Raw genomic sequence first — 105,713 nt, 5'->3', positions numbered from 1 at the left:
GGATTATCATCAACGAGTGCCCACACAGATTGATAGGTTTACATTGTTAAAGAGCTTTCTTCTTTGTGACTCACATCACTTCGGAAGAGGCGGCCATTCTATCGAGATAATCTTCTGTGTCAAACACTTTTTGAAAATTATTTCATTTTTGTTTCTGGCCTGTCTGACTGGCTTCAAACTCTTGTGAGCCCTTGCCCTGTCGACGAGGAGGCATTATAGAGATCGCGGTCACATTGGCAAGCGTTATTTTGAAAAAATTGCAAAAATAAGGTTTAGATGGTGATTTATCATTCAAAGCCTTATTTATTCAACTTTACCCCAAAACAACAAACAAAATACCCACAAAGTTATCCACAATGACATGTTTAAAACAATAAAAAGGGCTGTTAAAAACAGCCCTTTAGTGAGTTATCCGAGTTTAAATCCCTGAACCGTGCTCTTCTCCGTCATCTTCATGGAGACCGCATTCACGTTTTAAACCAAAAAAGCGGGTTTCTTCTTCTGACATGCCCGGCTCCCACTTTTTAGTCGTGTGGGTATCACCGACAGACAGGTATCCCTCTTCTCTTAATGGGTGATAAGGCAAACCATGTTGCTCTAAATAATAGTGCACATCTTTATTGGTCCAATCGATAACTGGCAGAAACTTAAACACACCATTTTGAATCGACAGAATAGGCAGATTCGCTCGCGACTTTGATTGCTCTCTTCTTAGACCCGAAAACCACGTACCCACTTCAAGCTCATCCAAAGCACGGCGCATAGGCTCAACTTTATTAAGCTTGTTGTATTTCTCTATTCCCTCTATACCTTGTTCCCACAATTTCCCATATACAGCTTCTTGCCATACTGGGCTTTGTTTCGCTCGGTACACTTTTAGGTTTAGCTTTAACTTGTCACTCAGTTGTTCAATGAACTGATATGTTTCCGGAAATAGGTATCCCGTATCAGTGAGAATGACAGGGATATCTGCTTTTGCCTGAGTAACGAGATGCAGCATGACGGCCGCCTGTACTCCGAAGCTTGACGACACAGCAGGCTGACCATCGAGATTTTCTAGTGCCCAAGCAACTCTTTCTTGCGCCGTCATCTCTTCTAACTGCAGGTTTATTTCGGTTAGATGCAGGATTTGCTCTGTTTTGGTTAAAGAGAGTAACGCCTTTAAATCTGGTTTAGTTGTTGAATCAAGCATGCAAATCCCTCTTCGATACGAATACTTCTTCTATGATGCCTGCACGAATTGCAAAATCACCAAAGCACTCCCCTTTATTACGCTCTTTTGACCAACGTCCGACTAACTGATCGATTTCTTCTAGGATCTGCTTATCGGTAATGTTCTCTTTATACATCTTCGGAATACGCGTACCTGCTCTGTTTCCACCTAGATGTAAGTTATAACGACCCGGAGCTTTACCCACTAAGCCGATTTCTGCCAGCATTGCTCGGCCACAACCATTCGGACAGCCCGTAACACGTAAGATGATGTTCTCTTCTTCCGGTAAACCATGTTTTGCCAAGATACCTTCTACATCAGTGACAAAACTAGGAAGAAAACGTTCCGCTTCAGCCATGGCTAATGGACACGTCGGAAATGCCACACACGCCATCGAGTTCTTGCGTTGTTCGCTGACTTCATCTGACATTAACCCATGTTGACGAGCAAGCTTTTCAATCAGCGCTTTCTGGTCCGTCGGTACGCCTGCCACAATCAGGTTTTGGTTTGCGGTCATACGGAAGTCACCTTTATGGACTTTCGCAATTTCTGCCATCCCCGTTTTTAGCGGTTTATTCGGGAAGTCGAGAATACGACCATTTTCAATAAATAGCGCTAAGTGGTGTTTGCCATCAATACCTTCCACCCAACCAATTCGGTCGCCACGCTCGGTAAATTCATAAGGTCGACTCTCTTCGAACTGAATACCTGCACGCTTTTCAACTTCCGCTTTGAAGACATCAATACCAACACGATCTAATGTGTATTTGGTTTTAGCATTCTTACGATTAGAACGGTTACCCCAATCACGCTGAGTGGTAACCACTGCTGCGGCCACATCCAGCGTTTTTTCAAGAGGTACAAATCCGAAGTCATCTGCTCGGCGGGCATAAGTAGATGTATCGCCATGAGTCATCGCCAAGCCACCACCAACTAATACGTTAAAGCCAACTAGCTTTCCGTCTTTTGCTATAGCAACAAAGTTGAGGTCATTCGCGTGAACGTCAACATCATTCTGTGGAGGAATCACCACCGTAGTTTTGAACTTACGTGGTAAATAGTTACTTCCTAGGATTGGCTCTTCATCGGTTGTTTCTACTTTTTCTCCGTCTAACCAGATCTCGGCATAAGCACGGGTTTTAGGAAGAAGATGCTCACTGATCTTCGCCGCCCACTCATAAGCTTCTTGGTGTAGCTCTGATTCAACAGGGTTGGTAGTACAAAGTACATTTCGGTTAACATCGCCCGCTGTAGCAATAGAATCAATACCGATGCTATTCAACGTTTGATGCATTAACTTAATATTTGGCTTTAATACGCCGTGAAACTGGAACGTTTGACGAGTCGTCAAGCGAATACTGCCATACATAGAGTGCTCTTCAGCAAACTTATCAATCGCAAGCCATTGTTCTGGCTTAATCACACCACCCGGCATACGGGCGCGCAACATTACGTTATGCAGTGGTTCTAATTTTTGCTTGGTTCGCTCATTACGAATATCACGGTCATCCTGCTGATACATACCGTGGAAGCGAATAAGCTGAAAGTTGTCTGCGGTAAAACCACCAGTGATTCGGTCTTGCAGATCTTGTTCAATCGTACCGCGCAAGAAATTACTCTCTCGCTTTAATCGCTCATTATCAGCCAAAGGGCCTAGTACTTCGCCGAGTACTTCTTGTTGTTCTTTGCTCATTAGTACACATCCCTTTGGTAACGTTTTTCCTTGCGCAGATTATTTACAAATTCTTCTGCTTTCTCTTTCTCTAAGCCACCGTGTTGCTCAGCCACGGTCACAAGTGCATCGTTGACATCTTTCGCCATACGAGTCGCATCACCACATACATATATATAGGCGCCCTCTTGAATCCATTGCCATACTTGTTCGCCATGCTCAAGAATGCGGTGCTGCACATACACCTTCTCTTGTTGATCGCGGCTAAACGCAACATCTAACTGAGTCAACAAACCCGATTTCAGATATTTCTGCCACTCAACTTGGTAAAGGAAATCTTGTGTGAAAGTACGATCGCCAAAGAACAACCAGTTCTTACCTTCCGCATCTCTATTATCACGTTCTTGAATAAAGCTACGGAAAGGCGCAATACCTGTACCTGGACCAATCATGATCACGGGTAGATTGTCATCTTGTGGCAGTTTGAAGTTGTTATTGTTTTCAATAAACACTTTCACATCACCGCCTTCTTCTAAGCGATGAGAAAGGAAACTTGATGCACCACCAAAGCGAGTCTCTTCGCCTTTTTGATATTCAACGACACCTACCGTCAAATGAACTTCTTCATCGACTTCAGATTGAGCAGAAGCAATGGAATAAAGACGAGGGGTCAAGCGGCGCAATAAGCCGACAAGTCCTTCTGCGGATAGCTTGGTTTTCTTCTCAGCTAATACATCAATAACTTGAGTATTACCTGCGTATTCGCGCAGCTTGTCTTTATCTTCCACCAGCTTCTGTAGCTTCTTACTCGCAGACAGCTCTGCGAACTTAGTGACAAGCTGTGGGTTCGATGTGGTGATTTCAAACTTAGAAACCAATGCACTATGAATAGAAAGGCTTTCACCATCGACTTCAACACTTTCAACACCAGAAAGCCCAACCTTTGCCAAGATGGCATTGGCGAGCTCCGAACTGTTCTCATACCAAACACCAAGCGCATCACCCGGCTGATAGGTAATACCTGACTCATCGAGATCAATTTCGATATGACGAACATCTTTGCCAGAATCACGGCCCGTGATCTTTTGGCTAGTCAGTAAAGTCGCTGTGTATGGGTTTTGCTTGTTGTATTGAGAATGTCCCGGAGCAGCTTGACCAACAGGTAGTTGAACAACGTCCGCTTCAGTACCGGAAGCAAGCGCTTCTTTAGCGATCTCTAGTGCTTTAGCTCGCCACTCTGCCGCTGGCGCTTCGTAGTCAACATCAAGGTCAACACGATCAATAAACGGAGTCGCTCCTAATTTAGATAAGAAGGCATCAAAGTCTTTACCTGTCTGGCAGAAGAACTCATAACTCGAATCACCTAAACCAATCACACCATACTGAAGGTTTGGTAGCTTAGGTGCTTTCTTAGATTGTAAGAACTCATGCAGCTCGATGGCGTTATCTGGCGCTTCACCCTCACCATTAGTTGAAGCCACGATAATAACGTGAGTCTCTTTGGCGAAGCTTTTGCCTTTATAATCGCTCGCATCAAATAGCTGGGCATCAATGCCTAGCGCTTTCGCTTCTTGCTCTAACGCTTCAGCCACGCCTTTTGCGTTTCCGGTTTGCGAAGCAAAAATAATTGATAACTTACCAGCCGGTTTCGCAGCTACGACCGCTGCGGCTTGATTAATTGGCGCTGCTGCTGCCGCTGGTTGATTTTGAGCCAATCCCCAGAAATAACCACTTACCCAAGCGAGTTGCTGAGAAGACAAACTTGAAACCGTTTGCTGCAACTGGCCTAGCTGTTGGTCATTCAAAGGACTAGCGATTGAAGGTAATTCTGGGGTATTTCCCTGAGAGAGCTCTGCATTTGAGGACTCTTTCTTATTTAAAGACATGGTCACGACATCCCTGTTCATTGCGTGATGATAGATTAACCACTCTCTTTAATAACAAGAAAGAATAGAAGTGAATGTTTTATAACTTTTTGAATTAAAGAACCTCACTCATCGCGTTCACAAGTTAGCGTTCATTTTCTACTCGAACCTGATTAAACCCCACCGCCATGGCACATTTTGACGCCATATCCAGATCGCCATAATGGCACTCTTCTCCATGGGCATCCGTTAGAATAACAAAGCCACCTTGCGAATGACGAAACTCAACAACCCAAAGTCCTTCTTCCGCAGACGGTTCAATAATGGCCTCAACCAACTGGTTTTCTCGATACAAGTTTCTCAGTTCATTAATAGTCATTGCTTCCATGCTCATTTTTATAATTAAAGCTATTAATACCAAGCATGGCTCATGAGCACTAAATTGCGAATAAAGCGAGAATGATATAAAAAAAAGGTATAAAAAAACGCCGCTTTAAAAAGCGGCGTTCTAAAAATTCCGATTGTCCCTAAGCTTAGAAGTTGTACTCTGCTCCAAGGAAGAAACCGTTCACAAACACAAATGACTGGTTAGTGTTTGGGGATTGCTCAGCAAGATCTGTGAACTCTAAATCAATCACTCGGTAACCACCGCGTAGGGCAAGATCACCATTACCTAAACCAATTTTGTATTGTACACCCGTCATAACATCAGCACTTTTAATGCCGCTGCTATTACTAAAATCGAACTGACCAATGATGTCGAAGTTAGTATCTGGCACATGAATTTCAGCATACGCGTACCAGTTAAACGTCGTTTCGTCGAAGTTATAAACTGGTGTTGCAGACTCTTTAGTGCGGTAATGACTATTGGTGTATTGAGTTAGCATTACACCCGCATCAAATGTCATTAACTCACGCTCTAAGATTTTGTAGTAAAACGTGTAGTCGTACTTATCAAAACCTGCGTAATCAGCATCAACACTGGTGTAACGGAAACTAAAATCAGGAACGTATGCTAGCTCGTGCTCCAATGAGAAGTAGAATGTTGGCGCCGATGCATCGCCACGGCGCTGCTCATCGATCTTAGTATCAGCAAACCACATATCTGCACCCACATCACCTGAGATGGAGGATTCTGCCATCGCGACTGTCGAACCCATCGACAATGCTGCTGTGGTCATTAGCGCTAATGCTGGCTTGTTCATCTGTTGTTAGCTCCTGAACTGAATAACTCGGTTTATCTGCACAAGATAGTACCACATTCTGTTCGCTTCGCTATCTATCGTGAACAATAGACGAAGTTTTTGAAAAACCAGTATCCCAATGCGATCACAATAATCCAAGGAAGGATATTCAATACAGCGCTCACCATGCCTAGCAATACCATCACAACCAAAGCCACAGCGGCAGCTCCGAACACGGTCGCCAATGTAATACCCGTTACCAATAACGTCGCGACGAAGACCAAAATAAAGATTAACTCAAACATAGCTTTTCTCCTTTGTTTCCCTCTCTATCGCAGAAAGCATGCCAAGTTAGAACAAATTTGTTAAGCCACTGATATTTCGATATAAATAAAAAACGCCCCCTAACTAGGGAGCGCTTTAAAATACTACATTGGTAAATTTCACCAGTAGAGTTGGTAAAATTTACACATCCAACTCTTGTGGAATTTTAGCTAAAGCCGCAGCAACCACTTCAATACCAGACCCTGGTTTATGAGCATTTTCACTAATATGACGACGCCATTGACGTGCGCCCGGCATACCTTGGAAGATACCTAGCATATGGCGAGTAATATGGCCTAGGTAAGCGCCGTTAGATAATTGCTGTTCAATGTATGGATACATCTCTTCAACGACTTGCTTGCGCTTCTTCACTGGTTTATCTAGACCAAAGATCTGCTGGTCTACTTCCGCAAGGATATATGGGTTTTGGTAAGCTTCGCGACCAACCATTACGCCATCAAGGTGCTGCAAATGTTGTTTGGTTTCTTCCAGCGTCTTCACACCGCCGTTCACAGCAATCACTAAATGAGAAAAATCTTTCTTCAATTGATAAGCGCGAGGGTAATCCAATGGCGGGATTTCACGGTTTTCCTTCGGGCTCAAACCAGATAGCCATGCTTTACGCGCGTGAATCGTAAACTGCTCACAACCGCCTTTCTCTGACACTGTAGATACGAAGTCGGTTAAAAACTCATAAGAGTCTTGATCGTCTATACCGATGCGAGTTTTAACGGTAACAGGAATATCGACCACCTCTTTCATCGCCGATACACAATCAGCCACCAGCTGAGGCTCTGCCATTAAGCAAGCGCCAAAGCGACCGTTTTGCACTCGATCTGACGGGCAACCTACGTTTAGGTTAATTTCATCATAACCACGCTCAGCGGCTAACTTTGCACAAGTCGCAAGGTCTTGAGGATTAGAACCACCCAATTGTAGCGCTAATGGATGCTCTTCTTGATTGTATGCAAGGAAGTCACCTTTACCATGAATGATAGCGCCAGTGGTCACCATTTCGGTATAAAGCAATGTTTCGCTTGATAATAAACGGTGAAAGTAACGACAGTGACGGTCAGTCCAATCGAGCATTGGAGCGACAGAGAACTTGCACAAGTGAGTCATGAGTCTGAATTCCAGTCTAATGAGGTGGCTTTAGCCAAACAAATATAAGCCGAACATTGTAATATCTTCCAAAGATGTGTGCCAATTAATCTTCTAGGTATCGTTTTTTGAGCAAATAAGGTAAGTTATACGATCTGACCGCACAGCGACCCGATTCACCCTCACCGAACTCGAAAGTATTGATGGTCTACTCATAAATCAACTAATGATGAACGCGATTCATTGTTAAATGGTATATTATTAACAAAGTCCAATAGTTATGGTGGTGAGTTTGGACCAAGAGCTAATTAAGCAAATAGAAGATATATGTGCAGCACGAGGTGTTCGATTAACGCCTCAAAGAAAACGAGTATTTGAGCTCATTTGCGCTAGCCCAAAGGCATCCAGCGCGTATGAGTTACTAGAAGATTTAAAAGCCAGTGAGCCACAAGCAAAGCCACCAACAGTGTACCGCGCGTTGGATTTTTTGCTCGAGCAAGGCTTTATTCATCGAGTAGAGTCAACCAATAGCTTCATTCAATGCTGCTCTTGTAATGCTCATAAACATTACTCACATCTGCTAATTTGTGACAAGTGCGGCAACGTTATTGAACTACAAGATGATAGTTTGGTAGCCTTGTTGGCTAGTAATGCAGAAAAACATGGCTTTACAATATCTAACCATGTCATTGAATCACATGGTGTTTGTCAATCATGTTCGTCTGAAATTAAAGAATAAAAGATATAGAAGAAAATTATGCGCGCTGAATTTGTTAACCCGTTTTTAGCTTCATTAATGAACGTTTTAAAAACGATGGCTTCTCTGGAACTGAAGCCACAGAAACCTCGTGTTAAAAAAGATGAAATTGCACGTGGTGATGTATCTGGCCTTATCGGGATGGTAGGCCCGCAAACTCGCGGTTCTATGTCGATCACTTTCGATGAAAACTTAGCACTAGAAATCATGCAGAATATGCTTGGTGAGCGTCCAAATGGCCTCAACGATGAAGTGACTGACATGGTAGGTGAAATCACCAACATGGTTACTGGTGGTGCAAAACGTATTTTGGCAGAAAGCGGCTTTGATTTTGATATGGCAACGCCGGTTGTGGTATCAGGTAAAGGCCACACAATTCGCCATAAGTGTGAAGGCGCAATCATCATCATGCCGTTTAGCTCTCAATGGGGTAATGCCTTCATCGAGATTTGCTTCGAGTAATCTGAATTGCATGAAAAAAGGCTTCCTAACTAGGAAGCCTTTTTCGTTTGTGCAGCTTAGGTAGCTTTTGGATCATGGGTAACCTTCCCCTCACTACCCTGCCATAATTACTTTTAGAGCATAATAAGCTTTTAGATCATGGTAACCCAAAAGCTCTCTAAGCACTGCAGATACCATCTATCTCTATTGTATAACGCCTTTTTGCTTGAGTACCGTTAAGCATTGTTCCACTAGCGCTTCGATCGGCAGTTCACCGGCAGGCAAATCAATCTCTGGAGAGAGTGGAGCTTCATAGTCAGAGTCAATCCCCGTGAAATTAGGGATTTCACCAGCACGAGCTTTTTTGTACAAGCCTTTAGGGTCACGCTGTTCACACACATCCAAAGAGGCGTTGACGTACACTTCTAGAAACTCTCCTTCGGGTAACATTTCGCGTACTAATTGACGCTCTGCTCGATGAGGAGAAATAAACGCAGACAAGACAATCAAACCCGCATCGGCCATTAACTTAGACAGCTCACCAATTCGACGAATATTCTCCCGACGATCTTGCTCAGAGAAACCTAAATCACTACACAGCCCATGACGAACATTGTCGCCATCCAGTAAATAGGTATGGTAACCCTGCTCTGCAAGTTTATTCTCTAGAGCGCCAGCTACCGTCGACTTACCCGCGCCAGACAGTCCCGTAAACCATAATACTACTGGCTTTTGCTGTTTGATTTTGGCACGAAACGTCTTATCTACGCTGTGTTGATGCCAAACGATGTTTTCATCTTTTGTCACAGTATCCGTTGTCATTACTACTGTCCTTTTAATACGGGAAGAAAAGTGGAATCAACGCCAAAACCAGCACTGAGTACACGATCGAAATAGGAATACCGACTCTTACATAGTCAGTGAGTTTGTAGTTACCTACGCTATAAACCAACAAGTTGGTTTGGTAACCATAAGGAGAAATAAAACTGGCGCTCGCACCAAACAGCACAGCCATGATAAATGGCATTGGGTCAACTCCGTAGCCAATCGCCATACTGTAGCCAATAGGAAACGCCAAAGCGGCAGCGGCGTTGTTGGTCACCAACTCTGTCAAAATTAAAGTGAGCAAGTAGGTGGCCACCAGCGCACCAAATACGCCCCAACCATTAAATGTTTCCATGAACATTTGGCCTAACTTGACCGATAATCCTGAAGACAGCATCAATTGAGCAATAGATAACGCCGACCCCACTATCACCACAATATCGATTGGAAAACGGCGGCGTAATTCGCCCAACTGAACAATTCCAAGAAACAAAGAAGCTAACAGAAAAACAGCCAAGCCTTTAATGAGTGGCACTAACTCCAATAATGCCAGCGCAATGACACCAGTAAAGCCAAGTAAGACCATGCTGGATTTATTCAGATCGAGTTTGGCACTAGAATCAAGATCATTCACCAATACGAATTCTTTTCGATGAGCACGTCGCTCAGCTTCAAAGCGCTTTCCGGGCACTAGCACCAAGGTATCACCGGCATTTAGGGTGATGTTACCCAATCCACCTTCTAAACGTTCATGACCACGACGAATCGCCACCACTACCGCATCAAACCGATCACGAAAATGGCTGGTTTTAAGGGTTTTATTACAGAAACTTGCTGAAGAACTCACTACTACTTCAATGAAGTTCTGACCATTAAGGTGATGCTGACCAAATAAGGTTAAGCCTTGGATTTCTTGCAAGGTCGCGACACTTTCAATATCGCCACAAAACAGTAAGCGGTCATTGGCTTTCAGAACAAACTCAGGATCAACCGATGGCATGGTTTTTCCATCTCGGATCACTTCGGCTAAAAACAACTTACGCAAGGCACGCAGATTATTCTCACTGATGCTACGCCCCACCAAAGGTGATCCCGGCTCTACCCGCGCTTCGAGAAAGTAAGGCAAGTCATCTTGCGACTGATCTTCATAACTTGGTAATAGATAACTCAGCGGAATTAGGATCAACATGCCACCAAACAGCACTGACAAGCCGATCATTGTCGGAGTAAAAAAGCCAAGACTTGGCAGTCCGGCATCTTCTACAAAACTGTTGATGATCAAGTTGGTTGACGTACCGATCAAAGTCAGTGTGCCACCTAAGATCGCCGCATAAGACAGAGGAATAAGCAGTTTTGAAGGCGCATGTTGTTGGTTACGTTTAATCGCACCAATCAACGAAACCACAACAGCCGTATTATTGGTAAAGGAAGAGAGCAGCGCTGTCGAGATCCCCATCTTGGCGACGACGCTGCCTAACTTACCTGTCGATAAGCTGCGACTGACCCAGCTGATCAACAAAGTTTTCTCTAGTGCGCAAGATGCAAGAATCAAGAGCACTAGAGTAAGAAGTGACGAGTTGGTGAAGTTAGTCGCGATATCTGTCAGCTCTATCATACCTGCCATGAACGCAATGAATGCCGCTCCAGCAAAGATATAGCTCGGTTTTATACGTGTCACAACAAGGCATGTCACTATGCCAAGCAAGATTGCTAACACGACTCCTTGTTGCCACATAACGCTTCCCTACTTCCCAACTACCTACTTCAGAGGTTTAACTCGCTAACTATTTCAATAGCTGACTGATGTCTTTGGCTTCCCAATGTGGGAAGTGCTTACGAACCAGAGCATTAAGCTCAACTTCAAATGCAGAAACATCACCAGTTTGACGTTCAATTTGGCTTAAGCTTTCACGCACAAGACCAGCACCAACCGTTACGTTAGTTAGACGATCAATCACCACAAAACCACCTGTATCTTGGCAATGGGTATAGTTATCGATGGCCACGGATTCGGTTAGGCTCCACTCACACAAGCCAATGCCGTTCAGAGGTAGCTCAACAGCTGTGCTAGTAGATAAATTGTTGATGTCGTATTGGTGACGAACTGCCTCTAAACGACCAACGGTTTTCTTACCAGCAATCTTGATGTCGTATTCACGACCCGGCTGAAGCGGTTGCTCGGTCATCCATACTACGTCAGCAAGTAAATGGTTACTGGATTCCACTTTAGCGCCTTCAAGCACGAGTAAGTCACCACGGCTAACATCAATCTCATCTTCTAGGGTGAGTGTTACCGCTTGGCCTGCGTACGCAGTATCAATATCACCATCAAAAGTCACGATACGAGCCACTTTTGAACTTTTACCTGAAGGAAGCGCAGTCACTGAATCACCGACATTCACGACACCAGAAGCAATCGTACCGGCGAAGCCACGGAAATCGAGATTAGGGCGGTTAACGTATTGCACAGGGAAACGGAACTCACCCACTTCTTTCTCTTGGTTTACATCCACCGCTTCTAAGATTTCGAGTAATGGCTTGCCTTCAAACCAAGTCATATTCTGACCCGGCTCAACCACGTTATCGCCTTCTAATGCCGAAATAGGCAGGATCTGAATATCAATTTCACCACGGAGGTTTTTCGAGAACTCGATGTATTCATCACGGATCTGCTCAAAGCGCTGTTGTGAATAATCAACAAGATCCATTTTGTTTACTGCCACCACGAAATGCTTAAGACCAAGTAGATTCGAGATAAATGAATGGCGGCGGGTTTGATCCAATACGCCTTTACGAGCATCAATCAAGATCACCGCGAGATCACAAGTCGACGCACCTGTCGCCATGTTGCGTGTGTACTGCTCATGTCCTGGGGTATCGGCAATGATGAACTTACGTTTCTGAGTCGAGAAATAACGGTAAGCTACATCAATGGTGATCCCCTGTTCACGCTCAGCTTGTAAACCATCGACCAGCAGGGCTAAGTCTGGTCGCTCACCCGTTGTACCAACGCGTTGGCTATCAGAGTGAACCGCGGCTAGTTGATCTTCATAAATTTGCTTTGAGTCATGGAGCAAACGACCGATCAAAGTACTTTTGCCATCATCGACTGAGCCACAGGTTAGGAATCTAAGTAGTGACTTATATTGGTGTTGTTTTAGGTAACCTTCGATACCTAACTCAGCTAACTGAGCTTCTACTGCACTGTTCATTGTATTTGTCCTTAATCCTTAGAAGTAACCTTGGCGCTTTTTAAGCTCCATCGATCCTGACTGATCGTGGTCGATCGCTCGGCCTTGTCGCTCGCTTGATGTCGCCACCAACATCTCTTCGATGATTTCAGTCAGCGTGCTTGCTTCAGATTCAATCGCACCTGTCAGTGGGTAACAGCCAAGAGTACGGAAGCGAACACTCTTCTCCTCAATCACTTCACCCGGCTCTAGCTTCATTCGGTCATCATCAACCATGATCAACATGCCATCACGCTCAACAACCGGACGCGTCTTCGCAAGGTATAGAGGGACAATCTCAATGTTTTCTAGATAGATGTATTGCCAAATATCTAACTCAGTCCAGTTTGATAGCGGGAATACTCGAATGCTCTCGCCTTTATTGATTTGGCCGTTGTAGGTTTTCCAAAGCTCAGGACGCTGATTTTTTGGGTCCCATGTGTGGTTCTTATCGCGGAATGAATACACGCGCTCTTTCGCACGAGACTTCTCTTCATCACGACGAGCACCGCCAAATGCAGCATCAAAACCGTATTTGTTGAGTGCTTGCTTTAGGCCTTGAGTCTTCATGATATCGGTATGCTTAGATGAGCCATGGACAAATGGGCTACATCCCATTGCTAGACCTTCTGGGTTCTTATGAACCAAAAGCTCGAAGCCATACTTCTCCGCGGTTTTATCGCGGAACTCAATCATCTGCTTAAATTTCCAGTCGGTATCGACATGCAGCAGAGGGAATGGGATTTTCCCCGGGTAAAAAGCTTTCCTTGCGAGGTGCAACATCACCGATGAGTCTTTACCGATTGAATACATCATTACCGGATTATCAAACTCAGCAGCCACTTCACGAATAATGTGAATACTTTCGGCCTCTAACTGTTTGAGGTGGGTTAAACGTTCTTGGTCCATGTTGGTGCTTCCTTTGCCGCTCCTTGGAGCATTCTGACTAATTACTTATGCGTAATGACGTTGTTCTGTTGTGCTGTCTGCTTGGTTGAACCATTGCAGCTTGTTCGATAATGCGACCACTTCTCCTATCACGATTAAAGAAGGTGATTGCGCATCTTTAGCCAACTCAGCTAACTGTGAGAGTTGGCCTGTAAATACTTTCTGAGAGCTTTGTGTGCCACGCTCAATGATGGCAATTGGGGTGAAGGGCTGACGACCAAACTCAAGCAGTTGAGATTGAATGTATTCAGATTTCATCAAACCCATGTAGATCACCAACGTTTGATTGCCACGCGCCAGAGTAGACCAATCCATCTCGTCACTTTCCGCTTTTAAATGGCCAGTGATAAACATGGCCGACTGAGCATAGTCACGATGAGTAAGTGGAATACCTGCATACGCGGTTGCACCCGCTGCTGCGGTAATTCCCGGGATAACTTGAAAACTCACCCCAGCTTCGGCTAACACTTCTAACTCTTCGCCGCCACGACCAAAGACAAAAGGGTCGCCACCTTTCACTCGCACAACGCGATGGCCTTGCTTAGCGAAATCGACTAACAGTTGGTTGGTTTTTTCTTGAGGAACGCTGTGATGGCCAGCACGCTTGCCAACACAAACTAAAATCGTGTCATCTGGGATCAGTGCTAAAATGTCATCTGAGACCAAATAATCGTAGAGAACAACATCTGCCTGCTGCAAAAAGCTCAGCGCTTTAATCGTAAGTAGCTCGGCATCACCAGGCCCTGCTCCAACTAGCGCAACTTCTCCATTATGCAGCTGACTTTTACCTGTGAAAATTGGGCGATGATTGTCTTTATTTTGATTTGCTCGTAGGTGACTAACTGGAAACGACGCCACCTTATCCTTGCTCGCCATATTGCATTCCTTCCATGTGAATGTATGCATTATGACCTTCTCGATATATTACCTGAAATTCTAAAATTTCATTTTTTATACCATTTATTGATAAGGCGAGTTTATTGAGATGGTTAAAGCTTGAACAACATTGAGATACCTACGACAGAATAGCGTTAAGTAATTGCTCTACTTCACACTTTAATATGTAGTAAAATCAGTGTTTCACAATGTTTTGCTACATTAACCCGCGATTAACTTACTCTACCGGAGCTAAACAATGAAAGTTGCAGTGAAACCTCTATCTATTGCCGTACTTGGCGGCATGTTAACCATGGCTGTCCCAGCTATGGCTGATACGATCAAACTACGTATCGTAGAAACAACAGATATTCACACCAACGTAATGGATTACGACTACTACAAAGACAAACCGTCACTGAAAATTGGTCTAACCCGAACAGCGACTCTGGTAAAGCAAGCACGCGCCGAAGTAGAAAACAGCGTATTGGTGGATAATGGTGACCTTATCCAAGGCAGCCCTATGGGTGACTACATGGCGGATAAAGGTATTGAAGTCGGCGAAGTTCACCCTGTTTATAAAGCGATGAACCAACTTAACTACGATGTAGGCAACATTGGTAACCATGAATTCAACTATGGTTTGGAGTTCTTAGCTGAGACCATCAACGACGCAGATTTCCCTTACATCAGTGCCAACGTATTTGATAAAGCAACGGGCAAACATTACTTCAAGCCTTACATCATTAAATCGCATACCTTTAAGGATGTGGATGGTGCAGAGCATGAAATCAAAGTGGGTTACATTGGTTTTGTTCCACCACAAATCATGGTTTGGGATAAGAAAAACCTAGAAGGCAAAGTCTTCGCTAAAGACATCAAAGAGACAGCCGAAGAACTTGTCCCACAAATGAAGAAAGAAGGCGCTGACGTTATCGTTGCGATCCCTCACTCTGGCGTTTCTTCTGACCCTTACAAAATGGGCGCAGAAAACTCCACTTATTACCTAGCGGAAGTAGAGGGTATTGATGCGATCGCATTTGGTCACTCTCATGCAGTATTCCCGGGTAAAGGTTTTGATGGCATTCAAGGTGTCGATAACCAAAACGGTACCATCAATGGCGTCGCATCTGTCATGCCGGGTCGTTGGGGTAGCCATGTTGGGGTTATCGATCTAGAGCTGAAAGAGAAAGATGGCAAATGGGTTGTGGTGAAAGGCCAATCTGAAGCACGCCCGATTTACGACAAAGTAAACAAAAAATCTCTCGCTGAAGCTGATAAAGACATGGTGAAAGCTCTAGAAGCGGACCATAAAGGCACTCGTGATTTCGTCAACCAACCCATTGGTAAAGCGAACGATGTGATGTACAGCTTCTTAGCGCTTGTGCAAGATGACCCTACGGTACAGATTGTTAACCTAGCGCAAAAAGATTACGTAGAACGCTTTATTCAAGGTGATCCAGACCTAGCAGATATCCCTGTTCTATCTGCGGCAGCGCCGTTTAAAGCGGGCGGTCGTAAAGATGACCCATCTGGTTTTACTGAAGTTGAATCCGGTCAGCTCACTTTCCGTAACGCAGCAGACCTTTACCTATACCCGAACACGCTAGTCGCAATGAAGGTGAGCGGTAAAGAAGTCAAAGAATGGCTCGAGTGTACTGCAGGCCAGTTTAAGCAAATTGATGTAAACAGCACTGCACCACAAAGCCTTATCAACTGGGATGGTTTCCGCACTTACAACTTTGACGTTATCGATGGCCTAAACTACCAAATCGATGTGACACAGCCAGCTAAATACGATGGTGACTGTAAAGTGCTTAATGATGGCGCTGAGCGTATCGTTAACCTAACTTACCAAGGTAAACCTATCGATATGAAGCAAGACTTCATCATCGCAACCAACAACTACCGCGCATACAGCAACAAGTTCCCAGGTACTGGCTCAGAGTTTGTGGCATTTGATTCACCAGATGAAAACCGCTCGGTTATTGCTTCATACATCACTCGCGTGAGCAATGAAAAAGGTGAGTTCCAACCAAGTGCAGACAATAACTGGTCATTCGCACCGATTAAGTCGGATACTAAGCTAGACATTCGCTTTGAAACGTCACCAAGTGAGAAAGCCGCTAAGTTCATCAAGGACAAAGGCCAATACCCAATGAAACGTGTAGCAACTGATGATGTTGGTTTCGCGGTATACCAAATCGATTTACAGAAATAATCGACTTTCCTAACCACGACAAAGCCGCTATTAATATAGCGGCTTTTTATTTTTCTGAATGATAGAGATTCCGTTATGGACGCAACGTTTATCCAGCACCTTGAAGAACATGGCTTTAATACCGAAGAGATTGAGCAAATCAACCAATATGCCACTGAGTTGCAACTGCCAACCCGACAAATACTGGTTGAACAAGGCGGCTCCGCACAATCCATTTACTTTATTGTTCATGGCTTATGCCAAGCCAGTTACTTAACGGAAGAAGGTAAGTCATTCAGCAAAGAGTTTTACTGGGAACAAGATTGGATTCTCAGTTTAGAAGCGGTGATTAAGCAACAAGGCTCGCCATATCTAATCGAAACACTGACAGACTGTCATATCATCTGCTTACCTATCGACGTGTTAAAGCGGTGGAGAGCTGAGAGCCATCCTATATATTTAAAGCTGGTCGAGACTCAGCTGATTTACAAAGAGCAGAAAGAACGCTTCATGCTGCTCTACACACCAGAACAACGTTATGAATTGTTCTGTCAGCAATTCCCCGATTTAGAACAGCGATTGAACGACTATCATATTGCCGCCTACCTTGGGATCTCGTCGATCAGCCTCAGCCGAATAAAGAGTCGAATTAACAAAGGTTAATGCATAGCGATTAGATAACTGCTACCTTGATTCTAAACGACTAATAAACAAGCAGTTAGCAATATGATCGAATGGAAGACTCTACCTTTTTCGCAGCTCACCACTACACAGCTATATCAACTTCTTCAACTACGAGTTGATGTGTTCGTCGTTGAGCAAACCTGTCCTTACCCTGATTTGGATGGCAAAGATACCCTTGCGGACGTGCACCACCTGCTCGGCTACCAAAAGGGGCGGCTTGTCGCGTATGCCCGCTTATTAGGTAAAGGAATCAGTTACCCATCGGTAAGTATTGGCCGCGTTGCGTCTTCGATGGAGTATCGTGGCGACGGTATCGGCCATCAGTTACTCAAACAAGCCATTAATCAATGTGAAGCCATTTGGCCTAAGTGCGATATTGAAATTGGTGCCCAGCAGCATCTACGTGAGTTCTATATCAAACATGGCTTTGTGCAAACTTCGGACATGTACTTAGAAGACGACATTCCCCACATCGATATGAAACGGGTGCATAATTAGTGAATGTGAGTGCCGTTACTGTTGGTGTTATCTTATTAGTGCTAGGGAATCTCTCTGCGTCATTATCTGACGTGGCGGTCAAACTATTACATGGCGGAATTTCGCCTTATCAATATATTTTTGTCCGCCAGTTACTGTCCGTCGCACTAATCACCCCAATCTGGTTACATCAATCTAAACAGCAACGAACATTAACTGCCCCTTACCTTACCGCGACCAGATCCCTTCTGATCATAATTGGCAGTGGCTGCCTGATGGTAGCAATCACTCACTTACCTTTGGCGACAGCCAACGCGATCATCTATGCCGCGCCACTTATTATGCTGCCATTATCAGTCTGGTTACTGAAAGAAGTACCACCTATTGGCAAAGTCATAGGGACTGTCATCGGCTTTTGCGGGGTATTGATTGTCCTGCGCCCTTCACATTTCCATTGGGCGGCTTTATTTGCTTTAGGGACGGCAACCACATTAGCACTGTTTAATATTCTCGCGCGTAAAATACCGCAGCAGCAACCTGTAGTGACCACTCTATTTTGGACATCCTTACTGTCCATCCCAGTGTCGGGCGTTCTTGCCTATTGGCATTGGCAACCGATTAATCTTGAGCAAATCGCTCTTGTTGCAGCCAGTGCATTGTTGATTCTTCTCTATAACGGATGCGCAGTTAAAGCATACAAAAAAGCCCCGGCTGGCCAAATCGCTTTGGCGGAATACTCGGGGCTAATCTTTGTTGGTTTGTTTGGCGTGTGGTGGTTTGATGAGATACCAGACTGGCTGACTGCAATAGGTATTGCGCTGATTATAATGCCATTGCTACCGATCAAATCGTTGTTTCATCGTGGAATTAAATCCAAGTAAGCATTTACTTACTTCTGCCAAAACCACCGTCTGACAACCTAAAGAACATCACTGATGATGACGACTTCTCAAGTTGTAATATATCCAACTTGCCATCATTAGCGAGTTTGAAACGCACAAGCTGGCCTGCGCGAATATTACTTAATGGTTTATCTGACCCTTCCACTTTAACTAATGCATTCAAGTCTTTCATCGGTAACTCGTTGGCGCGGAATACTTGCGCTAGTGTGTCGCCTTTTTTCACTTGATACTCTTGCCACTGCTCTGACTGTAACTCGTGTTGAGCCTTCTCGCCCTGTTCGCTTAAACTTTGAGTGTTGATGGCAATTTCCACTCGTTGAGCAGGGGCTTGTTGCTGTTGCTCTGGTTGACTCTGCGGAAAAGGAATCAGCGCCAATAATAAAACAACCGGCACCAATACCATTAATGCTCTTTGATGGGGCTTAGGTAACCCTGACCACTTTTCTTGAGCTTGGCTTTTAAGTTGTTTCCAATCTATCGAAGACCACTTTTGCTTGATTAACTCAAGGTAATCGACTTGTTGTGGCTTTTTTTTCCGGCGGTTCATTGCAGCATGTCTCCAAACTTCTCTGACAACAAGTATAAAAATCTAACCTTTCCGAGTATAGAAAATTTCGTCTTGGAAAGTAATGGTTCGGTCAAAACTGCGGTTTGAGACTTAAAAATAAGATCGCAGTCCCACATTGCTATGACATTGATTCATCAAACGGTGCACCGTTTCATCCTATCTGTATTACTGGTATCCTGTACCACTTTATACACCGATGAAAGAGAGACACCATGTCTGAAGTTAAATTTGAAACTGTAGAGCAAAAAGCAAGCTACGGTATTGGTCTACAGATGGGTCAGCAACTAGCAGGTTCTGGTCTTGAAGGTCTAAACGTTGACGCTATCGCGGCAGGTATCGCAACTGCACTTGTTGGTGATATGCCAGCTATCGAAGTTGATGAAATCAACAAAGCACTACAAGAGCTTCACACACGCGCTCAAGCAGCTCAAGCTGAAGCTGCAAAAGCGGCTGCGGCTGACGGTGAAGCGTTCCTAAAAGACAACGCTCTACGTTCAGAAGTAACCGTTCTAGAATCTGGTCTTCAGTACGAAGTGATCACAGAAGGTACTGGTGAAATCCCAACTTCTGACAAGCAAGTTCGCGTTCACTACCACGGTGAGCTAACTGACGGTACTGTTTTCGACAGCTCTGTATCTCGCGGTCAACCTGCTGAGTTCCCAGTAACTGGCGTTATCAAAGGTTGGGTTGAAGCACTTCAACTAATGCCTGTAGGTTCTAAGTGGAAACTATACATCCCTCAAGACCTAGCTTACGGTGAGCGTGGCGCTGGTGCTGCTATCCCTCCATACGCAGCGCTTGTCTTCGAAGTAGAACTTCTAGACATCCTATAATTGAGTTTTCCCTCAAATAGTTTTAAAGCGACGCTCTAGCGTCGCTTTTTTTGTCTAAGCTAAACAGACAAATACCAATTCCATTCATTTGATGCTCAGAAAGTTAAAAGAATCGGTATAACTATAAAAGGAGAAAACAATGAAGAAGACTCTTCTCGCCGTAAGCCTCGTCATATTTAGTAGCCATAGCTTTGCCTTTGGTGACCTACTAAAAGATTCAGACTCAACAAAGGGCCTTACTGATATGGTAAGCGACTCTTTAACTGGCACTAGCCAATCACCACTAACAAACCTTCTTACTGACCAGCTGTCTATTTCTGGCGATCAAGCAACCGCAGGTTCGGGGGCGCTGCTCGCATTGGCCGGCAATCAACTTTCGCCAGAATACAGTAATGAACTCCAGTCATTAATTCCGGGTATGTCAGAGCTTTCTAGCGCACAAAATCTATTAGGCGGTATCGAAAATTTAGGCGCCGTGCAGAGTGCGTTTAGCAAAGTCGGTTTAGACCCATCAATGATCAGTCAATTTGCGCCGTTAATTTTACAATATCTAGGAGATGGGGGAGCGAGTGAAGGACTACTAGGCTCACTTAGCCAATTATGGCAGCCAGCAAGCTAGATTCAATTGATGAAACAATATGACAGATACAAAAAAGCCGAGCTAACGCTCGGCTTTTCCGTTCTTTACGAACTTCTGAGATTACTCAGCAGCTTCTTCAGCAGCTGGGCGATCTACAAGCTCAATGTAAGCCATTGGAGCTTTATCACCAGCACGGAAGCCAGCTTTTAGGATACGTGTGTAACCGCCCTGACGAGCAGCAAAACGTGGACCTAGTTCGTTAAATAGTTTTGCAACTACTTCGTTGTCACGAGTACGTGCAAATGCTAGACGACGGTTAGCAACGCTGTCTGTCTTAGCTAGTGTAATCAAAGGCTCAACTACGCGACGTAGCTCTTTTGCTTTTGGCAATGTAGTCTTGATAACTTCATGACGTACTAGAGAGCTAGCCATGTTGCTGAACATCGCTTTGCGATGTGAGCTGTTGCGGTTGAGTTGACGACCACTCTTACGATGGCGCATGACCTAATCCTTCTAACTAGTATCGATTAATCTTCAGCGATAGACGCTGGTGGCCAGTTTTCTAGGCGCATGCCCAGAGAAAGACCACGTGATGCAAGTACGTCTTTAATCTCTGTAAGAGATTTTTTACCAAGGTTAGGCGTTTTAAGTAGCTCAACCTCAGTGCGCTGTACAAGATCACCGATGTAGTGAATCGCTTCTGCTTTCAAACAGTTAGCAGAGCGAACTGTTAGTTCAAGATCGTCTACAGGACGCAGTAGGATCGGATCGAATTCTGGCTTCTCTTCCTTCTCCTCAGGTACACGTACATCACGAAGATCTACGAACGCATCCAATTGTTCAGCTAGGATAGTAGCTGCACGACGGATAGCTTCCTCAGGGTCTAGAGTACCGTTCGTTTCCATGTCGATGATCAGCTTGTCTAAGTCTGTACGTTGCTCTACACGAGCCGCGTCAACAGAGTAAGCAATCTTGTCTACTGGGCTGTACGTAGCGTCAACCAGTAGGCGACCAATAGGACGCTCATCTTCTTCAGTATGGATACGAGCAGAAGCTGGAACGTAACCACGACCACGTTCAACTTTGATGCGCATAGCGATCTCAGCGTTGTCATCCGTTAGGTGACAAATTACGTGTTCTGGGTTAGCGATCTCTACATCACCGTCATGGGTGATGTCACCTGCAACCACAGGGCCTGAGCCTGATTTGTTCAGTGTAATGAATACTTCATCTTTGCCTTCAGCAACGCGCACAGCCAAACCTTTAAGGTTTAGAAGAATTTCAAGAATATCTTCCTGAACGCCTTCTTTCGTGCTGTATTCGTGTAGAACGCCTTCAATCTCTACTTCTGTTACGGCACAACCCGGCATAGAAGATAGTAGAATGCGGCGAAGTGCATTACCCAGAGTATGGCCAAAACCACGCTCTAACGGCTCAAGAGTTACTTTTGCGTGAGTCGTGCTGATTTGTTCGATGTCAACAAGACGTGGCTTAAGAAATTCTGTTACAGAACCCTGCATTGTGTCCTCTCTTTAGTTTAAACCTTACTTAGAGTAAAGCTCGACGATCAATTGTTCGTTGATGTCAGCAGATAGATCTGAACGCTCAGGCAAACGCTTGAACGTACCTTCCATCTTACCGCCATCTACTTCAATCCAAGTTGGTTTTTCGCGTTGTTCTGCAACTTCTAGAGCTGCTTTAATGCGAGATTGCTGTTTAGCTTTCTCACGGATAGAAACAACGTCGTTAGCCGCTACTTTGAAAGAAGGAACGTTTACAACTTTACCGTTTACTAGGATAGCTTTGTGGCTAACTAGCTGACGTGCTTCTGCGCGAGTTGCGCCAAAGCCCATGCGGTAAACTACGTTATCAAGACGACCTTCAAGAAGCTGAAGTAGGTTTTCACCTGTGTTGCCTTTAAGACGCGCAGCTTCTTTGTAGTAGTTACGGAATTGTTTTTCTAGAACGCCGTACATACGACGAACTTTTTGCTTCTCACGAAGCTGAACGCCATACTCAGATAGACGACCGCGACGAGCGCCGTGTACACCTGGTGCGTTATCAATTTTACACTTGGTATCGATCGCGCGAACACCAGACTTAAGGAATAAGTCAGTGCCTTCACGACGGCTAAGCTTCAGCTTAGGACCCAAATATCTTGCCATGATTCTTCTCCAATAGTCCTAGAAACGTTATACGCGACGTTTCTTAGGTGGACGACAACCGTTATGAGGGATTGGTGTAGCATCAACGATGTTTGTGATGCGGAAACCAGCTGCGTTCAGTGCACGAACAGTAGATTCGCGACCTGGACCAGGACCCTTAACCATAACTTCCAAGTTCTTAAGACCGTACTCTTTAGCCATTTCAGCACAACGCTCAGCAGCAACCTGTGCAGCGAACGGAGTAGACTTACGAGAACCACGGAAACCTGAACCACCTGCAGTAGCCCAAGCTAGTGCGTTACCTTGACGGTCAGTAATGGTTACGATTGTGTTGTTAAAAGAAGCATGGATGTGCGCAACACCGTCTGCAACTTGTTTGCGAACGCGTTTACGCGCGCGAGTTGGTTGTTTAGCCATTGTACTCTACCTTCCCGATTATTTCTTGATCGGCTTACGCGGACCCTTACGGGTGCGAGCGTTGGTTTTAGTACGCTGTCCACGTAGTGGTAGACTGCGACGATGACGAAGACCACGGTAACAGCCAAGGTCCATAAGACGCTTGATGTTCATAGATACTTCACGACGTAGATCACCTTCTACAGTGTACTTAGCTACACCATCACGCAGTTGATCGATCTGTTCATCAGATAGTTCACTGATCTTAACATCTTCAGCAATACCCACTTCAGCTAGGATAGCTTGAGAGCGAGTCTTACCGATGCCGTAGATCGCAGTTAGTGCGATTACAGCGTGTTTTTGATCAGGAATGTTAATGCCTGCTATACGGGCCATTATTCACTCCATTAGTGTTTCTTAAAAGAATTAGCCGCAACAAAGCCCGTTATGGATACGTTGCGGGATACTACTTCTTTTGCACGCAAAAGGTAGGCCGAGGAATATACTCGACACTACCTTACATTTCAAGTAAAAATTTCTGCTGATTAGCCTTGGCGCTGCTTGTGCTTTGGCTCACTGCAAATCACGCGAACAACACCGTTACGCTTGATAACTTTACAGTTACGACAGATTTTTTTAACGGAAGCACGAACTTTCATTGCTAAACTCCGTAAATGAAATCTGAGTCTACCGCCGTATTAACGGCCATAGCCTTTCAGATTCGCTTTTTTCAACACAGAATCATACTGTTGAGACATCAGATGAGTCTGTACCTGTGCCATGAAATCCATGATAACTACCACTACGATTAGTAGTGATGTGCCGCCAAAGTAGAAACGAACGTTCCACGCGACCATCATGAACTCTGGGATCAGACAGATAAAGGTAATGTACAACGCACCCGCAAGAGTTAATCGTGTCATCACTTTATCAATGTATTTCGCTGTCTGCTCGCCTGGGCGGATGCCGGGTACGAAAGCACCAGACTTCTTCAGGTTATCTGCTGTTTCACGCGGGTTGAAAACCAACGCCGTGTAGAAGAAACAGAAGAAAATAATCGCTGCTGCATAAAGCATTACATACAGTGGTTGACCTGGGCTAAGAGCCAAAGACACGTCAGTTAACCAACCGAACGCGCTGCTCTCACCGTTCTGACCAAACCACTGAGCCAGTGTTCCTGGGAACAGGATAATGCTTGATGCGAAGATTGCTGGAATAACACCTGCCATATTAATTTTAAGTGGCAAGTGAGTGCTTTGTGCAGCAAATACCTTACGACCTTGTTGACGCTTCGCGTAGTTTACAACGATTCGACGCTGACCACGCTCCATGAAAACAACGAAGTAGATAACTGCAAAAGCTAGTACACCAATCAACAGCAGAAGAAGTACATGCAATTCACCTTGACGCGCTTGCTCGATTGTTTGACCGATTGCCGAAGGCAATCCAGCAACAATACCTGCAAAGATAAGTAACGAGATACCGTTACCAATTCCGCGCTCTGTAATTTGTTCACCTAACCACATTAGGAACATGGTGCCGGTTACTAAACTTACGGTAGCAATTAGCGTAAACATGGTTTGGGGTATAACCACCAAATTATCGACCATGTTTGGTAAGCCTGTTGCAATACCAATAGCTTGGAATGTTGCAAGTACAAGCGTGCCGTAGCGTGTATATTGGCTGATCTTACGACGGCCTGCTTCACCCTCTTTTTTGAGTTCAGCTAACGCTGGGTGAACTACTGTTAGCAGTTGGACAACAATCGAAGCCGAAATATACGGCATGATGCCCAACGCTAAAATAGATGCACGCTCAAGAGCACCACCGGAGAACATGTTAAACATTTCAACGATGGTACCTTTTTGCTGTTCGAACAAATCGGCAAGTACAGCAGCGTCAATACCAGGGAGTGGTACGAAAGAACCTGCACGGAATACTAAAAGTGCACCTAATACAAACAATAGGCGCGATTTTAACTCCGCCAATCCATTTTTCGCACTACTAAAATCTTGTCCTGGTTTTTTAGCCATCTGTACCTTTCCTACGAAGATTATTCTTCGATTTTACCGCCTGCAGCTTCGATTGCAGCTTTAGCGCCTTTAGTCACACGTAGACCTTTAACAGTCACAGCTTTGCTGATTTCACCAGAAAGAACAACTTTAACAAATTCGATGTTCTTAGTGATGATGTTAGCAGCTTTTAGGCTGTTTAGATCTACTACGTCACCTTCTACTTTCGCTAGCTCAGCTAGACGAACTTCAGCAGACACTAGGCTCTTACGAGAAGTGAAACCGAATTTAGGTAGACGTTGTTTTAGAGGCATCTGACCGCCTTCAAAACCTGGACGAACTGAACCGCCAGAACGTGACTTTTGGCCTTTGTGACCGCGGCCACCTGTTTTACCAAGGCCAGAACCGATACCACGACCTACGCGCTTCGCAGAAGGCTTAGAGCCCGCAGCCGGTGATAGAGTATTCAAACGCATTCTGATTACTCCTCAACTTTAACCATGTAGTAAACCTTGTTGATCATACCGCGTACGCACGGAGTATCTTCAAGTTCTACTGTGTGGTTGATTTTACGAAGGCCTAGACCTTTAAGACACGCTTTGTGCTTAGGTAGACGACCAATTGAGCTCTTAGTTTGAGTTACTTTAATAGTTGCCATGGTGTTCTTACTCCGAAATAGCTTCAACAGTTAGACCACGTTTAGCAGCAACCATTTCTGGCGACTTCATGCTACCTAGTGCATCGATCGTAGCACGAACGATGTTGATAGGGTTCGTAGAACCGTATGCTTTAGATAGTACGTTGTGTACACCAGCAACTTCTAGTACTGCACGCATCGCACCACCTGCGATAACACCAGTACCTTCAGCAGCAGGCTGCATGTAAACTTTAGAGCCCGAATGACGACCTTTCACCGGGTGGTGAAGAGTGCCTTCGTTAAGAGCGATCGTAGTCATGTTACGACGCGCTTTTTCCATTGCTTTTTGAATCGCTGCAGGTACTTCACGAGCTTTGCCGTAACCGAAACCTACACGACCGTTACCGTCACCAACTACAGTTAGTGCAGTGAAGCTCATGATTCGACCACCTTTAACCGTTTTAGAAACGCGGTTAACTGCGATCAGCTTTTCTTGCAAATCATTAGCTTGTTGTTGTTCTTTAGCCATCTTCCAACCCTACCTTAGAATTTCAGACCAGCTTCGCGAGCAGATTCTGCTAGCGCCGCTACTCGACCGTGGTATTGGAAACCAGAACGATCAAATGCAACAGAAGCTACGCCTTTTTCAAGAGCGCGCTCAGCAACAGCTTTACCAACTGCTTTAGCTGCATCAACGTTACCAGTGTTCTTAACTTGCTCACGGATCGCTTTTTCTACAGTAGAAGCAGCTGCGATAACCTCAGAGCCGTTTGCCGCGATAACTTGTGCGTAAACATGGCGAGGAGTACGGTGTACTACCAGGCGAGTTGCACCAAGTTCTGCAATCTTACGACGTGCACGTGTAGCACGACGGATGCGAGATGCTTTCTTATCCATAGTGATACCTTACTTCTTCTTAGCTTCTTTAGTACGCACATTTTCATCTGCGTAACGAACACCTTTACCTTTGTAAGGCTCAGGAGCACGGTAAGAACGAATGTCAGCCGCAACTTGACCAACTAGTTGCTTGTCACAACCAGTGATAACGATTTCAGTTTGGCTTGGACATTCAGCTTTAATACCCGCTGGCAACTCGTGCTCAACTGGGTGAGAGAAGCCTAGTGTTAGGCCTACAGCGTTGCCTTTCATAGCAGCACGGTAACCAACACCTTTAAGAGTTAGCTTCTTAGTAAAGCCTTCAGTAACACCAACAACCATGTTGTTAACTAGAGCGCGAGCTGTACCAGCTTGTGCCCATGCGTTTACAACACCTTCTTTAGGACCGAAAGTTAGGTTGTTATCTTCCTGAGCGATAACTACTGCGTCGTTAAGAACGCGAGAAAGTTCGCCTTTAGCACCTTTTACAGTGATTTCTTGGCCGTTTAGTTTCACCTCTACGCCAGCTGGAATAGCGACAGGTGCTTTAGCAACACGAGACATGTTCTACTCCTTATTATGCTACGTAGCAGATGATTTCACCGCCAAGACCTGCTTTACGTGCAGCACGGTCTGACATCAGACCCTTGGAAGTAGAAACGATAGCAATACCCAAACCGCCCATCACTGTTGGTAGCGAGTCTTTGTTTTTGTAGACGCGCAGACCAGGACGTGAAACACGTTTTAGTTGCTCAATTACTGGTTTAGCTTGGAAGTACTTAAGAGTAACTTCTAGCTCAGGTTTTACTTCGCCTTCAACAGCGAAATCTGTGATGTAACCTTCAGCTTTTAGTAGTGCAGCGATTGCAACTTTAAGCTTTGAAGAAGGCATTTTAACAGCAACTTTGTTTGCTGCCTGACCGTTACGAACGCGGGTCAGCATATCCGAAATCGGATCTTGCATGCTCATAAACTTTACTCCAAATGATTAAGTGGCAATTACCAGCTAGCCTTACGAAGTCCAGGAATCTCGCCTTTCATGCAAGCTTCACGAACTTTGATACGGCTTAGACCGAACTTACGTAGGTAACCGTGTGGGCGACCAGTTTGGTTGCAACGGTTGCGCTGACGAGATGCACTTGAATCACGTGGAAGAGATTGCAGTTTAAGAACTGCGTTCCAACGATCTTCTTCAGATGCGTTTACATCGCTGATGATAACTTTTAGCGCAGCACGCTTTTCAGCGAACTTAGCTACAAGTTTTGCACGCTTAGCTTCGCGTGCCTTCATAGAATTTTTAGCCATAACAGTAACCCTTCACCTTACTTACGGAATGGGAAGTTAAAGGCAGCCAGCAGAGCACGGCCTTCCTCATCAGTGCCAGCAGACGTCGTGATAGTGATATCAAGACCGCGCACTCGATCAACTTTATCAAAGTCGATTTCCGGGAAGATGATTTGCTCGCGAACGCCCATGCTGTAGTTACCGCGTCCGTCAAAAGACTTAGCGCTAACACCACGGAAGTCACGTACACGTGGTAGAGCGATGTTAATCAAACGCTCAAGAAAATCCCACATACGTTCGCCACGTAGGGTTACTTTACAACCGATAGGGTAGCCTTCACGGATTTTGAAACCAGCAACAGATTTGCGAGCTTTAGTGATAAGTGGCTTTTGACCAGAGATCGTTGCCATATCAGCAGCTGCATTTTCTAGCAGTTTCTTATCGTTGATTGCTTCACCAACACCCATGTTTAGGGTGATTTTCTCGATTCTAGGGACTTGCATGACGCTTGTGTAGCTGAACTGTTTGGTCAGATCAGCGACTACAGACGACTTGTAGTAATCATGCAGTTTCGCCATAGTAGAACTCCAAATTACTTCTAATTAGTTAGAAACGGTTTCGCCGTTAGACTTGAAGAAACGAACTTTCTTGCCGTCTTCAATGCGGAAACCGATACGGTCAGCTTTACCAGTAGCTGTGTTGAAGATCGCTACGTTAGAAACATCAATTGCTGCTTCTTGCTCAACGATACCACCTTGTTGACCTAGAGCCGGAACCGGCTTTTGGTGTTTCTTAACAAGGTTGATGCCTTCAACGATAACTTTACCAGTTGCTAGGACCTTAGTTACTTTACCTTTCTTGCCTTTATCTTTACCAGCAAGAACGATTACTTCGTCGTTACGACGGATTTTAGCTGCCATCTTACGTGCTCCTTACAGAACTTCTGGAGCCAGTGAAACGATCTTCATGAACTTATCGCCACGAAGTTCGCGAGTCACAGGACCAAAGATACGTGTACCGATTGGTTGCTCAGTATTGTCATTTAACAGTACGCAAGCATTACGGTCGAAGCGAATGACAGAACCGTCTGGACGACGTACGCCTTTACGGGTGCGAACTACCACCGCCTTCAGTACATCACCTTTTTTAACTTTACCGCGAGGAATTGCTTCCTTAACAGTAACTTTGATGATGTCACCGATATGTGCATAACGGCGGTGAGAGCCACCCAGAACCTTAATACACATTACGCTGCGAGCGCCTGAGTTATCAGCTGCGTCCAGCATACTTTGCATTTGGATCATGTTAGTGCTCCGCTAAATATAAAAAAAACTAGACCCTCACGGGTCGGGCTGCCTCTTTAAAAGGGACGCGAATTGTACCACCCTTTTTTTTAATTGGGTAGTCAAAAAATAAACGGCCCCAAAATAATTTTTGGAGCCGCTTTATTATAGAAGAGTGAAGATTAAATCTTCGCCTTTTCTACAACTTTTACCAAAGTCCAAGACTTAGTCTTAGACAGTGGACGACACTCTGCGATTTCAACTTTGTCGCCTAGGCCACATTCGTTGTTTTCGTCATGTGCGTGTACTTTTGTCGTGCGCTTTACGTATTTACCGTAAATTGGGTGTTTAACCATGCGCTCGATAGCAACAACGATAGACTTGTCCATCTTGTCGCTAACAACACGACCTTGTTGAGTACGTTTTTGTTCGCTCATTATGCGCCTGCCTTCTCAGTCAAAACAGTTTTCACACGTGCGATATCACGGCGTACAGCTTTCAGAGTGTGAGTTTGCTGTAGTTGACCAGTTGCAGCTTGCATGCGCAAGTTGAACTGTTCACGTAGCAAATTCAAAAGCTCTGCATTAAGCTCTTCAACGCTTTTTTCGCGTAGATCTTGTGCTTTCATCACATCACCTGCTTAGTTACAAATGTAGTCTTGAATGGCAGTTTACGAGCCGCTAGGCGGAACGCTTCACGTGCCAATTCTTCAGGTACACCACCCATTTCGTACATAACCTTACCAGGTTGGATTTGGGCTACCCAGTACTCAACGTTACCTTTACCCTTACCTTGACGAACTTCAAGTGGTTTTTCTGTGATTGGTTTGTCTGGGAACACACGGATCCAGATTTTACCTTGACGCTTAACGTGACGTGTCATTGCACGACGTGCCGCTTCAATTTGACGAGCAGTTAGACGACCACGGCCAACAGCTTTAAGACCGAATTCGCCGAAGCTTACATCAGTACCTTTAGCTAGACCACGGTTACGACCAGTCTGAACCTTACGGAACTTAGTACGTTTAGGTTGTAGCATCTGTCGACTCCTTACTTACGGCCTTTGCGCTGCTTCTTAGGCTTATCGCCTTTAGGCTCTACAGCGTTAGCTGCTGGCATGCCGCCTAGGATCTCACCTTTGAAGATCCAAGTCTTGATGCCGATCACACCGTATTGAGTGTGAGCCGAAGAAGTTGCGTAATCAATGTCAGCACGTAGAGTGTGTAGAGGCACACGGCCTTCACGGTACCACTCTGAACGTGCGATTTCAGCGCCGCCTAGACGGCCGCTTACTTCCACTTTGATACCTTTAGCACCTAGACGCATTGCGTTTTGTACCGCGCGCTTCATAGCACGACGGAACATCACACGACGCTCTAGCTGAGACGCGATGCTGTCACCAACAAGTTGCGCATCTAGTTCAGGCTTACGTACTTCAGCGATGTTAATTTGCGCTGGTACACCTGCAATTTTAGCTACAGCTGTGCGTAGCTTCTCAACGTCTTCACCTTTCTTACCGATTACAACGCCTGGACGAGCAGTGTGAATAGTCACACGGATGCTCTTAGCAGGACGTTCGATAACGATGCGTGATAGTGACGCTTTTTTCAGTTCGCTTGTAAGGAACTGACGTACCTTGAAGTCGCCGTCTAGGTTGTCAGCGAAATCTTTGGTGTTAGCAAACCATGTAGCATTCCAAGGCTTAACGATGCCAAGACGAATACCATTTGGATGTACTTTCTGACCCATTGCTTACTCTCCTAGTCTTAAGCGTCTGCTACAACAACAGTGATGTGGCTTGAACGCTTCAAGATACGGTCCGCACGGCCTTTAGCACGAGGCATAATACGCTTCATGATAGGGCCTTCATCTACGAAGATTTTAGCGACATTAAGATCGTCGATATCTGCACCTTCGTTGTGCTCCGCGTTCGCGATAGCTGACTCAAGAACTTTCTTGATTAGCTCAGCAGCTTTTTTGTTGCTGAAAGTCAAGATTTCTAGAGCTTGGTCAACTGATTTACCACGAATTTGATCTGCAACTAAGCGAGCTTTCTGAGGCGAAATGCGAGCAAAGTTATGTTTAGCTAATGCTTCCATCATCTACTCCTTAACGCTTCTTAGCTTTCTTATCCGCAGCGTGACCGCGGTAAGTACGAGTTGGTGCGAATTCACCCAGTTTGTGACCGATCATTTCTTCGGTTACGAAAACTGGTACGTGCTGACGACCATTATGGACAGCGATGGTCAAACCGATCATCGTAGGGATGATCATTGAGCGACGGGACCAAGTCTTAATAGGCTTTTTGTCTCCGCTTTCCACCGCTTTCTCTACCTTCTTCAGCAAGTGTAGGTCAATAAATGGACCTTTCTTGAGAGAACGTGGCATGGCGATTCCTCTTTATATAGATTACTTGTTACGACGACGTACGATGTACTTGTCAGTGCGTTTGTTCTTACGAGTCTTGAAGCCTTTAGTAGGCATACCCCAAGGTGATACTGGGTGACGACCGCCTGATGTACGACCTTCACCACCACCGTGTGGGTGATCAACTGGGTTCATTACCACACCGCGAACGGTTGGACGAACACCGCGCCAGCGGTTAGCACCAGCTTTACCAAGTTCACGTAGCATGTGCTCAGAGTTACCAACTTCACCGATCGTTGCACGACCTTCAGAAAGAACTTTGCGCATTTCGCCAGAACGTAGACGGATAGTTACATATGAACCGTCGCGAGCAACGATTTGAGCATATGCACCAGCCGAACGAGCTAGCTGACCACCTTTACCAGGCTTAAGTTCAACGTTGTGTACAGTTGAACCTACTGGGATGTTACGCATTGGAAGTGCGTTACCAGCTTTGATCGGTGCGTCTGCACCAGACTGGATAGCATCACCAGCTACAACACCTTTAGGTGCAAGGATGTAACGACGCTCACCGTCTGCGTACAGCACAAGTGCAATGTTCGCGCTACGGTTTGGATCGTATTCTAGACGCTCAACTTTCGCTGGGATACCGTCTTTAGTACGTTTGAAGTCAATTACACGGTAGTGGTGCTTGTGACCACCGCCGATGTGACGTACTGTGATGCGACCGTTGTTGTTACGACCACCGTTCTTAGAGTTTTTCTCTAGAAGTGGTGCGTAAGGCTTACCTTTGTGTAGGTCAGCGTTTACAACTTTAACAACGTGACGACGACCAGCCGAAGTCGGCTTACATTTAACAATAGCCATTTCTCAACTACTCCTGTTATTCCGCGCCGCCAACAAAGTCAAGATCTTGACCTTCAGCCAAAGTAACGTACGCTTTCTTAACGTCGCTGCGGCGACCCTGGCGTAGACCTTGACGTTTGGTCTTACCCTTAGTGATAAGAGTATTTACAGACTTAACTTCAACTTCAAAAAGCTTTTCTACAGCTGCTTTGATCTCTTTTTTAGTTGCATCTTTAGCTACTTTGAAAACGATAGTGTTCGCTTTCTCAGCTGCCATAGTTGCTTTTTCAGAGATGTGCGGAGCACGTAGAACTTTTAGGATACGCTCTTCAGTGATCATGCTAGCATCTCCTCAACTTGCTTAACTGCTTCAGCAGTAATTACAACTTTGTCGAACGCGATTAGTGAAACTGGGTCGATACCAGCAACGTCACGTGCGTCAACTTTGTATAGGTTACGAGCTGCTAGGAATAGATTCTCATCTACTTCGCTAGTCACGATTAGCGCGTCAGTTAGCTCAAGCTCTTTAAGCTTAGCTACAAGCTCTTTAGTCTTTGGTGCTTCTACAGAGAAGTTATCAACAACGATTAGACGCTCTTGACGAACTAGCTCAGAAAGAATGCTCTTCATAGCACCGCGGTACATTTTTTTGTTTACTTTTTGGCTGTGATCTTGTGGTTTCGCAGCAAAAGTAACACCACCTGTACGCCAGATTGGGCTACGAATTGTACCAGCACGTGCACGGCCAGTACCTTTTTGACGCCATGGCTTAGCGCCACCGCCAGAAACTTCTGAACGTGTTTTTTGAGCGCGTGTACCTTGACGAGCACCTGCTGCAAACGCAACAACTACTTGGTGTACAAGAGCTTCGTTAAACTCACGTCCGAAAGTAGTTTCGGAAACAGTTAGTGCATCAGCACCTTTAACCATTAGTTCCATTACTTACTCCTGAGACGTTATGCTTTAACAGCTGGTTTAACGATCACGTTGCCGCCTGTTGAGCCTGGTACTGCACCTTTAATAAGAAGCAGATTGCGCTCAGCGTCAACACGTACGATCTCTAGGTTTTGAGTCGTTACACGCTCAGCACCCATGTGACCTGCCATTTTCTTGCCTTTAAATACGCGACCTGGAGTTTGACATTGGCCAATAGAACCAGGAGCACGGTGAGACAATGAGTTACCGTGAGTCATATCTTGAGTACGGAAGTTCCAACGCTTAACAGCGCCTTGGAAACCTTTACCCTTAGATGTACCAGTAACGTCTACTTTCTTAGTTTCGTTGAATAGTTCAACTGTTAGCTCAGCGCCAACTGCGAACTCTTCGCCGTTTTCTAGACGGAATTCCCAAAGACCGCGACCAGCTTCAACACCAGCTTTAGCAAAGTGACCTGCTTCAGCTTTGTTTACACGGCTAGCTTTCTTTGAACCAGCAGTAACCTGGATAGCTGCGTAACCATCAGTCTCAAGAGTTTTAACTTGAGATACACGGTTAGCTTCTACTTCAACAACAGTTACTGGGATAGAAACGCCTTCTTCAGTAAATACGCGGGTCATGCCCACTTTACGACCGATTAGACCAATCATTATTCTAATCTCCCTTAACCTAGGCTAATTTGAACGTCAACGCCCGCAGCAAGGTCTAGACGCATCAGTGCATCAACAGTTTTGTCTGTTGGCTCAACGATGTCGATTAAACGCTTGTGAGTACGGATTTCGTACTGGTCACGTGCATCTTTGTTAACGTGTGGAGAGATAAGAACTGTGAAACGCTCTTTACGAGTAGGTAGTGGGATTGGACCACGAACCTGTGCGCCTGTGCGCTTAGCTGTTTCAACGATTTCCGCTGTAGAAGCGTCGATTAGTTTGTAATCGAATGCTTTTAGGCGGATACGGATACGTTGGTTCTGCATGAGACAGAGCTCCAATAATTAAAAATTACACAAACAATATCGCCACTCAAACCCGTACAAAACGAGAGAATGCCGATTGATTTATGTGAAACCGTAGCATCCAAGATTAGGACGCATTGTCAGTTAATTTTCGATTAACTATCCCTACATACCAAAGTCACCTTTGGGGATAGTTTTTCCGAAGAAAAGATAGCTAATTGTATTAACCGCGAACATAAGCTGAGTCTACATTACCCGATATATCAATAAGATAAATCGGCTCCTCGCCGCTCATTGGTTCACAACTGGCTTAACCAGTGCGCTGCATTATACAGATCACAGTTTTATCTGCAAGGTCTGAGCAGAAAATAAACGAAGGATTTTCCACTCTCATGCATTAATCTGAGTATTAGTCCCGACACTCATATACGCAGTGATATAAAAACAAAACGCAGGCTGAACATTCAGCCTGCGTTTCAGTTGTATAAACTGATGTATATAAATAGAGGGGAATCGCTGATTATTTCGCTAGGCGTTGGCGAACCGCTTCAAATAGGCAAACACCCGATGCTACCGATACATTTAAGCTCGACACACTACCCGCCATTGGGATCTTAATCAGGTCATCACAGGTTTCACGAGTTAAACGGCGCATACCGTCACCTTCTGCACCCATCACAATGGCTAGTGGACCAGTCAGTTTTGCTTGATAGATATCATGTGTTGCTTCACCAGCAGTACCAACAAACCAGATACCCTGCTCTTGCAATGCACGCATTGTACGCGCCAAGTTGGTTACACGAACCAGTGGCACGGTTTCAGCTGCGCCACACGCCACTTTGCTTACCGTAGCTGTCATAGGTGCTGATTTATCTTTTGGTACGATAACCGCAGCAACACCTGCAGCATCTGCGTTACGTAGGCAAGCACCTAAGTTATGCGGATCTGTCACGCCATCGAGTACCAGCAGCAGTGGCGACTCATGCTTAGCGATAATGTCATCTAAATCATTCTCATTAAGCTGCTTCGCTGGCTTAACTCGTGCGATGATACCTTGGTGGTTTGCACCACGGGCTTTGTCATCAAGTGGTTTACGACCCATTTGCTGGATTGATACACCAACCATCTGCAATTCATTTAGAATTGGCATTAGGCGATCATCTTGACGGCCTTTCAATACAAACGCTTCGATGAAACGCTCTGGCTCACGAGCAAGCACTGCTTTAACTGCGTGAATGCCGTAAATAAATTCGTTACTCATTAGTTAACCTGTTTCTTTATTCAGCTGATGGCTTTTTAGTTCGTTTCGTCTTTCTTGGACGACTGTTTGGCTTCTTCTTGGTTGCCTTGCGAACTTTAGGTTTCTTACCTTTCCCGTCATTGTTACTTTCAACAGGAGTGCCATCTGGTCGTTTAGTCGGCTCAACGTTAGGTGAAGCTTTGCGACCCGGTTTATTGGCTTTAATACCGCGTTTTTTCTCTTTCGCTTTTTTCTGTGCTTCCGCTGCTCGCTTCTTCGCGGTCTTGCCTTTGCCGCGTAGCTTACGACTTGTTTCGACTAATTCAAAGTCAATTTGACGATCGTCGAGATTGACCGAAAGGACTTTCACTTTCACCGCGTCGCCTAAACGATAAATCGCACCGAAACTTTCACCGATAAGTCTTTGACCAATCGGGTCAAATTGATAGTAATCATTCGCTAGTGATGAAATATGCACTAAGCCATCAATGTGCAACTCGGTTAGGCGAACAAAGAAGCCAAAACTAGTAACGTTAGCAATTACGCCATCAAGTTCTTCGCCAACATGGTCTTGCATGTATTCACACTTGAGCCAGTCAGAAACTTCACGGGTTGCATCATCTGCACGACGTTCGGTCATCGAACATTGCTCGCCGTACACATCCATATCATCGAATGAGTAATGGAAACCACCTGTCGGAGTCCAACGATCTTGGTTACGCCCTTCTTCTTTGGCAATTAAGTATTTGATTGCACGGTGAAGCAATAAATCAGGGTAACGACGAATTGGTGAAGTAAAGTGCGCATAACGTTTTAGCGCCAAACCAAAGTGCCCGCAGTTGTCTGCGTTATACACGGCCTGTTTCATTGAACGTAGCAGCATGGTTTGAATCAGTTCTTTGTCCTGACGCTCTGCGATTTGTTTTACCAAATCCGCATAGTCAGTTGGCGATGGTTCTAGACCACCGTTTAGGTGTAGACCTAACTCACCCAAGAAATCGCGGAAACCTTGCAGGCGAAGTTCACCCGGCGATTCGTGAATACGGAACAAGGCAGGCTCTTTGGCTTTTTCAACTAAAGAGGCAGAAGCGATGTTAGCCAGAATCATACACTCTTCGATAATCTTGTGTGCATCATTACGGATAACCGGTTCAATACGGTCAATTTTGCGTTCTGCGTTAAAGATAAACTTGGTTTCTATCGTTTCAAACTCGATGGCACCACGATTATCACGAGCGTGTTTAAGCACTTTGTACATCTTATGCAGCTCTTCAAGATCCGGTACAAGCGGCTCGTAGCGCTGACGTAACTCTTCATCACCATCCAAAATCGCGCCTACTTTGTTGTAGGTGAGACGAGCGTGAGAGTTCATTACCGCTTCATAGTGTTTATAACCTGATAGCTTACCGCTTTCAGAAATGGTCATCTCACACACCATACACAAGCGATCCACTTGCGGGTTGAGTGAACATAAGCCATTAGAAAGCACTTCTGGCAACATCGGCACAACTTGTGATGGGAAGTAAACTGAGTTACCACGGTTGATGGCTTCTTTGTCTAGTGCTGTATCAGGGCGAACATAGTAGCTTACATCAGCAATCGCTACCCATAAGCGCCAGCCACCGCTCTTCTTCGCCTGACAGTAAACTGCATCATCAAAGTCACGCGCATCTTCACCATCAATGGTGACTAATGGTAAGTCACGTAAATCAACACGACCTGCTTTCGCTTCTTCAGGGACTTCTTCACCTAAATTAGCGATCTGTTTATCGACCGCTTCTGGCCATTCGTGAGGAATTTGGTGAGTACGAATCGCAATTTGCGTTTCCATACCCGGCGCCATGTTTTCACCAAGTACTTCCACGACTTTACCCATCATGCCACGAGAACGTGAACCACGATCGGTAATTTCAATCACAACCACATTACCCATGCGAGCACTGCCTTTGTGCTCATTTGGGATAAGGATATCTTGGCTGATGCGCGAATCATCTGGCACAACATACGAATAGCCATATTCAAGGAAGAAACGGCCAACAATCTGGCTCTTACGCTCTTCTAGCACACGAACTAAACGGCCTTCCTTACGACCTCGTTTCGAGTTATCCGTTGGCTGCACCAATACAAAATCACCATGAATGATATTCTTCATTTGGTGGTGCGGTAGCACGATGTCGTTATCTTTACCGACACTTCCTTCTGGTCTTACCCAACCATGACCGTCTTTATGACCAATCACATAGCCTTTCACCATTTCTAGTTTTGCAGGTAAGGCATAACATTGGCGACGAGTGAACACTAACTGGCCATCTCGCTCCATTGCTCTTAGTCGACGACGCAATCCTTCATATTGATCCTCGCCATCAAGTTGAAGCGCATCAAATAGATCGTTGCGATTGAGAGGTACTCCTGCCTTTTCAAGAAATTCTAAAATGAACTCTCGGCTAGGAATCGGATTCTCATAATTTTTAGATTCACGATCAGCAAATGGATCGTTTTGGATTTGGTCTGACATAAGCAAGCCCAATTAAGGAAGGTATAAAGCTATTATATCCGAGTCATTAACTAAGCTACAGTTAACCCGCTACAAAAACCCAAAATAAGGCTGTAATTTTCATAACTTAGCACCTCTTTATACAAAGCTTCACAGCCAAAGACTTAGATCACAGTTCCTTGTAAACACCCAAGCAAACGTTTGCAATGTAATACGCAAATTGCCATATTCAGGGCGTTTTCCTATTCCATTCAAACAATAAGGTTTCCTATGAGTATTAAGCGCTCTCTTATCGCCTCTGCGATTGCTAGCCTTGGCCTTTTCTCTGCTCAATCTTTCGCTGCTGAAAATGTCGATTTGATGATTACCGACGCAATGGTACTGACCATGAACCAAGATAAAACGGTTTATGAGAGTGGTACTGTAGTAATCAAGGACAACAAGATTCTAGCCGTTGGTGATGAATCATTAGCGAAGCAATACAAAGCTAACAAGACTTTGGATGTTGATGGCGATATTGTAATGCCAGGACTCATTAATACTCATACTCACGTCTCAATGACCGTGTTCCGCTCATTAGCTGATGATGTGCCTGACCGCTTACATCGCTACATATTCCCACTGGAAGCTAAGTTAGTTTCTCGCGATATGGTTCGTATCGGTGCCAACTTAGGTAACGTAGAGATGATCAAAGGTGGTGTCACCACATACGCTGACATGTATTACTTTGAAGATGAAGTTGCGAAGACGGTCGATAAGATTGGTATGCGTGCCATCCTAGGTGAAACAGTGATTAAGTTCCCGGTTGCTGATGCCGCAAATGCTGATGAAGGCATCCAATACGCGCTTAACTTTATTGAAAAATACAAAGACCATCCGCGTATTACACCAGCGTTTGCACCGCACGCGCCTTATACCAACACTACTGAAACGTTGCAGAAAATCGCTAAGCTTTCGTTAGAGAAAGATGTGCCAGTGTTAATTCACCTAGCAGAATCTCACCGTGAAGAAGAAAAGATTGCAAAACGTGCTGATGGTATGTCGCCAGTCGAATACATGAACAGCATTGGCGCACTGAACGAGAACCTGGTTGGCGCGCACATGATTCTTGTTGATGACAAAGACATTGAATTGGTAAAAGAGTCTGGAATGGGTGTGGCGCACAACATGAGTGCAAACATCAAATCAGCCAAAGGGGTATCACCTGCACTTAAGATGTATGACCAAGACGTGCGTATCGGTCTAGGTACAGATGGTCCAATGTCGGGCAACACACTCAGCACTATTGATGAGTTCAACCAAGTAGCGAAAGTGCATAAACTGGTTAACAAAGATCGTGCAGCCATGCCACCAATCAAAGTGATTGATATGGCCACCATGGGCGCGGCAAAAGCACTGCGCATGGAAGATAAAGTCGGCTCACTGGAAGTCGGTAAACTGGCCGATATCATCGTTATCGATACTAAAGCGCCAAATATGGTACCGGTTTACAACCCATACTCAGCCTTAGTTTACTCAGCAAACTCTGGCAACGTTCGTCACTCGATTGTCGACGGTAAAATCCTAATGCAAGACCGCGAAATGCTGACAGTAGATGAAGAAGCGATTCGCAAAGAAGCGCTTGAGTTTACTGAAGTCGTGCGTAAAACCGTGATTGAATCTGGAGAAGTGGTTCAATAATCACTGATATAGAATCAAACCAATAAACTAAAATGCCCAGCAAGTGCTGGGCATTTTAATGTGTGCAGGTTAAGTGTGATCTGGCGTGTCTACCAGAAAGTATCGCGGCGTTTTGCTCTGGCGATGATGTTGTCTGGCATACGCTGTTCTAAGCCATGCCTTAAACGAGAAATTCGTTTGTGTTGACGCTGATCGGCAGTGACTGTGTTGTACAACCAGCGATAAGCATCTTCATAATCTAATGGGCTGCCGTAATCACGCAGCAGCAGTTCTGCAAGGTGGATACGAGCATTGAGGTTCCCCATTGCCGCCGCCTCGCGAAGGTATGGAATCGCTCGTTCTTTATCTTGCTGCACTAAAGTGCCGCGCGAATAATAACGACCCAATTGCTCAAGTGCCGTAGGCAAACCTTGATGGGCAGCGTTTTCCATATAATAAAGACCGAGTTCGACATCTTGGTCAACACATACGCCCCAAGCCAACATATCTCCGTAGAGGAACTCATACGCAGGTAGGCTAATACGCGTAGCGCGCGCCACGATATCTTCTACTAACTGGCAGTTATCTGCCTTTACTCGTTCTAAATGTTTATTCTGTTCAATCAGTTTTATCAGTTCAGCTTCGGAGTATATGGGCACCGGCTCACCAATATCGGCCACACTTGCATGGGCCAGTGATGAGCTCAATGTCAGCATCAACGAAACTGCTACTGTTCGTAGCTTCATACCTGCACTCTTTATTGATTCCGACGGCCTACCCTTCCCAGTTAGACGCAATGAGCCACGGGAACTTAGGCAGGTTTGATAACTTTATCGGCAATAAACGCAAACTCTTTAGACAAAATTTGCCGCGTGTTGGCAACAGTTTGCCATAGTGTGATGAAAAATCCACCATCAAACAGGCATAAAAAAACCGACTCATTGAGCCGGTTTTTAGAATTTTTAGAAATCAATCATTAAGCGTTAAATGGGTGAACCTTGATGATTGTTTCGTTACGGTCTGGGCCTGTAGAGATGATGTCTACTGGTACGCCAGTCAGTTCTTCAATACGCTTGATGTAGTCAAGAGCTGCTTTTGGTAGGTCATCAATTGATTTCGCACCAAATGTGTTCTCAGACCAACCTGGCATTGTTTCGTAGATTGGCGTTGCTTTTTCAAATGCTTCAGCAGCCATTGGCGAAACTTCTAGGATAGAACCATCTTCCATCTTGTAACCAGTACAGATTTTTAGTTCTTCTAGGCCATCTAGTACATCTAGCTTAGTTAGACAGAAACCAGTAACAGAGTTGATTTGGATTGCACGACGCATAGCAACAGCATCGAACCAACCAGTACGACGTAGACGACCCGTTGTCGCGCCGAACTCGTGACCAACTTCACCTAGGTGTTTACCTACTGGGTCTTGCTTGTCTAGACCGTCGTATAGTTCTGTCGGGAATGGACCAGCACCAACACGAGTACAGTATGCTTTCGCGATACCAAGGATGTAACCGATGTGACGAGGACCGAAACCAGAACCTGCAGCAACACCACCAGCAGTCGTGTTAGAAGAAGTTACATACGGGTAAGTACCGTGGTCGATATCTAGTAGAGTACCTTGAGCGCCTTCGAACATAATCTTGTCGCCGCGCTTACGTGCTGCGTCTAGTTCGTCAGTTACGTCGATAACCATTGAAGTTAGTAGGTCTGCGTAACCCATTGCTTGCTCAAGTACTTCTTCGTAGCTTACTGGCTCAGCTTTGTAGAAATGAACTAGTTGGAAGTTATGGTATTCCATTACTTCTTTTAGTTTCTCTGCGAAAGCTTCTTTGTCGAATAGGTCGCCAACGCGTAGACCGCGACGAGCAACTTTATCTTCGTAAGCTGGACCGATACCACGACCAGTTGTACCAATTGCTTTTTTACCGCGTGCGATTTCGCGCGCTTGGTCCATAGCAACGTGGTAAGGAAGAATTAGCGGACATGCTTCAGAAATGAAAAGACGCTCGCGTACTGGGATACCGCGCTCTTCAAGAGGCTTCATTTCTTTAAGTAGAGCTTCAGGTGATAGAACTACACCGTTACCGATAACGCATTTTACGTTATCGCGAAGGATACCTGATGGAATTAAGTGAAGAACGGTTTTCTCACCGTCAATGACTAAAGTGTGGCCTGCGTTGTGACCGCCTTGGTAGCGAACCACATATTTTGCATCTTCAGTTAAAAGGTCTACGATTTTACCTTTACCTTCGTCACCCCATTGGGTGCCTAGAACGACTACGTTATTTCCCATCTTTCCAAGTCTGATTGCTGATTAAAAATGGATTCTAGCACTGAATGACGCGACTTGCAGTCATTTTTTAATCATACAAGTATCACAAGCCTATAAGCCTTTGAGTAATTTGGTAAAGCCGATGGGATTTTAGACACTTAGTCGTCCGCATAGATTTTTACGCTAGCCTTACCATCAATATCGATAGATGCGCGATACATTCCCGAACAATTCAGAGCAAAATGAATATTTCCTTGAGCATCTAGCGCAATCACGCCCCCTTCACCACCTAGCTGTTTGAGCTCACCTTGCACCACTGTTTCACTTGCCGTTGCGACATCTTCTTTGAGGTAACGCATTCGCGCTGCAATATCGCCTGCCACTTGCTTACGAATAAACAGCTCACCCACCCCTGTTGCGGATATAGCGACATTGCCATTTTCTGCAAATGTACCCGCGCCAATTATCGCCGAGTCACCGACTCGACCATATTGTTTATTGGTAATACCGCCAGTACTTGTGGCAGCCGCTAAGTTGCCATTTTTATCCAATGCTACTGCCCCGACTGTGCCGTGCTTTTCGTCATCAGGAAACTCACTGTATTTCGCTTCTGATAGCGCAAATTGGCCGCGCTCTTTCATCAATTGAAGCTGGTCATAACGGCGGTCAGTAAAGAAGTAATCTTGCTCAACAAACTCATGGCCATGTTTAAAGGCAAACTCTTCCGCCCCTTCTCCAACTAAAAAGACATGCTGAGATTGCTGCATTACATCAAAAGCCAGCTGAACGGGGTTTTTGATGTGTTTTACCCCAGCAATCGCACCCGCTTGGCAGCAATCACCATGCATAACAGATGCATCCATCTCAACCATTTCTTTATGAGTTAAGACTGAACCTTTACCCGCATTAAAGTGAGGCGAATCTTCTAGCACTTTCACCGCGGCGATCGCCGCCTCTAAGGCATCTTTACCTTGTTGCAATAGCTGATGGCCTGCATTCACTGCGGCTTGCAGATCTTGGCAAATTGCAACTTGCAGCGCTTCACTCATGTTTTCACGCAGAATAGTGCCCGCTCCACCATGAATGGCAATCGCAAAAGGATGACTCATAGAAACCTCAAACAAAGAATACAAAAAAGGCGTCACTTAGCACTAAGTAACGCCTTTAATTTAGCATGAATTACCTGATAACTCAGGCAATCTCAATATTAGTGAGAGCCACAACCGCCGCCACCGCAGCAGCCGCCTTCTTTCTCTTCATGGTCGTGACCGTGGCCTTCGCCACCACAGCAACCACCTTCGTGATCGTGGTCATGACCACAACCGCCAGCTTGGTGAACGTGACCATGTTGAATTTCTTCTTCAGTCGCTTCACGTACTGCAACAACTTCAACGTCAAACGTTAGTGTTTGACCAGCAAGCATGTGGTTGCCATCAACAACAACTTCGTCGCCGTCTACTTCTGTTACTTCTACAGGGATTGGACCTTGGTCAGTATCCGCTAGGAAACGCATACCAACTTCGATTTCTTCAACACCTTGGAATACGTTCGCAGGCACACGTTGAACAAGTGCGTCGTTGTGCTCGCCGTAAGCTTCTTCTGGAGAAACTGTTGCAGAGAATTTGTCGCCAGCTACTTTACCTTCTAGCTCTTTTTCAAGGCCAGTGATTAGGTTGTTGTTACCGTGAAGGTAATCTAGAGGTGCTTCAGCTGTTGATTGGTCAACAACAACGCCGTCTTCTAGTTTCACTTGGTACGCTAGACTTACGACTACGTTCTTTTCAATTTTCATAATTGCTCCAAGGCGCTTTAAGTCCCGAATAACACATCCGGAATAAATCAATGACCTTGGTATTATGGGGATTAAATATTGAAACTCAATCAATCGGGTTTAAAAATCCCGATCATTTCCTCACCACCCCGTTCAGTTTTCTCTACAGATTGCGGTTTGCGTTGTTCTTGATAGCGACAGTCTACGCACTCGACAAGCTCAATGTTGTTCTCTATCCACCAGCGTAAAGTGTCTTGTTGATTGCACTTTGGACAGCTGGCGCCTGCGATAAATCTCTTTTTCATTTACTTCACTTTGTTATTGGGCTGATTCAATTGGGTTGTTCACCTAGTCCCAGAAGTTTTTGGCCTGTTGGTCGTTTTCCATTTCTCGGCCAAAAATCTCTTCCAGTTCTTTACGGGCTTCTTTGGCTCTTAAGGCCAATTGTTTGTCTTCATTATGTTGTGGCAATAACTCTTTAAGCATAGCGTTATCTAGCTTTCTAAAGTGTGCTTCAGCTCGATGAGCTTGATACGGGTGCATACCCAACTCAACGAGCACTTGCTTACCTAAGTCGAGAGCCCCGAGGAAGGTCTCTCGCGAATACTTATCTACCCCATGATTTAGTAGCTGATAAGCCTCTACCCGACTACGAGCGCGCGCCATCAATTTCAAGTTGGGGAAATGCTGCTTACAGATATCAACAATCTGCATGATTTCATCGGGGGAATCGGTACACAGCACCATGGCTTCGGCCTTATCAGCACCTGCAGCTCTCAATAAATCGAGTTGAGTTGCATCACCATAAAACACCTTATAGCCATACTTACGTAACAAATGAATTTGGCTCGCATCACTCTCTAATACGGTTAGCTTTATCTTATTGGCATACATTAAACGACCAACAATCTGACCAAAGCGTCCAAAGCCAGCAATGATGACTCGTGGCTGCTTATTGATTACATCGCTATCCAACGAACTTTCATCAGGCACATTCAACCAACGTGCATACCACTTTCTCTGCCCCATCAATAACAGTGGAGTCGTCACCATAGATAAACTGACCACGACCAAAAGAAAGGCGGTTTGCTCTGAAGATAAAATGCCTTGGCTTAATGCCGCGGTAAAAATAACGAAGGCAAACTCACCGCCTTGGCTTAATATTGCCGCCATTCGGCTGCGAGATTTTGGTCTGCTACCTGACAAGCGCGCCAGCAAATACAAAACCATTCCCTTCGCTGCCACCAGCGCAAAGACGCAGACTAAAATGGTAAACGGATGATGAGCTAAGAGCCCTAAATTCACAGCCATACCAACAGCGATAAAGAATAGGCCAAGTAACAAGCCTTTAAATGGCTCGATGGCAATTTCTAGTTCATGGCGATATTCACTTTCAGCTAGCAGCACACCCGCAAGGAAAGCGCCTAGTGCCATAGAAAGGCCAAGCTGCTTCATCACTAAGGCGATGCCAATCACTAACAGCAGCGCTGCAACAGTAAAAAGCTCTCGTACCCCGCTCATCACCACATAGCGGAACAATGGCCTGAGTAGGAAATGACCACCGACCAACAAACCAATCACGCCGCCAAGCATCCATAGCGCATCATTCCAGTTACCAGAAGTGTTGCCAGCTAACAATGGCAGTAGTGCCAGCATCGGGATCACTGCAATATCTTGGAACAGCAATACCGCAAAGCCAGATTGTCCGGTTTCACTGCCCGCAAGCCCCTGCTCTTCTATCACTTTTAATGCAATGGCGGTTGAGGATAGCGCTAAGCCCATACCGATGACCAAGCTCACCTGCCAGCTCAACCCAAATAAACTAACCACAGCAGATAATAGCGCAGTGGTGATCACCACTTGTGCACCGCCTAAACCAAGAATGGGCCCTCGCATTTGCCACAGCTTTTTCGGATTCAGTTCAAGGCCAATCAAAAACAGCAGCAGTACCACACCAAATTCAGCAAAGTGGAGAATCGCATCCACATCGCGGATAAGCCCTAACCCCCATGGGCCAATCGCCACACCGGCAAGTAGGTAACCAAGTACTGAGCCTAAGCCCAAACGCTGAGCTAAAGGAACGGCAACCACAGCTGCGGTCAGGAATATTGCGCTGCTTTGGAGGAAATCACTTTCAAGTGCCATCTAGCCCTCCTTGCATTGGTAATGGATTATTCAACCATTGACGATAGACTTCCGCGTGCTGATAACGCTCGACATCAGAAATATTGCGTGCCCAGTAAAGCACCAATGGCTCAATCCATGTCATACGGCATAATGCCGCGGTGAGCTCGAAGGGCTGTAAAATTTGTTCCAGTGGATATTTGTTGTAACCATGTTCGCCAAACGCTTCTTGGTTACCGCCGGTAGTAATCACACTGCGCCAGCATTTACCCGCCAGTGCACTGCCATCACCATAGGCAAAGCCTTTGCCCAATACGCGATCAAGCCATTCTTTAAGCAATGCGGGACAAGAGTAAAGGTACATTGGATGCTGAAAAACGATCACATCATGGGCGAGTAAACGTTCATGCTCAGCATTTACATCAATAAAGAAGTCGGGATAGTGGGCGTAAAGATCGTGCACAGTCACATGCTCAAGTGATTCGATCTTTTTGATCATCACTTGATTAGCCACCGAGGTTTGAGACTCTGGGTGAGCATAAATAACTAACACTTTTTTCTGACTTTGAGCAGGTGACATCATTCCTTGAACATCCGCCTTTTATGAGAGTCTTTGTCCCTGTTATCTAGAGCGACACAGAATAAGACCTTATTTTCGTTATCAGTTTGTTATACGCGCTTAGTACCAATAACGCAATGATCGACTTTTCCAGATATTCCCCCTACTATGCGTGGCGAAACGATTAAAGATAAAGCAAAACTATGATTACCTTCTCTGACATCCAGCTCCTTCGTGGCGGAAAACCGCTTCTTGACCAAGCTTCAGCCACGATTCATCCCGGCGACAAAGTCGGCCTTGTCGGCAAAAACGGTTGTGGTAAATCCACACTGTTCGCCTTGATCAAAGATGAACTCTCTATTGATGCTGGTAATTTTAGCAAACCCGCGCATTGGGAAATGGCTTGGGTCGCACAGGAGACACCAGCACTGGAACGTGCTGCACTGGAATATGTGATTGATGGTGATCGCGAATATCGTGAGTTAGAGCGTCAACTGCAACAAGCAGAGCAAGATGATAACGGTACTTTGGTGGCGGAGATCCACGGTAAAATTGAAACCATTGGCGGCTACAGCATTCGCGCTCGCGCGGCTGAGCTACTTGATGGCTTAGGTTTTAGCCAAGTGCAAATGAGTTGGAACTTAACCCAGTTCTCTGGTGGCTGGCGTATGCGTCTCAACCTAGCTCAAGCCCTGCTTTGCCGCTCTGATCTTTTGTTGCTTGATGAACCTACCAACCACTTAGACCTTGATGCTGTGATGTGGCTTGAGCGTTGGTTACAAAACTACCCAGGTACGCTGGTACTTATCTCCCATGACCGAGATTTCTTAGATCCAATTGTGAATCGCGTGATCCACGTTGAAAACCAGCTGCTTAACGAGTACACCGGTAACTACTCATCGTTTGAAGATCAGCGCGCGCAAAAGCTAATTCTGCAACAAGCTCAGTACCAAAAGCAGCAGAAACAAATGGCGCACATGCAAAGCTATATTGATCGCTTCCGCTACAAAGCATCAAAAGCACGTCAAGCACAAAGCCGTATTAAAGCACTAGAGCGTATGGAAAAAGTGCTGCCGGCTCAGTTTGATAACCCGTTTAGTTTTGAATTCCGCGAACCAGACTCCTTACCCAACCCAATCATAATGATGGATGAAGTCTCTGCGGGCTACGATGACAACCTCATCTTAGAAAAGATTCGTTTGAATCTGGTACCGGGTAGCCGCATTGGCCTACTTGGCCGCAATGGCGCAGGTAAATCGACCTTAATCAAACTGCTGTCAGGTGAGCTTAAATCGCTCAGTGGCGATCTTACATACTCTCAAGGCGTGAAGATTGGTTACTTTGCTCAGCACCAACTGGAAACTCTGCATCCAGAAGAAACTCCCTTGCAGCACATGATGCAAATTGCTCCCGACAAAAATGAACTGGAGCTTCGCAATTATCTAGGCAGCTTTGGTTTCAATGGTGATAAAGCTCTAGAAAAAGTCGCGCCGTTTTCTGGCGGTGAGAAAGCTCGCTTAGTATTAGCCTTGGTTGTATGGCAAAAGCCAAACTTGCTACTGCTTGATGAACCAACCAACCACCTTGATTTGGATATGCGTCAAGCTTTGACGATGGCGCTGCAAACCTTTGAAGGCGCGATGGTGATTGTATCGCACGACCGTTACCTACTGCGCGCGACCACTGATGATCTTTACTTAGTACACGATCGCCAAGTAGCACCATTTGATGGCGATTTGAATGACTATTACAAGTGGCTGACAGAGCAGCAAAAAGCAGAACGTCGTGAAGCTCAAGCTGAGCAGCCTGAGAAAAATTCAGCCAACAGCGCCGCCGCAAAAAAAGAGCAAAAGCGACGCGAAGCAGAGTTTCGTAAACAAACCGCGCCAATTCGCAAAAAACTGACACAACTTGAGCAGAAAATGGATAAGTTGGGTGAATCATTGGCCGAGGCAGAGACGCAATTATCTGATAACTCTCTGTATGAAGCCGAAAACAAAGCTAAACTTAATCAGGTACTCGCGTTACAAGCCAACAGCAAATCGGAACTTGAAGAAGTCGAAATGGATTGGATGGCGCTGCAAGAAGAACTTGAGCAAATGGAACAGGAATTCAGCGATTTATGAGTATAGAGCACGTCAGAGTTTCCCTCACACTAGAACGGTTATGGCAATTTAGCTTGCAGTACTACAGTGTGCGAGAAGTAAAAGAGGCGTGCTTAAACTTACAAAATCAATTCAAAGGTAACGTTAACTTGCTGCTCCTTCTCAAATGGCTAGATGAGCAGCAAGTGACCATCGGCGAACAAGATTGGCACAAAGTTGAAGAGTGCCTTGGTCGTTCGGAATCCTTGCTAAATAGCTTTCGCGAGTTGAGACGAAAGCTAAAATTCAACTTATCTGACACCTTATACCGAGAAGCGCTGCAATTTGAGCTTCAGCTTGAAAAGCAACAGCAGTCAGATTTGGTTGATTGCGTGAACAGCTTTACGCTAAGCAATACTCGTGGTGAAGCACTGACTTTGCGTTATTGTCGTCAATTGGGCGGAGAACATCTTTACGATATCTTTGCTCTGCCGTTTGAACCCACCGACACCCCACACTAATCATGACTCAATTCACTGCCGCGACTGGATTATCCAATCCACACCTGCAAACTCTCGCGCCGCGTTTTATTCGCAAAAAAGCGCTGTTTGAACCTATATGGCAAACATTGGATACCCCCGATGGTGACTTCCTTGACCTAGCATGGAGTGAAGACAAAGAGAGTGATACAGCCAAAGACAAGCCTCTGTTTATTCTCTTTCATGGCTTAGAGGGATGCTTTTATAGCCCCTATGCCAATGGCTTAATGGACGCTTTTGCCAAGCAGGGTTGGCTCTCGGTAATGATGCACTTTCGCGGCTGTAGCGGTAAACCAAACAAACTCGCACGTGCTTATCACTCAGGTGAAGTAAAAGATGCTCGGCTATTTTTAGAATATCTACATCAGCGATTTCCAAACCAAAAGAAGATCGCAGTAGGCATATCGCTTGGCGGAAACATGCTGGCCAACTACCTCGCTGAGTACGCTGACGAACCACTACTCGATGCGGCATCGATTGTCTCTGCACCACTTGACCTTTCGGCGTGTTCAGAACGTATAGAGCAAGGCTTTTCTAAACTCTACAAAACCTATCTACTTAATTCATTAAAGCGCAATGCGCTACGCAAGCATCACTTACTCAAAGGCGAGTTGGATTTAAGCTACCAGTCGATTAAACGCGTAACACGATTGTACGAATTTGATGATCTCATCACCGCGCCTCTACACGGCTTTAAAGATGCCGAAGATTATTACCAGCGCTGTTCGGGTATTCATCGTTTGCGTGATATTCGCTTACCAACACAGATCATCCACGCCAAAGATGACCCATTTATGACTGATGCGGTGATCCCACACTTTGTGCTGCCCGATAACATCGACTACCGTTTATTTGACCAAGGCGGTCACGTCGGTTTTGTCACTGGTTCAGTATTGAAGCCACGCTTTTGGTTAGAAGAAACACTTCCCGCTTACTATCACAGCTTGAAGTCGGCATAATAGCGCCCCAAAGCATCAAACCATTACTGGTTGTTAAACGTCATAGAATAAAGAGGTATTTATGATTGTTCCTTGGCAACAAATCGACTCAGACACACTAGATAATCTGATTCAAGAATTCGTGCTGCGTGAAGGCACCGATTACGGCAACCAAGAAGTGTCACTGCAAACCAAAGTAGAACAAGTACGCAAACAAATCGAGACTGGCGAAGCCGTAGTGGTTTACTCCGAACTGCATGAAACAGTCGACATTCAAGTTAAAGCCAAGTTCTAGATCTACTCACACATTTCAACTGATCGCTATCTGACAAACCGTGTTATATTGTTGTTTCTAGGCTGTTATACCGTTAACGAATAAACAGCCCAAACAGGCAAGTTATCTAAAGACAAGGTTTGTCATGTCAGCAAAACATCCGATCATCGCGGTTACTGGCTCATCTGGGGCAGGAACCACCACCACATCCGAAGCCTTTCGCAAAATGTTCAACATGATGGACATTAAACCTGCGTGGGTTGAAGGTGATAGCTTCCACCGATTCACTCGCCCAGAGATGGATGTCGCCATCCGTAAAGCTCGTGATCAAGGGCGTCACATTAGCTACTTTGGCCCTCAAGCCAATGACTTTCCGGGGCTTGAAGAGTTCTTCCGCCAATACGGTAACGAAGGCACAGGTCAAGTGCGTCGCTACCTTCATACTTTTGATGAAGCCGTACCTTACAATCAAATGCCGGGAACATTCACCCCATGGCAAGATCTGCCGGAAAACAGCGATGTCCTATTCTATGAAGGATTACATGGTGGCGTTGTCGATGGGGATGTTAACGTCGCACAGCATGTCGACTTTCTGATTGGCATGGTGCCGATCGTCAACCTTGAGTGGATTCAAAAATTTGTTCGAGATACTCGTGACCGTGGTCATTCTCGCGAAGCGGTGATGGATTCCATCGTGCGTTCAATGGATGACTACCTAAACTACATCACCCCGCAGTTTTCTCGTACACACATCAATTTCCAGCGGGTGCCTACGGTAGATACCTCCAACCCATTAGATGCCAAAGGTATCCCTAGTTTGGACGAAAGCTTCGTAGTTATACGTTTACGTGGCTTTAAAAATGTCGATTATCCGTACTTGCTCGCAATGATCGATGGCTCATTTATGTCACGACACAACACGCTTGTAGTACCTGGTGGTAAAATGAGTTTCGCTATGGAGCTCATCGTAAGACCGATTCTTCAACAGTTAATCGAAACCGGAAAAATCGGTTAAACCCAGTTGCTAGAACACGATTACTTTTCATACCGTGATCATGTGCACGTTTTTGCTTAAAAAATAGCATCTTGGACCCGATTAAAATCAAGAAATCGTTCGGGAAAAAGGATACTATTTGTAACCGAAACACAAGATAGCTTGCAGCATGACTAAAGTGCTCTTATTCTGGCTATCCCATTTGGGCTTAGCTAAAACATGGAAAGCGGCAAGCGTACCCTGCAGAGGAAGTGAGATATTATGGTTCTAGGTAAACCTCAAACCGACCCAACATTAGAGTGGTTCCTTTCACACTGTCATATTCATAAGTACCCATCAAAAAGCACGCTGATCCACGCGGGCGAAAAAGCAGAAACTTTATACTACATCGTTAAAGGTTCTGTAGCGGTTCTTATTAAAGACGAAGAAGGTAAGGAAATGATCCTTTCTTACCTAAACCAAGGTGATTTCATCGGTGAACTTGGTCTATTCGAAGAAGACCAAGAGCGTACAGCTTGGGTTCGTGCCAAGTCTCCTTGTGAAGTAGCGGAAATCTCATTTAAGAAATTCCGTCAGCTTATCCAAGTAAACCCTGACATCCTAATGCGTCTGTCGTCACAGATGGCTCGTCGCCTACAAGTAACAAGCCAAAAAGTAGGTGACCTAGCGTTCCTAGACGTAACTGGTCGTATCGCTCAAACGCTACTAAACCTAGCGAAACAACCTGACGCGATGACTCACCCAGACGGCATGCAAATCAAGATCACTCGTCAAGAGATTGGCCAAATTGTTGGTTGTTCTCGTGAGACAGTAGGTCGTATCTTGAAGATGCTAGAAGAGCAGAACCTAATCTCTGCTCACGGTAAGACGATTGTTGTTTACGGTACTCGCTAATTTCTAATTATTAGAAATCGAGAAAATTTCAAAGCCACCCATTGGGTGGCTTTTTGTTTTCATCAATAAGGTGAGAAAAGACTAGTTGTTGGTACTTTCAAAGATTTTATCGGCTGACGCTGCCACAAAACCTGAATACAACTCACCATTGGCCATTGGGTAGCGCTTCGCAAACTCATAGAAGCCACCCGGAATTTGAAACACACCATCATCCAAGTCAACTTTGACTTTATCTGCCATGGTAGCAGATTGCTCTAACAGTACATCCGGAGAACCTTTTACTTCCCCACCGGACTGGTTAATAACAAAACCCGCGGCACTCAAGTGATCATTCACCTGCTGAACTTCTTCAAACTGGTCAAGTTGATTAACACTTACAGTAAAGTGGTTTGCCCCGTAGCCATGCGCTGCAACCCAAGACGCGTACTCACTTTCTTCCGCCAACAATTGGTAGTCTTTATGCTCTAGCGACCAAAGCCGCCCCGCATACAAGAAATCAAACCCTTTTAACTGAGAGGCATCCATTTCTGCTACCAGTTTTTTCACTAACGTTTGCAACTGTGCAGAGCACTCTTCCACTTTCAACTCACTAATAAACACTTTTGGCTGACGAGGGTCTGGGTGTTCAAAATGCTTAGCTACGAGCTTTTTACTTTCAAACAGGTAATCCCCTGCTTCTTGATAGCCCAGTTCTAAAAAAGGTTTCGCTAAAACGGATAAGTTAACTGGAGCAAGATTGAAAGTGCGCAGAGCAATGTGGTCATTGATAAGAGGTTCATCTTCTTGCAGCAATCTATGGACATTGCCTGCTGATGGACATAAACGCTCGGTATAGTCGTCCCATAGTGACTGAAACAATAGGTCTGGCGTCATAGCGCCTCCTTAGCTTAGGGTCTTGTTATCGGTATCAATATTATTTTCATATAAGAATAGTCGAGACCATCTCACTCGGCTAAGAAGAGATGGCATTCAACCTGTGACGTATTCAATCATGCCTATTGGCAAGCGTTATAATGTGATGCCAGGGCTCAATGTTGCTGGCAACAAAGTTTCTGCCCCTTCCATCGAAGCCATTGGGTAAGCACAATAATCCGCAGCGTAGTAGGCACTTGGGCGCAGGTTGCCTGAGGCTCCAGGGCCTCCAAACGGCGCATCACCACTTGCACCTGTCAGCTGTCGGTTACGATTAACAATCCCAGCACGAATATGATCAACGAAGTATTCCCATTCACTATCGTCAGTTGAGACTAACCCAGCAGAGAGGCCAAATCGGGTATCGTTGGCTAACTCAACGGCCTGCTCTAAACCTTGATAGCGAATCACTTGAAGCAATGGCCCAAAGTATTCTTCATCTGGCAAATCTTGAATTGTGGTGACATCTATAATGCCCGGGCTAACAAATGCAGCGTGTCCTGCCTTCGCCTCAACTAAGCTTTCAGCCCCCAGTGATTGCAGGTGCTTTTGTGCGTTTAAGATAAACTCAGCGGCCGCTGTCGAAATCTGTGGCCCCATAAACGGAGCAGGTTCGGCAAATGGTTGGTCGACACGAATATTGCGCGTTGCTTCCACCAGTCGAACCAATAATTGATCGCCCTTCTCACCAATAGGAACGTAAAGGCGACGAGCACAAGTACAGCGCTGACCAGCACTGATAAATGCCGACTGAATAATGGTGTAAACCGTTGAGTCTAGGTCGCCGAACTGCTCAGAGATAACCATAGGGTTGTTGCCCCCCATCTCCAAAGCCAACATCTTATCCGGTTGCCCAGCAAACTGGCGGTGTAGGATATGGCCAGTGTTTGCGCTACCCGTGAACAGCAGACCATCAATCCCCTTCGATTCAGCAAGCGCAATACCTGTTTCTTTCGCTCCTTGGACTAAGTTGATCACACCATCAGGTAGACCAGCTTGTTGCCAAAGCTTCATGGCAAACTCACCTGTCCAAGGAGTCTGCTCTGATGGTTTAAACACCACGGTGTTGCCAGCCAGTAGTGCCGGTACAATATGACCATTCGGCAAATGCCCTGGGAAGTTGTACGGGCCAAATACCGCCATCACTCCAAGTGGTCGATGACGTAATACAATTTGGTTACCCGCTGCTTCACGCGTCGCCTCTCCAGTACGTTCATGATAAGCACGGATAGAAATAGCGATTTTTCCTGCCATTGCGCCCGCTTCTGTACGGGTTTCCCACAATGGCTTGCCTGTTTCTTTAGCAATGATTTCTGCGATTTGTTCACTGTGCTCTTTGACAAGTTCAGCGAAGCGCAATACAACCGCTTCTCTCTGCTCAAAACAGGTTTTCTTCCACGTTAAGAAGGCTTCTCGCGCCGCAGAAACTGCCGATTCTACTTGAGCAACAGTCGCACTATCGCTTTGCCAAATTACCTCGTTGTTATAAGGGCTTGTTGAGCTCATTGGCTCACCTTGTCCGGCAACCCATTGTCCTGCAATCCAATGTGACATTTGCGTTTCCTTTTTATAGAGGTAAGAGTTATTGCGGTAACAGACGAACGTAATCGCCTTGTTCAACTTGAAGCGCCTTAGCCACTTCATCATTGATAATCACCCGTTCGCTCGCTTGGTCATAAGCGGCTTTTGTCGCTACCGCGCGGAAATCTTCAAACGAGGTATTACTCATAAGGTAATCTTGAGAGCTTGAATGCTCGCTGATTTCAACTTTGGCTCTAAATGAGTGACGTACTGACTCAATATTTCGCACGTCACATTCCACCGTTGGGCCGCCATCAAAAATATCGACGTAGTTACGACAGGTAAAACCTTCGTTTTCTAGTAGGCGTAACGCAGGTTTAGTATTGTCATGAACCTTACCAATCACTTCTTGCGCTTCAGGGCTAAGCAGGTTGATATAGATTGGCAACTTAGGCATCAAATCAGCAATAAAGCCTTTCTTGCCAATGCCAGTTAGATAATCGGCCATGGTGAAATCAATCGAGAAGAAGTGTTCTTGCAACCATTGCCAAAAAGGAGAGTTACCTTCATCGTCAGAGACACCACGCATCTCAGCAAAGACGGTTTCAGAAAAACGATGCGGGTGTTCGGCCATCATCAAAAAGCGACACTTCGACATCAACCGACCATTCAAACCGCCACGAAATGCAGGGCGCAAAAACAAGGTACAGATTTCAGAGCAACCAGTGTAGTTATTACCAAAGGTAAGTAGCTTAACCACGTTGTTAACACCCAGCTTAGGTGAAGAGTGCACTATGGTGCTGATGTGATAAGAGTAAAACGGCACATCCCAACCGATAGAAGCTTCAATACCAGTACAGCCAGCCACTTCACCGGTTTCACTGTCAAAACCGACCATTAAATAGCCTTCATCACCCGGTTGGGTAACGTCTGGTTTTGAGAAACTGTACTCTGAATGTTGAATGCGATTGGTTAATAGCTTTTCATTAACCGGCAGTGATGTGAATCCGTGTCCTGACTCTACGGCGCAAGTGTGCAGCGCATCGTAATCTGACATGTTGATAGGTCGAATAACCAGCATCGATACTCCCTCCTGATGCAGGATACCAATGCCACCAACGGTAGGCCTTTGCGAATGCAAATTAAGCAGCCTTTGTTGGTAGCATTTGTATAAGTTTTGAATTTTCCTTATTTAACGAGCGTTGCAATTGCTCGATCTAGTTTGTCTAATCCTTGTTCTATATCTTGTTTAGTAATCACTAACGATGGCGTAAAGCGAACCACATTCGGCCCCGCAACCAATACCATCAATCCTTGTTTACCTGCTGCGATCAAAATATCACGCGCACGGCCTTGCCACTCTTCATTGAGTGCCGCACCAAGTAGAAGGCCTTGGCCTCGAATTTCACTAAACACTTGGTACTTATCATTAATCTTAGTCAATCCATCACGGAACAGCGCTTCGCGTTCCAATACCCCGCTTAACGTATCTGGATGACCGACAACATCGACCACAGCCTCAGCCACAGCACATGCCAGTGGGTTACCACCATACGTTGAACCGTGCGTGCCCACTTTTAGGTGTTCCGCGAGTCGACTGGTTGTCAACATGGCACCAATAGGAAAACCACCACCGAGTGATTTCGCCGTGCTAAGAATGTCTGGTGTTACACCTAGGCCTTGATAAGCGTAGAAGTGACCAGTACGACCATTACCCGTTTGAACTTCATCGAAAATCAGCAGTGCATCATGCTTATCACACAGTTCACGTACTGCTTGAGCAAACTCATCCGTTGGAGAAATAATGCCGCCTTCACCTTGAAGTGGCTCCATCATCACTGCACAAGTTCGGTCTGAAATATGAGCTTTCAACGCTTCAACATCGTTGTAAGGAAGATGAGTTACATCACCCGGTTTAGGACCAAAGCCATCGGAATACGCAGCTTGACCACCGACCGTTACGGTAAAGAAAGTACGTCCGTGGAAGCCTTGTTTAAAGGCGATAATTTCTGATTTTTCTGGGCCATGGATGTCAGCCGCGTAACGACGAGCAAGCTTCAATGCGGCTTCATTCGCTTCGGCACCAGAGTTCGCAAAAAAGACCTTATCGGCAAAACACAAATCGATCAGTTTCTTCGCTAGACGCAGCGCGGGTTCATTCGTCATGACATTACTCAAATGCCACAGCTTTTGACCTTGCTCGGTTAAGGCGTTAACCATTGCTGGGTGACAATGACCCAAGCAACTTACCGCAATCCCACCAGCAAAATCGATATATTCGTTACCATCTTGATCCCACACTCGTGAACCTTCACCTTTTACTGGGATCATTTCCATCGGGCTGTAACAAGGCACCATCACCTCATCAAACAAGCCGCGTTCAATCTTATTTTCTACCGTCATCGCACATTCCCTCTCGATACCGCATGCCAATGCAGGTTTGTATCCTTACCTACCCCAACTCAAATACAGCTATATATTTGGTATAAGTATAGAAACAAGTTGTTTGTTTTACATTTCTGCAGACACGGCATTGTATTTACATTTAATTAACCATTTCAATAGTGTTTTATTCTTTTTGAATCCCGACATCGAGAGCAAAAATCACCATTAGTGACTATTTATGCATCATTCCATTTCTTTTATGAAGCAATTTATAGTTATGAGTTAAATAAGTTACGGTTTAGTCTGACTTGTTCAATTGAAGAAGGGGAATGAGTTGAATGCCGCACGCATACTATTTCAAGACTAGAAGAGCATGCGAGATATGAACAAAATGTTAAGAAAGGTGATCTGAGTCGGGATTTATCTGTCGACGCAACCATCAAATCGTGCGTTTTAAGAAGTTTTCTAGCAACTGATGGCCTTGCTCTGTCTTAATTGACTCTGGATGGAACTGAACAGCGTCAATTGGCAGAGTTTTATGCTGATAACCCATGATTTCATCCATTTCACCGTTTTCTAGCTCTGTCCATGCGGTAAGTTCAAAGCACTCAGGCAAAGTATCAGACTTCACAACCAAGGAATGGTAACGAGTAACAGTTAATGGATTATTTAAGCTACGAAAGACACTTGCGCCATTGTGACGAATCGGCGAGGTTTTACCATGCATTACTTGGCGTGCTCGAACAACTTCACCGCCAAACACTTGGGCAATCGCTTGATGACCTAAACAAACACCGAGAATGGGCAATTTTCCGACAAAGTGCTCTATCGCTGCGAGGGAAATTCCTGCTTCATTGGGTGTACATGGCCCAGGGGAAATAACGAGATGAGTCGGCTGTAACGCTTCTATGCCTGCGATATCAATTTGGTCATTACGTACCACTTGCACCTCAACGCCGAGCTCACAAAAGTACTGGTAAAGGTTATAAGTGAATGAATCGTAATTATCGATAATAAGTAACATGGCAGATCTACAGCTCTAATACCAAAGTAATCGTTAAACATGGCTCGGGCGGTATTGTGCAATAGACACAAGCAAACACAAAGCCCTAATTCAAAATTAATCGCAGCAATAACAAGCGAGCACAAAAAAGGCCAGCAATCGCTGGCCTCTTCTCTATTCAGATGAATTACAGTGGGCGAGAAACAAAGCCAACTGCATCGTACACTTTCTTCAATGTCACAAGAGCACGCTCTGACGCTTTTTCAGCACCTTGCTTCATTACTTGATCCATGTATACACGATCTTCACGGATACGGCGGTATTCCGCTTGAATAGGCTCAAGCATCGCCACTAGCGCTTCACCGACATCTTTCTTAAATGGACCGTACATTTCAACGCCTTGGTATTTCGCTTCAATCTCTTCGAAGCTCATACCGGTTGCCGCTGAGTAAAGACCCATTAAGTTAGAGATGCCTGCTTTGCTATCCCAATCGTGTGCGATACGTGGTGGAGTTTCTGTATCCGTTTGCGCTTTATTGATCTTCTTAAGAATTGACTTAGGTTCTTCTAGCAGAGTGATCACGTTCTTACGGTTATCATCTGACTTAGACATCTTCTTAGTTGCATCTTGAAGGCTCATTACACGTGCATTCACTGTTGGAATGTACGGCTCTGGAACCGTGAAGATTGGGCTCTCTGGCGAGTAGATGTTGTTGAAACGAGTCGCGATATCACGCGCTAACTCTAGGTGCTGCTTCTGGTCATTACCCACTGGCACTTGGTGCGCACCATAAAGCAGAATGTCCGCTGCCATCAATACTGGGTAGCCAAATAGACCTGCGTTTACGTCGTTCGCATAGCGTGCAGACTTATCTTTAAACTGAGTCATACGGCTCAGCTCACCCATTTGAGTGTAACAGTTAAGAAGCCAACCAAGTTGAGCATGCTCTGGTACGTGTGACTGAACAAATAGCGTGCTCTTCTGTGGATCAACACCAACTGCTAAACAGATTGCTAATGCGTCTAAGGTTGCTTCATGCAGTGCTTTCGGGTCTTGGCGGACCGTAATCGCATGCAGATCAACCACGCAGTATTGGCAATCGTAATCGTCTTGCATCTGTTGCCATTGACGTAGAGCACCCAAGTAGTTACCGATACTTAGTTCACCTGAAGGTTGAACACCACTCAATACGATGGGCTTGCTCATGGACGAATTCCTTTGACTTCTTAATCTAATTAAATGAAAACCGCGCTTCTATACTCTCTTGGAGCAAGAATACGCGGCTTTCCAGTGTACTCATTGATAAGTATTTTGCTAGTGGTTTTACTCGGCTTAAGCAGAAACCGCCACGACTTCGAGTAATTCTGCGATGTTATCCGCGACAAAATCCGGATTCGATGCAGAGATAGGCTCACCGTGGTTATAGCCATAAGTTAGGCCAAACGACGCGCAGCCAGCGTTTTTAGCCGCGAGAATATCGTTTTTAGAGTCACCCACCATCAGCATCTCGTTTGCGCTACAGCCATGTTTCTCTAATAACCAGTTCAGTGCGATAGGGTTTGGCTTTTTCTCAGCAAACGCATCACCGCCCAAAACGTCCGTAAAGTACTGAGCAATATCATGCTGAGCCAGTACATCAGGCACAAACTGAGATGGCTTATTGGTCACAAGCGCCAAGATATAACCCGCTTGCTTTAGCTCCGCTAAAGTGCTTTTTACATTCGCGTACAAATGACTATTTTTGTGACCTGTTTTCTCATAAAAATCATCAAACAGTTCACGGCCTTTAGCGCGAATCTCAGGGCTTAATTCTGGATCGATCGTTAAGCTTTGGCTTAAAGCTCGACCAATCAAAACATCAGCGCCGTTGCCTACGTAATCACGTACTTGTGCTTCGCTTACCGCCGGAAAACCTAATGCTTGCGCTGCTTGATCCGCCGCTACCGCAAGATCAGGCACACTGTCTAATAGCGTGCCATCGAGATCGAAAGCAATCAGTTTTAAATTTTTCAACGCTCAGTCCTACTTAACCTGCGCCAGTTCTGCACGCATTTCATCAATTACTTGCTTGTAGTCTGGTTGGCTAAAGATAGCTGAACCAGCAACAAACATATCCGCACCCGCTTCTGCGATTTCACGGATGTTGTCCACTTTCACGCCGCCATCGATCTCTAGGCGAATATCACGACCAGACTCATCGATAAGCTTGCGTACTGCGCGTAATTTATCCAGTGTATTTGGAATGAATGATTGACCACCAAAACCTGGGTTAACAGACATCAGTAGAATCATATCTACTTTGTCCATGATGTATTCAAGGTGGCTTAGCGGTGTTGCAGGGTTAAGAACCACACCCGCTTTACAGCCGTGCTCTTTAATCAACTGAAGTGTGCGATCAACGTGCTCTGAAGCTTCAATGTGGAAAGTAATCATTGATGCGCCAGCTTTAGCGAAATCAGGAATGATACGGTCAACCGGTTTAATCATTAGGTGCACATCAATTGGCGCAGTAATACCGTAGTCGCGCAGCGCTTTACACACTGGAGCACCAAAAGTCAGGTTTGGCACATAGTGGTTGTCCATAACATCAAAGTGCACCACATCAGCACCTGCCGCGAGTACTTTTTCTACATCTTCACCAAGACGAGCAAAATCTGCAGACAAAATCGATGGAGCGATAAGGAAATCTTTCATACCTGACCTCTAGTAGTTGGCATCATTGCTTAAATCTGGCGCAATTCTACCTAAGCGGTCAGTTAGATGATAGAGGTATCAGGAAAATCTAGTGGTTAATCTTGCTTCGCTTTAAACAGCGCGAGTAGCTCATCCACTTTATTTCGGCCTGCGCCATTACGGCTAATGGTGCGCTTAACCTTAACCACATTAAGCTCTGCTCCGTGGTATAAACGGCGAGTGAGCGTGGTGTCATGGTTAGAGATAAGAACCGGTATACCGCGTTGATTTGCGGAAGTTTCCGCCACATCAGCTAAAGCGGCTTGGTCATCTAACGAAAAACCATTGCCAGCGTATGAGGTAAAGTTAGCGGTATTAGATAGCGGCGCATACGGCGGATCGCAATAAACCACACAACCCTTGCGTGCACGTTTAAACGTTTCTGCATAGCCTTCGCAGACAAAAGTCGCTTTCTTGGCTTTTTCAGCGAAAAATTCGAGCTCTTTTTCAGGGAAGTAAGGCTTTTTGTATGAACCAAACGGAACATTAAAGCCACCTTTCTTGTTGTAACGGCACAAGCCATTAAAACCGAAACGGTTCATATACAAAAAAGCCAACGAGCGATACATCACATCGTCAGTTTGGTTGAATTCGGCACGTACCGATAGGTACGCTTCTTTGCGGTTGTTCTCAGGCACAAACCAACGTTTTGCCTCTGAGATGTACTCCTCAGGGCTCTCTTTAAGAAGGTTATAAAGATTAATTAGGTCTGGGTTGATATCCGCGAGCAGGTATTGCTCATAATCGGTATTGAGAAAAATAGACCCTGCGCCGACGAAAGGTTCTACCAACTTGCGTGCTTCAGGCAGATGACGCTGAATATCTTCAACTAATCCGTATTTTCCACCCGCCCATTTAAGGAAGGCACGCTGCTTTTTCATCGACTGCTCTATCTTTCAACCAAAAATTAAGGCTGCGGAATGTAACATATTTTCATCCCTTAACCCAAACAAATGCGCGTGCTATCGCTGCTTAACTGACATAACAGCACATTATGCCAATTAAGTGAGCAATGAGTGACGAACGATTAGTTTCCTCGAGCGATTTCACGCTGAACTTGATTCAGCGATTTTGCCCAAGGGTCTAGTTTCTTCAACTCATCAGAGAGCTCTGCAACCCCATCACGAGCTAGCTGAATGGTTGGGTAGTTCTTATAAGTAATAATGAACCACTCAACACCGCTGCGCACCGTTGGGTAAACATAAACCTCTTCACTGAGCTGATATTTATTGAGGAAGTTCTGCGCTTCAACCAAACTCTGCACGGCTGCAAGCTGTAAGGTATAGCTGCGCGGAGAAAAGGCATTTAACTCGTCTTTAGCAAACGAAAACTTCACTGTTGTAGGAGTTTGAGGCGGCTGCTCATTGATCACTTCGGTTTTCACTACCGCTTCAGCGGCCGCTTTATCGACTTGTGTAGTATCAACTTGCTCAGGCTTACCTTCTAGCAGCGCATCAACAACCTCTGAATTGATCACGACGCGTTGTGAGTCATCTTCAATCACACCGACACTCACTGGCGCATCGACAACTTCAGGAGGGAGAGCATCGGTATCATCTTCTGCTTGAGCAAATGATGGATCAACGACGGGCGTTTCATCGACCGTTGGTAAAGTGCTGACAGCCGAGCTTGATGGCTCCGCTTGCTCTTCAATGGTTGGAATCACCGTTTGCTCAACTGTTTGGGTGATCTGCTCTGCTGTTTCATCTGGAGTCGGTTGGCCCATCATCCATAGGTATCCACCACCAATCAGCATTAACAATGCCACCACAAAGATCCCGATTTTTATCGGAGACCCAACGATTGATCGTATGATGATGCGTTTTTCCATCTTCTGCTCCCCTAATGCCATGATTAGCCCTGGGCGACGCGCGACACTCTTATACGCGTTACGTACGCGACGCTCTCTGTCATCTTCGACAAAACGCATCACTAAATGTTCAAAGAATCGTTCAGCTTCTTGAGCGCTAAGTGGTTCTATCTCGAACTCAACCGGTTTTGACTCTTGACCATAACTCAAGCGAGTCAGTAGCGCATCTAAACTGTTCGGCTGTGAAAACAGAACAATGTTGATTGTCCACAAACTGTGTTGCTGCGCTTCCATAAACAGCAGCCATAACTCTGAAACGAACGTTTCTGATAGTAAGTGACCATCATCAATCACAATGACGATATCGCACATCTCGCTTTCCATGCAGCGAGTAAAGCTCTCAACTAAGCTATCAGCTGGGTTAAACAATGGCTCAGGCAACACCTGAGTCAAAATGGTTGTGCGACGTTGCTCATCATCCTGATTAGGATGACACATCAGTAAAGATTGGTTCTTCTCTTCGGCCCACGCCTCTAGGTAACGCTGCGCAAGCCAAGTTTTACCTGCTCCTTGTACGCCACCTACGGTGATAAAGTTGGAATTGAAGTGAGTCAGTAATTGTAAGCGCTCTAACAGTTCGGTTTGAGAATCGAACTCAAGCATTCTCGATTGATGCATAACACTCATACTATAAACCTAACGGTCACTGGCTCACTTCATTAGCGGCGTCGGACCTTAAACAACTCGACAGAAATCAATAGCCTGTTCAATGACCGATTCCGGCACACCTTTGACGACTTCTGACGTCCCAATACTGGTTGGTAACACTAAGCGTAGCTCGCCCGACAATACCTTTTTATCGCGCATCATGTGCTTCATGAAATCATCAAAAGACATGCTTTCAGGCGTATGGATTGGCAATTTCGCTTGTTTGAAAATAGCAATAATGCGCTCTAACTGTTGCTCGGAAATTAAGCCTTGCAACTGAGCCGTTTTGGCTGCCATCACGGTACCAGCAGACACCGCTTCACCATGTAACCAGTTACCATAACCCAATTCAGCTTCTATCGCGTGACCAAAAGTATGACCTAGGTTTAATAAGGCACGAATACCTGACTCTTTTTCATCTTGAGCTACGACATCTGCCTTGATTTGGCAACACTTGGCAATGGCGTAAGAGAGCGACTGCTCATCCAATGCATACAGCTTCGCTAGGTTTTGCTCTAACCAAGTAAAGAATTCACCATCATAAATGATGCCGTACTTGATGACTTCAGCAATACCTGCAGCAAACTCACGTTCTGGCAATGTGGCTAAACAATTGGTATCGATCACCACGGATTTAGGCTGATAAAACGCACCAATCATGTTTTTGCCAAGCGGGTGATTCACCGCGGTTTTTCCGCCTACTGATGAGTCTACTTGCGACAATAACGTAGTTGGGATTTGCACAAAATCAACACCACGCTGATAACACGCCGCCGCAAAGCCAACCAAATCACCGATTACTCCACCACCTAAAGCGACCACAACCACATCACGGCTATGATTCTCTTCAAGCATGAAGTTCATAATGGTATTAAAGGTTTCAAGCGACTTGTACTGTTCACCGTCAGGCAGCTCTAATAACGAGGCCTCACAATGGCATTGCTCTAGTAAAGATAGAATTTTGTCAGCGTAAAGCGGTGCAACTGTGACATTACTGATCACAACGACTTTTTGTTTTGCTGAGCTGTTTGGCTTGGTAAGAAAAGAAAGGAGGGCCGGATCATTAAATAATCCGGCGCCAATTGATATTGGATAGCTACGTTCGCCTAAGCTGACCGTAATCCGTTCCATGGGTTTGCTCCAATTTGAAATAAGATGATTCTTATCTCTCTTCTAGCATTTTTACGATCTGGTTGGCTACCACTTTTGCACTTTGATCGTCTGTACGTACTGTGTAATCCGCAATTTCTTCGTAAAGCGGGTTACGATCTTCAGCCAAAGATTCAAGTACGTCACGCGGGTTGTCAGTCCTCAACAACGGGCGCTTCTTGTCACGGTTTGTACGTGCAAGTTGTTTTTCGATAGTCGTTTCTAGGTAAACAACGATACCGCGAGCAGATAAGCGGTTGCGGTTTTCTTTGCTCATTATTGAACCACCACCAGTCGCAAGAACGATGCCTTGCTCTTCAGTGAGGTCATTAATCACCTTTTCCTCGCGAGCGCGAAAGCCTGCTTCACCCTCTACATCGAAAACCCACGCGATATCCGCGCCAGTGCGTTCTTCGATTACAGTATCAGAATCAACAAACTCCATATGAAGTTGTTGAGCAAGGTGTCTACCTATTGTGCTTTTGCCGGCACCCATTGGGCCAACAAGGAAAATATTGCGTTTCTCAGCCATGTTTAGCAGTAATTTACAACGTTAATTCAATGACATCGCCACAAGAAATGTCAGTAATTTACTGACGTTGAGGATGCTTGTGGCACCGATTCCTCACAGATAATTCGTGATAAGACCCGAAATTATCTAGATAAGGTGCGTCTAATGCAAATTTATTTTCGTATTTACTGCACGACAACTTTTGGAGTGACAAAGATTAACAGCTCACTCTTGCCTAAGTTTTGGTAAGTTCGGCTAAATAACTTACCCAATAATGGCAAGTCACCCAGCAATGGAACCTTATCAACGGTATCAGTCACACTGTGTTGGAAAATTCCGCCAAGCACGACTGTTTCACCATTTTCGACTAGAACTTGCGTGCCAATACGCTGAGTATTGATAGAAACCGCTTCTCCAGTGCCCACCTTCACTACTTCTCCTGGTCGGTCTTGAGTCACGCTCAAATCCAACACTAAGCGATTATCAGGCGTGATTTGCGGCGTTACTTTTAAACTTAATACGGCTTTTTTAAATGACACACTTGCCGCTCCACTAGAGGAAGATTCTAAATATGGAATCTCTGTACCTTGCTCAATGTAGGCGGGCTTTTTATTGGTGGTAATCAAACGCGGGCTTGAGATGACCTCAGCTTTAGACTCACGCTGCAATGCCGACAGTTCTAAATCGAGCAAGGTTCCTGAGCCAAGTTTTGCTACCTGAAACGCTATTGTAGAAGCACTAGGTGACGAAGCGGCTAAGTTAACGTTAAGGAAATCACCGATATCATCAGGGGCAATGCTACCGCTCGTGGATTCTCCATCCTCACCATCGGACTTCAGATCTTGATAGAGGCCGCGCTCATAGAAGTTCCCTTCGAGTGAGCCACCCACATCACCACCACTGGAATTCAAACTCCAACGAACACCGAGCTCATCCAAGTTACCTTCGTTAACCGTCACGATACGAGCCTCGATTTGAACCTGCTTCACCGGAATGTCGAGCGACTCAACAATGCCGCGAATCACCTGAATGTTCTCTGCAAGATCGCGAATAAGGATAGCATTGGTTCGATCGTCCACCGTGATCGAACCGCGCTCAGACAGCATACTAATCGCGCCATCTCCTCCAATCATCTCTGCAATTTCTGCTGCATTGGCAAAATTGACTTTGATAATTTCAGATTTAAGTTCACCTAATTCTTCTTCTAAACGCTCACTCTCAAGTCGCTGCTTCTCGCGTAAATCTAACTCCGCTTTAGGCGCAACCAATACCACGTTGCCATCAACGCGCTTATCAAGCCCTTTGACCTGTAGAATGATGTCTAACACCTGCTGCCATGGAACGCCATCTAAACGAAGAGTTAAATTTCCATCGACAGAATCTGACACCACTAAGTTAAAGTTGTTGTAGTCAGCAATAAGCTGCAACACATTACGAACCGGGATGTCTTGGAAGTTTATCGAGATTTTTTTGCCTGGCTTATCCAAAATGGACGCTTGTGGCTTATCACTCTTCTGCGATTTTTTCGGGCTTACCGTTACTTCTAAAAAATTGCTATTGAGCGCGTAATCATAGCTGTAGTCACCTTTAACGCTGGTGAGCAACCTGACATTATTTTGCTTACGAAAGACTTCTATCGATTGCACACTGGTAGCGAAATCTTTGACATCAAAAACAGAGAGCTTGCTGTCTGATACTTTCGTGTTAATCAGCTCTATGCTCAACCCTTCTTGCACCTTCTGCACATCAACGGCTATCTTGTCTTCGGCAAGCTCTATGATGACTTTACCGTTCTTCGCGTTGTCGACCCTAAAATCAAGGCTAGTTAAACTATTACTTGCTGATTGCGCCAAACAAGCACCGGATACAGCCCAAAACACCATCATCAAAGACGTGGTCATAAAGCGGGTTGTTGAAAAAGCGTTCCATCTATTTTTCATTATCATTATCTCAATACTGACGATTATTTGAGGGCTAATTTCACATTGCGTCGACTCCAACAACCTAATCCGTCGGGCAGTGTCTCATTGACTTGAATGTAATCAGCGTTAACTTGGGTTACCTTGCCGTTGTTTAAGCCAATAAACTGGCCCACTTCGACTTTCATGACTATTCCTGAAGGCGTCTGAACTAAAGCGGAATTGCGCCCGCTCTTACTCATCACACCTTTTAAACGTAATTTTTCGAGAGCAAATGTTTCCAATGGTCCCACTCTCTTACGTTGAATGGGTTGCCAACAATCTTTTCGCTCTTGAGGTTGGTTCATCACCAACGCGGCTTGTGGTAACGCAAAAGGTTTACGCGCACGATGAGCAGTATATTGTTCGGTTTGAAAAGCTAATGCCGGTTTGAGTTCCAACACCTTCACTTGGGCTTGCTGCTCGGCGGTAGTGACAAATTCAGGCAAAGAATCTTGATTAGCTCGGCAGCCCACTAATACCAACACAACCACCAACAAACACGGTAAGTAATTACCCTTCATCTTTCACCTCCGGCTTAAACTGGTAGGTATAAGCGCGAACCCTAAAGTGCAGCGTGCTACTTTCTAGACTCACGCGGTGCCAACCCACATCTAAGAAGTTGATGATTCGAGGTTGCTCAGCAATCGCTTGGGTGAATTGGCCGATATCATCGTAATTGCCCGTCAATTCAATGTTCAAAGGTAAACGATAGAGAAAGTCTTGATTCTCTTTGGCACCCCAATCAATTCGGGTAAAGGTTAAGTTGTTTTTTAAGCCTTGGTTGTTAACTGACGCTAGCATAGTGGCCAACTCTTTCTGTGCAGGTAGTTGACGCGATATAACGTCATACCGCTCAGACAAATCATCTAACTGAGCTTTTAAATGTGGTAATGCCGCAACTTTGCTCGCCTTGACGTTCACCGTCGCTTTTAAGGTTTGCTCACTCTGTTTAAGATCATCCAGTTGCGAAATTTTAGGATCGACGTACCACAAGTAACCTACCGCTTGTAATACCACCAGCAATACGAGTAATACCGTCAGTTGAGCCATCAAGGGCCATTGGCCGATTTCCTCAATATCGAGTTCAGAATAATTAGCCATGATTCTCCTCCTCTACTTCAGAAGGGTTTGGCGTAAAGTAAAAAGAGACGCTGAACGTTTGATATTTCTGACCAAATCGGGGCTTATCGTGAATGATGGAGTGCATTTCAACCTCACTCAGCTCAGCGCTATTTTCTAATTTGTCTAACATGGTCGCTAAACGAGAAGTCGTATCACTGATGCCACTCATATCGATTTGATGGCCATTCATTTTGATCTTATCGATATAAACCCCTTCCGGTATCAACTGCGGCATCAAGTTCATAAACTGGGTGGTTTTATTGCGCTGTTCTTGCAACTCTTCAACCACTTGCAAACGTGTCAGCAACGATTGATGCTCTTTTTCAATACGATTGAGTTCCACTAACTGCTTATCAAGCTGAACAATGTGGCGATTGAGAAAATCGAGTCTCTGCTGCTGAGCCACCTTTTGTCGGTCAACATAGAAGCCAAAGCTCCATTGAATAAAAAAGGTCACTAACAGGGTTAAAACCACCAACCCGAAGAAACGTTGCTGGTGCGCTTTTCTCTGCTGCTCTCGCCATGGCAGTAAGTTAACGTTATGAAGCATGACGTTGCTCCATCCAATCTAACCCGCGCAGCGCTAAGCCTGTCGCTAAGGTGTAGCTGTAGCCATGGCAACGTTCACGTCTATTCCGTTTATCACCCCAATTAAACAAACTGAATGGGTCAAACAACTCGCAACGCAAATTGAGATTTCGGGTTAACTCCTCTAACAGCATTGGCGTATTTGCTCCGCCTCCGGTTACCCAGATACCTTCAAAGTTGATGTTTTCTACTGAAGCCAGTAGATGAATTTGGCGCTGAACTCTATCCACTAGTCTGGCAATAAACTGGTGGGTGGCATCATGGCTAACTGAATGAGGGTTACCACTTTCATCACGAAGAGACTGACCACCTATCGGCAGCTCTCGACAAAGCGGCGCTTTATTTGGGAAGTCAAACACCATGGTCGAATGGGTATGTCCCACATCAAGAAGAAGCCAATTGTTTCTTTGCTGCATTTGCGCGATGGCTTGCCATACTCGAACTAAACTGTGCCCTTGCACATCTAACAAGAAAGGAGTTAAGCCGACCTTTTTACATACATCCATTCGGTTGTCGACCACCTCTTTTTTAGTGGCAAATACCTGAACAGGCTGTAAGGATTCCGCCGGTTTCACTAATGAAGTGAAGCTATAATCGATGCTTAATTCATCAAGTTCAAAAGGAGACTGGTGTGAAAACGCCTCAAAAATGGCATACTCCATCTCCTGAACAGATAAATGCTTATCTACTTGTATTAACTTAGAAATGACAGAATTATCAGGAATAGACAATGCAACTTGGCGAATAAAAAACGGTAACCCCTTTTTTAGTTCTTTGAGTTTATTTACAATTTCCTGATAATTTAAAAGATGGTTATCAGTGAAAATAACGTCACTGACCATTACCTCTCGATAGTGCGAGAGGGTTAACGAACCTTTTGCTGGCTTAAGAACAATGGCTTTTATGCTGTGATGCCCGATATCAATGCCAGTAATAAGCGATGTACTCATACTGCAGTGCTCCATGAAATGGATTCGAATGCGCAATATCATTTGTACCGTAAAGGACACTCCATTAACGCGTTCCATATAGTGCGCTAAGGTGACTAGGCATGTCCCCTAGTCAACCTCTATTAATCAGGGAATATCCGGTGAAGTTCATAAAGCGATTTTTTATATTCGTATTAGTTTGCATGATTCTTGGAGTGGGGACGATTTTTGGTTTCTACTTATACGTAAAGCCTGAGTTGCCCGATGTTGCAACCCTAAGGGACGTAAAATTGCAAACACCAATGCAGGTCTTCAGCCAAGATGGGAAGCTTATTTCCCAGTTCGGTGAAAAGCGTCGCATCCCAGTGAAATACGATGAGATTCCGCAGCACTTAGTGGAAGCATTGATTGCGACCGAAGATAGTCGTTTTTACGATCACCCGGGTATCGATCCAATCGGTATTACTCGTGCTGCTGTAGTTGTTGCGATGTCAGGTTCAGCAAAGCAAGGTGCGAGTACGATCACTCAGCAGCTAGCTCGTAACTTCTTCTTATCCAACGAGAAGAAGATCATGCGTAAAATTAAAGAGATCTTCATCGCAATTCACATCGAGCAGCTATTAAGCAAGCAAGAGATCATGGAGCTTTATGTAAACAAGATCTTCCTTGGTCACCGCTCCTATGGTTTTGGTGCTGCAGCACGAGTTTACTTTGGTAAAGATCTAAAAGATCTTAGCTTGAGCGAGATCGCTACTCTGGCTGGTATGCCTAAAGCGCCATCCACCATGAACCCTATTTACTCACTTAAGCGTGCTACCCACCGTCGTAATGTCGTTCTTCAGCGTATGCTAGACGAACAATACATTACTCAAGCGGAGTATGAAGAAGCGAAAGCTGAAACGATCATTTCGAAGTATCACAGTGCTGACATAGAACTGAGCGCCCCTTATGTGGCGGAATTAGCACGAGCTTGGATGGTAGAGCGCTACGGTGAAGAAGCTTACACCTCTGGTATGAACATCTACACGACGGTGAACGCCAAGCTACAAAAAGCGGCGAATGATGCAGCCATCAACAACCTGCTTGCTTACGATGAGCGTCATGGCTATCGCGGCGCTGAAAAAGTGCTGTGGAAAGGTGATGCAACGCCATTTACCACCGAAGAGATGACAAAATCACTTCGCCAATACCCAACCTACGGTGAACTGACTCCTGCTGTCGTTACTGCGGTTGACGGTAAAACAGTTACTATCTTCGTGAAAGGCTCAGGCCAACAACAAATAGACTGGGATGGCATGAAATGGGCGCGTAAATTCCGTACCGATGAGCGTCAAGGTTCCGCACCGAAGAAAGCAAGCGACATCGTTGCCGTTGGCGAACTGGTTTGGGTACGCGAAGTTGAAAGCCAACAGGAAGAAGGCAATATCGTCTATAATTGGCATTTAAGCCAAGTGCCTAATGCAAACACGGCTTTCGTAGCCATGAACCCAGAAAATGGCGCAGTATTGTCTATGGTGGGTGGTTTTAACTTCATCCACAACAAGTTTAATCGAGCGACTCAATCTGTACGTCAGGTTGGTTCTGGTATTAAGCCGTTTGTTTACTCCGCCGCTATCGATAAAGGCATGACTCTCGCTAGCCTAATTAACGATGCGCCGATTAACCAATGGGACCAAAGCCAAGGTACAGCGTGGCGCCCTAAGAACTCACCACCAACTTACGTTGGTCCGACTCGCTTACGTGTGGGTCTAGCACAATCGAAAAACGTTATGGCAGTACGTGTACTGCGTGAAGTAGGCCTTGATGAGACTCGCCAATATCTAACTAGATTTGGTTTCAATATTGATGATGTGCCTCGTTCTGAAACCATTGCTCTAGGTGCCGGTAGCCTAACCCCAATGAAGATGGCGCAAGGTTACTCAGTATTTGCCAACGGTGGTTACTACGTAGAGCCATACTACATCGAGAAAGTTGTTGGCCCATTTGGCGACCTTGAATATCAAGCAGCGCCAAAAGAAATCTGTAAACAAGACTGCCCTACAATGCCAGCAGCCAATGACAACGAGTTCAACGAGCAAGACGTTGCTTTGACTGACAGCACTGAACCGCAATACGCACCGCAAGTTATCTCAGAGCAAACCGCGTTTTTAGTGCGTGAAATGCTTTACAGCAACGTTTGGGGTGGCGGTAGTTGGCGCGATGGTACTGGCTGGAATGGTACAGGTTGGCGCGCTCAAAAACTTGAACGCCGTGATATTGGTGGTAAAACCGGTACAACCAACGACTCGAAAGATGCATGGTATAACGGTTATGGCCCAGGTGTTGTTGCTGTAGCGTGGGTAGGTTTTGATGATCACAGCCGTAAACTTGGCCGAACGTCATTCAACAACAACCTAGGTAAGAAGCAAACAACCGGTGCGGAAGCAGGTGCAAAAACAGCGCAACCAGCATGGGTAGACTTTATGCGCACAGCAGTATCTCTGCATGCTGAAGAGCCAAAAGTCATTCCACCTGGTATTGTGCGAATTCGTATCGACCGCGACTCTGGCTTGCTAACAACCAAGTCAGATGGAAGCACCATGTTTGAGTACTTCCGTCAGGGATATCAGCCAAAAGAATACGTATCCGCAGAAACGACCGATACGATTTACACCACAGATGAAGAAGAAGAGCTGTTCTAAACCGCACTTCTCAACACAAAAAAGGTTGGCCTAAGCCAACCTTTTTTATTTGTCTTCGATGCATCAAGCCAAGCCAGATTTAACAACCTAACTGCTGTTGAATCGTCTGCGCGAGTTGTTCAAAGCGGGCTTTAAATGGCGAGCCGGGACGATAAGCAACCACAATTGAACGTGTCGGTTCTGGGTTGACTGCTCGCACATAACAAACGCCATCTTTTTGCTTTTCTTTTGGTAGAGAAAGCTGAGGTAGCAAGGTAATACCTGCCCCCGCTGCCACCATGTTTCTTAGCGTTTCTAAGCTTGTTGCTTTAAAACGCTCATCATCTTTAGCGCCTGCTGCAAAACAAAAGCCTAATGCCTGATCACGTAAGCAGTGGCCATCGCCTAAGGCTAATACCGTCTTACCGTTAAGCTCTAACATGTCAATTTCCTCAAGGCTTGCCCATTCGTGATCACAAGGTACTGCGACACTCAGCGGCTCTTTATAGACTTGAATCTCTTTGAACTGTTCTGTCTCCGATACAGAAGCCAACACCAAGCAATCTAGCTTCCCTTCTTCTAACTGGCGTACCAATTGATGAGTTTGCGCCTCATGTAAGTACAGCTCAAGAGCTGGGAACTGCTCCTTCAAGGTTGGGACAATTCTCGGCAGGATATATGGCCCAACGGTGGGGATAAAACCAATGTGCATGGGCCCTGTCATCGCCCCGCTCTGGTCGCTTGCCATATCACGAAATGTTTTTACTTCACTCAGGATTTTCTTTGCCTGTTCAACCAGCTGTAAACCTGCGTCAGTAAATAACACTCGACGACTACTGCGTTCTAAAAGCGCCGTACCTAGCTCATCCTCAAGCTTACGAATCTGACCACTCAATGTAGGTTGACTGACAAAGCAAGCTTCAGCGGCTTTACGAAAATGATTGTGCTCAGCAAGGGCAACAAGGTATTCAAAATCACGAATGTTCATGACTGTATCCAGCCTATTTCTAGTTAATAGAATTTATCTATCAAAACCATAGCATCAAACGATTAGAGCTATCAAAGTTTTTTTTTAATAATGGGCTCAACGAAACGAAATAGAGCAGCGAAAAAGACTAAGCTCTAAAACGAATTAATTTAAAAAGGAAACCATTATGTTTGCATCTAAAGAAGGCCAAGCGGTACCTCAAGTTACATTCCCTACTCGTCAAGGCGACGCATGGGTTAACGTGACAAGTGATGACCTGTTCAAAAACAAAACTGTTATTGTATTTAGCTTGCCGGGTGCATTCACTCCGACTTGCTCATCTAGCCACCTACCTCGCTACAACGAGCTATTCCCAGTGTTCAAAGAGCACGGTGTGGATGAAATTCTATGCGTATCAGTAAACGACACGTTTGTTATGAACGCTTGGAAGAATGACCAAGAAGCAGAAAACATCACCTTCATTCCTGATGGCAACGGCGAATTTACCGATGGCATGGGCATGCTAGTAGACAAAGAAGATCTAGGTTTCGGCAAACGTTCATGGCGTTACAGCATGCTAGTTAAAAACGGCGTGGTAGAAAAAATGTTCATTGAACCAAACGAGCCAGGCGACCCGTTCAAAGTATCTGATGCTGACACTATGCTTAAGCACGTAGCACCAGATTACAAAACTCAAGAATCAATCACTGTATTCACTAAACCTGGTTGCCCATTCTGTGCGAAAGCAAAACAGAACCTAATCGACAAAGCTCTGCAATACGAAGAAGTGATTCTAGGTAAAGATGCGACAACAGTAAGCCTACGTGCTATCTCTGGCCGTACAACAGTACCTCAAGTGTTCATCGGCGGTAAGCACATCGGTGGTAGTGAAGAGCTAGAAGCCTTCCTAGGTTAATAACCTACCGCACTACTTTATCACCCTCGATTTCCCAGCTCACACTCAGTGCTGAGTTGGGGAATCACCCCTCAAGATTAAAAGAAATACCATCATTCCCTTGCTCACAAAGGGAAAGCGAGAACCATTATGAAACGATTAACCGTTGACGTAGCCGTTATTGGTGGCGGCACAGCAGGCCTTGGCGCCTACCGCGCAGCAAAAGCTCACTCTGAAAATGTAGTTATGATTGAAGGTGGCCCATACGGCACGACATGTGCTCGCGTAGGTTGTATGCCATCTAAGCTACTGATTGCCGCAGCTGAAAGCGTACATCAAATTGAAAAAGCACCGGGCTTTGGTGTTCACCCACAAGGTGAAATTCGCATTGACGGTCGTGAAGTAATGGACCGCGTGAAGCGTGAGCGCGACCGCTTTGTTGGTTTTGTTCTAGAGGGTGTGGATGAGATTCCAGCTCAAGATAAAATTTCAGGCTACGCCAAATTCGTTGACAACCATACGCTAGTGGTTGATGACCATACCGAAATCAAAGCAGAGCGTATTGTGATTGCTACAGGCTCTAGCCCTGCCTACCCAGCGGTTTGGAATGAGCTTGGTGATCGCTTAGTGATTAACGATGATGTCTTTGATTGGGATGACTTACCTGAATCTGTGGCCGTCTTTGGCCCAGGTGTTATTGGCCTTGAACTTGGCCAAGCGCTGCACCGTCTTGGCGTAAAGGTAAAACTGTTTGGTCTTGGTGGCCAAGTCGGTCCATTAACTGACCCAGAAGTGATGGCTTATGCGACTAAAGCCTTCCAAGAAGAATTCTACTTAGACCCTGATGTAAAAGTAGAGAGCATGAAGCGCGTTGCTGCATCAAACAACAGCGAAAAAGAAAGTGTTGAAATTCAATTCATCAACCATGACGGTGAACTAGAAACCTTCAATGCCGACTACGTCCTAGCTGCAACAGGCCGCCGCCCTAACGTAGACAAACTGGCGATTGAAAATACCTCAATGGAATTGGATGAGCGTGGTGTACCGACTGCGGATTACTACACGCTACAAACCTCTGTTCGCAATATCTTTATTGCGGGTGACGCTAGCAACCAAATTCCGCTGCTACATGAAGCCGCAGACCAAGGCCGAATTGCTGGGGATAATGCAGGTCGTTATCCAGATATTCGTGCCGGATTACGTCGCACTCCAATTTCAGCGGTGTTCTCTGATCCGCAAATTGCGATGGTGGGTGAAACTCGCAAGCAAATTGAAACACGTTTAGGTCAGTGTGGATGCTTTGCAACTGGTGAAGTGTCATTTGAAAACCAAGGCCGCTCTCGCGTTATGCTACGCAACAAAGGCTTGTTGCATGTCTATGGCGAGCAAGGCACTGGTCGCTTCCTTGGCGCTGAAATGATGGGTCCAAATGCCGAGCACTTAGCTCACCTATTAGCTTGGGCACATCAAAACAAAATGACGGTATCTGAGATGTTAGATATGCCTTTCTACCATCCAGTTATTGAAGAAGGCGTGCGCACTGCACTACGCGATTTAAACGCCAAACTTCATCTTGGCCCTGAAATGATTAAGCACTGCTTAGACTGTGGCCCTGGTTGTTAATCTGAAAACAAATTAATCAACCAATAAAAAACGAGCCAATTGGCTCGTTTTTTCTATTTCTCAGCCGCGATTACTGAGATTTCCACCAGCAGCGCATCTCGCGCCATATCCGCGGTGACACAAGCGCGCGCAGGCGCATGACCTTCTGGCACCCATGCATCCCAAACCGCATTCATCTCTTGGAAATACTGCATGTCTTTAAGATAAATCGTCGCTGAAAGCATATGCTCTTTATCACTACCCGCTTCAAGTAAAAGCTCTTCAACTTTATCTAGCATGGTCTGTGTTTGTTCAGTAATGCCTTGAGTGGCATCGGCACACACCTGACCGCACAAATAGATCACACCATTGTGTTTCACAATACGGCTCATGCGTTGTTTAGTTTGTTGACGTTCAATCATTATTTCTCGCTTCCGTTTTACGCTATTTAGTTAGAGTAATTTCAGATATTCTAGGGCCGAGTATGGTACAGAATAAGACTTAGTCATGACATGCAATAACTGCGAAAAGCAGACTTGGTTTTGGAAAAAGATTGGTCGTTGTATGCGTTGTGTACAGCAACTGACACTTTTGAGCATCATTGCGGCTATTGCGTGGTGGTTAATGTTTCGCGATACCCCGAGAAGTATCGAGTCGATTGCGCTTTTAATGGCCTTGGCAAGTTTTGTCGGATTATTGAGTCTTCATCTTTGGATGCGTTTTATTGTCTTCCCACTTCGGGGCAAAAAGCACGATTAAAAACACCCAATAAAAACTCGGACGCTAGAAAGAAAAAAGCCCTGAAACCAATATCGATTTCAGGGCTTTCTTAGAATTCATCTAAGAAAAAGCAGTGGTACTTTAATAGACCGGCCTTCTCTCAGATAGTTCCAAATTTTTTCGATCTTTTTTGATCTTCTGACAAATTCACTAACTTTCAGCAACTTAGACTGAAAATTATTTTGCCATTCATTTGAACTTATTGGTTGTTTAAACGCCCTTTCGCTTGGTCGACTGCATAAGCGACCTGCTTAGGTGCAACACCACCCAATGCGTTACGCTTAGCAAGACAAGAATCGATGGTCAAAATCTCGTACACGTCCTGCTCAATCACAGGTGAGAACACTTTTAGCTCATCAATCGATAGCTCTTCCAACGCACAGCCTTTCTCAATAGCGCCCACTACTGCCACACCAACAATATGGTGCGCTTCACGGAAAGGAATTCCTTTCGCAACTAAGTAATCGGCAAGTTCAGTTGCGTTAGCATAACCTTGTTGCGCTGCTTCTAAGGTGCGCTCTTCATTCACTTTGATGCCATCAAAACACAGCGCTGCCATGATCAAGCAATCAAACCACGTATCCAAGGCATCAAACAGACCTTCTTTGTCTTCTTGCATGTCTTTGTTGTAGGCCAGAGGCAATGCTTTCACTGTCATCATCATGCCCGCTAGTGAACCATAAACACGGCCCGTTTTACCACGGATCAACTCTAACGCATCTGGGTTTTTCTTCTGTGGCATCAATGAAGAACCTGATGTCACTGTATCAGCCAGCTCTAAGAAGTTTGCTTCACCTGAGTTGTAGAAGATCATATCTTCTGCCAAGCGTGATAGGTGCAGCATAGACAATGAAGCCACTGACATTAACTCGATCACATGATCACGGTCAGACACAGAGTCTAACGAGTTACGCGTTGCACGGCTAAAACCAAGATCTTGCGCGATCACTTCACGATCCATTGGGTAAGCTGTACCCGCTAATGCACCAGAACCTAGCGGACAAGTATTCAGTCGCTTAATCGCATCTTGTAGTCGCGAGTGGTCACGCTCAAACATTTCAACATAAGCTAAACACCAATGAGCAAACGTCACAGGCTGCGCACGTTGTAAGTGCGTATAACCCGGTAGCACTGTTTGCTGATGCGCTTTCGCTACTTCCACCATTTGGTTTTGTAGTTGCTCTAAAGCGCCTAGCAGCACTTCACCTTGCTCACGACACCAAAGTTTAAGATCCGTTGCTACTTGGTCGTTACGCGAACGGCCAGTGTGAAGTTTTTTACCTAGGTCGCCGACTTTATCAATCAGCTGCTGCTCAACCCATGAATGAATGTCTTCTGCGTCAGATGCCAAAATCTGCTTTGGATTTTGCTCGACACTCACTTTCAACTCGTTCAAAGCGGTTTCAAGTTGCTGCTGTTCTTGCTCTGTTAGCACATTGACTGAAACAAGCGCTTTTGACCATGCAATAGAGCCAACGATGTCTTGCTCCGCTAAACGATAATCGAAACGAAGGGAGTCGTTGAAGTCTTTAAATCTAGTGTCTGCCGCTTGGGTAAATCTACCGCCCCATAATGCCATTGCGTCTCTCCTGAGAATAAAAGGGATCCGACTTCGTCAGCCAGATCCTCTTGATAGGGTCATTGATATGCTCAGCCAAACTGGGTTAGCTGAGTCAGTTAGTCACGATTATTTCTTCTTCGCTTCGTTTAGCGCTCTGATTCTGCTTGATAGCGAGTAAAGACGGATAAAGCCACCAGCATGGCTTTGGTCGTACACTTCATCTTCGCCAAAGGTTGCAAACTCTTCGCAGTACAAGCTGTTGTCTGAACGCTTCTGCGTCACGACTGCTTGGCCTTTGTAAAGCTTCACCACAACCTCACCGTTAACGTCTTGAGCCAGCTCTTCTGACGCAGCAAGAATCGACTTACATAGTGGCGTGAACCAACGACCATCGTATACAAGATGGGATGCTTTTACACCTAGTTCTTCACGGAACTCGAACGATGTCTTATCTAGCACTAATTGCTCTACCGCGCGCAGTGCTTCCATCATAATCGTGCCCCCTGGTGTTTCGTAACAGCCACGAGACTTCATACCTACCAAACGGTTTTCTACGATATCGATACGGCCAACACCGTGCTTAGCACCTTTTTCGTTTAAGTACATCAATGCGTTGTACGGCGTCATTTGCTCGCCATCAACCGCAACAATCTCACCTTTCTCAACTTTCAAAGACACATATTCAGCTTCGTTTGGCGCTTGCTCAGGATCAACCGTCCAAACCCAGCAATCTTCATTAGGCGCATTCCACGTATTTTCTAGTACGCCGCCTTCTGTCGAGATATGCCATGCGTTAGCATCACGAGAGTAGATTTTAGTCAGTGAAGCGCTACAAGGGATGTTACGTTCCGCAAGGTAATCCAGACACTCTTCACGGCTAACGATGTCCCACTCACGCCATGGCGCAATCACTTGTAGATCAGGGGCAAGCGCTGCGAATGCACCTTCAAAACGAACTTGGTCATTACCTTTACCCGTACAGCCATGGCATAGCGCATCTGCACCCACTTTACGGGCAATCTCAACTTGAGCTTTAGCAATAATTGGACGTGCCATTGAAGTACCTAGTAAGTACTTGCCTTCGTAGTAAGCACCGGTTTTTAGCGTCGGAAAGATGTAATCCGCCACCATCTCTTCTTTGAGGTCAACCACATAACACTCTGATGCACCCGATGCTTTGGCTTTCTCTTCAATGCCTTCTAGCTCTTCTTCGCCTTGACCAACATCCGCAACGAAAGCCACAACTTCACAATCATAGTTTTCTTTCAGCCATGGAATGATCACTGAGGTATCCAGACCGCCTGAGTAGGCTACAACGACTTTGTTTACTTGTACTTTGCTCATCTTAATTCTCCGACCAACCCGCATTCTGAGTGCGTATTGGTATCAATTTATTACTTATCTATTGTGTTTATTTCGGCAAAAATTGTGTGCCGATACTCTTGCCTGCAAATAGCTCGGCTAGTTTTTCAGGGTAGCGCCATGTCGCCACTTCAATTGGGCGACCTAGATCGTTAGCGGCTTCTAATGCAGCGTTAACTTTAACGATCATGCCGTCGGTAATTACATGGCCATCAATCAGTTGCTTGGCTTGTTGCTCATCTAAGCTTTTAATCAAATGACCTTTACCATCAAGCACACCGCTCACATCTGATAACAGCACGAGCTCAGCGTCTAATGCGCCAGCAACGGCAACCGCTGCTTGATCTGCGTTTACGTTCATCAACTCACCTTTTTCGGTTAATCCAATTGAGCTGATGATTGGTAGCGCCCCTGTTGCGAGTATCGCTTGAAGAACTGTTGAGTCTCCCGGTGTGGCTTTGCCTACCGCACCTAACTCTGGGTCGAGTTCTTCCACATGACATAAGCCGCCATCTGCCAAACTAATGCCTACGGCATTGAGACCATCTTTAATTGCTTGCCCTTGCAGCTGCTTATTTGCAGTGCCAGCTAGCGCGCCAGCAATCAGTGGGATTTGGTCGTAAGGCGTTACTCGTAGACCTTGTTTTTTAACGGTCTCAAGTTTTAGCTTTGCCATTAGATCGTCCACTAGATAACCCCCTCCGTGGACGATCACAATTCGTCGCTGGGCTTGTTTTTGGTAGTTCGCAATTGCACCAAAAACCTGACTTAGCGTATCTGTACAAGACAGAGCCGCACCGCCCAGTTTGATCACCAATGGAGTTTGTTTGTTATCTGTCATTACCATTCCTTGATAAGCCCTCTAAAGCAGGGCTGTTAACTCAGGGTATCCGTAGTGGATGTTTAAACACTGCATCGCTTGACTCGATGCACCTTTCAATAAGTTGTCGATGGCTGAGCCAATGACGACGTGTTCACCTTGAACCTTCCAGCCAATATCGCAGAAAGGCGTAAACTGAACATTTTGTAGTTGTGGTAGCCCCTCTTGAAGACGAACCCCAACTTTGCCTTCATAGGCATTGCTCATGGCTGTCGCCACTTGTTCTGCGCTTGTCCCTGCTTTGAGCTTTAGGGTAATCGTCGCCAAAATGCCGCGTTTGAAATTGCCCAGATGCGGAGTAAAAATCACATCGCAGCCTAAATGGCTCGCGATCTCTGGTTGGTGGCGATGATTGAACACGCCATAAGCTTGTAGGCTTACTTCGCAGTAGCTATTGGTTAAGGTCGCTTTTCTGCCTGCACCTGAAACGCCACTGGTCGCATTGATCACGGGCCATTGATTAGTTTCAACTAACCCAGCTTCAATTAGAGGCTTAATCGCCAACTGTGAAGCCGTTGGGTAACAACCGGGTACCGCGATTAATTGGGCTTGTTTGATTTCTTCATTTGCCCATTCTGCTAAGCCATACGCTGCGTTATCTAGCCATTGTTCGTGTTGGTGCTCGAAACCATAAAATTCAGGGTAGAAACCTTGTTTCTTGACTCTAAATGCACCGGATAAATCAAATACCTGACAACCTTGCTGTAAAAATTGTGGTGCAAGGTCGTGGCTTACTTCATGAGCAGTAGCAAGAAACACCACATCGCTTTGTTTTGCTACTAACTCAACGTCCGTTAAAGGTTGAACAGCATCATCGACAATACCTGCCAATTTACCGTGTAGTGACGAGATGCTTTTCCCTGCATCTAAACTGTTGGCTGAGACATACAAACCTGCTAGCGTAAGCTCTGGGTGTTTATGCACCATCAGCGCTAGCTCTGCTCCGGTATAACCTGTTGCACCAATGATGGTCGTTTTCAGCATTTCAAGACATCCAAATCGTTTAACCAGTGTCACCACGTTGTGACTAAAAAACTATTTCATGCATACTTTAATGATTTTTTATTCATTAAAAATGATTTAATATGTTTTTACCTTCTTAGTGAAAATCTGTCAACAGGGAAATCGAAGTTAAAATGCAATTACCTAGTTTTAAAGAGATCTACAGTGGTCTGATTTCAACCTCATCGATTAGCTCTTCGGATCCTAGTTGGGATGAAGGAAACCAAGCGGTGATAGAAAAATTGGCCACTTGGCTAAAAGATGTTGGTTTTAAGGTTGAGCTTACTGAAGTAGAAACTGGCAAATTCAACCTGATTGCGAAAAAAGGCGAAGGGGAAGGCGGCCTTTTGCTGGCTGGCCATAGTGATACCGTGCCTTTCGATGAAGGCCGTTGGAATTTTGAACCTCACGCTCTCACTGAGGCCAACAACCGTTTCTATGGCTTAGGTACAGCGGATATGAAAGGCTTTTTCGCCTTTGTTATTGAAGCAGTAAAAAAAGTCGATTGGAGTAAGCAAACCAAGCCATTGTATGTGTTAGCCACTTGCGACGAAGAAACCACCATGCTCGGCGCACGCCATTTCACTGAAAGCGCGCCATTTAAGCCGGACTACTGCATTATTGGTGAGCCGACTAGCTTAGTGCCTATTCGCGGCCATAAAGGCCATGTCGCCAATGCGGTTCGAGTAACAGGTCGCTCTGGTCACTCTTCCGATCCAGCGCTGGGTGTGAATGCCATCGAAATCATGCATGAGGTATTGTTTGCGTTAATGCAGCTTCGTGATCGATTAATCAAAGAGTATCACCACCCAGGTTTTGCTATTCCTAGCCCAACATTGAACCTTGGTCATATCCATGGTGGTGATAGCGCCAACCGAATTTGTGGTTGTTGTGAACTGCATTACGATGTGCGTCCTTTACCGGGCATCAGCCTAGATGGCCTAGATAACCTTTTACGAGATGCGCTCAAAGAAGTGCAAGCCAAATGGCCAGATAGAATTGCCATTACTCCTTTGCACGAACCTATTCCCGGTTACGAGTGCCAACATGACCATCCATTCATTGGTAGCATGGAGCACATCTGTCAGACGCCATCTGAAACCGTCAACTACTGTACTGAAGCACCATTTCTTCAGCAGCTTTGTCCAACGTTGGTACTTGGCCCCGGCTCTATAGACCAAGCTCATCAACCGGATGAATTCTTAGCGTTTGAGTTTATCGATCCAACTATCAATATTCTTTCCAAAGCGATGCGCGAATACTGCTTCGCATCTTAATGCACCTTTGAGTAATAAGCCGACTTGGTCGGCTTATTGCGACTAAAGCCGTATGGGGATTAGCCGTAAACCACGTTACAGTCTCCGCTAGCTTAGTAAAAACCACATTTTCTGTAATAAAATTTCAGTAATTTAGGCAAAGTTATGCACTTGGGAGTGGTTACATCCACTTGCACAATTTTTGCAAACTTAACCTACGGTATTTGACTCGGAGCGACTTTTTTAGCTAGATTGTCTACCTAACAAGGAACAATGGATGTAATTTTTTTACAAGGCAGGATGATAATGAACGAGAAATACTCTGCGCTGCGTAGCAATGTAAGCATGTTAGGTCATTTGCTCGGCAATACCATCAAGGACGCTCATGGAGAGGCAATCCTTGAAAAAGTAGAGACCATTCGTAAACTTTCCAAATCCGCTCGTGCAGGAAACCAAGCAGATCGCGATAATCTGATTGAAGAGATTAAAAACCTGCCTAATGAGCAACTCACCCCTGTTGCTCACGCATTTAACCAGTTCCTCAACCTAACCAACATGGCTGAGCAATACCACACGATTTCGCGCCACTGCGATGCGCACGTGTGTGAACCGGATGCAATCAACTCTCTTTTCTCAAAGCTTAGCCAGAACGAAATCAGCAAGCTCGATACCGCTCAAGCTGTACGCGATCTGAATATCGAACTCGTTCTCACTGCACACCCAACTGAAATTACTCGCCGTACCATGATCAACAAGTTGGTCAAAATCAACGAGTGTTTATCTAAGCTTGAACTGAGCGACCTATCGGTTAAAGAACGCCAGAAAACAGAGCGTCGCTTAGAACAACTCATCGCCCAAAGCTGGCACTCTGATACGATTCGTCAGCAGCGCCCGACCCCGCTTGATGAAGCGAAATGGGGTTATGCGGTCGTTGAAAACTCTCTTTGGGAAGCGGTACCTGATTTCCTACGTGAACTGGATGAGCGTTTAGAGTCTTACTTAGGTGAAGGCCTACCGATTGATGCTCGCCCAGTACACTTCTCATCTTGGATGGGTGGTGACCGTGACGGTAACCCATTTGTCACTCATACCGTGACTCGTGAAGTGCTGCTGCTATCTCGCTGGAAAGCCGCAGATCTTTACCTAAACGACATCAACGAACTGGTTAGCGAGCTATCGATGACCAAGTGTAATGATGCCGTCCGCGCATTAGCAGGTGAAAACGAGCACGAACCTTACCGCGCAGTACTCAAAGAGCTACGTAACCTACTGAGCGAAACCAAAGAGATTCTGGATGCGAAAGTAAACGGCCAGAAACTGGCAGTTAAAGCACCATTGCAACACGCCGATCAACTTTGGGAACCGCTATACGCTTGTTACCAATCGCTACACGAGTGTGGCATGGGCGTGATTGCCGATGGGTCACTACTGGATACTCTGCGTCGCGTTAAAGCGTTTGGTGTTCACCTTGTTCGTTTGGATATTCGCCAAGAAAGTACCCGTCATTCAGATGTGCTGTCTGAGCTGACTCGCTACCTAGGCATGGGCGATTACGATCAATGGAGCGAGCAAGATAAGGTTGCATTCTTAACTCAAGAACTCAGCTCAAAACGCCCACTGATTCCGCTTGATTGGCAACCATCTGAGCCAGTCAAAGAAGTTTTAGACACATGTAAGATCATCGCAGCTCAACCACGTGGTGCTTTCGGTGCTTACGTTATTTCAATGGCTCGCACCGCATCTGATGTACTGGCAGTACACTTATTGCTACAAGAAGCGGGTTGCCCTTACCGTCTTGATGTTTGTCCGTTATTCGAAACGTTGGATGACTTAAACAACGCTGAAGCAGTCATTAAGCAACTTATGGGCATCGACCTGTACCGCGGCTTTATTCAAAACCATCAAATGGTAATGATTGGCTACTCTGATTCAGCAAAAGATGCCGGCGTTATGGCGGCAGGTTGGGCTCAGTACGATGCTATGGATGCCTTGGTAAAAGTTGCCGAAGAAGAAGGCGTAGAACTGACCCTATTCCATGGCCGAGGCGGTACGATTGGTCGTGGTGGTGCGCCAGCGCACGCTGCATTGCTTTCTCAGCCACCGAAGAGCCTTAAAGGCGGCCTACGTGTTACTGAGCAAGGCGAGATGATTCGCTTTAAGCTTGGCCTACCAGAAGTAGCAGTAAACAGCTTCAACATGTACGCGAGCGCGATTCTAGAAGCGAACCTCCTGCCACCACCAGAGCCAAAACAAGAATGGCGCGACCTAATGGACGTGCTATCAGAAGTAAGCTGTGAGTCTTACCGTAGCGTAGTTCGTGGTGAGCCAGATTTCGTGCCTTACTTCCGCCAAGCAACACCAGAACTAGAACTTGGTAAACTCCCTCTGGGTTCTCGCCCTGCGAAACGTAACCCTAATGGCGGTGTTGAAAGCTTGCGTGCGATTCCATGGATCTTCTCATGGAGCCAAAATCGTCTGGTACTGCCAGCTTGGCTGGGTGCTGGTGAAGCGATTCAATACTCTATCGATAAAGGTCATCAAGCTCTACTAGAAGAGATGTGTCGTGAGTGGCCATTCTTCTCTACACGCTTAGGCATGCTTGAGATGGTGTACTCGAAATGTAACATTGAGATCTCTCGTTACTACGACCAACGCCTTGCTGATCCTAAACTGCTTCCGCTAGGTGACCGCCTGCGTGAACAACTACAGAAAGACATCAAAGCGGTGCTAAACGTAGAGAACAATGAGAACCTGATGCAAAGCGACCCTTGGGGCTTAGAGTCAATTCGCTTACGTAATATTTATGTTGAGCCATTGAACATGCTACAAGCTGAGCTGCTTTACCGTACTCGCCAAATTGAGCACCCTTCAGTTGAACTAGAAGAAGCGCTTATGGTGACCATTGCAGGTATTGCCGCAGGTATGCGTAACACCGGTTAATCCCTCTAAAGAGCAAGGCCACTACCTAAGTGGCCTTGCTATATTTGAGCTGTTTCACAACGTGCAAATATTACACACTCCTACCAAGCTAATATTTACCACACAAAACCCCACTATTAAGACATTAAAAACCACAACCTTAGAATTTAATTCTGACTGAATATTTTATTGAGATAATTGTCAGTTTTTTGGGTAAATATGTCCATCTATTCCACTTTATGCTTATTATTTAGATATAATATCGCTCCTTTGCGATTCTCAAATAAAAATACATATCGCAACCCTAGACAAGAAATTGTCGACCTAGGTGAAGAACGGCTTTTAAGGTGACATGGCCAACATTTGTTGGCGCTGCAAGCAACGGTTTCACAATAAGTGCCTCAAGAAGCACAGTTTGTTGTTAGCAGTAGATATTGAAGTTTATTGACCATTTGGATTGAAGACATGTCATTACCACACGTAATCCTCACAGTTCTTAGCACACGCGACGCAACTGGATACGACATCACCAAAGAATTTTCCGCTACTATCGGGTACTTTTGGAAGGCGAGCCACCAGCAGGTGTACCGCGAGCTAAACAAAATGGCGCAAAACGAGCTTGTTACTTGCGTTTTAGAGCCTCAAGAAGGCAAACCTGACCGTAAAGTTTACTCAATTACCGATGCGGGCCGCGTAGCTCTTGGTGAATGGTTCGACCAACCTACCGCGCACCCAACCGTTCGTGACGAGTTCTCAGCAAAACTGATGGCTTGCTCTGTACAACCTTCAGCGCCATACAAGGCACAACTGGCTGAGTTAGTAGAAGAGTCTCGTAAATTGGTAGCTCACTACCAAGAGATTGAAGCAGCTTACTACGCTAACATTGCGATGCTAGACAAACAGCAACGTTTAGAGCGTCTAACACTTCGCCGCAATCTACTGCTTCGTCAAGCGTGGATTCAATGGGCTGATGAAGTTCTAGCTGAACTAGAAGCGCTCGCTTAATCGTTACCCCCTAAAGGCTGTCACTTCGACAGCCTTTTTTATGCCGCCCTCAGATACAAAAAGAGCCAGCAAATGCTGACTCTTTCTTTAAGTACTTCAGATTAGATGCCGTCGCCATCCATAAAGCTTTGCGACTTGCCATTAAACTGCTGATCCATATCCAGCGATGGCTTATCTGTTTTTGGTCGGCCTACAATCTTAGCAGGAACACCGGCCGCGGTAGTGTGCGCCGGCACAGGTTGAAGCACTACAGAACAAGAGGCAATCTTCGCGCCCTCGCCCACTTCAATATTGCCCAGAATCTTAGCGCCCGCTCCGATCATTACACCTTCGCGAATTTTCGGGTGACGATCACCGCACTCTTTACCCGTACCACCTAAGGTGACGTCTTGCAGAATAGACACATCGTTTTCAACGACAGCGGTTTCACCAATCACAATCCCCGTAGCGTGATCGAGCATGATGCCGCGACCAATTCGAGCCGCTGGGTGAATATCCACCTGACAAGACACTGAGATTTGGTTTTGCAGATAAGTCGCCAAAGCGACGCGCCCTTGCTTCCAAAGCCAGTTAGCAACGCGATAACCTTGCAGCGCATGGTAGCCTTTCAAATACAGCAATGGCATGGAATACATGGCGACTGCAGGATCTCGGTTTACCGTAGCACAAATATCACAAGCCGCCGCTTCAATGATACTAGGGTCAGCCGCGAAGGCTTCTTCAACCACTTCACGCACAGCCATGGCAGGCATGGATACCGTATTCAGCTTATTGGCAAGAATGTAACTCAATGCCGAGCAGAGACTATCATGCTTGATAATGGTGGCATGATAGAAACTGGCAAGCATGGGTTCTTGTTCAGTTAGCTGCCTTGCTTCCTGAACTATCGACTGCCAGACTTGTTGTTTCTCACAATGTTTCATTGAAAACCTTTGGGCTCTTTACGCTTATTAAGCTTCTGCTTTCTTATCTCGCGCAAGCAAATCCTTTGCAGCTTCTCGCGCGTCTTTACCTTGATACAATACTTGATAGATTTGGTCAACTATTGGCATCTCAACACCCATGCGCTGAGACAGCATCCAAACCTCTTTGGTATTACGATAACCTTCAACCACTTGGCCAATTTCATCTTGTGCAGTATCGACATCTTTGCCTTGCCCAAGAGCTAAACCAAAACGGCGGTTACGTGATTGGTTATCGGTACAGGTTAGGACTAAATCACCTAAACCCGCCATACCCATAAAGGTTTCCGTTTGAGCGCCCAGCGCCGCACCCAGACGACACATTTCCGCAAGGCCACGGGTAATCAGTGCAGTACGAGCGTTAGCACCAAAACCAATACCGTCTGACATACCAGCACCAATGGCGATAACGTTCTTCACTGCGCCACCTAACTGCATACCAGTAAAGTCACTGTTAGCATAAACGCGGAAGGTCTTACTGCAGTGGATTTTCTCTTGTAGGTCTGTAACAAACTCTGCATCTGGTGAAGCCACAGAAATAGCAGTCGGCATACCCATCGCGAGCTCTTTAGCAAACGTAGGGCCGGATAGCACCGCGAGTGAGTATTCTTCACCGATGATATCGTGCGCCACTTCTTTTAGCAGGCGACCTGTTTCTGGCTCTAGGCCTTTGGTTGCCCAACAGATACGCGTATCTTCACGCAGGTGTGGCTTAACACTGTTTAATACAATGCCAAACACATGACTTGGTACGACTACCAATAGATCACGACACGCTGAAACGGCTTTTTCTAAATCTGATTCAACAATCAAAGACTCAGGGAAATCAATACCCGGTAAAAACTCATGGTTAGCACGATCAGCCTCTAACTTCGCCATATGCTCTGGCTCATGACCCCAGATCACCACGTTTGCCCCATTACGAGCTAAAGAAATTGCTAGCGACGTACCGTATGAGCCCGCGCCTATCACTGTCATTGCAATCTCTTTACCGTAGGCATTGGTTACGTTTGTATCTGTCATTGTTCCGCCTATTTTCATGTTGTCATTTTGATTGTTTATATCTAAGCAGCCTTAAAACAGCTTAGCTTGATGAAAGCGACTTAGGTATAACTGTTCAGTTAACCGGCTAAAACAAAAAATGCACAACGCATGCGTTTCGCGTGCCTTGTGCATTTCTAAAATAATAACGCAGTCAGGCGTTAATTATGCTTCCGCTTGGCCTTCGCCTTGCTGAGCTTGCTGCTGTAGGTAGTTCATGAACAGCGCATCAAAGTTTACTGGAGCAAGGTTAAGTTGTGGGAACGTACCTTTAACCACTAGGCTTGAGATAGTTTCACGAGCGTAAGGGAATAGGATGTTCGGGCAGAATGCACCTAGGCAGTGAGCCAATTGACCCGCTTCCATCTTCTCAGCAGTAAAGATACCGCCTTGTTGAACTTCACATAGGAAAGCTGTGTCTTCTGCGTTCTTAACTGTCACTGTAAGACGTAGAACCACTTCGTAAACACCTTCACCTAGTTCACGGCTTTGAGTGTCTAGATCCAGTTTTACATCTGGGTTCCACTCTTTTTGGAACATGTCTGGTGAGTTAGGCGCTTCAAAAGATACGTCTTTTAGGAAAACACGTTGAATTGCGAAATTTTGCGCTTCTTGTTGCGGTGCTGCTTCAGCCATTTTTGAATCCTTTATTCCTTAAAATCAAAGTCTGCTTGAGACTAACCGAGAGATGATTCAATAACTATTTAAGCCATGAAAAGCGTGGCTATCTTCACATCTCTCTTCATCAATCGTTGGGTAATTAATCAACTTGCTCGAATGATTACTTCTTGCCGCGCACAAGCGGAAGGTTTGCTTCACTCCAAGCTGTCAAACCGTTCTTCAGTACACTTACTTTCTCAAAGCCAGCTTTAGCAAGTAAGTTAGCGCTTTCTTGCGCTGTTTGACCAGTTTTGCATACCACAATGATTGGGTCAGATTTACGGTTTTCAAGGCTACCAAAGCTGCCTGATTTGATTTCTGACGGCAAAATGTGAACTGCTTCAGTAATATGACCTTTTTTGTACTCATCTTTAGAGCGAATATCCACCACTACGCCATTTTCACGGTTAATCAGTGTTGTTGTCTCCGCTGCCGTGATTTCTTTGTAAGCAGCTGTCGATGTTTTTACGATATTCATGATAAGAGCGACAACTAGGCCAACCCATACCACTGACATAATCATATTCTCTTGGAAAAACGCGATGTATTCTTGCATATCCTGTGCTCTTGTATAAATAGAAGGGTTGGAACACCAACCCCTGTTGCAAATTCAGTCTCGGAGTATAGCGGGCTTGCGCTGACTAGGCGAGAGAAGAACCAAAAGATTTAAGGATCTAGCTCTCGCTCCTGCATATCTATGCTTTGTTCTTACGCCCTAGGAAACGGAAATGCGGTGACTTGATCGATATGTTCGCAGCCCAGAGCCAACATAATCAAACGATCAATCCCCAAAGCGACACCCGCGCAATCTGGTAAACCAGACTCTAATGCCGCGATCAAATGGTAATCAATCGGCTGAACTTCTAATCCCATTTCAAGGCGCTTAGCGTTATCTTGCTCAAAACGGGCGAGTTGCTCTTTCGGGTTGTCGAGCTCATGGAAGCCATTGGCTAGCTCTATGCCTTTAAAATAAACCTCAAAACGGTCAGCCACTCGATCATCTTTTGGGTTAATTTTTGCCAGCGCCGCTTGAGAAGCCGGAAAGTCATACACAAACGCAGGTACTTGCTGACCAATTTTACACTCGACTCCAACACTAAAGAGCAGTTGCAATAGCGTGTCTCTGTCTTGCTCAGGCTCAGCGATGTCGCTTAGTCCAAGTGTTGCAGCAACGGCTTTCAGCTCATCCATTGAACCTTCTAGCGGACAAACACCCAATACGTTGATAAAGGCTTGCTGATAAGTCATGCGCTCAGCATGACCACACTTAAGGGCGAGTTGCAGCAATTCATCCATCTCATTCATCAGATCATGATGATCAAATCCAACGCGATACCATTCCAACATGGTAAATTCTGGGTTGTGGTAACGACCATTCTCTTCATTACGAAACGCTTTATTGATTTGATAAATACAGCCACTACCCGCAGCTAACAAACGCTTCATGTGGAACTCAGGACTGGTCATTAGATAGAGGTGACTGCCATGCGCATATTCAGGGCCAATAAACTGAGTCTGAAAAGTATGCAAGTGAATATCCGTCACAGTTGCATGACTCATTGCTGGAGTATCGACTTCTAGCACTTGTCGCTTCGCAAAAAACTGACGAATATTGGCTAATATCTCTGCGCGCTGGCGCAATAGCTCTATGGGAGCCGTTGGTTGCCATTCCATCGTGAATTCTCTCTAATTCATAAATACTGGGCGAACATATCACTTCTATCTTGATTGGCAAGCTTGATGCTATCGATTTGTTTTTTAAGACCAAATCTAAATTATTATCATTTACAAATTTCAATACATAACAAAGACTTAACAACAAATGTGTTTCTTATAGTCATGAAAATGTCATGCCGTGACTGCTTTCACATATCGCGAAATTTTTATGCTTGTAAATGCATTACCGGAAAGAAATCCCGAATAAATCAATTTTTACCAAATTCCCCTCTCTTACACTGGTGTTACCACTTTTGAGCTACGTGTAGCACGTTCTTCTCAAGCCAGAAGTTACTGCATGTTCTCACAACAATAACAAGCGGTATTACCGCGACTACACACTGGAGGATAACTGTGCAAACTATCATCACAGATATCGCAGTCATCGGCGCAGGCGGCGCTGGTCTTCGTACTGCTATTGCAGCAGCTGAAGCAAACCCTGACTTAGAAATCGCTCTGATTTCAAAAGTTTATCCAATGCGTTCTCACACAGTCGCAGCAGAGGGCGGCTCAGCAGCAGTTATCAAGGAAGAAGATAGCTTAGATAACCACTTCAACGATACCGTTGGCGGTGGCGACTGGCTATGTGAACAGGACGTTGTTGAATATTTCGTAAAAAACTCAACTCGCGAAATGATCCAGATGGAGCAATGGGGTTGCCCATGGAGCCGTAAAGAAAACGGTGAAGTCAATGTTCGCCGCTTTGGCGGTATGAAAGTCGAGCGCACATGGTTTGCAGCCGACAAAACTGGCTTCCACATGCTTCACACGCTATTCCAAACTTCAATGAAGTACGACAACATCAAACGCTTTGATGAGTACTTTGTAGTTGACCTCCTTGTTGATGAGGGCGAAGTTCAAGGCCTTATCGCTATTCATATGTCGGAAGGCGAATTAGTTACGATTAAAGCAAAATCAGTTGTGCTCGCAACGGGCGGCGCTGGCCGCGTTTACCACTGTAACACTAACGGCGGTATCGTAACGGGTGATGGTATGGCGATGGCTTACCGCCACGGCGTTCCTCTACGTGATATGGAGTTCGTTCAGTACCACCCAACTGGTCTTCCGGGTACGGGCATCTTGATGACTGAAGGTTGTCGTGGTGAAGGCGGTATTATCGTCAACAAGGACGGCTACCGCTACCTACAAGATTACGGCATGGGCCCTGAAACACCAGTGGGTCAACCTAAGAACAAATACATGGAACTGGGTCCACGTGACAAAGTTTCTCAAGCGTTCTGGCACGAACAGCAAAAAGGCAACACCATCAAACATCCTCTAGGTGATGTTGTACACCTAGATCTTCGCCACCTTGGTGAAGAGTATCTGCAAGAGCGTCTACCATTCATCTGTGAATTAGCGAAAGCTTACGTCAACGTAGACCCAGCCAAAGAGCCAATTCCAATTCGTCCAACCGTTCACTACACCATGGGTGGTATTGAAACTAATGGCGAATGTGAAACTCGCATTAAAGGTCTATTCGCAGTTGGTGAATGTGCTTCTGTTGGTCTTCACGGTGCCAACCGCCTTGGTTCTAACTCGTTGGCTGAGTTCGTGGTATTTGGCCGCGTAGCGGGTGAACACGCAGTACAACGCGCAGTAGAATTCAAAGGCTGGAACGACGAGTCTATTGCGACTCAAGTTAAGGCGGTTGAAGAGCGCATTGCAGCACTAATGAACCAAGAAGGCGATGAAAACTGGGCTGATATCCGTACTGAAATGGGTCACACCATGGAAGCGGGTTGTGGTATTTACCGCCAAGAAGACTTGATGCAAGCAACCATCGATAAGATCACCGAGCTAAAACAGCGCTACAAGAAAATCAGCATCAAAGACAAAGGCAAAGTATTCAATACTGACCTACTTTACGCTATCGAAGTGGGCTACGGCCTTGAAGTTGCTGAAGCGATGGTTCATTCGGCTATCCTACGTAAAGAGTCTCGCGGTGCTCACCAACGTCTAGACGACGGCTGTACAGAGCGTGATGACGTGAACTTCCTGAAACACTCGCTGGCCTTCTTCCAAGAAGATGCTGCGCCAAGTATCGACTACAGCAATGTGACCATTACTAAGTCACAACCGAAAGCACGTCTATACGGTGAAGCCGCAGAAAAAGCCGCAGCGGCTGAAAAAGCAGCTGAAGCGAAAGCAGCAGAGGAGCAAGCATAATGTCAGCCAATCGCATTCAAAAAGTGGACATTCTGCGTTACGACCCTGAGCAAGACGCTGAACCACATTTCCAAAAATTCGATGTACCATTTGACGAAACCATGTCGGTACTTGACGCCCTAGGCTATGTAAAAGATCACCTAGACAAAGACCTTTCTTACCGTTGGTCTTGTCGTATGGCGATCTGTGGCTCTTGCGGCATCATGGTAAATGGTGTGCCTAAGCTTGCGTGTAAGAGCTTCCTACGTGATTACCCAGATGGCGTGAAGATTGAACCACTTGCAAACTTCCCTATCGAAAAAGACTTAATTGTTGATATGACGCCATTTATCGAGCGTCTTGAAGCAATTAAGCCATACATCATCGGTAACGACCGCAAACCAGAAGATGGCACTAACCTGCAAACTCCTGAGCAAATGGCTAAATACAAGCAGTTCGCTGGCTGTATTAACTGTGGTCTTTGCTACGCGGCCTGTCCTCAGTTTGGTTTAAACCCAGAGTTCATCGGCCCAGCAGCTCTTACTCTTGCTCACCGCTATAACCTAGATAGCCGTGACAATGGTAAAGCAGAGCGTATGCCGCTTATTAATGGTGATAACGGTGCTTGGGGTTGTACATTCGTGGGCTTCTGTTCTGAAGTTTGTCCGAAAAACGTTGACCCAGCAGCTGCAGTAAACCAAGGCAAAGTCGCATCATCAATGGATTTCGTTATCGGCATGTTTAAGCCTGACGGTAAGAAAGTCGCGGAGGAAGCGTAACAATGAGTAATCGTAAACCTTACGTACGTGAAATGAAGCGTACATGGTGGCAAAGCAGCCCGTTTTACCGCTTCTACATGTTACGTGAAGCGACAGTATTGCCACTGATCCTATTTACCCTGTTCCTAACCGTTGGTCTAGGTTCATTGGTAAAAGGCCCAGAAGCATGGCAAAGCTGGCTTGAGTTCATGGCTAACCCAGTCGTTGTCGCAATCAACATCGTGGCACTAGCAGGCAGCTTGCTGCACGCACAGACCTTTTTCAGCATGATGCCGCAGGTGATGCCAATTCGTCTGAAAGGTAAGCCTGTGGATAAGAAACTGATCGTACTTGGCCAATGGGCTGCAGTTGCGGTTATCTCTATCATTGTTCTTATCTTAGTTTAAGGAGCTAACATGAACCCAAATGCTAAAGTTGATCGCGCTCCTCGCCGCTCTGATGAGCCAATCTGGTGGAGTCTATTCGGCGCTGGTGGTACATGGTTTGCGATGATCACTCCAGTGACAGTACTCGTGCTAGGTATTCTAGTTCCGCTTGGCATTATTGACGCTGAAGCGATGAGCTACGAACGTGTTGCCGACTTCGCAACCAGCATCATTGGCGCGCTGTTTATCATTGGTACTCTTGCGCTACCAATGTGGCATGCGATGCACCGTGTTCACCATGGTATGCACGACCTTAAGATTCACGCAGGCGTGATTGGTAAGATTGCTTGCTACGCCATTGCTGCGTTGATCTCTGCCCTAGCGGTTATCTTCATCTTCATGATCTAACCGATAAGCGCTGCTGAAAAATATCAGCAGCGCTTTCACACCCTTACGATAGCTTACAAACAGAGCAGAGCATTTTTCATACAATTCAGTTTCCTGTGTTCCAAACAAGAAACTAACAATGAAACATTACATCTACCCACTCCTCCTTTCACTACCGTTATTTCTGATTGGTTGTGGCGGAGAAGAAAACTCAAATTCATCAACTATCGATGCTTCAAGCGCAACCTCTGTAGCTCAATTAGGTAATAACTACTCTTTATCCCTAGCTGTAGCCTCAATCAAGCCTCTCTCTGATAGCAACTTTAACATTGATACCACAGTGTATAGCGAGCCAAGACTAAGCTCAGGGACTTTTGCCCAAGTTCACGGCATTGTGGGACGCAACTACAAAACACTGACCGATGCTGAGCTTACTTTTTCTGTCACAGCAACCACCGCAGCGGGCAAGTCATACCCTGTAAAAAACTTTAATCTTTACTACGAGAATTTTGCCTCTACGACGACCCCGGCAGGGTTTGCCATTGCCAAAGTAGAAAATAACATCAATAACGTCATTCTTTTGGCCAACACAGACTCACTTACCATTAACAAAAGTTTTGTGACTCTAAATAACGGTAGAACTTACTCAATCGCCCAAAGACGCCCAATGAACCTGTACGTTCGTATTGCCGACAAACTGAGTAATGGCGTTCAAGTGTTACCTACAACCCCTGATTCAACGGTTTATTCAGCGGTAGATACTAGTAGCATGAACTGCTCCATCATTGCTGATACAACTGGCACACTAAATACAAAAGGTATCAAGCAGCAAACTTGTGTCGAAGCTCACGGCTATAAAATTCCACTGTTAATTGAAGATAAAACTCAAGAGAACTCAGAAGCGAAAGTGGCGCATGTTAAGAAAATAATGAAATACTATTTAGACAGCTTCTCGAGTGACGTAACTAAAGCCATCTTCGAGAGTAAAGCGACAATGGCGTTCTTTTATGACGGAGACTGGGATAGCCGTACTGGCGGTGAATACTTAAGTGAAGAGTATCGTTTTCAAGATCTCTTCGCGACAGAAACAACGACAACGGATGCTTCAGAAAATAAGCCTGACTTGGCGACTCGACGTGACGCTGCTTTTGAAGAAATACTTCATTTTGTGCATGACTACGGCATCATGAACTTAGCGGTCACAAGCCCATCGTCAAAGTGGGCTCAACTGCAAAAAGAGCTCGATGAGCTTAATGAGAAAGCGATTCGGTCTGGCAACTATTACCCAAACAAACAAGATCCAACCCCTAGCCCATTGGAAGCAGACCTTGACGCAGAGTCTTACGATCAAGAATATTTGGCATACTCTCTTTATGCCTACTACGACTTAAACTACAAAACCTATACCGCTCAAGAAATGAAATCAGCCACTTATGCAGAGCAACAAACCAATGATGCTGAGATGGTTTCATTCATGACTAAGTATTTCCCAAGCCGAGCGGACGTTAAAGCCAAGTTCCCTGGTTACCCAAACAACTAAAACAACAAAGCCCGCTGAAATCAGCGGGCTTTTCTCTATCTCTAGGCAATTCAATTAAAGAATGAAGCGACTTAGATCTTCATCTTCAACAAACTCACCTAGACGTTGCTGAACGTAAGCAGCATCGATGGTCATTTTGCTGCCCGATTTATCGGTCGCTTCAAATGAAATTTCATCCATCAATCGCTCCATTACAGTATGCAGACGACGAGCACCAATGTTCTCGGTGGTTTCATTCACTGTCCAAGCCGCTTCTGCGATTTGCGTGATACCGTCTTCCGTAAACTCAATGTCCACATTTTCCGTCTTCATCAACGCAACGTACTGCTCTGTTAATGATGCTTTTGGCTCGGTCAGAATACGTTTAAAGTCTTCACTGGTTAACGCTTCTAGCTCAACACGAATTGGCAGACGACCTTGTAGCTCAGGGATAAGATCTGATGGCTTAGCCACTTGGAATGCACCTGACGCAACAAACAATATGTGGTCGGTTTTCACCATGCCATGCTTGGTTGATACTGTGCTGCCTTCAATTAGCGGCAGTAAGTCACGCTGAACGCCTTCACGAGAAACATCAGGGCCAGAGCTTTCACCACGTTTACAAATCTTGTCGATCTCATCGATGAACACGATGCCGTTGTTCTCTACGTTGAAGATAGCTTGCTCTTTCAGTTCTTCTTGATTTACAAGCTTGGCCGCTTCTTCTTCAACAAGGGCTTTGAACGCTTCTTTGATCTTTAGTTTACGCTTTTTCTTGGTGTCACCAGCCAAGTTCTGGAACATGCCTTGAAGCTGGTTGGTCATTTCTTCCATACCAGGAGGCGCCATGATTTCAACACCCATCTGTGGTGCTGCAACATCAATTTCGATTTCTTTATCGTCTAGCTTGCCTTCACGTAGCTTCTTGCGGAAGATTTGCCGCGTATTTGATGAGCTATCATCACTCGATTCATTCTGACCCCAAGCATCACGTGCAGGCGGTAATAGCGCATCAAGAATACGTTCTTCAGCTTGCTCTTCAGCGCGGAACTTTACTTTTTCCATCGCTTGCTGATGAGTCATTTTAATTGCGACATCCGTTAAGTCACGGATGATGGTTTCCACTTCTTTACCGACATAACCCACTTCGGTAAATTTAGTCGCTTCTACTTTGATAAACGGTGCGTTCGCAAGTTTAGCTAGACGACGAGCAATTTCCGTTTTACCTACACCTGTAGGACCAATCATCAGGATATTTTTCGGCGTTACTTCTACACGCAAGCTCTCTTCAAGCTGCATACGGCGCCAGCGGTTACGCAAGGCAATCGCCACTGAGCGTTTAGCTTTATCTTGGCCAATGATATGGCGATTCAGTTCATGAACAATTTCGCGAGGAGTCATTTCAGACATAGTTAGATTCCTTAAATTCTGTTGCCACTATCTTTGGTTATGATTTATCAGCAAGCAATTCTGCTGGGATTTCTAGTTCTTCGATAGTGTGGTGATGGTTAGTGAACACACAAATATCACCAGCGATTTTCAGTGATTTCTCTGCGATCTCACGTGCGTCGAGTTCAGTATTTTCAAGTAATGCGGTCGCCGCGGCTTGAGCAAAGTTACCACCTGAACCGATCGCGATAAGATCGTTCTCTGGCTGAACCACATCGCCGTTACCCGTGATAATCAATGAAGCCGTTTCATCAGCTACTGCAAGCAAAGCTTCAAGCTTGCGCAGTGCGCGGTCACTACGCCAATCTTTCGCCAACTCTACCGCTGCTTTGGTTAAATGACCTTGGTGCATTTGCAGTTTACTTTCAAAACGCTCAAATAGTGTGAAAGCATCCGCCGTACCACCAGCAAAACCTGCCAGTACTTTGTTGTTGTACAGACGACGCACTTTACGCGCATTGCCTTTCATTACGGTATTGCCAAGAGATACTTGTCCATCACCAGCGATGACAACTTTGTTGTTACGACGTACAGAAACGATAGTAGTCACGTGTAGGGCCTCACATTTATTCTAATCTTGATGTTAGTTTTGATATGAGGATAGATAACACGAAATTCAAGGTCTGAGCCATGGTAAGAAAGGTAAACACTTGGCGACAAAGATCAAAAAAGCGGACTGTATCAAGTCCGCTTTTGTTTCAATTACTGAGTTTCTTTCCAAATCGCACAAGGCTCAATTTTAGCTCGCTGCAATTTATGCTTATCTCGTTCTGCATCGCGCTTAAGTTTGTAAGGGCCTAGTACAACACGATACCAAGAACTGCCTTCTTTTTTACGAATCTTGCTGTTGATACCTTGGAAAGCAATATCAAGCTTACGAGCCTCAGCCTGCTGCTCACTTTTGTAAGCCCCACACTGCATAATATACGGAATGTTGGAAACTACCTGCTCTTTCGCCTTCACCTCCACTTCACGATTAGGCAAAGACTCAACATAGTCCCACTTTTCTTCTGGCGGTGGTGGTAAGGCTTTCTGTGGTTTTGGCTTCGGCTTAGATTGCGCCGCGACTTCAGCAACTGGAGGCGCAGGCTCAGGATCTTGGCTTAGCACAAACAATAGGTAGCCAAATGCGCCAAGCAACACAAGCACTATCAATCCAAGACGCCACGGTTTACGTTTAGGCGCTGATTTCTTTTTCGCGGGCTTTCTACTTGCACCACGCTTTACGTAATCTCTATTTGCCACAGCTTAATGTCTATTCAGTTACAACTTGCAACATGGTAATTCAGAATGCCTCTAGATAACAGAGTATTACTTCGGTTATGCCCAGCCTAAATGAGAATTTTTGACACAAAGTTCCAAAAAATAACGGCGCTAGAATCAGCGCCGTTATTCATAACCCATTAAAGAGCGCGCGGAGGCGCGGCACTTGAACGGACAGTAAGCTTGGTTTCAAGCAAACGCGAGCCTGCACGAACATCATGACCACGCAGCAACTCAAGCATCATCAACATAGCTTGACGGCCAATCTCGTAACGAGGTTGCGAAATGGTTGTTAATGGTGGATCGCAATATTCAGCAAATTGAATGTCATCAAAGCCAACCACAGATAAGTCTTGTGGCACTCGAAGCCCCAATTTCTTCGCTTCTTGAATCGCACCAATTGCCATTGCATCGTTGTGACAGAAGATGGCGGTTGGTGGCTCAGGTAACGCTAATAACTGCCTTACCGCTTTTCCACCATCAGCAAAGGTGAAGTTACCGTGAACACAATACGTCGGGTTCATCGTGATACCCGCACGGCGCAATGCTTGCTGATAACCTTGGTGGCGGAACTGACACAGTGCCGCATCTTTCGGACCAGAGATTTGAGCAACACGCTTGTGGCCCATTTGGGTCAAATAGTTCACCGCCTCAAACGCCGATGTTAAGTTATCGATATGAACAGTTGGAAGTTCTAGCTCTGGAGCAAACTCACACGCCATGACCATTGGCGGTAAGTTCTTTTGTTCTGGCTTACTAACATCGAAAGGTAAATCAGTACCTAACAGCAGCATGCCGTCGGCTTGTTTAGTAAATACGAGATTGACGAACGAGTTTTCACGTTTTTTCTGCTGACCACTGTCACCCAGTAAAACGATGTAGCCATGTTCCATAGCTGCATCTTCAATACCTCGGATGATCTCTGTGTAGTATGGGTCACAGATGTCAGGAATAATTGCAATGATGGTTTTAGATTCGTTGCGACGTAAATTACGTGCGAGCGAATTTGGTGAGTAACCAGCCTCCAAGACCGCATCTTCCACACGCTTACGTGTCGCCGAAGATACTTTCTCAGGATTCATCAGCGCCCTTGATACCGTGGCTGTTGAGACTCCCGCGAGCTGAGCAACATCCTTCATTGTCGCCATAGATGATAACCCTCTTAGTTAGTTCCTTTTGTGGTAGCGCCTTTGCCACCTAAACCTTGTTGAATTTGATGATGAGGTGAGCCTCATTCTTTTATAACCAAATAACCTTGCTCTGTTGCAATCAACCAACAAAGATACTTGGGTATAGATGAAAACCGACACACGCAAACGATTACACCAGCGAATAAAAGCCGGTCATTCATTAACCATCTAATAGTGTATTTATTTCGAGGCATAAAGTTACGGGATATCTAACAAAATCCCACGGCTAATAGTGATATGCGTCACAAAGTTACTTTCTAGATACCATTAACCAACATAAGAAAATGGCGACTAGCTTAAATCTTGCGGTTCGATGTCTATCGTCCAACGTACTTTTTTGCTACTAGGCAAAAGCTCAATAGCAGGCTTAGCACTGGACAACAATCGCTGCATCAAAGGTCGAGAATTGGTCTGTAATAGCAGTTGCCAGCGGTATTTTCCTGCACGCTTGGCTAGCGGTGCCGGCGTTGGTCCTAACACTTGGCAATATTGGTCAAACAACGGATGTGCTTCGAGGGTATGCCTTAGCTGACGTAAGAAATCCTCAACCACTTGGCTATTATTTGCCTCTGCTCTAAACAAGGTTAAAAAGCTAAACGGTGGCAGCATCGCCATCTTACGTTCTTGCAGAGCGGTATCTGCAAAATCGCGATAGCCTTTCGTCAGGAGTGCTTGCAACAACGCATGTTCAGGATGGTGGGTTTGCAAAATGACTTCACCCGGTTTGCTTGCTCGACCAGCTCGACCTGCTACTTGAATAAACAACTGAGCTAAACGCTCTGACGCCCGAAAATCACTACTGTAAAGTGAACCATCGACATCGAGCAATGCGACCAAAGTAACATCCGGAAAGTGATGGCCTTTTGCCAACATTTGCGTGCCGATCAGAATCTGATACTCACCATTACGAATCGCCGTCAGTGCTGACTCAAGGCTGCCTTTACGCCTGGTACTATCTCTGTCAATGCGAATTGCTTTGTATTCTGGGAAAAGATCGCCGAGTTGTGATTCAAGCTGCTCAGTACCAACCCCCACTGTAACCAAGTTGGTTGAGCCACAACCTTGGCATTGATGGATAATCGGTTGTTGAGAACCACAGTGGTGGCAACGAATTTCATTACTGTATTGATGGTAAGTGTAATAAGCGTCACAGCGTTTACATTCGGCTATCCAGCCACACTCATGACACATCAATGCTGGAGAAAAACCGCGGCGATTTAAAAACAGCATCACCTGATTGCCCGCCGATAAGTGCTTTCTCATTTGAGCAATCAAAGGCGCAGAAAGACCACTCTCGAGGTAGAGGCCTTTCACATCCAGCACTTTATTAGTGGTCGGTTTTGCATTCCCTGCGCGGTTAGAGAGCACCAAATGATGGTATTTGCCACTCAATGCATTTTGCAGGGTTTCTAATGCTGGTGTTGCTGAGCCTAATACAATCGGAATTTGCTCTTTATTGGCGCGCATCACCGCGACATCTCGCGCATGGTAACGAAGGCTGTCTTGCTGTTTGTAAGAGCTATCATGCTCTTCATCAACAATGATAATGCCTAAATCAGCAAATGGCGTGAGCAGTGCCGAGCGAGTACCAATCACAATGCCGGCGGCTTTATTACGAGCACACAGCCACGAATTCAGCCTCTCTGTATCATTTAAGCCAGAGTGAATCACTTCGACAGGCACATTAAAGCGCTGTTTGAAGCGATTGATAGTCTGCGGCGTTAAGCCAATCTCAGGAACAAGAACCAGAGCTTGCTTACCGACTTCAAGTACAGGTTTAATCAAATTCAAATAGACTTCTGTTTTACCTGAACCTGTTACCCCTTCTAATAGATAGCAACCAAAGCCATCCGCACTGTTTACCGTTGCAATCGCAACCGCCTGCTCAGAGTTCAGCTTAGGTTTGTACACATCGGCTTCGATATCATTTTGCCAAGACTGTATGCTTGGTTTCTTCTCTATCGACTCTATCCACCCTTTATCTTGCAATGCATTGAGCACGCTGCTGCTCACTTCCATATCGAGGAGAGATTGATGAGACAGTGGCCCATGCTCAAGTGCATGCATCACTTTGGCTTGCTGTACTGCTCGGCCAAAGCCTTGCATTAACTGGTCTCGACCTAACGCCGTCAATTGCCACTCGCGCAATGTCGCGAAGTCAGCCGGTTTGCCTTTACGTAATGCACTGGGTAATGCGTTGGCTAACGTCTCACCCAAAGGGTATTGATAAAACTGGCTACACCACATCAATAAACCATAGAGCGACTCCGGCCAAATCGGTTGGCTATCAAGAACCTGTTTAATGGGCTTAAGTTGATTTTGGTTAAACTCAGAGTGATTCACTAATGACGTGACAATACCGGTTAAGGTTTGGCGGCCGAACGGCACAGAAACCCGGCCACCAATGATTGGAAACAGGTGGTTAGGAATCAAATAATCAAATTGCTTATCAAGTGGAACTGGCAAAGCCACTCGGGCAATAGTCGGGCGCATAAAGTGATGGTTACATTAGAAGAATCAACTCTAGACAGTCTAATCGAAAAGGGTATATGAAGCTATTCTGCTGCTTAGTTGAAACTCTATAACATCCACGACCCACTACACTGGATATTTTGCTCAAAAAAGTGGCGACTTTTTAGGTAAACAGGTTGATCCTCGCCTCTGGAAACATTACTATACTGCGCCTTAGCACTATGGCTTGGTGATTTTTCCATCAAGCGGTAGGCAAGATATTTTATTAACTACGTGTGGTGTCCGGCATAGAATCGGATAGCGACACGGCCTATTATTGAGGTTCTCCCATGAAAGCTGGTATCCACCCAGAATACAAAGCAGTAAACGCTACTTGCTCTTGCGGTAACTCTTTCGAGTTCAACTCTACTCTAGCGAAGGATTCTATCCACCTAGACGTATGTGACAAGTGCCACCCATTCTACACTGGTAAGCAACGTATCGTTGATACAGGCGGCCGTGTTGATCGCTTCAACAAGCGTTTCGGTGCTCTATCAAGCGGCAAGAAGTAATTATTACTTTTTAACCGATTCTAAAAAGGACGCTCAGGCGTCCTTTTTTGTTGCCCGCCATTTAGCGCATATTTCAAGCAACCGATAAAATGCGAATCATCTGGTCTTATCAGCATAAAATAAGCCAATAAAAACAACACCACTCGCAATCCTCCCTATGCAGCTTGACTTACATCCTCTAGAATGATGCTCGCTTAACAATCAATAACGATGAGTATCCCCCCTATGTCAGACGACCATAATCAAGAGCTATCCCCAGAAGAACAATTCCGCCAACAAGCGTTGGACTACCATGCCTACCCGACTGCGGGCAAAATTTCTGTTGAGCTATCTAAGCCGGCAGAAACCGCTGAGCACCTTGCTTTAGCATACAGCCCGGGTGTTGCAGAGCCTGTACGTGAAATCGCGCAGAACCCTGACAACGTCTATAAGTACACGGCGAAAGGCAACATGGTTGCGGTTATTTCTAACGGAACAGCAATTCTTGGTCTTGGTAACTTAGGGCCACTGGCTTCTAAGCCAGTAATGGAAGGTAAATCGCTGCTATTCAAACGTTTTGCTGGTTTAGACTCAATTGATATCGAAGTAAAACACCGAACTATCGAAGAGTTCGTTGATACAGTAGCCAACATCGCCGATACCTTTGGCGGTATCAACTTAGAAGACATCAAAGCACCAGATTGTTTTGAGATCGAAAAGCAACTGATTGAGCGCTGTGACGTACCGGTATTCCACGATGACCAACACGGCACTGCGATTGTGACTGCGGCAGGTATGCTAAACGCAATTGAACTACAAGGTAAGAAGCTAGAAGAAGCGACGATTGTTTGTCTTGGCGCTGGCGCGGCAGCGGTAGCGTGTATGGAGCTACTGATTAAATGTGGTGCGATGCGTGAGAAGATCTACATGCTGGACCGTAAAGGCGTGATCCACACTCGTCGTGATGATCTAAACGAATACAAGCAACTGTTCGCCAATAACACTGACAAACGCACACTAGAAGATGTCATTGAAGGTGCCGATCTATTCCTTGGTGTATCTGGTCCTAATCTACTTCCAGCAGACGCCCTTAAGCTGATGGCTGATAAGCCGGTTGTGTTTGCATGTTCAAACCCAGATCCAGAGATCAAACCTGAGCTTGCTCACCAAGTTCGTGATGATTTAATCATGGGTACGGGCCGTAGCGACTACCCGAACCAAGTAAACAATGTTCTGTGTTTCCCATTCATCTTCCGCGGTGCACTTGATGTTCGCGCGAGCGAAATTAATGATGAAATGAAACTGGCAGCGGTAGACGCTATTCGCCAACTTGCGAAAGAACCAGTACCAGCAGAAGTATTGAAAGCAGCAGGTGCGGATAAACTTGAGTTTGGTTGCGACTACATCATTCCAAAACCAATGGATCCTCGTCTACTGCCACGAGTAGCAAAAGCGGTCGCCCAAGCAGCAGTTGATTCTGGCGTGGCTCGCATTGAGATGCCAGAGAACTACATGGGCGCTTAATTCCCTTTGTAAGTTCCAAACGTAAAAAACCGCAGTCATCACTGCGGTTTTTTGTATCTATCGCGCTTTAAATCTCTCAATGAAGATTCAAACAGTGCTTACTCGTCGAATGCTTCGAACTCGATGCCCATCTCTGTCATCAACTTTTTCACTTCTGCAGGAATATCATCCGGGCGATCTTTACGTAAATCTTCATCGGTTGGTAGCGGCTGACCTGTGTATGCGTGCAAGAACGCTTCACACAATAGTTCACTATTGGTCGCATGGCGCAGGTTGTTAATCTGACGGCGCGTGCGCTCATCGGTTAAAACCTTCAATACTTTCAATGGAATTGAAACGGTAATTTTTTTTACTTGTTCACTTTTTTTTCCATGCTCAGCATATGGGCTAATGTATTCGCCGTTCCAGTCTGCCATTGCGTACCTTCGTTATTGTCTGTCATTAGATTTTACAAACTGCAATTTTAGCGGCTTTTAAGGCTACAAGCAAAGACATTTAGACGTCTGGATGTATTGACGTCTCAAAAAATGAGAAGTAGAGTAAAGGGAATGGATTAAGAATACGTCAAATAGCGATTGCGAGATAGGGCGTATTCGCACTGACAAGTCATTATTTGCTTTGAAAGGATACACGTATGAGCAACCACAAGCCCGCTACTATTGCGGTTCGCACTGGCATTGAGTCTGACACACAACATCATGCGGTTGTTCCGCCGATTTACCTTTCAACTAATTACGGATTTCCTGCGTTTGGCGATGTACCAAAGTACGATTATACCCGTTCCGGCAACCCAAACCGAGGCTTATTAGAGCAAACGCTATTTGAACTTGAATCCGGCAAAGGCGCAGTCGTCACCAACTGCGGCACTTCGGCACTTAACCTCTGGGTTACCACCTTTCTTGGCCCTGACGATTTAATCGTTGCCCCACATGACTGCTACGGCGGGACTTATCGCTTATTTAATACTCGTGCGCAAAAAGGCGACTTCAAAGTTCTATTCGTTGATCAATCCAATCCCCAAGCACTCGCAGATGCCCTAGCTCAACAGCCTAAATTGGTTTTAATTGAAACACCGTCGAACCCATTAGTTCGCGTGGTCGATATCGCCCAAGTCTGCCAACAAGCCAAACAAGTAGGCGCACTGGTAGCGGTAGACAATACCTTTTTGACACCTGTGTTCCAAAAGCCTTTAGAGCTCGGCGCTGACT

At 45.5% G+C, this 105,713-nt stretch carries 113 protein-coding genes and 1 pseudogene (1 of these 114 only partly in view); 30 read left to right on the top strand and 84 right to left on the bottom strand.

Annotated features, from left to right (window positions below; genetic code table 11):
* Positions 1-418: 418 nt before the first annotated feature.
* From OH461_RS14125 to dusA, 7 genes are all read right to left on the bottom strand, one after another.
* Positions 419-1,192: a phosphoadenylyl-sulfate reductase gene (locus OH461_RS14125; protein WP_270021214.1), complete on the bottom strand. Its 774-nt coding sequence runs from the start codon at positions 1,190-1,192 to the stop codon at positions 419-421.
* Positions 1,185-2,906: an assimilatory sulfite reductase (NADPH) hemoprotein subunit gene (cysI, locus tag OH461_RS14120; RefSeq protein ID WP_270021213.1), complete on the bottom strand. Its 1,722-nt coding sequence runs from the start codon at positions 2,904-2,906 to the stop codon at positions 1,185-1,187. Before cysI ends, OH461_RS14125 begins: the two co-directional genes overlap by 8 nt.
* Positions 2,906-4,792, bottom strand: coding sequence for an assimilatory sulfite reductase (NADPH) flavoprotein subunit (locus tag OH461_RS14115; RefSeq protein ID WP_443088463.1), 1,887 nt, complete (start codon positions 4,790-4,792; stop codon positions 2,906-2,908). Before OH461_RS14115 ends, cysI begins: the two co-directional genes overlap by 1 nt.
* Positions 4,793-4,895: 103 nt before the next feature.
* The gene (locus OH461_RS14110) at positions 4,896-5,129 is read right to left on the bottom strand and encodes a hypothetical protein (RefSeq protein ID WP_270021211.1); all 234 of its coding nucleotides are present in this window, start codon (positions 5,127-5,129) and stop codon (positions 4,896-4,898) included.
* Positions 5,130-5,283: 154 nt separating this feature from the next.
* Entirely contained in the window at positions 5,284-5,955 is a 672-nt protein-coding gene (locus tag OH461_RS14105; protein ID WP_270021210.1) for a TIGR04219 family outer membrane beta-barrel protein, read from the bottom strand.
* 74 nt (positions 5,956-6,029) lie between these two features.
* Positions 6,030-6,239, bottom strand: a complete 210-nt coding sequence (pspG, locus tag OH461_RS14100; protein ID WP_260259947.1) for an envelope stress response protein PspG — start codon at positions 6,237-6,239, stop codon at positions 6,030-6,032.
* Between the two features lie 160 nt (positions 6,240-6,399).
* The gene (dusA, locus tag OH461_RS14095) at positions 6,400-7,380 is read right to left on the bottom strand and encodes a tRNA dihydrouridine(20/20a) synthase DusA (RefSeq protein WP_270021209.1); all 981 of its coding nucleotides are present in this window, start codon (positions 7,378-7,380) and stop codon (positions 6,400-6,402) included.
* 259 nt (positions 7,381-7,639) lie between these two features.
* Here dusA and zur point away from each other — a divergent pair, with 259 nt between their 5' ends.
* Both zur and OH461_RS14085 read left to right on the top strand, forming a co-directional pair.
* Positions 7,640-8,098: a zinc uptake transcriptional repressor Zur gene (gene zur / locus OH461_RS14090; RefSeq protein ID WP_270021208.1), complete on the top strand. Its 459-nt coding sequence runs from the start codon at positions 7,640-7,642 to the stop codon at positions 8,096-8,098.
* A gap of 18 nt (positions 8,099-8,116) precedes the next feature.
* Complete coding sequence (locus OH461_RS14085; RefSeq protein ID WP_260259950.1) at positions 8,117-8,578, top strand: chemotaxis protein CheX; 462 nt, start codon at positions 8,117-8,119, stop codon at positions 8,576-8,578.
* Positions 8,579-8,761: 183 nt separating this feature from the next.
* Here the strand turns inward: OH461_RS14085 and cysC are convergent, their stop codons facing one another.
* The 5 genes from cysC to cobA are packed head-to-tail and all read right to left on the bottom strand — an operon-like array spanning position 8,762 to position 14,436.
* Positions 8,762-9,379, bottom strand: a complete 618-nt coding sequence (gene cysC, locus OH461_RS14080; RefSeq protein WP_270021207.1) for an adenylyl-sulfate kinase — start codon at positions 9,377-9,379, stop codon at positions 8,762-8,764.
* A 13-nt stretch (positions 9,380-9,392) separates the two neighbouring features.
* Complete coding sequence (locus tag OH461_RS14075) at positions 9,393-11,117, bottom strand: SLC13 family permease (protein ID WP_270021206.1); 1,725 nt, start codon at positions 11,115-11,117, stop codon at positions 9,393-9,395.
* 49 nt (positions 11,118-11,166) lie between these two features.
* Positions 11,167-12,594 carry a sulfate adenylyltransferase subunit CysN gene (gene cysN / locus OH461_RS14070; protein WP_270021205.1) on the bottom strand — a complete coding sequence of 476 codons (1,428 nt, stop codon included), beginning with the start codon at positions 12,592-12,594 and terminating at the stop codon, positions 11,167-11,169.
* Positions 12,595-12,612: 18 nt separating this feature from the next.
* The gene (gene cysD / locus OH461_RS14065; protein WP_270021219.1) at positions 12,613-13,563 is read right to left on the bottom strand and encodes a sulfate adenylyltransferase subunit CysD; all 951 of its coding nucleotides are present in this window, start codon (positions 13,561-13,563) and stop codon (positions 12,613-12,615) included.
* Between the two features lie 3 nt (positions 13,564-13,566).
* Positions 13,567-14,436 (bottom strand): uroporphyrinogen-III C-methyltransferase, encoded by an 870-nt coding sequence (cobA, locus tag OH461_RS14060; RefSeq protein WP_270021204.1) that lies wholly within the window; start codon positions 14,434-14,436, stop codon positions 13,567-13,569.
* Positions 14,437-14,695: 259 nt separating this feature from the next.
* Here cobA and cpdB point away from each other — a divergent pair, with 259 nt between their 5' ends.
* From cpdB to OH461_RS14040, 4 genes are all read left to right on the top strand, one after another.
* A complete protein-coding gene (gene cpdB / locus OH461_RS14055; protein WP_270021203.1) occupies positions 14,696-16,657 on the top strand; it encodes a 2',3'-cyclic-nucleotide 2'-phosphodiesterase in 1,962 nt (653 codons plus the stop codon).
* Between the two features lie 75 nt (positions 16,658-16,732).
* Positions 16,733-17,299, top strand: a complete 567-nt coding sequence (locus OH461_RS14050) for a Crp/Fnr family transcriptional regulator (protein WP_270021202.1) — start codon at positions 16,733-16,735, stop codon at positions 17,297-17,299.
* 63 nt (positions 17,300-17,362) lie between these two features.
* Entirely contained in the window at positions 17,363-17,818 is a 456-nt protein-coding gene (locus tag OH461_RS14045) for a GNAT family N-acetyltransferase (RefSeq protein ID WP_270021201.1), read from the top strand.
* Between the two features lie 5 nt (positions 17,819-17,823).
* Complete coding sequence (locus tag OH461_RS14040) at positions 17,824-18,678, top strand: DMT family transporter (protein WP_270021200.1); 855 nt, start codon at positions 17,824-17,826, stop codon at positions 18,676-18,678.
* 4 nt (positions 18,679-18,682) lie between these two features.
* On the opposite strand, the gene OH461_RS14035 is transcribed toward OH461_RS14040, so the two are convergent.
* On the bottom strand, positions 18,683-19,246 hold the full coding sequence (locus tag OH461_RS14035) for a LysM-like peptidoglycan-binding domain-containing protein (protein ID WP_270021199.1): 564 nt from the start codon (positions 19,244-19,246) through the stop codon (positions 18,683-18,685).
* Positions 19,247-19,479: 233 nt separating this feature from the next.
* Here OH461_RS14035 and OH461_RS14030 point away from each other — a divergent pair, with 233 nt between their 5' ends.
* Together OH461_RS14030 and OH461_RS14025 are read left to right on the top strand one after the other, a co-directional pair.
* Positions 19,480-20,100: an FKBP-type peptidyl-prolyl cis-trans isomerase gene (locus tag OH461_RS14030; protein ID WP_270021198.1), complete on the top strand. Its 621-nt coding sequence runs from the start codon at positions 19,480-19,482 to the stop codon at positions 20,098-20,100.
* 139 nt (positions 20,101-20,239) lie between these two features.
* Entirely contained in the window at positions 20,240-20,719 is a 480-nt protein-coding gene (locus tag OH461_RS14025; RefSeq protein ID WP_270021197.1) for a DUF2780 domain-containing protein, read from the top strand.
* Positions 20,720-20,800: 81 nt separating this feature from the next.
* On the opposite strand, the gene rplQ is transcribed toward OH461_RS14025, so the two are convergent.
* From rplQ to rnr, 30 genes are all read right to left on the bottom strand, one after another.
* Positions 20,801-21,181 carry a 50S ribosomal protein L17 gene (gene rplQ, locus OH461_RS14020; protein WP_005383141.1) on the bottom strand — a complete coding sequence of 127 codons (381 nt, stop codon included), beginning with the start codon at positions 21,179-21,181 and terminating at the stop codon, positions 20,801-20,803.
* A 26-nt stretch (positions 21,182-21,207) separates the two neighbouring features.
* A complete protein-coding gene (locus tag OH461_RS14015; RefSeq protein WP_260259960.1) occupies positions 21,208-22,200 on the bottom strand; it encodes a DNA-directed RNA polymerase subunit alpha in 993 nt (330 codons plus the stop codon).
* A 24-nt stretch (positions 22,201-22,224) separates the two neighbouring features.
* The gene (rpsD, locus tag OH461_RS14010; protein WP_006963204.1) at positions 22,225-22,845 is read right to left on the bottom strand and encodes a 30S ribosomal protein S4; all 621 of its coding nucleotides are present in this window, start codon (positions 22,843-22,845) and stop codon (positions 22,225-22,227) included.
* A 27-nt stretch (positions 22,846-22,872) separates the two neighbouring features.
* Positions 22,873-23,262: a 30S ribosomal protein S11 gene (gene rpsK / locus OH461_RS14005; RefSeq protein ID WP_001118870.1), complete on the bottom strand. Its 390-nt coding sequence runs from the start codon at positions 23,260-23,262 to the stop codon at positions 22,873-22,875.
* Positions 23,263-23,280: 18 nt separating this feature from the next.
* Positions 23,281-23,637 carry a 30S ribosomal protein S13 gene (rpsM, locus tag OH461_RS14000; RefSeq protein WP_164647230.1) on the bottom strand — a complete coding sequence of 119 codons (357 nt, stop codon included), beginning with the start codon at positions 23,635-23,637 and terminating at the stop codon, positions 23,281-23,283.
* Between the two features lie 149 nt (positions 23,638-23,786).
* Positions 23,787-23,900, bottom strand: coding sequence for a 50S ribosomal protein L36 (gene rpmJ, locus OH461_RS13995; protein ID WP_000868186.1), 114 nt, complete (start codon positions 23,898-23,900; stop codon positions 23,787-23,789).
* 39 nt (positions 23,901-23,939) lie between these two features.
* Complete coding sequence (secY, locus tag OH461_RS13990) at positions 23,940-25,274, bottom strand: preprotein translocase subunit SecY (RefSeq protein ID WP_270021196.1); 1,335 nt, start codon at positions 25,272-25,274, stop codon at positions 23,940-23,942.
* A gap of 20 nt (positions 25,275-25,294) precedes the next feature.
* Entirely contained in the window at positions 25,295-25,729 is a 435-nt protein-coding gene (rplO, locus tag OH461_RS13985) for a 50S ribosomal protein L15 (protein WP_260259963.1), read from the bottom strand.
* Positions 25,730-25,734: 5 nt separating this feature from the next.
* Positions 25,735-25,911 carry a 50S ribosomal protein L30 gene (gene rpmD / locus OH461_RS13980; RefSeq protein ID WP_004410429.1) on the bottom strand — a complete coding sequence of 59 codons (177 nt, stop codon included), beginning with the start codon at positions 25,909-25,911 and terminating at the stop codon, positions 25,735-25,737.
* A 7-nt stretch (positions 25,912-25,918) separates the two neighbouring features.
* Positions 25,919-26,419, bottom strand: coding sequence for a 30S ribosomal protein S5 (gene rpsE, locus OH461_RS13975; protein ID WP_260259964.1), 501 nt, complete (start codon positions 26,417-26,419; stop codon positions 25,919-25,921).
* A gap of 14 nt (positions 26,420-26,433) precedes the next feature.
* Complete coding sequence (gene rplR, locus OH461_RS13970; protein ID WP_004738784.1) at positions 26,434-26,787, bottom strand: 50S ribosomal protein L18; 354 nt, start codon at positions 26,785-26,787, stop codon at positions 26,434-26,436.
* Positions 26,788-26,796: 9 nt separating this feature from the next.
* Positions 26,797-27,330 (bottom strand): 50S ribosomal protein L6, encoded by a 534-nt coding sequence (rplF, locus tag OH461_RS13965; protein ID WP_260259965.1) that lies wholly within the window; start codon positions 27,328-27,330, stop codon positions 26,797-26,799.
* Between the two features lie 13 nt (positions 27,331-27,343).
* On the bottom strand, positions 27,344-27,736 hold the full coding sequence (gene rpsH, locus OH461_RS13960; protein ID WP_260259966.1) for a 30S ribosomal protein S8: 393 nt from the start codon (positions 27,734-27,736) through the stop codon (positions 27,344-27,346).
* Between the two features lie 29 nt (positions 27,737-27,765).
* Positions 27,766-28,071 carry a 30S ribosomal protein S14 gene (rpsN, locus tag OH461_RS13955; RefSeq protein ID WP_260259967.1) on the bottom strand — a complete coding sequence of 102 codons (306 nt, stop codon included), beginning with the start codon at positions 28,069-28,071 and terminating at the stop codon, positions 27,766-27,768.
* A gap of 17 nt (positions 28,072-28,088) precedes the next feature.
* Entirely contained in the window at positions 28,089-28,628 is a 540-nt protein-coding gene (rplE, locus tag OH461_RS13950) for a 50S ribosomal protein L5 (protein ID WP_260259968.1), read from the bottom strand.
* Positions 28,629-28,652: 24 nt separating this feature from the next.
* The gene (gene rplX, locus OH461_RS13945) at positions 28,653-28,970 is read right to left on the bottom strand and encodes a 50S ribosomal protein L24 (RefSeq protein WP_260259969.1); all 318 of its coding nucleotides are present in this window, start codon (positions 28,968-28,970) and stop codon (positions 28,653-28,655) included.
* Positions 28,971-28,982: 12 nt separating this feature from the next.
* Positions 28,983-29,354, bottom strand: coding sequence for a 50S ribosomal protein L14 (rplN, locus tag OH461_RS13940; protein ID WP_053410103.1), 372 nt, complete (start codon positions 29,352-29,354; stop codon positions 28,983-28,985).
* A gap of 161 nt (positions 29,355-29,515) precedes the next feature.
* A complete protein-coding gene (rpsQ, locus tag OH461_RS13935; RefSeq protein WP_260259970.1) occupies positions 29,516-29,770 on the bottom strand; it encodes a 30S ribosomal protein S17 in 255 nt (84 codons plus the stop codon).
* The gene (rpmC, locus tag OH461_RS13930) at positions 29,770-29,961 is read right to left on the bottom strand and encodes a 50S ribosomal protein L29 (RefSeq protein ID WP_004410456.1); all 192 of its coding nucleotides are present in this window, start codon (positions 29,959-29,961) and stop codon (positions 29,770-29,772) included. The genes rpsQ and rpmC overlap by 1 nt, the downstream gene beginning before the upstream one ends.
* Positions 29,961-30,371 (bottom strand): 50S ribosomal protein L16, encoded by a 411-nt coding sequence (gene rplP, locus OH461_RS13925; RefSeq protein WP_005379577.1) that lies wholly within the window; start codon positions 30,369-30,371, stop codon positions 29,961-29,963. Before rplP ends, rpmC begins: the two co-directional genes overlap by 1 nt.
* An 11-nt stretch (positions 30,372-30,382) precedes the next feature.
* A complete protein-coding gene (rpsC, locus tag OH461_RS13920) occupies positions 30,383-31,081 on the bottom strand; it encodes a 30S ribosomal protein S3 (RefSeq protein ID WP_004410461.1) in 699 nt (232 codons plus the stop codon).
* Between the two features lie 17 nt (positions 31,082-31,098).
* Positions 31,099-31,431, bottom strand: a complete 333-nt coding sequence (rplV, locus tag OH461_RS13915) for a 50S ribosomal protein L22 (RefSeq protein WP_260259971.1) — start codon at positions 31,429-31,431, stop codon at positions 31,099-31,101.
* Between the two features lie 10 nt (positions 31,432-31,441).
* Positions 31,442-31,720, bottom strand: a complete 279-nt coding sequence (gene rpsS, locus OH461_RS13910) for a 30S ribosomal protein S19 (protein ID WP_005435078.1) — start codon at positions 31,718-31,720, stop codon at positions 31,442-31,444.
* A gap of 21 nt (positions 31,721-31,741) precedes the next feature.
* On the bottom strand, positions 31,742-32,566 hold the full coding sequence (gene rplB, locus OH461_RS13905) for a 50S ribosomal protein L2 (RefSeq protein ID WP_260259972.1): 825 nt from the start codon (positions 32,564-32,566) through the stop codon (positions 31,742-31,744).
* Between the two features lie 16 nt (positions 32,567-32,582).
* On the bottom strand, positions 32,583-32,885 hold the full coding sequence (gene rplW, locus OH461_RS13900) for a 50S ribosomal protein L23 (RefSeq protein ID WP_164647215.1): 303 nt from the start codon (positions 32,883-32,885) through the stop codon (positions 32,583-32,585).
* The gene (rplD, locus tag OH461_RS13895) at positions 32,882-33,484 is read right to left on the bottom strand and encodes a 50S ribosomal protein L4 (RefSeq protein WP_260259973.1); all 603 of its coding nucleotides are present in this window, start codon (positions 33,482-33,484) and stop codon (positions 32,882-32,884) included. The genes rplW and rplD overlap by 4 nt, the downstream gene beginning before the upstream one ends.
* A 17-nt stretch (positions 33,485-33,501) precedes the next feature.
* Positions 33,502-34,131 carry a 50S ribosomal protein L3 gene (gene rplC, locus OH461_RS13890; protein ID WP_260259974.1) on the bottom strand — a complete coding sequence of 210 codons (630 nt, stop codon included), beginning with the start codon at positions 34,129-34,131 and terminating at the stop codon, positions 33,502-33,504.
* 14 nt (positions 34,132-34,145) lie between these two features.
* On the bottom strand, positions 34,146-34,457 hold the full coding sequence (gene rpsJ, locus OH461_RS13885; RefSeq protein ID WP_001181007.1) for a 30S ribosomal protein S10: 312 nt from the start codon (positions 34,455-34,457) through the stop codon (positions 34,146-34,148).
* Between the two features lie 499 nt (positions 34,458-34,956).
* The gene (gene rlmB, locus OH461_RS13880; RefSeq protein ID WP_270021195.1) at positions 34,957-35,697 is read right to left on the bottom strand and encodes a 23S rRNA (guanosine(2251)-2'-O)-methyltransferase RlmB; all 741 of its coding nucleotides are present in this window, start codon (positions 35,695-35,697) and stop codon (positions 34,957-34,959) included.
* A gap of 16 nt (positions 35,698-35,713) precedes the next feature.
* The gene (rnr, locus tag OH461_RS13875) at positions 35,714-38,191 is read right to left on the bottom strand and encodes a ribonuclease R (RefSeq protein ID WP_270021194.1); all 2,478 of its coding nucleotides are present in this window, start codon (positions 38,189-38,191) and stop codon (positions 35,714-35,716) included.
* Between the two features lie 249 nt (positions 38,192-38,440).
* Here rnr and OH461_RS13870 point away from each other — a divergent pair, with 249 nt between their 5' ends.
* Positions 38,441-39,850: an amidohydrolase gene (locus tag OH461_RS13870; protein WP_270021193.1), complete on the top strand. Its 1,410-nt coding sequence runs from the start codon at positions 38,441-38,443 to the stop codon at positions 39,848-39,850.
* Between the two features lie 89 nt (positions 39,851-39,939).
* Here OH461_RS13870 and motX read toward each other — a convergent pair whose 3' ends face one another.
* The 7 genes from motX to kefG all read right to left on the bottom strand — a co-directional run bounded on the left by motX (position 39,940) and on the right by kefG (position 46,579).
* A complete protein-coding gene (motX, locus tag OH461_RS13865) occupies positions 39,940-40,575 on the bottom strand; it encodes a flagellar protein MotX (RefSeq protein WP_260259978.1) in 636 nt (211 codons plus the stop codon).
* Between the two features lie 230 nt (positions 40,576-40,805).
* On the bottom strand, positions 40,806-42,122 hold the full coding sequence (locus tag OH461_RS13860) for an adenylosuccinate synthase (protein ID WP_270021192.1): 1,317 nt from the start codon (positions 42,120-42,122) through the stop codon (positions 40,806-40,808).
* A 137-nt stretch (positions 42,123-42,259) separates the two neighbouring features.
* The gene (locus OH461_RS13855; protein ID WP_270021191.1) at positions 42,260-43,210 is read right to left on the bottom strand and encodes an isoaspartyl peptidase/L-asparaginase family protein; all 951 of its coding nucleotides are present in this window, start codon (positions 43,208-43,210) and stop codon (positions 42,260-42,262) included.
* Positions 43,211-43,308: 98 nt separating this feature from the next.
* Complete coding sequence (gene slyD, locus OH461_RS13850; protein WP_270021190.1) at positions 43,309-43,893, bottom strand: peptidylprolyl isomerase; 585 nt, start codon at positions 43,891-43,893, stop codon at positions 43,309-43,311.
* An 89-nt stretch (positions 43,894-43,982) separates the two neighbouring features.
* Positions 43,983-44,177, bottom strand: a complete 195-nt coding sequence (locus OH461_RS13845; protein ID WP_270021189.1) for a YheV family putative zinc ribbon protein — start codon at positions 44,175-44,177, stop codon at positions 43,983-43,985.
* Between the two features lie 43 nt (positions 44,178-44,220).
* Positions 44,221-46,017: a glutathione-regulated potassium-efflux system protein KefB gene (gene kefB, locus OH461_RS13840; RefSeq protein WP_270021188.1), complete on the bottom strand. Its 1,797-nt coding sequence runs from the start codon at positions 46,015-46,017 to the stop codon at positions 44,221-44,223.
* The gene (gene kefG, locus OH461_RS13835) at positions 46,007-46,579 is read right to left on the bottom strand and encodes a glutathione-regulated potassium-efflux system ancillary protein KefG (protein WP_270021187.1); all 573 of its coding nucleotides are present in this window, start codon (positions 46,577-46,579) and stop codon (positions 46,007-46,009) included. Before kefG ends, kefB begins: the two co-directional genes overlap by 11 nt.
* Positions 46,580-46,758: 179 nt before the next feature.
* On the opposite strand from kefG, the gene OH461_RS13830 reads away from it, so the two are divergent.
* From OH461_RS13830 to crp, 6 genes are all read left to right on the top strand, one after another.
* Entirely contained in the window at positions 46,759-48,681 is a 1,923-nt protein-coding gene (locus tag OH461_RS13830; RefSeq protein ID WP_270021186.1) for an ABC transporter ATP-binding protein, read from the top strand.
* Positions 48,678-49,160 (top strand): TIGR02444 family protein, encoded by a 483-nt coding sequence (locus OH461_RS13825; RefSeq protein ID WP_270021185.1) that lies wholly within the window; start codon positions 48,678-48,680, stop codon positions 49,158-49,160. Before OH461_RS13830 ends, OH461_RS13825 begins: the two co-directional genes overlap by 4 nt.
* A gap of 2 nt (positions 49,161-49,162) precedes the next feature.
* Complete coding sequence (locus OH461_RS13820; RefSeq protein ID WP_270021184.1) at positions 49,163-50,137, top strand: hydrolase; 975 nt, start codon at positions 49,163-49,165, stop codon at positions 50,135-50,137.
* A gap of 61 nt (positions 50,138-50,198) precedes the next feature.
* Entirely contained in the window at positions 50,199-50,411 is a 213-nt protein-coding gene (locus tag OH461_RS13815) for a YheU family protein (RefSeq protein ID WP_270021183.1), read from the top strand.
* Positions 50,412-50,535: 124 nt separating this feature from the next.
* Entirely contained in the window at positions 50,536-51,405 is an 870-nt protein-coding gene (locus OH461_RS13810) for a phosphoribulokinase (protein ID WP_270021182.1), read from the top strand.
* 240 nt (positions 51,406-51,645) lie between these two features.
* A complete protein-coding gene (gene crp / locus OH461_RS13805; protein WP_005597159.1) occupies positions 51,646-52,278 on the top strand; it encodes a cAMP-activated global transcriptional regulator CRP in 633 nt (210 codons plus the stop codon).
* 81 nt (positions 52,279-52,359) lie between these two features.
* On the opposite strand, the gene OH461_RS13800 is transcribed toward crp, so the two are convergent.
* From OH461_RS13800 to pilM, 17 genes are all read right to left on the bottom strand, one after another.
* Entirely contained in the window at positions 52,360-53,151 is a 792-nt protein-coding gene (locus tag OH461_RS13800) for a DUF1338 domain-containing protein (RefSeq protein ID WP_270021181.1), read from the bottom strand.
* A 135-nt stretch (positions 53,152-53,286) separates the two neighbouring features.
* A complete protein-coding gene (gene astD / locus OH461_RS13795; protein WP_270021180.1) occupies positions 53,287-54,744 on the bottom strand; it encodes a succinylglutamate-semialdehyde dehydrogenase in 1,458 nt (485 codons plus the stop codon).
* A 28-nt stretch (positions 54,745-54,772) separates the two neighbouring features.
* Positions 54,773-55,792, bottom strand: a complete 1,020-nt coding sequence (gene astA / locus OH461_RS13790) for an arginine N-succinyltransferase (RefSeq protein ID WP_270021179.1) — start codon at positions 55,790-55,792, stop codon at positions 54,773-54,775.
* 107 nt (positions 55,793-55,899) lie between these two features.
* Positions 55,900-57,114, bottom strand: coding sequence for an aspartate aminotransferase family protein (locus OH461_RS13785; RefSeq protein ID WP_270021178.1), 1,215 nt, complete (start codon positions 57,112-57,114; stop codon positions 55,900-55,902).
* 421 nt (positions 57,115-57,535) lie between these two features.
* The gene (locus OH461_RS13780; RefSeq protein ID WP_270021177.1) at positions 57,536-58,120 is read right to left on the bottom strand and encodes an aminodeoxychorismate/anthranilate synthase component II; all 585 of its coding nucleotides are present in this window, start codon (positions 58,118-58,120) and stop codon (positions 57,536-57,538) included.
* Between the two features lie 166 nt (positions 58,121-58,286).
* Entirely contained in the window at positions 58,287-59,306 is a 1,020-nt protein-coding gene (gene trpS / locus OH461_RS13775; protein ID WP_270021176.1) for a tryptophan--tRNA ligase, read from the bottom strand.
* A gap of 126 nt (positions 59,307-59,432) precedes the next feature.
* Positions 59,433-60,113 (bottom strand): phosphoglycolate phosphatase, encoded by a 681-nt coding sequence (locus OH461_RS13770; protein WP_270021175.1) that lies wholly within the window; start codon positions 60,111-60,113, stop codon positions 59,433-59,435.
* Between the two features lie 9 nt (positions 60,114-60,122).
* The gene (rpe, locus tag OH461_RS13765) at positions 60,123-60,794 is read right to left on the bottom strand and encodes a ribulose-phosphate 3-epimerase (RefSeq protein ID WP_270021174.1); all 672 of its coding nucleotides are present in this window, start codon (positions 60,792-60,794) and stop codon (positions 60,123-60,125) included.
* A gap of 95 nt (positions 60,795-60,889) precedes the next feature.
* The gene (locus OH461_RS13760; RefSeq protein WP_270021173.1) at positions 60,890-61,714 is read right to left on the bottom strand and encodes a Dam family site-specific DNA-(adenine-N6)-methyltransferase; all 825 of its coding nucleotides are present in this window, start codon (positions 61,712-61,714) and stop codon (positions 60,890-60,892) included.
* A 146-nt stretch (positions 61,715-61,860) separates the two neighbouring features.
* Complete coding sequence (locus OH461_RS13755) at positions 61,861-63,330, bottom strand: SPOR domain-containing protein (RefSeq protein ID WP_270021172.1); 1,470 nt, start codon at positions 63,328-63,330, stop codon at positions 61,861-61,863.
* A gap of 48 nt (positions 63,331-63,378) precedes the next feature.
* Positions 63,379-64,482, bottom strand: a complete 1,104-nt coding sequence (aroB, locus tag OH461_RS13750) for a 3-dehydroquinate synthase (RefSeq protein WP_270021171.1) — start codon at positions 64,480-64,482, stop codon at positions 63,379-63,381.
* Between the two features lie 31 nt (positions 64,483-64,513).
* Complete coding sequence (gene aroK / locus OH461_RS13745) at positions 64,514-65,032, bottom strand: shikimate kinase AroK (protein WP_260260000.1); 519 nt, start codon at positions 65,030-65,032, stop codon at positions 64,514-64,516.
* Between the two features lie 164 nt (positions 65,033-65,196).
* A complete protein-coding gene (locus tag OH461_RS13740) occupies positions 65,197-66,897 on the bottom strand; it encodes a type IV pilus secretin PilQ (protein WP_270021218.1) in 1,701 nt (566 codons plus the stop codon).
* A gap of 77 nt (positions 66,898-66,974) precedes the next feature.
* Positions 66,975-67,493: a pilus assembly protein PilP gene (locus OH461_RS13735; RefSeq protein WP_270021170.1), complete on the bottom strand. Its 519-nt coding sequence runs from the start codon at positions 67,491-67,493 to the stop codon at positions 66,975-66,977.
* A complete protein-coding gene (locus tag OH461_RS13730) occupies positions 67,483-68,073 on the bottom strand; it encodes a type 4a pilus biogenesis protein PilO (protein ID WP_270021169.1) in 591 nt (196 codons plus the stop codon). The genes OH461_RS13735 and OH461_RS13730 overlap by 11 nt, the downstream gene beginning before the upstream one ends.
* The gene (locus OH461_RS13725) at positions 68,066-68,644 is read right to left on the bottom strand and encodes a PilN domain-containing protein (RefSeq protein WP_270021168.1); all 579 of its coding nucleotides are present in this window, start codon (positions 68,642-68,644) and stop codon (positions 68,066-68,068) included. The genes OH461_RS13730 and OH461_RS13725 overlap by 8 nt, the downstream gene beginning before the upstream one ends.
* Complete coding sequence (gene pilM / locus OH461_RS13720) at positions 68,634-69,632, bottom strand: type IV pilus assembly protein PilM (protein WP_270021167.1); 999 nt, start codon at positions 69,630-69,632, stop codon at positions 68,634-68,636. The genes OH461_RS13725 and pilM overlap by 11 nt, the downstream gene beginning before the upstream one ends.
* 140 nt (positions 69,633-69,772) lie before the next feature.
* Between pilM and OH461_RS13715 the strand changes: the two genes are divergently transcribed.
* On the top strand, positions 69,773-72,292 hold the full coding sequence (locus OH461_RS13715; protein ID WP_270021166.1) for a penicillin-binding protein 1A: 2,520 nt from the start codon (positions 69,773-69,775) through the stop codon (positions 72,290-72,292).
* Between the two features lie 79 nt (positions 72,293-72,371).
* Here OH461_RS13715 and oxyR read toward each other — a convergent pair whose 3' ends face one another.
* Positions 72,372-73,259 (bottom strand): DNA-binding transcriptional regulator OxyR, encoded by an 888-nt coding sequence (gene oxyR / locus OH461_RS13710; RefSeq protein ID WP_270021165.1) that lies wholly within the window; start codon positions 73,257-73,259, stop codon positions 72,372-72,374.
* Positions 73,260-73,425: 166 nt separating this feature from the next.
* Between oxyR and OH461_RS13705 the strand changes: the two genes are divergently transcribed.
* Both OH461_RS13705 and OH461_RS13700 read left to right on the top strand, forming a co-directional pair.
* Entirely contained in the window at positions 73,426-74,154 is a 729-nt protein-coding gene (locus OH461_RS13705) for a glutathione peroxidase (RefSeq protein WP_270021164.1), read from the top strand.
* Positions 74,155-74,283: 129 nt separating this feature from the next.
* Positions 74,284-75,756, top strand: coding sequence for a dihydrolipoyl dehydrogenase (locus OH461_RS13700; protein WP_270021163.1), 1,473 nt, complete (start codon positions 74,284-74,286; stop codon positions 75,754-75,756).
* 53 nt (positions 75,757-75,809) lie between these two features.
* On the opposite strand, the gene OH461_RS13695 is transcribed toward OH461_RS13700, so the two are convergent.
* A complete protein-coding gene (locus OH461_RS13695) occupies positions 75,810-76,157 on the bottom strand; it encodes a RidA family protein (RefSeq protein WP_053396533.1) in 348 nt (115 codons plus the stop codon).
* A gap of 85 nt (positions 76,158-76,242) precedes the next feature.
* On the opposite strand from OH461_RS13695, the gene OH461_RS13690 reads away from it, so the two are divergent.
* Positions 76,243-76,494, top strand: coding sequence for a DUF3624 domain-containing protein (locus OH461_RS13690; protein ID WP_270021162.1), 252 nt, complete (start codon positions 76,243-76,245; stop codon positions 76,492-76,494).
* Positions 76,495-76,717: 223 nt separating this feature from the next.
* Here the strand turns inward: OH461_RS13690 and argH are convergent.
* The 4 genes and pseudogenes from argH to argC form a co-directional block, all read right to left on the bottom strand.
* A pseudogene (gene argH, locus OH461_RS13685) lies at positions 76,718-78,094 on the bottom strand (argininosuccinate lyase); the annotation flags it as partial.
* Positions 78,095-78,202: 108 nt separating this feature from the next.
* Positions 78,203-79,420 (bottom strand): argininosuccinate synthase, encoded by a 1,218-nt coding sequence (locus OH461_RS13680; RefSeq protein WP_260260009.1) that lies wholly within the window; start codon positions 79,418-79,420, stop codon positions 78,203-78,205.
* A 67-nt stretch (positions 79,421-79,487) separates the two neighbouring features.
* Positions 79,488-80,279 (bottom strand): acetylglutamate kinase, encoded by a 792-nt coding sequence (gene argB / locus OH461_RS13675; RefSeq protein WP_270021161.1) that lies wholly within the window; start codon positions 80,277-80,279, stop codon positions 79,488-79,490.
* Positions 80,280-80,300: 21 nt separating this feature from the next.
* Positions 80,301-81,302: an N-acetyl-gamma-glutamyl-phosphate reductase gene (gene argC / locus OH461_RS13670; RefSeq protein ID WP_270021160.1), complete on the bottom strand. Its 1,002-nt coding sequence runs from the start codon at positions 81,300-81,302 to the stop codon at positions 80,301-80,303.
* Positions 81,303-81,454: 152 nt separating this feature from the next.
* Between argC and argE the strand changes: the two genes are divergently transcribed.
* From argE to OH461_RS13655, 3 genes are all read left to right on the top strand, one after another.
* A complete protein-coding gene (gene argE, locus OH461_RS13665) occupies positions 81,455-82,597 on the top strand; it encodes an acetylornithine deacetylase (protein ID WP_270021159.1) in 1,143 nt (380 codons plus the stop codon).
* 285 nt (positions 82,598-82,882) lie between these two features.
* On the top strand, positions 82,883-85,516 hold the full coding sequence (gene ppc / locus OH461_RS13660; protein WP_270021158.1) for a phosphoenolpyruvate carboxylase: 2,634 nt from the start codon (positions 82,883-82,885) through the stop codon (positions 85,514-85,516).
* 444 nt (positions 85,517-85,960) lie between these two features.
* On the top strand, positions 85,961-86,500 hold the full coding sequence (locus OH461_RS13655; protein ID WP_260260014.1) for a PadR family transcriptional regulator: 540 nt from the start codon (positions 85,961-85,963) through the stop codon (positions 86,498-86,500).
* A 101-nt stretch (positions 86,501-86,601) separates the two neighbouring features.
* On the opposite strand, the gene cysE is transcribed toward OH461_RS13655, so the two are convergent.
* The 5 genes from cysE to epmA all read right to left on the bottom strand — a co-directional run bounded on the left by cysE (position 86,602) and on the right by epmA (position 90,837).
* Positions 86,602-87,423 carry a serine O-acetyltransferase gene (gene cysE, locus OH461_RS13650; protein ID WP_270021157.1) on the bottom strand — a complete coding sequence of 274 codons (822 nt, stop codon included), beginning with the start codon at positions 87,421-87,423 and terminating at the stop codon, positions 86,602-86,604.
* 27 nt (positions 87,424-87,450) lie between these two features.
* On the bottom strand, positions 87,451-88,485 hold the full coding sequence (gene gpsA / locus OH461_RS13645; RefSeq protein WP_270021156.1) for an NAD(P)H-dependent glycerol-3-phosphate dehydrogenase: 1,035 nt from the start codon (positions 88,483-88,485) through the stop codon (positions 87,451-87,453).
* A gap of 183 nt (positions 88,486-88,668) precedes the next feature.
* Positions 88,669-89,139 carry a protein-export chaperone SecB gene (secB, locus tag OH461_RS13640; protein WP_260260018.1) on the bottom strand — a complete coding sequence of 157 codons (471 nt, stop codon included), beginning with the start codon at positions 89,137-89,139 and terminating at the stop codon, positions 88,669-88,671.
* 145 nt (positions 89,140-89,284) lie between these two features.
* On the bottom strand, positions 89,285-89,719 hold the full coding sequence (locus tag OH461_RS13635) for a rhodanese-like domain-containing protein (protein WP_270021155.1): 435 nt from the start codon (positions 89,717-89,719) through the stop codon (positions 89,285-89,287).
* A gap of 152 nt (positions 89,720-89,871) precedes the next feature.
* The gene (epmA, locus tag OH461_RS13630) at positions 89,872-90,837 is read right to left on the bottom strand and encodes an elongation factor P--(R)-beta-lysine ligase (protein WP_270021154.1); all 966 of its coding nucleotides are present in this window, start codon (positions 90,835-90,837) and stop codon (positions 89,872-89,874) included.
* Positions 90,838-91,233: 396 nt separating this feature from the next.
* Between epmA and frdA the strand changes: the two genes are divergently transcribed.
* From frdA to OH461_RS13605, 5 genes are all read left to right on the top strand, one after another.
* Positions 91,234-93,048: a fumarate reductase (quinol) flavoprotein subunit gene (gene frdA, locus OH461_RS13625; protein ID WP_270021153.1), complete on the top strand. Its 1,815-nt coding sequence runs from the start codon at positions 91,234-91,236 to the stop codon at positions 93,046-93,048.
* Entirely contained in the window at positions 93,048-93,806 is a 759-nt protein-coding gene (locus OH461_RS13620; protein ID WP_260260030.1) for a succinate dehydrogenase/fumarate reductase iron-sulfur subunit, read from the top strand. The genes frdA and OH461_RS13620 overlap by 1 nt, the downstream gene beginning before the upstream one ends.
* A gap of 2 nt (positions 93,807-93,808) precedes the next feature.
* Positions 93,809-94,192 (top strand): fumarate reductase subunit FrdC, encoded by a 384-nt coding sequence (gene frdC / locus OH461_RS13615; RefSeq protein ID WP_270021151.1) that lies wholly within the window; start codon positions 93,809-93,811, stop codon positions 94,190-94,192.
* 9 nt (positions 94,193-94,201) lie between these two features.
* On the top strand, positions 94,202-94,579 hold the full coding sequence (gene frdD, locus OH461_RS13610) for a fumarate reductase subunit FrdD (RefSeq protein ID WP_270021150.1): 378 nt from the start codon (positions 94,202-94,204) through the stop codon (positions 94,577-94,579).
* Positions 94,580-94,697: 118 nt separating this feature from the next.
* A complete protein-coding gene (locus tag OH461_RS13605; RefSeq protein ID WP_270021149.1) occupies positions 94,698-96,098 on the top strand; it encodes a hypothetical protein in 1,401 nt (466 codons plus the stop codon).
* Positions 96,099-96,152: 54 nt separating this feature from the next.
* Here OH461_RS13605 and hslU read toward each other — a convergent pair whose 3' ends face one another.
* From hslU to priA, 5 genes are all read right to left on the bottom strand, one after another.
* Complete coding sequence (hslU, locus tag OH461_RS13600; protein ID WP_270021148.1) at positions 96,153-97,487, bottom strand: HslU--HslV peptidase ATPase subunit; 1,335 nt, start codon at positions 97,485-97,487, stop codon at positions 96,153-96,155.
* 37 nt (positions 97,488-97,524) lie between these two features.
* On the bottom strand, positions 97,525-98,076 hold the full coding sequence (hslV, locus tag OH461_RS13595; protein WP_270021147.1) for an ATP-dependent protease subunit HslV: 552 nt from the start codon (positions 98,074-98,076) through the stop codon (positions 97,525-97,527).
* A gap of 152 nt (positions 98,077-98,228) precedes the next feature.
* A complete protein-coding gene (locus OH461_RS13590; RefSeq protein WP_270021146.1) occupies positions 98,229-98,771 on the bottom strand; it encodes an SPOR domain-containing protein in 543 nt (180 codons plus the stop codon).
* A gap of 158 nt (positions 98,772-98,929) precedes the next feature.
* Complete coding sequence (cytR, locus tag OH461_RS13585; RefSeq protein WP_270021145.1) at positions 98,930-99,937, bottom strand: DNA-binding transcriptional regulator CytR; 1,008 nt, start codon at positions 99,935-99,937, stop codon at positions 98,930-98,932.
* A 333-nt stretch (positions 99,938-100,270) separates the two neighbouring features.
* Positions 100,271-102,472: a primosomal protein N' gene (gene priA / locus OH461_RS13580; RefSeq protein WP_270021144.1), complete on the bottom strand. Its 2,202-nt coding sequence runs from the start codon at positions 102,470-102,472 to the stop codon at positions 100,271-100,273.
* Positions 102,473-102,780: 308 nt separating this feature from the next.
* On the opposite strand from priA, the gene rpmE reads away from it, so the two are divergent.
* Positions 102,781-103,002: a 50S ribosomal protein L31 gene (rpmE, locus tag OH461_RS13575; protein ID WP_270021143.1), complete on the top strand. Its 222-nt coding sequence runs from the start codon at positions 102,781-102,783 to the stop codon at positions 103,000-103,002.
* Positions 103,003-103,227: 225 nt separating this feature from the next.
* Complete coding sequence (locus OH461_RS13570) at positions 103,228-104,505, top strand: malic enzyme-like NAD(P)-binding protein (RefSeq protein ID WP_270021142.1); 1,278 nt, start codon at positions 103,228-103,230, stop codon at positions 104,503-104,505.
* Positions 104,506-104,603: 98 nt separating this feature from the next.
* Here the strand turns inward: OH461_RS13570 and metJ are convergent, their stop codons facing one another.
* On the bottom strand, positions 104,604-104,921 hold the full coding sequence (gene metJ, locus OH461_RS13565; RefSeq protein WP_176286713.1) for a met regulon transcriptional regulator MetJ: 318 nt from the start codon (positions 104,919-104,921) through the stop codon (positions 104,604-104,606).
* Positions 104,922-105,139: 218 nt separating this feature from the next.
* Here metJ and OH461_RS13560 point away from each other — a divergent pair, with 218 nt between their 5' ends.
* Positions 105,140-105,713 carry the 5' end (the start) of an O-succinylhomoserine (thiol)-lyase gene (locus OH461_RS13560; protein WP_270021141.1) on the top strand. It continues 590 nt past the right edge of the window, so only the first 574 of its 1,164 coding nucleotides appear in the window; the start codon lies at positions 105,140-105,142; its stop codon lies beyond the right edge, outside the window.

The sequence above is a fragment of the Vibrio sp. LaRot3 genome, assembly GCF_027587025.1.
Lineage (GTDB): Bacteria > Pseudomonadota > Gammaproteobacteria > Enterobacterales > Vibrionaceae > Vibrio.
Note: the sequence above shows the minus strand (reverse complement) of the source record. Positions and strands in the feature narration are given on the sequence as shown.

Bases quoted from the DNA above. Each gene is read 5' to 3' on its own strand.
- OH461_RS13725 (WP_270021168.1), bottom strand. From the start codon at position 68,644: ATGCTTCATAACGTTAACTTACTGCCATGGCGAGAGCAGCAGAGAAAA.
- rpsQ (WP_260259970.1), bottom strand. From the start codon at position 29,770: ATGAGCGAACAAAAACGTACTCAACAAGGTCGTGTTGTTAGCGACAAG.
- OH461_RS13740 (WP_270021218.1), bottom strand. From the start codon at position 66,897: ATGATGGTGTTTTGGGCTGTATCCGGTGCTTGTTTGGCGCAATCAGCA.
- OH461_RS14030 (WP_270021198.1), top strand. From the start codon at position 19,480: ATGTCTGAAGTTAAATTTGAAACTGTAGAGCAAAAAGCAAGCTACGGT.
- OH461_RS14085 (WP_260259950.1), top strand. From the start codon at position 8,117: ATGCGCGCTGAATTTGTTAACCCGTTTTTAGCTTCATTAATGAACGTT.
- rpsN (WP_260259967.1), bottom strand. From the start codon at position 28,071: ATGGCTAAAAATTCTATGAAGGCACGCGAAGCTAAGCGTGCAAAACTT.
- rplB (WP_260259972.1), bottom strand. From the start codon at position 32,566: ATGGCTATTGTTAAATGTAAGCCGACTTCGGCTGGTCGTCGTCACGTT.
- OH461_RS13785 (WP_270021178.1), bottom strand. From the start codon at position 57,114: ATGACGGTAGAAAATAAGATTGAACGCGGCTTGTTTGATGAGGTGATG.
- oxyR (WP_270021165.1), bottom strand. From the start codon at position 73,259: ATGAACATTCGTGATTTTGAATACCTTGTTGCCCTTGCTGAGCACAAT.
- rpsH (WP_260259966.1), bottom strand. From the start codon at position 27,736: ATGAGCATGCAAGATCCGATTTCGGATATGCTGACCCGCGTTCGTAAC.
- cpdB (WP_270021203.1), top strand. From the start codon at position 14,696: ATGAAAGTTGCAGTGAAACCTCTATCTATTGCCGTACTTGGCGGCATG.
- rplV (WP_260259971.1), bottom strand. From the start codon at position 31,431: ATGGAAGCATTAGCTAAACATAACTTTGCTCGCATTTCGCCTCAGAAA.
- OH461_RS13855 (WP_270021191.1), bottom strand. From the start codon at position 43,210: ATGAGTCATCCTTTTGCGATTGCCATTCATGGTGGAGCGGGCACTATT.
- pspG (WP_260259947.1), bottom strand. From the start codon at position 6,239: ATGTTTGAGTTAATCTTTATTTTGGTCTTCGTCGCGACGTTATTGGTA.
- OH461_RS13830 (WP_270021186.1), top strand. From the start codon at position 46,759: ATGATTACCTTCTCTGACATCCAGCTCCTTCGTGGCGGAAAACCGCTT.
- zur (WP_270021208.1), top strand. From the start codon at position 7,640: ATGGTGGTGAGTTTGGACCAAGAGCTAATTAAGCAAATAGAAGATATA.
- rpmJ (WP_000868186.1), bottom strand. From the start codon at position 23,900: ATGAAAGTTCGTGCTTCCGTTAAAAAAATCTGTCGTAACTGTAAAGTT.
- rplD (WP_260259973.1), bottom strand. From the start codon at position 33,484: ATGGAACTAATGGTTAAAGGTGCTGATGCACTAACTGTTTCCGAAACT.
- OH461_RS14110 (WP_270021211.1), bottom strand. From the start codon at position 5,129: ATGACTATTAATGAACTGAGAAACTTGTATCGAGAAAACCAGTTGGTT.
- cytR (WP_270021145.1), bottom strand. From the start codon at position 99,937: ATGGCGACAATGAAGGATGTTGCTCAGCTCGCGGGAGTCTCAACAGCC.
- OH461_RS13810 (WP_270021182.1), top strand. From the start codon at position 50,536: ATGTCAGCAAAACATCCGATCATCGCGGTTACTGGCTCATCTGGGGCA.
- frdC (WP_270021151.1), top strand. From the start codon at position 93,809: ATGAGTAATCGTAAACCTTACGTACGTGAAATGAAGCGTACATGGTGG.
- rpsC (WP_004410461.1), bottom strand. From the start codon at position 31,081: ATGGGTCAGAAAGTACATCCAAATGGTATTCGTCTTGGCATCGTTAAG.
- OH461_RS14045 (WP_270021201.1), top strand. From the start codon at position 17,363: ATGATCGAATGGAAGACTCTACCTTTTTCGCAGCTCACCACTACACAG.
- rplW (WP_164647215.1), bottom strand. From the start codon at position 32,885: ATGATCACTGAAGAGCGTATCCTAAAAGTTCTACGTGCTCCGCACATC.
- rplC (WP_260259974.1), bottom strand. From the start codon at position 34,131: ATGATTGGTCTAATCGGTCGTAAAGTGGGCATGACCCGCGTATTTACT.
- argE (WP_270021159.1), top strand. From the start codon at position 81,455: ATGCAATTACCTAGTTTTAAAGAGATCTACAGTGGTCTGATTTCAACC.
- OH461_RS14105 (WP_270021210.1), bottom strand. From the start codon at position 5,955: ATGAACAAGCCAGCATTAGCGCTAATGACCACAGCAGCATTGTCGATG.
- rplE (WP_260259968.1), bottom strand. From the start codon at position 28,628: ATGGCGAAACTGCATGATTACTACAAGTCGTCTGTAGTCGCTGATCTG.
- OH461_RS13820 (WP_270021184.1), top strand. From the start codon at position 49,163: ATGACTCAATTCACTGCCGCGACTGGATTATCCAATCCACACCTGCAA.
- rplR (WP_004738784.1), bottom strand. From the start codon at position 26,787: ATGGATAAGAAAGCATCTCGCATCCGTCGTGCTACACGTGCACGTCGT.
- OH461_RS13730 (WP_270021169.1), bottom strand. From the start codon at position 68,073: ATGGCTAATTATTCTGAACTCGATATTGAGGAAATCGGCCAATGGCCC.
- crp (WP_005597159.1), top strand. From the start codon at position 51,646: ATGGTTCTAGGTAAACCTCAAACCGACCCAACATTAGAGTGGTTCCTT.
- trpS (WP_270021176.1), bottom strand. From the start codon at position 59,306: ATGAGCAAGCCCATCGTATTGAGTGGTGTTCAACCTTCAGGTGAACTA.
- rplX (WP_260259969.1), bottom strand. From the start codon at position 28,970: ATGGCAGCTAAAATCCGTCGTAACGACGAAGTAATCGTTCTTGCTGGT.
- secB (WP_260260018.1), bottom strand. From the start codon at position 89,139: ATGGCTGAAGCAGCACCGCAACAAGAAGCGCAAAATTTCGCAATTCAA.
- slyD (WP_270021190.1), bottom strand. From the start codon at position 43,893: ATGAAAATTGAAAAGAACGTAGTCGTAAGTCTAGCGTACCAAGTGAAA.
- astD (WP_270021180.1), bottom strand. From the start codon at position 54,744: ATGTCACATTGGATTGCAGGACAATGGGTTGCCGGACAAGGTGAGCCA.
- OH461_RS14125 (WP_270021214.1), bottom strand. From the start codon at position 1,192: ATGCTTGATTCAACAACTAAACCAGATTTAAAGGCGTTACTCTCTTTA.
- rplO (WP_260259963.1), bottom strand. From the start codon at position 25,729: ATGCGTTTGAATACTCTATCACCGGCTGCGGGCTCTAAGCCTTCTGCG.
- rpsD (WP_006963204.1), bottom strand. From the start codon at position 22,845: ATGGCAAGATATTTGGGTCCTAAGCTGAAGCTTAGCCGTCGTGAAGGC.
- rpsE (WP_260259964.1), bottom strand. From the start codon at position 26,419: ATGGCTAAAGAACAACAACAAGCTAATGATTTGCAAGAAAAGCTGATC.
- OH461_RS13695 (WP_053396533.1), bottom strand. From the start codon at position 76,157: ATGATTGAACGTCAACAAACTAAACAACGCATGAGCCGTATTGTGAAA.
- dusA (WP_270021209.1), bottom strand. From the start codon at position 7,380: ATGACTCACTTGTGCAAGTTCTCTGTCGCTCCAATGCTCGATTGGACT.
- OH461_RS13635 (WP_270021155.1), bottom strand. From the start codon at position 89,719: ATGCAAGAATACATCGCGTTTTTCCAAGAGAATATGATTATGTCAGTG.
- rpmE (WP_270021143.1), top strand. From the start codon at position 102,781: ATGAAAGCTGGTATCCACCCAGAATACAAAGCAGTAAACGCTACTTGC.
- OH461_RS13760 (WP_270021173.1), bottom strand. From the start codon at position 61,714: ATGAAAAAGCAGCGTGCCTTCCTTAAATGGGCGGGTGGAAAATACGGA.
- rplF (WP_260259965.1), bottom strand. From the start codon at position 27,330: ATGTCTCGTGTTGCTAAAGCACCTGTCGCTATTCCAGCTGGCGTAGAG.
- epmA (WP_270021154.1), bottom strand. From the start codon at position 90,837: ATGGAATGGCAACCAACGGCTCCCATAGAGCTATTGCGCCAGCGCGCA.
- kefG (WP_270021187.1), bottom strand. From the start codon at position 46,579: ATGATGTCACCTGCTCAAAGTCAGAAAAAAGTGTTAGTTATTTATGCT.
- rplP (WP_005379577.1), bottom strand. From the start codon at position 30,371: ATGCTACAACCTAAACGTACTAAGTTCCGTAAGGTTCAGACTGGTCGT.
- OH461_RS13735 (WP_270021170.1), bottom strand. From the start codon at position 67,493: ATGAAGGGTAATTACTTACCGTGTTTGTTGGTGGTTGTGTTGGTATTA.
- OH461_RS14050 (WP_270021202.1), top strand. From the start codon at position 16,733: ATGGACGCAACGTTTATCCAGCACCTTGAAGAACATGGCTTTAATACC.
- rpsM (WP_164647230.1), bottom strand. From the start codon at position 23,637: ATGGCCCGTATAGCAGGCATTAACATTCCTGATCAAAAACACGCTGTA.
- OH461_RS13780 (WP_270021177.1), bottom strand. From the start codon at position 58,120: ATGTTACTTATTATCGATAATTACGATTCATTCACTTATAACCTTTAC.
- OH461_RS13870 (WP_270021193.1), top strand. From the start codon at position 38,441: ATGAGTATTAAGCGCTCTCTTATCGCCTCTGCGATTGCTAGCCTTGGC.
- OH461_RS13620 (WP_260260030.1), top strand. From the start codon at position 93,048: ATGTCAGCCAATCGCATTCAAAAAGTGGACATTCTGCGTTACGACCCT.
- OH461_RS13825 (WP_270021185.1), top strand. From the start codon at position 48,678: ATGAGTATAGAGCACGTCAGAGTTTCCCTCACACTAGAACGGTTATGG.
- OH461_RS14075 (WP_270021206.1), bottom strand. From the start codon at position 11,117: ATGTGGCAACAAGGAGTCGTGTTAGCAATCTTGCTTGGCATAGTGACA.
- argB (WP_270021161.1), bottom strand. From the start codon at position 80,279: ATGACAGATAACAAACAAACTCCATTGGTGATCAAACTGGGCGGTGCG.
- OH461_RS13570 (WP_270021142.1), top strand. From the start codon at position 103,228: ATGTCAGACGACCATAATCAAGAGCTATCCCCAGAAGAACAATTCCGC.
- pilM (WP_270021167.1), bottom strand. From the start codon at position 69,632: ATGAGTACATCGCTTATTACTGGCATTGATATCGGGCATCACAGCATA.
- rpmD (WP_004410429.1), bottom strand. From the start codon at position 25,911: ATGGCAACTATTAAAGTAACTCAAACTAAGAGCTCAATTGGTCGTCTA.
- rnr (WP_270021194.1), bottom strand. From the start codon at position 38,191: ATGTCAGACCAAATCCAAAACGATCCATTTGCTGATCGTGAATCTAAA.
- rpsJ (WP_001181007.1), bottom strand. From the start codon at position 34,457: ATGCAGAACCAACGTATCCGTATCCGCCTAAAAGCATTCGATTACAAA.
- hslU (WP_270021148.1), bottom strand. From the start codon at position 97,487: ATGTCTGAAATGACTCCTCGCGAAATTGTTCATGAACTGAATCGCCAT.
- rpmC (WP_004410456.1), bottom strand. From the start codon at position 29,961: ATGAAAGCACAAGATCTACGCGAAAAAAGCGTTGAAGAGCTTAATGCA.
- astA (WP_270021179.1), bottom strand. From the start codon at position 55,792: ATGCTGGTTATTCGACCTATCAACATGTCAGATTACGATGCGCTGCAC.
- gpsA (WP_270021156.1), bottom strand. From the start codon at position 88,485: ATGACAGATACAAACGTAACCAATGCCTACGGTAAAGAGATTGCAATG.
- OH461_RS13680 (WP_260260009.1), bottom strand. From the start codon at position 79,420: ATGAGCAAAGTACAAGTAAACAAAGTCGTTGTAGCCTACTCAGGCGGT.
- frdD (WP_270021150.1), top strand. From the start codon at position 94,202: ATGAACCCAAATGCTAAAGTTGATCGCGCTCCTCGCCGCTCTGATGAG.
- OH461_RS13815 (WP_270021183.1), top strand. From the start codon at position 50,199: ATGATTGTTCCTTGGCAACAAATCGACTCAGACACACTAGATAATCTG.
- aroK (WP_260260000.1), bottom strand. From the start codon at position 65,032: ATGGCTGAGAAACGCAATATTTTCCTTGTTGGCCCAATGGGTGCCGGC.
- OH461_RS13705 (WP_270021164.1), top strand. From the start codon at position 73,426: ATGTTTGCATCTAAAGAAGGCCAAGCGGTACCTCAAGTTACATTCCCT.
- aroB (WP_270021171.1), bottom strand. From the start codon at position 64,482: ATGGAACGGATTACGGTCAGCTTAGGCGAACGTAGCTATCCAATATCA.
- priA (WP_270021144.1), bottom strand. From the start codon at position 102,472: ATGCGCCCGACTATTGCCCGAGTGGCTTTGCCAGTTCCACTTGATAAG.
- cobA (WP_270021204.1), bottom strand. From the start codon at position 14,436: ATGGCGAGCAAGGATAAGGTGGCGTCGTTTCCAGTTAGTCACCTACGA.
- ppc (WP_270021158.1), top strand. From the start codon at position 82,883: ATGAACGAGAAATACTCTGCGCTGCGTAGCAATGTAAGCATGTTAGGT.
- motX (WP_260259978.1), bottom strand. From the start codon at position 40,575: ATGAAGCTACGAACAGTAGCAGTTTCGTTGATGCTGACATTGAGCTCA.
- cysC (WP_270021207.1), bottom strand. From the start codon at position 9,379: ATGACAACGGATACTGTGACAAAAGATGAAAACATCGTTTGGCATCAA.
- rpe (WP_270021174.1), bottom strand. From the start codon at position 60,794: ATGAAAGATTTCCTTATCGCTCCATCGATTTTGTCTGCAGATTTTGCT.
- OH461_RS14035 (WP_270021199.1), bottom strand. From the start codon at position 19,246: ATGAACCGCCGGAAAAAAAAGCCACAACAAGTCGATTACCTTGAGTTA.
- rplQ (WP_005383141.1), bottom strand. From the start codon at position 21,181: ATGCGCCATCGTAAGAGTGGTCGTCAACTCAACCGCAACAGCTCACAT.
- OH461_RS14115 (WP_443088463.1), bottom strand. From the start codon at position 4,792: ATGAACAGGGATGTCGTGACCATGTCTTTAAATAAGAAAGAGTCCTCA.
- OH461_RS13845 (WP_270021189.1), bottom strand. From the start codon at position 44,177: ATGAAAAAGAGATTTATCGCAGGCGCCAGCTGTCCAAAGTGCAATCAA.
- OH461_RS14025 (WP_270021197.1), top strand. From the start codon at position 20,240: ATGAAGAAGACTCTTCTCGCCGTAAGCCTCGTCATATTTAGTAGCCAT.
- rlmB (WP_270021195.1), bottom strand. From the start codon at position 35,697: ATGAGTAACGAATTTATTTACGGCATTCACGCAGTTAAAGCAGTGCTT.
- OH461_RS13690 (WP_270021162.1), top strand. From the start codon at position 76,243: ATGACATGCAATAACTGCGAAAAGCAGACTTGGTTTTGGAAAAAGATT.
- cysI (WP_270021213.1), bottom strand. From the start codon at position 2,906: ATGAGCAAAGAACAACAAGAAGTACTCGGCGAAGTACTAGGCCCTTTG.
- OH461_RS13655 (WP_260260014.1), top strand. From the start codon at position 85,961: ATGTCATTACCACACGTAATCCTCACAGTTCTTAGCACACGCGACGCA.
- rpsK (WP_001118870.1), bottom strand. From the start codon at position 23,262: ATGGCTAAACAACCAACTCGCGCGCGTAAACGCGTTCGCAAACAAGTT.
- rpsS (WP_005435078.1), bottom strand. From the start codon at position 31,720: ATGCCACGTTCTCTCAAGAAAGGTCCATTTATTGACCTACACTTGCTG.
- OH461_RS14015 (WP_260259960.1), bottom strand. From the start codon at position 22,200: ATGCAGGGTTCTGTAACAGAATTTCTTAAGCCACGTCTTGTTGACATC.
- cysN (WP_270021205.1), bottom strand. From the start codon at position 12,594: ATGAACAGTGCAGTAGAAGCTCAGTTAGCTGAGTTAGGTATCGAAGGT.
- OH461_RS13755 (WP_270021172.1), bottom strand. From the start codon at position 63,330: ATGAGTGTTATGCATCAATCGAGAATGCTTGAGTTCGATTCTCAAACC.
- cysE (WP_270021157.1), bottom strand. From the start codon at position 87,423: ATGAAACATTGTGAGAAACAACAAGTCTGGCAGTCGATAGTTCAGGAA.
- OH461_RS13605 (WP_270021149.1), top strand. From the start codon at position 94,698: ATGAAACATTACATCTACCCACTCCTCCTTTCACTACCGTTATTTCTG.
- secY (WP_270021196.1), bottom strand. From the start codon at position 25,274: ATGGCTAAAAAACCAGGACAAGATTTTAGTAGTGCGAAAAATGGATTG.
- OH461_RS13860 (WP_270021192.1), bottom strand. From the start codon at position 42,122: ATGGGAAATAACGTAGTCGTTCTAGGCACCCAATGGGGTGACGAAGGT.
- kefB (WP_270021188.1), bottom strand. From the start codon at position 46,017: ATGGCACTTGAAAGTGATTTCCTCCAAAGCAGCGCAATATTCCTGACC.
- argC (WP_270021160.1), bottom strand. From the start codon at position 81,302: ATGCTGAAAACGACCATCATTGGTGCAACAGGTTATACCGGAGCAGAG.
- rplN (WP_053410103.1), bottom strand. From the start codon at position 29,354: ATGATCCAAATGCAAAGTATGCTGGACGCAGCTGATAACTCAGGCGCT.
- OH461_RS13700 (WP_270021163.1), top strand. From the start codon at position 74,284: ATGAAACGATTAACCGTTGACGTAGCCGTTATTGGTGGCGGCACAGCA.
- OH461_RS13800 (WP_270021181.1), bottom strand. From the start codon at position 53,151: ATGACGCCAGACCTATTGTTTCAGTCACTATGGGACGACTATACCGAG.
- metJ (WP_176286713.1), bottom strand. From the start codon at position 104,921: ATGGCAGACTGGAACGGCGAATACATTAGCCCATATGCTGAGCATGGA.